The organism is Streptomyces sp. NPDC006368 (assembly GCF_040612535.1).
In the GTDB taxonomy this organism is placed as follows: domain Bacteria; phylum Actinomycetota; class Actinomycetes; order Streptomycetales; family Streptomycetaceae; genus Streptomyces.
Genome location: NZ_JBEXQK010000019.1, coordinates 1 through 111,982, shown reverse-complemented (window position 1 = coordinate 111,982; position 111,982 = coordinate 1). Strand labels below are relative to the sequence as shown.

At 71.8% G+C, this 111,982-nt stretch carries 101 protein-coding genes, 2 tRNA genes, 2 pseudogenes and 1 riboswitch; of the genes and pseudogenes, 58 read left to right on the top strand and 47 right to left on the bottom strand.

Annotated elements, in window-relative coordinates:
* Positions 1-219: 219 nt before the first annotated feature.
* Complete coding sequence (locus ABZZ38_RS16985) at positions 220-2,832, bottom strand: lysylphosphatidylglycerol synthase domain-containing protein (protein WP_356740273.1); 2,613 nt, start codon at positions 2,830-2,832, stop codon at positions 220-222.
* Positions 2,833-3,023: 191 nt separating this feature from the next.
* Here ABZZ38_RS16985 and ABZZ38_RS16980 point away from each other — a divergent pair, with 191 nt between their 5' ends.
* The 5 genes from ABZZ38_RS16980 to nudC all read left to right on the top strand — a co-directional run bounded on the left by ABZZ38_RS16980 (position 3,024) and on the right by nudC (position 13,408).
* Complete coding sequence (locus ABZZ38_RS16980) at positions 3,024-3,425, top strand: MGMT family protein (protein ID WP_356740271.1); 402 nt, start codon at positions 3,024-3,026, stop codon at positions 3,423-3,425.
* A gap of 65 nt (positions 3,426-3,490) precedes the next feature.
* A complete protein-coding gene (locus tag ABZZ38_RS16975) occupies positions 3,491-7,366 on the top strand; it encodes a UvrD-helicase domain-containing protein (protein WP_356740269.1) in 3,876 nt (1,291 codons plus the stop codon).
* Between the two features lie 34 nt (positions 7,367-7,400).
* The gene (locus ABZZ38_RS16970; protein WP_356740267.1) at positions 7,401-11,003 is read left to right on the top strand and encodes an ATP-dependent DNA helicase; all 3,603 of its coding nucleotides are present in this window, start codon (positions 7,401-7,403) and stop codon (positions 11,001-11,003) included.
* 10 nt (positions 11,004-11,013) lie between these two features.
* On the top strand, positions 11,014-12,420 hold the full coding sequence (locus ABZZ38_RS16965; protein ID WP_356740265.1) for a dipeptidase: 1,407 nt from the start codon (positions 11,014-11,016) through the stop codon (positions 12,418-12,420).
* 43 nt (positions 12,421-12,463) lie between these two features.
* On the top strand, positions 12,464-13,408 hold the full coding sequence (gene nudC, locus ABZZ38_RS16960; RefSeq protein WP_356740263.1) for an NAD(+) diphosphatase: 945 nt from the start codon (positions 12,464-12,466) through the stop codon (positions 13,406-13,408).
* An 18-nt stretch (positions 13,409-13,426) separates the two neighbouring features.
* Here nudC and ABZZ38_RS16955 read toward each other — a convergent pair whose 3' ends face one another.
* Positions 13,427-13,669 carry a mycoredoxin gene (locus tag ABZZ38_RS16955; RefSeq protein ID WP_355362642.1) on the bottom strand — a complete coding sequence of 81 codons (243 nt, stop codon included), beginning with the start codon at positions 13,667-13,669 and terminating at the stop codon, positions 13,427-13,429.
* 185 nt (positions 13,670-13,854) lie between these two features.
* Here ABZZ38_RS16955 and ABZZ38_RS16950 point away from each other — a divergent pair, with 185 nt between their 5' ends.
* The 5 genes from ABZZ38_RS16950 (at position 13,855) to ABZZ38_RS16930 (ending at position 17,693) form a co-directional block, all read left to right on the top strand.
* Positions 13,855-16,029: an ATP-dependent DNA helicase UvrD2 gene (locus tag ABZZ38_RS16950; protein ID WP_356740261.1), complete on the top strand. Its 2,175-nt coding sequence runs from the start codon at positions 13,855-13,857 to the stop codon at positions 16,027-16,029.
* 169 nt (positions 16,030-16,198) lie between these two features.
* Positions 16,199-16,528, top strand: coding sequence for a hypothetical protein (locus tag ABZZ38_RS16945; RefSeq protein WP_356740259.1), 330 nt, complete (start codon positions 16,199-16,201; stop codon positions 16,526-16,528).
* A 170-nt stretch (positions 16,529-16,698) separates the two neighbouring features.
* The gene (locus tag ABZZ38_RS16940) at positions 16,699-17,067 is read left to right on the top strand and encodes a WhiB family transcriptional regulator (RefSeq protein ID WP_356740257.1); all 369 of its coding nucleotides are present in this window, start codon (positions 16,699-16,701) and stop codon (positions 17,065-17,067) included.
* Positions 17,064-17,387 carry a hypothetical protein gene (locus tag ABZZ38_RS16935; RefSeq protein WP_356740255.1) on the top strand — a complete coding sequence of 108 codons (324 nt, stop codon included), beginning with the start codon at positions 17,064-17,066 and terminating at the stop codon, positions 17,385-17,387. The genes ABZZ38_RS16940 and ABZZ38_RS16935 overlap by 4 nt, the downstream gene beginning before the upstream one ends.
* Positions 17,388-17,495: 108 nt before the next feature.
* Positions 17,496-17,693, top strand: coding sequence for a hypothetical protein (locus ABZZ38_RS16930; RefSeq protein WP_356740253.1), 198 nt, complete (start codon positions 17,496-17,498; stop codon positions 17,691-17,693).
* 30 nt (positions 17,694-17,723) lie between these two features.
* On the opposite strand, the gene ABZZ38_RS16925 is transcribed toward ABZZ38_RS16930, so the two are convergent.
* Both ABZZ38_RS16925 and ABZZ38_RS16920 read right to left on the bottom strand, forming a co-directional pair.
* Positions 17,724-19,106, bottom strand: coding sequence for an AarF/ABC1/UbiB kinase family protein (locus ABZZ38_RS16925; protein WP_356740251.1), 1,383 nt, complete (start codon positions 19,104-19,106; stop codon positions 17,724-17,726).
* Between the two features lie 60 nt (positions 19,107-19,166).
* A complete protein-coding gene (locus ABZZ38_RS16920; RefSeq protein WP_356740249.1) occupies positions 19,167-20,339 on the bottom strand; it encodes a ThiF family adenylyltransferase in 1,173 nt (390 codons plus the stop codon).
* A gap of 199 nt (positions 20,340-20,538) precedes the next feature.
* On the opposite strand from ABZZ38_RS16920, the gene ABZZ38_RS16915 reads away from it, so the two are divergent.
* The 4 genes from ABZZ38_RS16915 (at position 20,539) to ABZZ38_RS16900 (ending at position 24,350) form a co-directional block, all read left to right on the top strand.
* Positions 20,539-21,114, top strand: coding sequence for a M48 family metallopeptidase (locus ABZZ38_RS16915; RefSeq protein ID WP_356740247.1), 576 nt, complete (start codon positions 20,539-20,541; stop codon positions 21,112-21,114).
* 108 nt (positions 21,115-21,222) lie between these two features.
* Positions 21,223-22,881: a TerD family protein gene (locus ABZZ38_RS16910; RefSeq protein ID WP_356740245.1), complete on the top strand. Its 1,659-nt coding sequence runs from the start codon at positions 21,223-21,225 to the stop codon at positions 22,879-22,881.
* Between the two features lie 13 nt (positions 22,882-22,894).
* On the top strand, positions 22,895-23,575 hold the full coding sequence (locus ABZZ38_RS16905; RefSeq protein ID WP_356740243.1) for an AIM24 family protein: 681 nt from the start codon (positions 22,895-22,897) through the stop codon (positions 23,573-23,575).
* Between the two features lie 19 nt (positions 23,576-23,594).
* Positions 23,595-24,350, top strand: coding sequence for an AIM24 family protein (locus ABZZ38_RS16900; protein ID WP_356740241.1), 756 nt, complete (start codon positions 23,595-23,597; stop codon positions 24,348-24,350).
* A 61-nt stretch (positions 24,351-24,411) separates the two neighbouring features.
* On the opposite strand, the gene ABZZ38_RS16895 is transcribed toward ABZZ38_RS16900, so the two are convergent.
* Together ABZZ38_RS16895 and ABZZ38_RS16890 are read right to left on the bottom strand one after the other, a co-directional pair.
* Complete coding sequence (locus tag ABZZ38_RS16895) at positions 24,412-24,948, bottom strand: NUDIX hydrolase (RefSeq protein ID WP_356740239.1); 537 nt, start codon at positions 24,946-24,948, stop codon at positions 24,412-24,414.
* On the bottom strand, positions 24,945-26,354 hold the full coding sequence (locus tag ABZZ38_RS16890) for a zinc-dependent metalloprotease (protein ID WP_356740237.1): 1,410 nt from the start codon (positions 26,352-26,354) through the stop codon (positions 24,945-24,947). The genes ABZZ38_RS16895 and ABZZ38_RS16890 overlap by 4 nt, the downstream gene beginning before the upstream one ends.
* Positions 26,355-26,544: 190 nt before the next feature.
* Here ABZZ38_RS16890 and ABZZ38_RS16885 point away from each other — a divergent pair, with 190 nt between their 5' ends.
* The 4 genes from ABZZ38_RS16885 (at position 26,545) to ABZZ38_RS16870 (ending at position 29,763) form a co-directional block, all read left to right on the top strand.
* Positions 26,545-27,654: an SDR family oxidoreductase gene (locus ABZZ38_RS16885; RefSeq protein WP_356740235.1), complete on the top strand. Its 1,110-nt coding sequence runs from the start codon at positions 26,545-26,547 to the stop codon at positions 27,652-27,654.
* A gap of 165 nt (positions 27,655-27,819) precedes the next feature.
* On the top strand, positions 27,820-28,281 hold the full coding sequence (locus tag ABZZ38_RS16880) for a molybdenum cofactor biosynthesis protein MoaE (protein ID WP_356740233.1): 462 nt from the start codon (positions 27,820-27,822) through the stop codon (positions 28,279-28,281).
* 127 nt (positions 28,282-28,408) lie between these two features.
* Positions 28,409-28,579, top strand: coding sequence for a hypothetical protein (locus ABZZ38_RS16875; protein WP_356740231.1), 171 nt, complete (start codon positions 28,409-28,411; stop codon positions 28,577-28,579).
* A 95-nt stretch (positions 28,580-28,674) separates the two neighbouring features.
* Positions 28,675-29,763 (top strand): PDZ domain-containing protein, encoded by a 1,089-nt coding sequence (locus ABZZ38_RS16870; protein WP_356740229.1) that lies wholly within the window; start codon positions 28,675-28,677, stop codon positions 29,761-29,763.
* A gap of 57 nt (positions 29,764-29,820) precedes the next feature.
* Here the strand turns inward: ABZZ38_RS16870 and ABZZ38_RS16865 are convergent, their stop codons facing one another.
* Positions 29,821-30,378 carry a PPA1309 family protein gene (locus tag ABZZ38_RS16865; RefSeq protein ID WP_356740227.1) on the bottom strand — a complete coding sequence of 186 codons (558 nt, stop codon included), beginning with the start codon at positions 30,376-30,378 and terminating at the stop codon, positions 29,821-29,823.
* A gap of 207 nt (positions 30,379-30,585) precedes the next feature.
* On the opposite strand from ABZZ38_RS16865, the gene ABZZ38_RS16860 reads away from it, so the two are divergent.
* From ABZZ38_RS16860 to ABZZ38_RS16845, 4 genes are all read left to right on the top strand, one after another.
* The gene (locus ABZZ38_RS16860) at positions 30,586-33,537 is read left to right on the top strand and encodes a UPF0182 family protein (RefSeq protein WP_356740283.1); all 2,952 of its coding nucleotides are present in this window, start codon (positions 30,586-30,588) and stop codon (positions 33,535-33,537) included.
* Between the two features lie 37 nt (positions 33,538-33,574).
* A tRNA-Met gene (locus ABZZ38_RS16855) sits at positions 33,575-33,648 on the top strand.
* A 208-nt stretch (positions 33,649-33,856) separates the two neighbouring features.
* Complete coding sequence (locus tag ABZZ38_RS16850) at positions 33,857-35,653, top strand: tetratricopeptide repeat protein (RefSeq protein ID WP_356740225.1); 1,797 nt, start codon at positions 33,857-33,859, stop codon at positions 35,651-35,653.
* Between the two features lie 56 nt (positions 35,654-35,709).
* A tRNA-Met gene (locus tag ABZZ38_RS16845) sits at positions 35,710-35,783 on the top strand.
* 179 nt (positions 35,784-35,962) lie between these two features.
* Here ABZZ38_RS16845 and ABZZ38_RS16840 read toward each other — a convergent pair.
* On the bottom strand, positions 35,963-36,379 hold the full coding sequence (locus ABZZ38_RS16840; RefSeq protein WP_356740223.1) for a Fur family transcriptional regulator: 417 nt from the start codon (positions 36,377-36,379) through the stop codon (positions 35,963-35,965).
* A gap of 143 nt (positions 36,380-36,522) precedes the next feature.
* On the opposite strand from ABZZ38_RS16840, the gene ABZZ38_RS16835 reads away from it, so the two are divergent.
* The gene (locus ABZZ38_RS16835; protein WP_356740221.1) at positions 36,523-37,974 is read left to right on the top strand and encodes a catalase; all 1,452 of its coding nucleotides are present in this window, start codon (positions 36,523-36,525) and stop codon (positions 37,972-37,974) included.
* A 76-nt stretch (positions 37,975-38,050) separates the two neighbouring features.
* On the opposite strand, the gene ABZZ38_RS16830 is transcribed toward ABZZ38_RS16835, so the two are convergent.
* The gene (locus ABZZ38_RS16830) at positions 38,051-38,449 is read right to left on the bottom strand and encodes a CBS domain-containing protein (protein ID WP_356740219.1); all 399 of its coding nucleotides are present in this window, start codon (positions 38,447-38,449) and stop codon (positions 38,051-38,053) included.
* 168 nt (positions 38,450-38,617) lie between these two features.
* Positions 38,618-39,418, bottom strand: a complete 801-nt coding sequence (hisN, locus tag ABZZ38_RS16825; protein ID WP_356740217.1) for a histidinol-phosphatase — start codon at positions 39,416-39,418, stop codon at positions 38,618-38,620.
* Positions 39,419-39,524: 106 nt separating this feature from the next.
* On the opposite strand from hisN, the gene ABZZ38_RS16820 reads away from it, so the two are divergent.
* Complete coding sequence (locus tag ABZZ38_RS16820) at positions 39,525-40,181, top strand: TetR/AcrR family transcriptional regulator (RefSeq protein WP_356740215.1); 657 nt, start codon at positions 39,525-39,527, stop codon at positions 40,179-40,181.
* Here ABZZ38_RS16820 and ABZZ38_RS16815 read toward each other — a convergent pair.
* The 4 genes from ABZZ38_RS16815 to ABZZ38_RS16800 form a co-directional block, all read right to left on the bottom strand.
* Entirely contained in the window at positions 40,073-40,396 is a 324-nt protein-coding gene (locus tag ABZZ38_RS16815) for a multidrug efflux SMR transporter (RefSeq protein WP_356740213.1), read from the bottom strand. The two genes, ABZZ38_RS16820 and ABZZ38_RS16815, sit on opposite strands and share 109 nt — an antisense overlap.
* Before the next feature lie 134 nt (positions 40,397-40,530).
* Positions 40,531-41,544 carry a ribosome small subunit-dependent GTPase A gene (gene rsgA / locus ABZZ38_RS16810; RefSeq protein WP_356740211.1) on the bottom strand — a complete coding sequence of 338 codons (1,014 nt, stop codon included), beginning with the start codon at positions 41,542-41,544 and terminating at the stop codon, positions 40,531-40,533.
* Between the two features lie 4 nt (positions 41,545-41,548).
* The gene (aroA, locus tag ABZZ38_RS16805) at positions 41,549-42,865 is read right to left on the bottom strand and encodes a 3-phosphoshikimate 1-carboxyvinyltransferase (protein ID WP_356740209.1); all 1,317 of its coding nucleotides are present in this window, start codon (positions 42,863-42,865) and stop codon (positions 41,549-41,551) included.
* 61 nt (positions 42,866-42,926) lie between these two features.
* A complete protein-coding gene (locus ABZZ38_RS16800) occupies positions 42,927-43,691 on the bottom strand; it encodes a M50 family metallopeptidase (RefSeq protein ID WP_356740207.1) in 765 nt (254 codons plus the stop codon).
* Between the two features lie 159 nt (positions 43,692-43,850).
* Between ABZZ38_RS16800 and ABZZ38_RS16795 the strand changes: the two genes are divergently transcribed.
* The 9 genes from ABZZ38_RS16795 to ABZZ38_RS16755 all read left to right on the top strand — a co-directional run bounded on the left by ABZZ38_RS16795 (position 43,851) and on the right by ABZZ38_RS16755 (position 52,205).
* Positions 43,851-44,666 carry an SOS response-associated peptidase gene (locus tag ABZZ38_RS16795; RefSeq protein ID WP_356740205.1) on the top strand — a complete coding sequence of 272 codons (816 nt, stop codon included), beginning with the start codon at positions 43,851-43,853 and terminating at the stop codon, positions 44,664-44,666.
* Positions 44,667-44,700: 34 nt separating this feature from the next.
* The gene (locus ABZZ38_RS16790) at positions 44,701-45,366 is read left to right on the top strand and encodes an alpha/beta family hydrolase (RefSeq protein WP_356740203.1); all 666 of its coding nucleotides are present in this window, start codon (positions 44,701-44,703) and stop codon (positions 45,364-45,366) included.
* Positions 45,367-45,621: 255 nt separating this feature from the next.
* On the top strand, positions 45,622-46,278 hold the full coding sequence (locus ABZZ38_RS16785) for a sigma-70 family RNA polymerase sigma factor (protein WP_356740201.1): 657 nt from the start codon (positions 45,622-45,624) through the stop codon (positions 46,276-46,278).
* The gene (gene rsrA, locus ABZZ38_RS16780; protein WP_356740199.1) at positions 46,275-46,595 is read left to right on the top strand and encodes a mycothiol system anti-sigma-R factor; all 321 of its coding nucleotides are present in this window, start codon (positions 46,275-46,277) and stop codon (positions 46,593-46,595) included. The genes ABZZ38_RS16785 and rsrA overlap by 4 nt, the downstream gene beginning before the upstream one ends.
* A 225-nt stretch (positions 46,596-46,820) precedes the next feature.
* Positions 46,821-48,275 (top strand): HD-GYP domain-containing protein, encoded by a 1,455-nt coding sequence (locus ABZZ38_RS16775; RefSeq protein WP_356740197.1) that lies wholly within the window; start codon positions 46,821-46,823, stop codon positions 48,273-48,275.
* A complete protein-coding gene (locus tag ABZZ38_RS16770) occupies positions 48,272-49,507 on the top strand; it encodes an HDOD domain-containing protein (protein WP_356740195.1) in 1,236 nt (411 codons plus the stop codon). The genes ABZZ38_RS16775 and ABZZ38_RS16770 overlap by 4 nt, the downstream gene beginning before the upstream one ends.
* Positions 49,508-49,612: 105 nt before the next feature.
* Positions 49,613-50,593, top strand: a complete 981-nt coding sequence (locus ABZZ38_RS16765) for a hypothetical protein (protein WP_356740193.1) — start codon at positions 49,613-49,615, stop codon at positions 50,591-50,593.
* 68 nt (positions 50,594-50,661) lie between these two features.
* Positions 50,662-51,312, top strand: a complete 651-nt coding sequence (gene def, locus ABZZ38_RS16760; protein ID WP_356740191.1) for a peptide deformylase — start codon at positions 50,662-50,664, stop codon at positions 51,310-51,312.
* Positions 51,313-51,467: 155 nt separating this feature from the next.
* Complete coding sequence (locus ABZZ38_RS16755; protein ID WP_356740189.1) at positions 51,468-52,205, top strand: D-Ala-D-Ala carboxypeptidase family metallohydrolase; 738 nt, start codon at positions 51,468-51,470, stop codon at positions 52,203-52,205.
* A 38-nt stretch (positions 52,206-52,243) separates the two neighbouring features.
* Here the strand turns inward: ABZZ38_RS16755 and ABZZ38_RS16750 are convergent, their stop codons facing one another.
* From ABZZ38_RS16750 to ABZZ38_RS16715, 8 genes are all read right to left on the bottom strand, one after another.
* The gene (locus ABZZ38_RS16750) at positions 52,244-53,230 is read right to left on the bottom strand and encodes a helix-turn-helix domain-containing protein (RefSeq protein WP_356740187.1); all 987 of its coding nucleotides are present in this window, start codon (positions 53,228-53,230) and stop codon (positions 52,244-52,246) included.
* Positions 53,231-53,410: 180 nt separating this feature from the next.
* Positions 53,411-53,791 (bottom strand): DUF2809 domain-containing protein, encoded by a 381-nt coding sequence (locus tag ABZZ38_RS16745; RefSeq protein ID WP_356740185.1) that lies wholly within the window; start codon positions 53,789-53,791, stop codon positions 53,411-53,413.
* A 2-nt stretch (positions 53,792-53,793) separates the two neighbouring features.
* The gene (locus ABZZ38_RS16740) at positions 53,794-54,807 is read right to left on the bottom strand and encodes a ribonucleotide-diphosphate reductase subunit beta (RefSeq protein WP_356740183.1); all 1,014 of its coding nucleotides are present in this window, start codon (positions 54,805-54,807) and stop codon (positions 53,794-53,796) included.
* A complete protein-coding gene (locus tag ABZZ38_RS16735) occupies positions 54,807-57,164 on the bottom strand; it encodes a ribonucleoside-diphosphate reductase subunit alpha (protein WP_356740181.1) in 2,358 nt (785 codons plus the stop codon). The genes ABZZ38_RS16740 and ABZZ38_RS16735 overlap by 1 nt, the downstream gene beginning before the upstream one ends.
* A 138-nt stretch (positions 57,165-57,302) precedes the next feature.
* A riboswitch (cobalamin riboswitch) is annotated at positions 57,303-57,468 on the bottom strand.
* Between the two features lie 13 nt (positions 57,469-57,481).
* Entirely contained in the window at positions 57,482-57,991 is a 510-nt protein-coding gene (locus ABZZ38_RS16730) for a GNAT family N-acetyltransferase (RefSeq protein WP_356740179.1), read from the bottom strand.
* 158 nt (positions 57,992-58,149) lie between these two features.
* Entirely contained in the window at positions 58,150-58,374 is a 225-nt protein-coding gene (locus ABZZ38_RS16725) for a YbdD/YjiX family protein (protein ID WP_356740177.1), read from the bottom strand.
* Complete coding sequence (locus ABZZ38_RS16720) at positions 58,371-60,614, bottom strand: carbon starvation CstA family protein (RefSeq protein WP_356740175.1); 2,244 nt, start codon at positions 60,612-60,614, stop codon at positions 58,371-58,373. The genes ABZZ38_RS16725 and ABZZ38_RS16720 overlap by 4 nt, the downstream gene beginning before the upstream one ends.
* A 135-nt stretch (positions 60,615-60,749) precedes the next feature.
* Positions 60,750-61,514, bottom strand: coding sequence for a GntR family transcriptional regulator (locus ABZZ38_RS16715; protein ID WP_356740281.1), 765 nt, complete (start codon positions 61,512-61,514; stop codon positions 60,750-60,752).
* 296 nt (positions 61,515-61,810) lie between these two features.
* Between ABZZ38_RS16715 and ABZZ38_RS16710 the strand changes: the two genes are divergently transcribed.
* The 4 genes from ABZZ38_RS16710 to ABZZ38_RS16695 all read left to right on the top strand — a co-directional run bounded on the left by ABZZ38_RS16710 (position 61,811) and on the right by ABZZ38_RS16695 (position 66,570).
* Positions 61,811-63,094 (top strand): extracellular solute-binding protein, encoded by a 1,284-nt coding sequence (locus ABZZ38_RS16710; RefSeq protein WP_356740173.1) that lies wholly within the window; start codon positions 61,811-61,813, stop codon positions 63,092-63,094.
* Positions 63,095-63,176: 82 nt separating this feature from the next.
* Complete coding sequence (locus tag ABZZ38_RS16705) at positions 63,177-64,175, top strand: sugar ABC transporter permease (protein ID WP_356740171.1); 999 nt, start codon at positions 63,177-63,179, stop codon at positions 64,173-64,175.
* The gene (locus ABZZ38_RS16700) at positions 64,172-65,017 is read left to right on the top strand and encodes a carbohydrate ABC transporter permease (RefSeq protein ID WP_356740169.1); all 846 of its coding nucleotides are present in this window, start codon (positions 64,172-64,174) and stop codon (positions 65,015-65,017) included. The genes ABZZ38_RS16705 and ABZZ38_RS16700 overlap by 4 nt, the downstream gene beginning before the upstream one ends.
* 8 nt (positions 65,018-65,025) lie before the next feature.
* Entirely contained in the window at positions 65,026-66,570 is a 1,545-nt protein-coding gene (locus ABZZ38_RS16695) for a glycoside hydrolase family 3 protein (protein WP_356740167.1), read from the top strand.
* A gap of 45 nt (positions 66,571-66,615) precedes the next feature.
* Here ABZZ38_RS16695 and nagB read toward each other — a convergent pair whose 3' ends face one another.
* Positions 66,616-67,401, bottom strand: a complete 786-nt coding sequence (gene nagB / locus ABZZ38_RS16690; protein ID WP_356740165.1) for a glucosamine-6-phosphate deaminase — start codon at positions 67,399-67,401, stop codon at positions 66,616-66,618.
* Positions 67,402-67,512: 111 nt separating this feature from the next.
* On the opposite strand from nagB, the gene ABZZ38_RS16685 reads away from it, so the two are divergent.
* From ABZZ38_RS16685 to ABZZ38_RS16675, 3 genes are all read left to right on the top strand, one after another.
* Positions 67,513-68,562: an SIS domain-containing protein gene (locus ABZZ38_RS16685; protein ID WP_356740163.1), complete on the top strand. Its 1,050-nt coding sequence runs from the start codon at positions 67,513-67,515 to the stop codon at positions 68,560-68,562.
* A 64-nt stretch (positions 68,563-68,626) separates the two neighbouring features.
* Complete coding sequence (locus tag ABZZ38_RS16680; protein ID WP_356740161.1) at positions 68,627-69,217, top strand: TetR/AcrR family transcriptional regulator; 591 nt, start codon at positions 68,627-68,629, stop codon at positions 69,215-69,217.
* 317 nt (positions 69,218-69,534) lie between these two features.
* Positions 69,535-71,004, top strand: coding sequence for a PAS domain-containing sensor histidine kinase (locus tag ABZZ38_RS16675; RefSeq protein WP_356740279.1), 1,470 nt, complete (start codon positions 69,535-69,537; stop codon positions 71,002-71,004).
* Positions 71,005-71,211: 207 nt separating this feature from the next.
* On the opposite strand, the gene ABZZ38_RS16670 is transcribed toward ABZZ38_RS16675, so the two are convergent.
* Together ABZZ38_RS16670 and ABZZ38_RS16665 are read right to left on the bottom strand one after the other, a co-directional pair.
* Positions 71,212-71,469, bottom strand: a complete 258-nt coding sequence (locus tag ABZZ38_RS16670; protein WP_003953983.1) for a WhiB family transcriptional regulator — start codon at positions 71,467-71,469, stop codon at positions 71,212-71,214.
* Positions 71,470-71,786: 317 nt separating this feature from the next.
* A complete protein-coding gene (locus tag ABZZ38_RS16665; RefSeq protein WP_356740159.1) occupies positions 71,787-72,755 on the bottom strand; it encodes a diacylglycerol kinase family protein in 969 nt (322 codons plus the stop codon).
* Between the two features lie 92 nt (positions 72,756-72,847).
* Here ABZZ38_RS16665 and ABZZ38_RS16660 point away from each other — a divergent pair, with 92 nt between their 5' ends.
* Positions 72,848-73,291 carry a hypothetical protein gene (locus tag ABZZ38_RS16660; RefSeq protein WP_356740157.1) on the top strand — a complete coding sequence of 148 codons (444 nt, stop codon included), beginning with the start codon at positions 72,848-72,850 and terminating at the stop codon, positions 73,289-73,291.
* Between the two features lie 33 nt (positions 73,292-73,324).
* On the opposite strand, the gene ABZZ38_RS16655 is transcribed toward ABZZ38_RS16660, so the two are convergent.
* The 3 genes from ABZZ38_RS16655 to ABZZ38_RS16645 all read right to left on the bottom strand — a co-directional run bounded on the left by ABZZ38_RS16655 (position 73,325) and on the right by ABZZ38_RS16645 (position 75,221).
* A complete protein-coding gene (locus ABZZ38_RS16655; protein ID WP_356740155.1) occupies positions 73,325-74,311 on the bottom strand; it encodes an RNA polymerase sigma factor SigF in 987 nt (328 codons plus the stop codon).
* Positions 74,308-74,721: an anti-sigma regulatory factor gene (locus ABZZ38_RS16650; protein ID WP_073754203.1), complete on the bottom strand. Its 414-nt coding sequence runs from the start codon at positions 74,719-74,721 to the stop codon at positions 74,308-74,310. The genes ABZZ38_RS16655 and ABZZ38_RS16650 overlap by 4 nt, the downstream gene beginning before the upstream one ends.
* A gap of 239 nt (positions 74,722-74,960) precedes the next feature.
* Positions 74,961-75,221, bottom strand: coding sequence for a UBP-type zinc finger domain-containing protein (locus ABZZ38_RS16645; protein ID WP_356740153.1), 261 nt, complete (start codon positions 75,219-75,221; stop codon positions 74,961-74,963).
* A gap of 122 nt (positions 75,222-75,343) precedes the next feature.
* On the opposite strand from ABZZ38_RS16645, the gene ABZZ38_RS16640 reads away from it, so the two are divergent.
* Entirely contained in the window at positions 75,344-76,945 is a 1,602-nt protein-coding gene (locus ABZZ38_RS16640) for a Na+/H+ antiporter (protein ID WP_356740151.1), read from the top strand.
* Here ABZZ38_RS16640 and ABZZ38_RS16635 read toward each other — a convergent pair.
* Together ABZZ38_RS16635 and ABZZ38_RS16630 are read right to left on the bottom strand one after the other, a co-directional pair.
* Positions 76,918-77,826 carry a pyridoxal-phosphate dependent enzyme gene (locus tag ABZZ38_RS16635; protein WP_356740149.1) on the bottom strand — a complete coding sequence of 303 codons (909 nt, stop codon included), beginning with the start codon at positions 77,824-77,826 and terminating at the stop codon, positions 76,918-76,920. The two genes, ABZZ38_RS16640 and ABZZ38_RS16635, sit on opposite strands and share 28 nt — an antisense overlap.
* Before the next feature lie 118 nt (positions 77,827-77,944).
* Positions 77,945-78,523 (bottom strand): N-acetylmuramoyl-L-alanine amidase, encoded by a 579-nt coding sequence (locus ABZZ38_RS16630; RefSeq protein ID WP_356740277.1) that lies wholly within the window; start codon positions 78,521-78,523, stop codon positions 77,945-77,947.
* A 266-nt stretch (positions 78,524-78,789) separates the two neighbouring features.
* Here ABZZ38_RS16630 and ABZZ38_RS16625 point away from each other — a divergent pair, with 266 nt between their 5' ends.
* Together ABZZ38_RS16625 and ABZZ38_RS16620 are read left to right on the top strand one after the other, a co-directional pair.
* Positions 78,790-80,202 carry a family 2B encapsulin nanocompartment shell protein gene (locus ABZZ38_RS16625; protein ID WP_356740147.1) on the top strand — a complete coding sequence of 471 codons (1,413 nt, stop codon included), beginning with the start codon at positions 78,790-78,792 and terminating at the stop codon, positions 80,200-80,202.
* Positions 80,202-81,251 carry a family 2 encapsulin nanocompartment cargo protein polyprenyl transferase gene (locus tag ABZZ38_RS16620; RefSeq protein ID WP_356740145.1) on the top strand — a complete coding sequence of 350 codons (1,050 nt, stop codon included), beginning with the start codon at positions 80,202-80,204 and terminating at the stop codon, positions 81,249-81,251. Before ABZZ38_RS16625 ends, ABZZ38_RS16620 begins: the two co-directional genes overlap by 1 nt.
* Before the next feature lie 237 nt (positions 81,252-81,488).
* On the opposite strand, the gene ABZZ38_RS16615 is transcribed toward ABZZ38_RS16620, so the two are convergent.
* The gene (locus ABZZ38_RS16615) at positions 81,489-82,064 is read right to left on the bottom strand and encodes a TetR family transcriptional regulator (protein ID WP_356740143.1); all 576 of its coding nucleotides are present in this window, start codon (positions 82,062-82,064) and stop codon (positions 81,489-81,491) included.
* 105 nt (positions 82,065-82,169) lie between these two features.
* On the opposite strand from ABZZ38_RS16615, the gene ABZZ38_RS16610 reads away from it, so the two are divergent.
* From ABZZ38_RS16610 to ABZZ38_RS16600, 3 genes are all read left to right on the top strand, one after another.
* Complete coding sequence (locus ABZZ38_RS16610) at positions 82,170-82,754, top strand: dihydrofolate reductase family protein (protein ID WP_356740141.1); 585 nt, start codon at positions 82,170-82,172, stop codon at positions 82,752-82,754.
* 45 nt (positions 82,755-82,799) lie between these two features.
* A complete protein-coding gene (locus ABZZ38_RS16605) occupies positions 82,800-83,027 on the top strand; it encodes a hypothetical protein (RefSeq protein WP_356740139.1) in 228 nt (75 codons plus the stop codon).
* Between the two features lie 62 nt (positions 83,028-83,089).
* A complete protein-coding gene (locus ABZZ38_RS16600) occupies positions 83,090-83,536 on the top strand; it encodes a DUF6304 family protein (protein WP_356740137.1) in 447 nt (148 codons plus the stop codon).
* A 77-nt stretch (positions 83,537-83,613) separates the two neighbouring features.
* Here the strand turns inward: ABZZ38_RS16600 and snpA are convergent, their stop codons facing one another.
* A complete protein-coding gene (gene snpA / locus ABZZ38_RS16595) occupies positions 83,614-84,267 on the bottom strand; it encodes a snapalysin (protein ID WP_356740135.1) in 654 nt (217 codons plus the stop codon).
* 187 nt (positions 84,268-84,454) lie between these two features.
* Between snpA and ABZZ38_RS16590 the strand changes: the two genes are divergently transcribed.
* Positions 84,455-85,438 carry a LysR family transcriptional regulator gene (locus ABZZ38_RS16590; RefSeq protein WP_356740133.1) on the top strand — a complete coding sequence of 328 codons (984 nt, stop codon included), beginning with the start codon at positions 84,455-84,457 and terminating at the stop codon, positions 85,436-85,438.
* 274 nt (positions 85,439-85,712) lie between these two features.
* On the opposite strand, the gene ABZZ38_RS16585 is transcribed toward ABZZ38_RS16590, so the two are convergent.
* Positions 85,713-87,113 (bottom strand): hypothetical protein, encoded by a 1,401-nt coding sequence (locus tag ABZZ38_RS16585; RefSeq protein WP_356740131.1) that lies wholly within the window; start codon positions 87,111-87,113, stop codon positions 85,713-85,715.
* A 588-nt stretch (positions 87,114-87,701) separates the two neighbouring features.
* Between ABZZ38_RS16585 and ABZZ38_RS16580 the strand changes: the two genes are divergently transcribed.
* Together ABZZ38_RS16580 and ABZZ38_RS16575 are read left to right on the top strand one after the other, a co-directional pair.
* Positions 87,702-88,175, top strand: coding sequence for an ATP-binding cassette domain-containing protein (locus ABZZ38_RS16580; RefSeq protein ID WP_356740129.1), 474 nt, complete (start codon positions 87,702-87,704; stop codon positions 88,173-88,175).
* Positions 88,091-88,368: pseudogene (locus ABZZ38_RS16575) on the top strand (tyrosine-type recombinase/integrase); the annotation flags it as partial. The gene ABZZ38_RS16580 and the pseudogene ABZZ38_RS16575, both read left to right, overlap by 85 nt.
* A gap of 54 nt (positions 88,369-88,422) precedes the next feature.
* On the opposite strand, the gene sodN reads toward ABZZ38_RS16575, so the two are convergent.
* Positions 88,423-88,818, bottom strand: a complete 396-nt coding sequence (gene sodN / locus ABZZ38_RS16570) for a superoxide dismutase, Ni (protein WP_356740127.1) — start codon at positions 88,816-88,818, stop codon at positions 88,423-88,425.
* Between the two features lie 141 nt (positions 88,819-88,959).
* Between sodN and sodX the strand changes: the two genes are divergently transcribed.
* Positions 88,960-89,385, top strand: coding sequence for a nickel-type superoxide dismutase maturation protease (sodX, locus tag ABZZ38_RS16565; protein ID WP_356740125.1), 426 nt, complete (start codon positions 88,960-88,962; stop codon positions 89,383-89,385).
* On the opposite strand, the gene ABZZ38_RS16560 is transcribed toward sodX, so the two are convergent.
* On the bottom strand, positions 89,289-89,918 hold the full coding sequence (locus ABZZ38_RS16560; RefSeq protein ID WP_356740123.1) for a CGNR zinc finger domain-containing protein: 630 nt from the start codon (positions 89,916-89,918) through the stop codon (positions 89,289-89,291). The two genes, sodX and ABZZ38_RS16560, sit on opposite strands and share 97 nt — an antisense overlap.
* An 87-nt stretch (positions 89,919-90,005) precedes the next feature.
* Between ABZZ38_RS16560 and ABZZ38_RS16555 the strand changes: the two genes are divergently transcribed.
* On the top strand, positions 90,006-90,776 hold the full coding sequence (locus tag ABZZ38_RS16555; RefSeq protein ID WP_356740121.1) for a class I SAM-dependent methyltransferase: 771 nt from the start codon (positions 90,006-90,008) through the stop codon (positions 90,774-90,776).
* A 121-nt stretch (positions 90,777-90,897) separates the two neighbouring features.
* Here ABZZ38_RS16555 and ABZZ38_RS16550 read toward each other — a convergent pair whose 3' ends face one another.
* The 3 genes from ABZZ38_RS16550 to ABZZ38_RS16540 form a co-directional block, all read right to left on the bottom strand.
* Positions 90,898-91,659 (bottom strand): amino acid ABC transporter ATP-binding protein, encoded by a 762-nt coding sequence (locus ABZZ38_RS16550; protein ID WP_356740119.1) that lies wholly within the window; start codon positions 91,657-91,659, stop codon positions 90,898-90,900.
* Between the two features lies 1 nt (position 91,660).
* Positions 91,661-92,608, bottom strand: coding sequence for an amino acid ABC transporter permease (locus ABZZ38_RS16545; protein ID WP_356740275.1), 948 nt, complete (start codon positions 92,606-92,608; stop codon positions 91,661-91,663).
* A gap of 431 nt (positions 92,609-93,039) precedes the next feature.
* Positions 93,040-94,026 carry an ABC transporter substrate-binding protein gene (locus ABZZ38_RS16540; RefSeq protein ID WP_356740117.1) on the bottom strand — a complete coding sequence of 329 codons (987 nt, stop codon included), beginning with the start codon at positions 94,024-94,026 and terminating at the stop codon, positions 93,040-93,042.
* Between the two features lie 596 nt (positions 94,027-94,622).
* On the opposite strand from ABZZ38_RS16540, the gene ABZZ38_RS16535 reads away from it, so the two are divergent.
* From ABZZ38_RS16535 to ABZZ38_RS16525, 3 genes and pseudogenes are all read left to right on the top strand, one after another.
* The gene (locus tag ABZZ38_RS16535) at positions 94,623-95,840 is read left to right on the top strand and encodes an NADP-dependent malic enzyme (protein WP_356740115.1); all 1,218 of its coding nucleotides are present in this window, start codon (positions 94,623-94,625) and stop codon (positions 95,838-95,840) included.
* A 319-nt stretch (positions 95,841-96,159) separates the two neighbouring features.
* The gene (locus tag ABZZ38_RS16530) at positions 96,160-97,125 is read left to right on the top strand and encodes a zinc-binding dehydrogenase (RefSeq protein WP_356740114.1); all 966 of its coding nucleotides are present in this window, start codon (positions 96,160-96,162) and stop codon (positions 97,123-97,125) included.
* Positions 97,126-97,175: 50 nt separating this feature from the next.
* A pseudogene (locus tag ABZZ38_RS16525) lies at positions 97,176-97,262 on the top strand (peptidase); the annotation flags it as partial.
* Positions 97,263-97,351: 89 nt separating this feature from the next.
* On the opposite strand, the gene ABZZ38_RS16520 reads toward ABZZ38_RS16525, so the two are convergent.
* Both ABZZ38_RS16520 and ABZZ38_RS16515 read right to left on the bottom strand, forming a co-directional pair.
* Positions 97,352-98,197: a helix-turn-helix transcriptional regulator gene (locus ABZZ38_RS16520; RefSeq protein WP_356740112.1), complete on the bottom strand. Its 846-nt coding sequence runs from the start codon at positions 98,195-98,197 to the stop codon at positions 97,352-97,354.
* 1 nt (position 98,198) lies between these two features.
* The gene (locus ABZZ38_RS16515; RefSeq protein WP_356740110.1) at positions 98,199-99,017 is read right to left on the bottom strand and encodes a DUF4097 family beta strand repeat-containing protein; all 819 of its coding nucleotides are present in this window, start codon (positions 99,015-99,017) and stop codon (positions 98,199-98,201) included.
* Between the two features lie 116 nt (positions 99,018-99,133).
* On the opposite strand from ABZZ38_RS16515, the gene ABZZ38_RS16510 reads away from it, so the two are divergent.
* The gene (locus ABZZ38_RS16510) at positions 99,134-100,096 is read left to right on the top strand and encodes a hypothetical protein (RefSeq protein WP_356740108.1); all 963 of its coding nucleotides are present in this window, start codon (positions 99,134-99,136) and stop codon (positions 100,094-100,096) included.
* Here the strand turns inward: ABZZ38_RS16510 and ABZZ38_RS16505 are convergent.
* The 5 genes from ABZZ38_RS16505 to ABZZ38_RS16485 form a co-directional block, all read right to left on the bottom strand.
* Positions 100,020-100,199 carry a DUF6104 family protein gene (locus ABZZ38_RS16505; protein WP_023586593.1) on the bottom strand — a complete coding sequence of 60 codons (180 nt, stop codon included), beginning with the start codon at positions 100,197-100,199 and terminating at the stop codon, positions 100,020-100,022. The genes ABZZ38_RS16510 and ABZZ38_RS16505 overlap by 77 nt on opposite strands.
* A gap of 212 nt (positions 100,200-100,411) precedes the next feature.
* The gene (locus tag ABZZ38_RS16500; protein WP_356740106.1) at positions 100,412-104,320 is read right to left on the bottom strand and encodes a multifunctional oxoglutarate decarboxylase/oxoglutarate dehydrogenase thiamine pyrophosphate-binding subunit/dihydrolipoyllysine-residue succinyltransferase subunit; all 3,909 of its coding nucleotides are present in this window, start codon (positions 104,318-104,320) and stop codon (positions 100,412-100,414) included.
* Between the two features lie 279 nt (positions 104,321-104,599).
* On the bottom strand, positions 104,600-105,706 hold the full coding sequence (locus ABZZ38_RS16495) for a HAMP domain-containing sensor histidine kinase (protein ID WP_356740105.1): 1,107 nt from the start codon (positions 105,704-105,706) through the stop codon (positions 104,600-104,602).
* Entirely contained in the window at positions 105,703-106,440 is a 738-nt protein-coding gene (locus ABZZ38_RS16490) for a response regulator transcription factor (RefSeq protein ID WP_356740103.1), read from the bottom strand. Before ABZZ38_RS16490 ends, ABZZ38_RS16495 begins: the two co-directional genes overlap by 4 nt.
* A gap of 86 nt (positions 106,441-106,526) precedes the next feature.
* Positions 106,527-107,213, bottom strand: coding sequence for a spermidine synthase (locus tag ABZZ38_RS16485; RefSeq protein WP_356740101.1), 687 nt, complete (start codon positions 107,211-107,213; stop codon positions 106,527-106,529).
* A gap of 42 nt (positions 107,214-107,255) precedes the next feature.
* On the opposite strand from ABZZ38_RS16485, the gene ABZZ38_RS16480 reads away from it, so the two are divergent.
* Complete coding sequence (locus ABZZ38_RS16480) at positions 107,256-107,852, top strand: rhomboid-like protein (protein WP_356740099.1); 597 nt, start codon at positions 107,256-107,258, stop codon at positions 107,850-107,852.
* Here the strand turns inward: ABZZ38_RS16480 and ABZZ38_RS16475 are convergent.
* Complete coding sequence (locus ABZZ38_RS16475) at positions 107,761-108,468, bottom strand: GNAT family N-acetyltransferase (protein WP_356740097.1); 708 nt, start codon at positions 108,466-108,468, stop codon at positions 107,761-107,763. The genes ABZZ38_RS16480 and ABZZ38_RS16475 overlap by 92 nt on opposite strands.
* A gap of 44 nt (positions 108,469-108,512) precedes the next feature.
* Complete coding sequence (locus ABZZ38_RS16470; protein ID WP_356740095.1) at positions 108,513-109,310, bottom strand: nucleotidyltransferase domain-containing protein; 798 nt, start codon at positions 109,308-109,310, stop codon at positions 108,513-108,515.
* A gap of 113 nt (positions 109,311-109,423) precedes the next feature.
* On the opposite strand from ABZZ38_RS16470, the gene lon reads away from it, so the two are divergent.
* Positions 109,424-111,856, top strand: coding sequence for an endopeptidase La (gene lon, locus ABZZ38_RS16465; protein ID WP_356740093.1), 2,433 nt, complete (start codon positions 109,424-109,426; stop codon positions 111,854-111,856).
* Positions 111,857-111,982 lie beyond the last annotated feature (126 nt).

The following is a 111,982-nucleotide window of genomic DNA, read 5'->3' as shown; positions in this document are numbered from 1 at the left end:
GAGGAGGCGGCCGGCGAGCGCGGCGGTACGCCGGGAGGGCCGGTGCGGGGGAGTACGCCGGGGGCTACGCCGGTGCGGGAGGGGACGCCGGTGGGCGCGGGTGAGCGTCGGCATGCCTTCATGGTGCGCCCGCTGCCGCCCGGCCGCCCGTGACAGCGGTCCATGCGGGTGGCCGGGGCCAGGGGCCCGGCCAGGGGCGCCGCCAGGGCGAGCGGTCCGCTACAGCGCGCCCTTCCGGGTCAGGAAGTTGAACGACAGCCACCCCGGAAGCACCGGCAGCCAGAGAGTCAGCAGCCGGTACAGCAGCACGGCGGGTGTGGCCACCTCCAGGGGCAGCCCGCCCACACCCACCAGACCGAACGTCAGCGCGCCCTCCACCGCCCCGACACCGCCCGGCGTCGGCGCCGCCGACCCCAGCGCGTTGCCCGCCAGGAAGACGACGGCGAGGCTGGCGTAACTCAGCTGCTGGTCGCCCTGGTCGAACGCCCGGATGCACGCGTCCAGGCACAGCACGAACGTACCCGTCAGCAGCAGCATGCCGCCGATGCCGGTGAGCAGCTTCATCGGCCGCTGCAGCACGTCCAGCATGCGCGGCACCACGCCCGCGAACAGCGAGCGCAGCCGCGTCGACACGAACTTCCGCATCGCCGGGATGGCCGTGACCACCAGGACCAGCACGGCGACCGTCAGCAGGCCCGCGATGACCGTCCTGGAGGGGGTGAAGTCCTGTGTCTTCTCCGTACCCGTCAGATAGCCGAACGCGAGCAGCAGCATGATGTGCGCGCCCAGACCGAAGAGCTGCGAGGCGCCCACACTCGCCACGGCCAGCCCCGGCCGTACGCCGGAGCGCTGCAGGAACCGGGTGTTCAGCGCCACACCACCCACCGCCGCCGGTGCCACGATCTTGACGAACGAGCCGGCGACCTGCGCCACCACCGTCCGCAGGAACGACACGCGCTCCGGCACGAACCCGAGCAGGCTCATCGCCGCCGCCACATAGCTCAGCGCCGAGAAGAGCACGGCCACCGCGACCCACGCCCAGTTCGCGTCGGCGACCGTCGACAGCGGTGTACTGGCGATCTGCGACAGCAGGAAGTACGCGGCGATGGCACCGGCGATGAGGCTGATGAGCGTACGCGGCCGGATGCGCTCCAGGCGGACCGGCTCGACCGGCGCCTGCGGCCTGATCAGCAGCACCTGGCGCCGGATCTGGGCGAGCAGGTCCTCCTCGCGGGCCTCCTCCAGCGCCTCGTCAAGCGCCCGCTTCTCGGCCTGCTTCTCGGCCCGTACCGCCTTGCGCTCGGCCTTCTCGTCCTTCTTCTCCGCGCGGTCCCCGTCCGGTTCCCCCTCCAGGCGGGCCTGCCGGGCCGCCTCGGACGCCGCCAGTACCGCCTCGCGCTCCCGCTGCGCCCGCTCCCGGGCGAGCCTGCGCAGCGTCGCGCGCGTGGAGCGGCTCAGGGCGATGGGCTGGAGCAGCGGCAGGCAGTCGGCGACCGTGTCCGGGCCCAGCACCTCGACGGCGGCGGCGACCGCGCGCTCCGCGCCGACCCGCAGGCCCAGCGTGGTCAGCAGCTGGGCGATGTCCATCCGCAGGACCAGGTCCCCGGCGGCGATCTCACCGCCCCGCAAATCTGTGATGATCACTCTGCTGGAACGATCCACCAGAATCGCGTCGCCGGTGAGCCTGCGGTGCGCGATACGCCGTGACTGGAGCGCCTTCACCTGCTCCCAGGCGCCCCGCACCACCTGGTCGGTGATCTCGTCGTCCGCGAGCGAGTCCAGGGAACGCCCGCCCAGGTGCTCGTACACCAGCATCACGGCGTCCGGGCCGAGCTCGGAGGTCGCGATCAGCTTCGGGGCGTTGGCACCGGCGGCGATCGCCGCGTACGCCAGCAGCGCCTCCTGCTCCAGCGCCTGGCGCAGCGACTGGATGGAGCGACGGGTGGTGATGCCGCGCAGCGTCATCCGGCGCCACACCCGGTAGAAGAACCCCTGCGCCTGCTGCTCACGGTCGACGACGGTGACGTCGAGCGGCGGGCCCTCCTCCAGGGTGACCAGATACCGGCGGCCCCGGTCGCCCTGCTCGGCGGAGTCCGGCACGTCCTCCGCGCGCATCGCGGTGACCGGGCGGAAACCGACGTGACGGAGCCCGGCCAGGAGTGTCTGGCCGGTGGGGCGGACGTTCGGGGAACCGACCGCGTACAGCGTGCCGTACGCGACGGTCCAGCCGATCAGGATGGTCAGGATGATCGACAGCGGGGTGGTGTAGCCCGCCACCAGCATCGTGAACGCGTCGAGCAGCAGCACCACCCACAGCGCCACGCGCCAGCGTGGCCTCCGGGCCATTCCGACGGCCGACATATAGGCGATGACCGGCGCCAGATAGCCGTGCACGGGGTCGGTCAGCCCACCCCCGGCCTGCGGCTGGGTCAGCGCGTCCTGGATGCCGCCCGGGGCGCCCCTGGCGACCCACAGGTCGGTCGCCAGGGTGACCCCGTGGGCCAGTACGGCGGCGAGGACACCGTCCGCGATGCGCAGACCGTCCCGCTTGATCAGCCGCTCGATGGCGAAGGCGACCGGGACCAGGAGGACGGCGATGCTGGAGGCGAGTCCGGCGAGCTGCACGAAGACGTCGGGCGCCTGGCCGGTGCCCTTGCTGATGTCCTTCTCCAGGCCGGACGTGGTGGCGTGGGCGAAGGCGGCGATGCCGACGACGACGGCGATCGCGAGGATGCCGATGAGCAGCCGCAGCAGATCGGACGGGCGGTGGACGCGGGCGGCGAGAAGCGGCTCGTCACCGGAGACGCGGTCGATGGGACTCTCCGCGGTCACGCATACCGTCTCCTTCTGCATCTCCCCGAGAGGCCGTACACACTGCCCCTCCATGGTCTCTCCGTCTGGTCGATCTGGTTGATCTCGTTGATCCCGTCTCACCGGTCACCGCCCGGAAGATGGTGGCACGACCGGACGGTACGGGGAGGCATCAGGGTGCGTTGCCCGCGTTGTCGGTGCCGTGGTGCAGGATGGTCCGGGTGAGTACGCAGGAGCCCCAGGAGCCTTCCGGGCACCCCGGATCCGCGCTCCCCGAGTACGCGGAACGGGTGCTGGACGTCGCCGAGGTGATCCCGCCCGGCCGGGTGATGACGTACGGGGACATCGCCGAGTGGCTGGGCGAGGGCGGCCCCCGGCAGGTGGGCCGCGTCATGGCGCTGTACGGCGCTGGAGTGCCGTGGTGGCGCGTGGTGCGCGCCGACGGGCGGCTGCTGCCCGGCCACGAAGTGCGGGCGCTCGGGCACTACCGCGAGGAGGGCACCCCGCTGCGCGCGGCCACGGCCGCCGCCGCGCGCGACGACGAGGGACACCTGCCGCGCCTCGACCTGAAGGCGGCGCGCTGGGACGGCGGTGATGCGGCGGACCGCGCGTGACGGCCCCACAGCCCGCGTAACGTTGCCCTTCACCACCAGCACACCCACCAGGACCGGCGATCCACGTGAGCTCCTCCTCCACCACCACCGGGCGTACGTCACACCGGGGGCGCACCCCCGGCGCGTACCGGCTGGTGCGCACCCCGCCGACTCCTGTGAGCCCCCCTCTCCTGGACGCATCGCAGCGCGCGGTGGTTGACCACCCCGGCGGTCCCCTCCTGGTGCTGGCCGGACCGGGCACCGGCAAGACGACGACGCTGGTCGAGACGGTCGCCGCCCGCATCGCCAAGGGCGCCGACCCCGAACGCATCCTGGTGCTCACCTTCAGCCGCAAGGCGGCGGTGGAACTGCGCGACCGGATGGCGGCGCGCATCCCCGGCGCACGGGCGCCGCAGGCCACCACCTTCCACTCCTTCTGCTACGCGCTGATCCGCGCCCATCAGGACGCCGCCCTGTTCTCCGAACCCCTGCGACTGCTGTCCGGTCCGGAACAGGACCTCGCCGTGCGTGAGCTCCTGGCCGGCCAGCTGGATCTGGAGCGGGAAGGCCTGGCCCGTGTCCACTGGCCCGACGAGCTGCGCGCCTGCCTGACGACGCGCGGTTTCGCCGACGAGGTACGGGCGGTACTGGCGCGCTCCCGCGAGCTGGGCCTGGGCCCGCGCGCCCTGGCGGCCTTCGCGGCGCGCACGGGGCGGCCGGACTGGTCGGCGGCGGCGGCGTTCCTCGCGGAGTACCTGGACGTGCTCGACATGCAGGGCGTACTCGACTACGCGGAGCTCGTGCACCGCGCGGTGCTGCTGGCGGGCTCGGTGACGCTGCCCGGCTACGACGCCGTGTTCGTCGACGAGTACCAGGACACCGACCCGGCGCAGGTCCGGCTGCTCGGAGCCCTGGCGGGAGGCGGTCGCACGCTGTACGCCTTCGGCGACCCCGACCAGTCGATCTACGCCTTCCGGGGCGCCGATGTGAACGGCATCCTCGACTTCCCGGGCACCTTCCGCCGCCCCGACGGCACCCCGGCGCCGGTCGCCGTCCTGACCACCTCGCGCCGCTCGGGCGCGGCCCTGCTGTCCGCCACCCGGCTGCTCACCGCGCGGATGCCCCTGCCGCGGCTCCCCGCCGACAAGGTCCGCGCCCACCGGGACCTGGCGGCGGTCCGGGACGGCGGCCGGGTCGAGACGTACACCTTCCCGACCGCCTCCACGGAGGTCGACAACATCGCGGACATCCTGCGGCGCGCCCACCTGGAGGAGGGCGTGCCCTGGCACGACATGGCGGTCCTGGTCCGCGCCGGCTCCCGAACGATCCCGACCCTCCGCCGCGCCCTGACCTCGGCGGGCGTCCCCGTCGAGGTCGACGCCCCCGACATCCCCCTGCGCCACGAGCCCGCGGTCACCCCCCTCCTCACGGCGCTCCGCGCGACGGCCACCGCCGCCCTCGGCCCGGCGGCGGCCACGCGGCGCACTGCGGTCGCCCCGGGGGCGGTGGGCGCGCCCCCCGAGGAGCCCGCACCGGGCGCCTCCCCGGCGTCCGCGCCGCCCTCGGCGTCTCCGGCGTCTCCGGCCGACCGGGCGGCACCCGAGCGCCGCGAGGCGGGCGCCGGGGCCGATGCGGAGACCCGCCCGGACGGGGGCGCGGACGGAGAGGCCACCCGGGAAGCCGGGCTCCCCGGCGCCCGCGCCGGGACCGGGACCGAGGCCGGGACCGGCACCGGGGCTGAAACCGGCACCGGGACCGAGGCCGGGACCGAGGCCGGCATCGGGGCTGAGACCGCGACCGAGACCAGCACCGGCACCGAGACCAGCACCGGCACCGAGACCAGCGCCGACACCGAGACCAGCACCGGCACCGGGGCCGAGGCCGAGGCCGAGAGCGGGACGGACACCGGGACCGCCGGGGGCGCCGGAACCGAGGCTGACTCCGCGACCGACACCGCCTGCGCCGCCGGGGCCGAGGCCGACGCCGAGACCGGCACCGGCACCGGCACCGGCACCGGCACCGGCACGGAGACCGAGACCGGCACCGAGACCGCCGAGACGGTGACCGAGACCGGGGGTGCCGGCCAGGCGTGGCTGGACGCCGAGACCGCGATCACCCTCCTCACCTCGCCCCTCGGCGGAATGGACGCCGCCGATCTGCGCAGGCTCGGGCGGGCGCTGCGCGACGAGGAGCGGGCCGGCGGGAACAGGGTCCCGCCGCCCTCCGACGCGCTCATCGCCCGCGCCCTCGCCGAGCCCGAGCGGCTCGTCGCCCACGACCCCGCGTATGCCCGCGGCGCCCAGCGGCTCGGCGAGCTCCTCCGCCGTACCCGCGAGCTCCTCGCGAACGGCGGCACAGCCGAAGAGGCCCTGTGGCTCCTCTGGGACGGCACCCCGTGGCCCGCCCGCCTGCAGCGCGCCGCGCTCCGCGGCGGCGCGGCCGGCCGCAACGCCGACCGCGACCTCGACGCCGTGTGCGCGCTGTTCGACACGGCCGCCCGCGCCGAGGAGCGCACCGGCGGGCGCGGCGCGCTGAACTTCCTCGAAGAGCTCGACGCCCAGGACATCGCCGCCGACACCCTCGCCAAGAGGCCCGTGCGCCCCGACGCCGTACGGCTGATGACCGCCCATCGCTCCAAGGGCCTGGAGTGGGGCCTGGTCGTCGTCGCCGGTGTCCAGGAGGGCCTCTGGCCCGACCTGCGCCGCCGCGGCTCCCTGCTCGAGGCGGACCGCATCGGCCGCGACGGGCTCGCGGAACCGCTCACCCCCGGCGCCCTCCTCGCCGAGGAGCGCCGGCTCTTCTACGTCGCGGCCACCCGCGCCCGCGACCGTCTCGTCGTCACCGCCGTCAAGGCGCCCGCCGACGACGGCGACCAGCCCTCCCGCTTCCTCACCGAACTCGGGGTCGAGCCCAAGGACGTCACGAGCCGCCCCCGCCGCCCCCTCGCCGTCCCCGCCCTCGTCGCCGAACTCCGGGCAACCACCGTCGACCCGCAGGCCTCGGAGGAGCTCCGCGACGAGGCCGCGCGGCGCCTGGCCAAGCTCGCCGCGCTGACCGACGACGAGGGCCAGCCGCTCGTACCCGCCGCGCACCCCTACCGCTGGTGGGGCCTGTACGAGCCGACCCACTCGACCGTTCCCCTGCGCGACCGCGATCGCCCCGTCGCGCTGTCCGGCAGCGCCCTGGAGCAGCTCGCCAACACCTGCGCCCTCCAGTGGTTCCTGGGCCGTGAGGTGAAGGCGGACGCCCCGGCCACGGCAGCCCAGGGTTTCGGCAACGTCGTCCACGTCCTCGCCGACGAGGTCGCCTCCGGACGTACCCCCGCCGACCTCGCCGTGCTCATGGAGCGCCTCGACTCCGTCTGGGACGCGCTCGCCTTCGACGCGCCGTGGAAGTCGGCCCAGGAGAAGGAGCACGCGCGCGTGGCGCTGGAAAGGTTCCTGCGCTGGCACGTCATGGACCGCGGCGGCCGTACCCCCGCCGCCACCGAGCACGACTTCGACGTCACCCTCGAAGCGGGGGAGTACGAGGTGCGGATCCGGGGCTCCATGGACCGGGTCGAGGCCGACGAGCACGGCCGCGCGTACGTCGTCGATTTCAAGACCGGCAAGCAGGCCCCCACCAGGGACGAGGTCGCCCACCACCCCCAGCTCGCCGTGTACCAGCTCGCCGTGCGCGAGGGTGCCGTCGACGACGTCTTCGACGGCCGTCGCCCCGAGCCCGGGGGCGCCGAACTCGTCCACCTGCGCCAGCCCGCCCCCAAGAAGGAGGGCGGCGACGAGCTCCCCAAGGTGCAGGCCCAGGAGCCCCTGACCGGCGAGTGGGTCGGCGACCTCCTGGCCACGGCCGCCGGACGGGTCCTGGACGAACGTTTCACCCCGGCCGCCGGACAGCACTGCGCGCACTGCGCGTTCCGCGCCTCGTGCAGCGCCCGCCCCGAGGGCCGGCACATCGTCGAGTGAGGACTGTCAGTGCGGCCGGTTAGCCTCGTTGACCGTGACCCCTCGCCTGACCGACCCCGAGCAGCTCAAGGAGCTTCTCGGCATCCCGTTCACCCCGGAGCAGACGGCCTGCATCACCGCGCCGCCCGCCCCGCAGGTCATCGTGGCCGGAGCCGGCTCCGGCAAGACGACGGTGATGGCGGCCCGGGTGGTCTGGCTGGTCGGCACGGGCCAGGTCGCGCCGGAGCAGGTCCTCGGCCTGACGTTCACCAACAAGGCGGCCGGCGAGCTCGCCGAACGCGTCCGCAAGGCGCTGGTCCGCGCCGGGGTCACCGACCCGGACGTCATCGACCCGGACAACCCCCCGGGCGAGCCGCGCATCTCCACGTACCACGCCTTCGCCGGGCAGCTGCTCACCGACCACGGCCTGCGCATCGGCCTGGAGCCCACCTCCCGGCTCCTCGCCGACGCCACCCGCTACCAGCTCGCCGCGCGCGTGCTGCGCGAGGCGCCCGGACCGTACCCCGCCCTCACCAAGTCGTTCCCCACCCTCGTCAGCGACCTGCTCGCCCTCGACGCGGAGCTCGCCGAGCACCTCGTACGCCCCCGCGACCTCCTCCTGTACGACTCCGAGCTGCTCACCGCCCTCGAAGGCGCCCGGCTGACCAACGCCGACCTGCGCAAGGTCCCGGAGGCCGCCGCGGCCCGCCGCGAGCTGACCGACCTCGTCGTCCGCTACCGCGCGGCCAAGAAAGAGCGCGACCTGCTCGACTTCGGCGACCAGATCGCTCTCTCCGCCGAGCTGGCCCTCACCCGGCCCGAGGTGGGCGCGATCCTGCGGGACGAGTTCCGGGTCGTCCTCCTGGACGAGTACCAGGACACGTCCGTCGCGCAGCGCCTGCTGCTGTCCGGGCTCTTCGGCGGGGGCACCGGCCATCCGGTCACGGCCGTGGGCGACCCCTGCCAGGCGATCTACGGCTGGCGCGGCGCGTCCGTCGCCAACCTGGACGACTTCCCCGAGCACTTCCCTTACGCGGATCGAACCCCCGCCACCCGCTTCTCGCTGAGCGAGAACCGCCGCAGCGGCGGTCGCCTCCTGGACCTCGCCAACGGGCTGGCCGAGCCTCTGCGCGCCATGCACGAGGGCGTCGAGGCGCTGCGCCCGGCGCCCGGCGCCGAGCGCGACGGCACCGTCCGGATCGCCCTCATGCCCACCCAGGCGGAGGAGATCGCGTGGCTCGCGGACTCCATCGCCCACCTGGTCCGCACCGGCAAGGAGCCGGGTGAGATCGCCGTCCTGTGCCGTACGGCGACGGACTTCCCCGAGATCCAGGCCGCCCTGGTGGCCCGTGACATCCCCGTCGAGGTGGTGGGCCTGTCCGGGCTCCTGCACCTTCCCGAGGTCGCCGACCTGGTCGCGGTCTGCGAGGTCCTCCAGGACCCGGGCGCCAACGCCTCGCTCGTCCGGCTGCTCACCGGGCCGCGCTGGCGGATCGGCGCCCGCGACCTGGCGCTGCTGGGCCGCCGCGCCCGGTTGCTGGTCCACCGCGCGCGTGACGAGGACACGGACCCCGACGAGCGGCTGGCGGCAGCGGTCGAAGGGGTGGACCCGGCCGAGGTGGTCTCGCTCGCCGACGCCCTGGACACCTTCCTCGAACCGGCCGGCGAGGACGACGGCCTGCCCTTCTCCGCCGACGCCCGGGTCCGCTTCGCCCGGCTCGCCGCCGAACTGCGCGACCTGCGCCGCTCCCTCGCCGATCCCCTGATGGACGTCCTCCACCGGGTCCTCGCCACCACCGGCCTGGAGGTGGAGCTGTCCGCCTCGCCGCACGCCCTGGCGGCCCGCCGCCGCGAAACCCTCTCGCACTTCCTCGACATAGCGGCCGGCTTCGCCTCCCTGGACGGCGAGGCCACCCTCCTGGCCTTCCTGGGGTTCCTGCGCACGGCCGCCCAGTACGAGAAGGGTCTGGACAACGCCCTCCCGGGTGGCGAGAACACCGTCAAGGTGCTCACCGCGCACAAGTCCAAGGGCCTGGAGTGGGACGTCGTCGCCGTCCCGGGCCTGGTCGCGTCCCAGTTCCCCAGCACCAGGTCCCGTGAGTCCTGGACCGCCCAGCCGCAGGTCCTGCCGCACGCGCTGCGCGGTGACGCGCCGACCCTCCCGGCGATCGACGCGTGGGACGCGAAGTCCCTGAAGTCCTTCAAGGAGGCCATGAAGGACCACCAGCACACCGAGGAGCTGCGCCTGGGGTACGTGACCTTCACCCGGCCCCGTTCCCTCCTGCTCGCCTCGGCCCACTGGTGGGGTCCCTCCCAGAAGCGCCCGCGCGGCCCGTCCCCGTTCCTGCACGAGCTGTACGACCACTGCGTGGCCGGCTTCGGCGACATCGAGGCGTGGGCGGATGAACCGCCCGAGGGCGCGGAGAACCCCGCCCTCGCGGAGTCCTCGGCGGACCGGCCCTGGCCCCTGCCTCTGGACCCGGCGTCCCTCGCCCGCCGCCGCGCGGCTGCCGACAGGGTTCTCCACCACCTGTCCACGCTGGACGCCACCCCCGTCCCCCCACGGGGCCCCTCGGACGACCTGTTCCCCGAGCACCCGGACCACCCGGACCATCAGGCGGCCGACCATCCGGGCCCAGATGACCTGTTCCAGGGCCCGGACGACCTGTTCCAGGAACACCCGGACCCGGACGAGCCGCCACTCGACGACCTCGACGGCCCCGACGACGATCTCGCCCCGCTGACCGACTGGGACGGCTGGGACGACTGGGAGGACCGGCCCGCCGGGCTGCCGGACGGGCCCTCGACCGGCGCTCGCGGCGAAACCACCGCCGGCCCCGGCGAAACCCCCGCCGCGGCCACCACGCGCGCCGACGTGCCCGCCCCCCGGCACGGGGAAACCGCCCCCACCCGGCGTCCCGGGCCCGGACGGATCACCCTCGAAGACGCCCGCACCATCGCCTCCTGGGACCGCGACCTCGACGCCCTCACCACCGAACTGCTCCGCTCCCGCGCCACCACCCGCGACGTCCCCCTGCCCGCGTCCCTGACCGCGTCCCAGCTGCTGCGCCTCGCCGCCGACCCCGACGGCTTCGCCCAGGAGCTCGCCCGGCCCATGCCGCGCCCGCCGCAGCCCGCGGCCCGGCGCGGCACCCGGTTCCACGCATGGGTGGAAAGCCGCTTCGAGCCGCTGCCGCTGCCGATGCTCGGGCCCGACGAACTGCCCGGCGGGGAGGCGTACGCCGACGAGCCGGAGATCGCCGACGAGCGGGACCTCGCCGCGCTCAAGGAGGCGTTCGAGGACACCCCGTACGCCCATCGCACCCCCCACCGCGTCGAGGCGCCGTTCCAGCTGACCCTGGCCGGTCGCGTCATCCGGGGCCGTATCGACGCCGTCTACCGCGACCCGGACACCGGCGCGTACGAAATCGTCGACTGGAAGACCAGCCGCTTCCGCACCGCCGACCCCCTCCAGCTCGCGGTCTACCGCCTCGCCTGGGCCGAGCAGCACGGCCTGCCGCTCGACCGGGTCACGGCGGCCTTCGTCTACGTACGAACGGGCGAGGTCATCCGCCCGGACGACCTCCCCGGGCGCCCCGGGATCGAGAGCATCCTGCTCCGTGGGACGGCAGACGGCCCGGCCCCGGACGCCGGATAGGCTCAAGGGCATGAGCGACACCCCGGACAGCGCCGTCCACACCGTACGTACGTACATGGCGCAGCACCGCGCGGCCTTCCTCGACGACCTCGCCGAGTGGCTGCGCATCCCGTCCGTGTCGGCGCAGCCGGCGCACGCCACGGACGTACGGCGCAGTGCGGAGTGGCTCGCGGCGAAGCTGACGGAGACCGGCTTCCCGGTCGCCGAGGTCTGGGAGACGGAGGGCGCCCCCGCGGTCTTCGCCGAGTGGCCCTCGGGCGAGGAGGACGCGCCCACCGTCCTGGTCTACGGCCACCACGACGTGCAGCCCGCCGCCCGCGAGGACGGCTGGGACACGGACCCCTTCGAGCCGGTGATCCGCGGAAACCGCCTCCACGCGCGCGGTGCCGCCGATGACAAGGGGCAGGTGTTCTTCCACACGCTGGGCGTGCGCGCCCATCTCGCGCTGACCGGCCGCACCGCCCCGGCCGTCAACCTGAAGATGCTGATCGAGGGCGAGGAGGAGTCCGGCTCCCCGCACTTCCGAGCACTCGTCGAGCGGCACCGCGCCCGTCTCGCCGCCGATGCCGTGATCGTCTCCGACACCGGCATGTGGTCGGAGACGACCCCCACCGTCTGCACCGGCATGCGCGGCGTCGCCGACTGCGAGATCACGCTGTACGGCCCGGACCAGGACATCCACTCCGGTTCCTTCGGCGGCGCCGTACCGAACCCGGCCACGATCGCCGCCCGTCTGGTCGCCGCGCTCCACGACGAGGACGAGCACGTCACGATCCCCGGCTTCTACGACAACATCCCCGCGCTCGGCGACGCCGAGCGCGAGCTGATCGCCGAGCTGCCCTTCGACGAGGCGGCCTGGCTGGCCACCGCCAAGTCCTACGGCACCCTCGGCGAGGCGGGCTACTCCACCCTGGAACGCCTCTGGGCGCGCCCGACAGCCGAGGTCAACGGCATCGGCAGCGGCTACCAGGGGCCAGGGGGCAAGACGATCATTCCGTCCACGGCCCATCTGAAGCTGTCGTTCCGCCTGGTCGCGGGCCAGGACCCGGACAAGATCGAACTGGCGGTACGGGACTGGGTCGCCGCGGGCCTCCCGGCCGGGATCCGCCACGAGATCACCTTCGGCGCCCCCACGCGCCCGTGCCTGACGCCGCTCGACCACCCGGCCCTCCGGTCCGTCGCCCGGTCGATGAGCCGGGCCTTCGACGGTGCCAAGGTCCGCTTCACCCGTGAGGGCGGCTCGGGGCCGGCCGCCGACCTCCAGGACGTCCTGGCGGCACCGGTGCTGTTCCTCGGCATCTCCGTACCCTCCGACGGCTGGCACGCGCCGAACGAGAAGGTCGAGCTGGACCTGCTGCTGAAGGGCGCGGAGACGACGGCCCACCTGTGGGGCGACCTGTCCGCCGCACTCCGCTGAAGATGAAGAGACCGCCATGCACCCGGGGGAGTTGGAACCACCAGTGAGCACCATCAGCAACGAAGCCCACCGGCCGATCAGTCTGACGGCCCCGAGCGGCATCGACCGCGCGGCACACCACCGTCTCGACGAGGCGTGGCTCGCCGCCGCGTGGAGCCACCCGACCACCCGGGTCTTCGTGGTCTCCGGCGGCCAGGTCCTGATCGACGACACCCCCGACGGGCGCACCGAACTGGTCATGACCCCGGCGTTCGAAGCGCCCGTCACCGAGACCCACCGGTACTTCCTGGGGACGGACGCGGACGGCGTCAGCTACTTCGCGCTCCAGAAGGACGCGCTCCCGGGCCGGATGGACCAGTCGGCCCGCCCGGCCGGGCTGCGGGAGGCCGGGCTGCTGCTGTCGCCGCGGGACGCCGGTCTGATGGTGCACGCGGTGGCGCTGGAGAACTGGCAGCGGCTGCACCGCTTCTGCTCACGCTGCGGCGAGCGCACGGTGATCGCTGCGGCGGGGCACATCCGCCGCTGCCCGGCCTGCGGCGCCGAGCACTACCCGCGCACCGACCCGGCGGTGATCATGCTGGTGACGGACGAGGAGGACCGGGCGCTGCTGGGCCGCCAGGTCCACTGGCCGGAGGGTCGTTTCTCGACGCTGGCTGGGTTCGTGGAGCCGGGCGAGTCGATCGAGCAGTCGGTCGCACGTGAGGTCTTCGAGGAGGCCGGGGTGACGGTCGGCGAGGTGCGGTACGTCGCCAGCCAGCCGTGGCCGTTCCCGTCGAGCCTGATGCTGGGCTTCATGGCGCGCGCCACGTCCTCCGAGATCAATGTGGACGGCGACGAGATCGAGGAGGCCCGCTGGTTCTCCCGGGAAGACCTGCGGGCCGCGTTCGAGTCCGGCGAGGTCCTTCCCCCGTACGGCATCTCGATCGCGGCCCGTCTGATCGAGCTCTGGTACGGCAAGCCGCTACCCAGGCCCGGAAACGTCGCCTAGCGCCGGCAGGCGCGCGCGTCAGGCGCCGATCTTCTGCTTGACCTGGGCCAGCGAAGGGTTGGTCAGCGTCGTGCCGTCCGCGAAGAGGACGGTCGGCACGGTCTGGTTTCCTCCGTTGGCCTTCTCCACGAAGGCGGCCGACTCAGGGTCCAGCTCGATGTTGATCTCGGTGTACGCGATGCCCTCGCGGTCCAGCTGGCTCTTCAGCCGGCGGCAGTAGCCGCACCACGTCGTGCTGTACATCGTCAGGGTGCCCTGCATCGTCTCTGCGCTCCTCGGGTCGGGTCGGTGGGGGCGGGTGCCGATTGCGGCACCGAGAGGCAAAACGTACGCGCCCACGGGACCATTCCCACACCGCGCCCGGAACCGGTACGACAGTACGACCGCAATCTCTGCCCTGTGGACAACGGTCACATCCGCCACCGGCGACCTGGCAGCATGGCAGGGTGACAGCAGCAACGGACTCCACTCCCTTCCCGCAGGTCCCCGAGACCGCCGACGCGGTGCTCGACGGGCTCGACCCCGAGCAGCGCGAGGTGGCGACGGCCCTGCACGGTCCGGTGTGCGTGCTGGCGGGCGCCGGCACGGGCAAGACGCGCGCGATCACCCACCGGATCGCCTACGGCGTCCGCGCGGGCATACTCGCGCCGGCCAGTGTGCTCGCCGTCACCTTCACCAACCGCGCCGCGGGCGAGATGCGCGGCCGGCTCCGCCAGCTCGGCGCGGGCGGCGTCCAGGCCCGCACCTTCCACTCGGCCGCCCTTCGTCAGCTGCAGTACTTCTGGCCGAAAGTCGTCGGTGGTGAACTGCCGCGTCTGCTGGAGCGGAAGATCCAGCTGGTGGCCGAGGCCGCCGCCCGCTGCCGCATCCGCCTCGACCGCAACGAGCTGCGCGACACCACGAGCGAGATCGAGTGGGCCAAGGTCACGCAGACCGTCCCCGCCGATTACCCGGCGGCGGTCGCCAAGGCCCAGCGTGACGCCCCACGGGACGTTGCCGAAATTGGCCAGATCTATGCGATGTACGAGCAGCTCAAGCGAGACCGCGGAGTCATCGACTTCGAGGACGTCCTGCTGCTGACCGTCGGCATCCTCCAGGACCGGCACGACATCGCCGACCAGATCCGCCGCCAGTACCAGCACTTCGTGGTGGACGAGTACCAGGACGTGTCCCCGCTCCAGCAGCGTCTCCTCGACCTGTGGCTGGGCGACCGCGACAACCTCTGCGTCGTCGGTGACGCCAGCCAGACGATCTACTCGTTCACCGGCGCCACCCCCGACCACCTGCTGAACTTCCGCACCCGTCACCCCAACGCCACCGTGGTGAAGCTGGTCCGCGACTACCGCTCCACCCCACAGGTCGTCCACCTGGCCAACGGGCTGCTCAGCCAGGCCGTCGGCCGGGCCGCCGAGCACCGCCTGGAGCTGATCTCCCAGCGCGACCCGGGCCCGGAGCCCGCCTACACGGAGTACGCCGACGAACCCGCCGAGGCCGAGGGCACCGCCCGCCGCATCCGCGACCTGATCGCCGCCGGTGTCCCGGCCGGGGAGATCGCCGTGCTGTACCGGATCAACGCCCAGTCCGAGATCTACGAGCAGGCCCTCGCCGACGCCGGAGTGCCCTACCAGCTGCGCGGCGCCGAGCGCTTCTTCGAGCGCGCCGAGGTGCGCGAGGCGGGCGTCGCCCTGCGCGGCGCGGCTCGCGCCGGGGGCAACGACCCGCTGCTGGACGACGCCGGCGACCTGCCCTCCCAGGTGCGGGCCGTGCTGTCCACCAAGGGCTGGACCACCGAGCCCCCGGCCGGCTCCGGCGCTGTCCGCGACCGCTGGGAGTCCCTGGCCGCGCTGGTCCGGCTCGCCGAGGACTTCGCCCGCGCCCGCGCCGGGGCCACCCTCGGCGACCTGGTCGCCGAGCTCGACGAGCGGGCCGCCGCCCAGCACGCCCCCACCGTGCAGGGCGTCACCCTCGCCTCGCTGCACGCGGCCAAGGGCCTCGAATGGGACGCGGTGTTCCTGGTCGGCCTGACCGAGGGCATGATGCCGATCACCTACGCCAAGACCGATGAGCAGATCGAGGAGGAGCGCCGCCTGCTGTACGTCGGCGTCACCCGCGCCCGGCTGCACCTCTCGCTCTCCTGGGCCCTCTCCCGCTCGCCCGGCGGGCGGGCCTCCCGCCGCCCCACCCGGTTCCTGGCAGGCCTGCGTCCCGGCTCCTCGCTCCCCGGCGCCCGCACGGCCGGCGGAGGCGGCGGCATCGAGCGCGGTGGCGGCAGCCGCCGGAAGCGCCGGGGAACGGTGCAGTGCCGCGTGTGCGGCACGACCCTCACCGACGCCGGCGAGATGAAGCTGATGCGCTGTGAGGGCTGCCCGTCCGACATGGACGAGGGGCTGTACGAACGGCTGCGCGAGTGGCGCTCGGATCAGGCGAAGCAGCTCGGCCAGCCCGCGTACTGCGTCTTCACCGACAAGACCCTGATGGCGATCGCCGAGGCCGTCCCGTCCACCGACGGCGAGCTCGCCTCCATCTCCGGGGTCGGCGCGCGCAAACTGGACCGCTTCGGCACCGATGTTCTGGCCATCTGCGCAGGCCAGGACGTTGGCGGAGGCGCCGAGGAGGACTGACGCAAACTCGTCGGAAAAATAGTTTGCGCCCGCCCCAGTGATCCCCATAGGTTCTTAACCACGAGAACAGCGGCTTCTCCGAAGCCCTGTCCTTGTGCTGTACTTATCCGAATACGCGCGGGACCGGCTCCGACCGATCCCCCCGAGACGCCGAGAGGAGGCGATTTCAGTGATCAGCATCAACGTCAGCTCTATCAGCCCGACCGCCAAAATGACCGATCGCTCCGTCGTCTCCACCTGCTCGCTCGGCCTCTCCGGCTCGGCGTTCATGGGCAGCGGTATGTCCGGCTTCGCGGCCGAGCGCCCCGCCATGCTCCTGACGGCTCTCCCCGTCCTGGAGCGCAATGAGCGACCGACCAAGGCACTGGAAGCAGGAGTAGCAGCAGGCAAGGCCCAGGCCTATGCCTTTGCGGCGACCGGTGCCGAAACCAAGCAGCAGACGCAGCACCACACGATGTGGGCCTTCCGTGGGCTCGAACCCTGGAGTGATCCAGCCTGATCGACGATCAGGCCGGCGCCTTCAGGGCCGCGGAACCCCACCCGGGATCCGCGGCCCTTCTGTTTTGCCCGAACGGGCGAAGCGGAGCGAAGGGGCCTCGGGACAAGGCAGAACCCGGTACCAGCCCACCGGCCAACAGGCCGGACCGACCAGACGAGGAAAACAGAACCGTGCAACTCGAAGCGCACGCCCCGTCCGTACCGCCTTCGCAAACGATTCCCCCGCCCGGCCTCACGGAGGACCCCGCTTTGACCCCCCTGACCGCGCTCACCGCGCTCGACGACGCCATCGAGAACCTCGGCGTACCCGTCCCCTGCCGCGCCTACGACCCGGAGGTCTTCTTCGCCGAGTCGCCGGCCGACGTCGAGTACGCCAAGTCCCTCTGCCGGACCTGCCCGCTCATGGCCGCCTGCCTCGCGGGGGCCAAGGAACGGCGCGAGCCGTGGGGCGTCTGGGGCGGTGAGCTCTTCGTCCAGGGCGTGGTCGTCGCCCGCAAGCGGCCCCGTGGCCGCCCGCGCAAGAACCCGGTCACGGCATGAACGTCACCGGAACCATCGACCGCCCCCTGACGCACGATCCCCAGAAGCAGGCCCCGATGACCTCTTCCGCGAGCGAGCCCCACGGCTCCGCCACCCCAGCCGTCACCACCATCGGCGCGAATGACTCGCGCCAGAACAGGAACCGTGAGATGCAACTCATCCAAGAAGCGCTGGCTCGTGCCCATATGCACGAGCGCATGCGGGAAGCCGACGCGGAACGCCAGGCCCTGCGCCTGGTCGCCGCCCGGCGCATGCAGCGCCGCGCCGAGCGCGTCTCGCTGCGCGCCCGCCGCGCGCTGGCCATGGCCGTCATGCACTGAGCGCCCAGCGCACTGAGCGCCGAACCCTCGCGGGGGCCGGTCCGAACCGACCGGCCCCCGCGGTGCGTTGCGCACCGCCCGGGCACCGAGTGGAGTTATCGTCCCGTGGTGAACGACCGGACTCCTCCCCCCGCGCAGCCGGACCCTCACACCCTGGTGTGCTCCCGCTGCGGCAGGTCCGCGGACAGCCCCCCGGTGACCTGGATGTGTTCCGTGGAGAACGGCACCCGTCACTACTTCTGCGACGACTGCGCCCGCACCCACCTCAGAGCCATCGAGAGCAGACTCGACTCCGCCTGGTGGTGATCGTGCACCGGGCGGAGCCGAACCACCCGGTCAGGCCCGCGCCTCCACCGGCACCACGTCCTCGTCGTCCTCCGGCAGGAAGCCCGGCAGCCACGACTCCAGCTCATCCCGCAGCCGCACCGTGGCGTTCAGCTGGCACAGCACCCCAATGGTGCTCAGCGTCACCCGGTGGATCAGCAGATAGGCGGGCGGCAGATTGAGCTGCTTGCCCAACTGGTGCGCCGGGGACCGGATATCGGCTATCCGGGCCGCCTGCGCCCGCAGCCAGCCACGGGTGAAGGTGAACGCCTCCACCTCAGCCGGCTCGATGATCGGCAGCAGATACTCCAGCACCGCGTCCGGGTCGAGCTCGATGGTCTCCTTGACGAACCCCTCCGCGCACAGGAGTTCGTACACCGTCTCCGCATCGCCCTCCAGGGTCAGCCGCAGACAGGCACCGATCGGGTCCGGCAGGCCGCCCGGCAGCCGGTCCACCGTGCCGAAGTCCAGCACGCCCAGCCGCCAGCCGCTCTCCTCGCCGTCCTCGTCCCCCTCGACCGCGGGCAGCAGACGGAAGTTGCCCGGGTGCGGATCGGCGTGCAGCAGACCCGTGCGCGCCGGCCCCGAGAACAGGAAGCGCGCCAGCAACTGGCCCGCGCGGTCGCGCTGTTCGGGCGTACCGTCCGTGATGACGTCGGCGAGCGGTATGCCGTCGATCCACTCCGTCACCAGCACCTGGTCGGACTGGTGCACCACGTCCGGCACCACCACGTCCGGATCGTCGGCGAACTCCGCGGCGTGCTGCCGCTGCGCCTCGGCCTCCAGGCCGTAGTCCAGCTCCTCGGCCACCCGGTCGCGCAACTCGGTGATCAGCGGCTTGATGTCCATGCCCGGGATCAGCGGCCCGAGCAGCCGGGCGAACCGGCTCAGCTGCGCCAGGTCCGACAACAGCGCGTCACCCGCCCCCGGATACTGCACCTTCACCGCGACCTTGCGGCCGTCGTGCCACACGGCCCGGTGCACCTGGCCGATCGACGCCGCCGCCGACGGCTTGTCCTCGAACTCCAGGAACAGCTCGCGCCATTCGGCGCCCAGCCGCTCCTCCAGCACCGAGTGGACCGTACGGGTCGGCATCGGCGGGGCCGCCTCCTGGAGCTTGGTCAGCGCCGCCCGGTAGGGCCCGGCGACCTCCTCCGGAAGAGCCGACTCGAAGACGGACAGCGCCTGCCCGAACTTCATCGCGCCGCCCTTGAGCTCACCGAGCACCTTGAACAGCTGTTCCGCCGTGCGCTGTTGCAGCTCACGGGCCACTATCTCCGCGGACTTGCCGCCGATCCGCTTGCCCAGGCCCCATGTGACCCGACCGGCGAATCCCAGCGGCAACGCGGCCAACTTGGCAGTACGGGTGACCGCCTTCCGGGGAAGATCAGACATACGCCCCTCCACATCCCAGATCGCCGTGCCGCGTTGCCTCCGGCATGACGTGTCGACGTCTTACCCCGCCATTGTGGCCTGCTCCGGGCCGTCGTCCGAGGTGCGCACCCCCTCTCTTCCGCCGGCCGCCCCGCAGGTACAGTCGGCGTGCGGGGCGATCCGCTCGGATCGCCAGTCCAGCAGGGGCAGCGATGTCTCCCAGCGAGCCCCCGTGCTCGCCGGCAGATCCCCGTCCAGGAACGCCAGCGCGTGTGCCGCCGTCAGCCCCGCGACCGCCGTCGCCAGCCCCAGATCGCAGGCCGGGACCCGGCTCTGCCGACCCGAACGCCACTGCGCCAGCATTCGCGGCCAGGCCGGATCGCGATCCGCCCGTTCGAAGTCGAGGCAGCGCGCGCACGCCGTGCCACCGGGGAGTACCAGCGGACCCACCACGCCCGTGGCCTCCACCACCCCCGCGTACAGATGGGGAGTGCCCGTGGCGACCCAGTCGTCGGCCGGCCGGGGGTCCGGCGCGTACGCGGCGAGCCCGTCCCGCGGAGCGACCACGACCAGCGACAGCCCCGGCTCCGACCCGGCCGCCCTGCCGACCGTCTGGCCGAGCCCCCTGCCCCCACGCGGCGCGCCCCGAGGCGCGCGGCCTCCGGGCGCCGCCCTGCTCACCAGGCGCCGGGCCGCCGCGTCCCGCCGCTCACCCACCGCCTCCGCCGCGAGCCCGCCCGGCGCCACGTCCCACGGCTCCACACATTCACCGTCCAGCACCTCCACCCGGCCGACACCCGACGCGGACAGCAGCGCCGCCACGCTCGCGCCCACCCGCCCGGCGCCGCGCACCTGAACCCGCATCGAGCGCCGCGCCGCCAGCCGCCGTATCGCACCGCCCGGTTCCCGGTGGACCACGGAGAGGGACGCCAGATCGGCGCGCAGCCGGTCGAGTGCGCCGTCCTCCTTGCGCAGCGCGTCCGCAGCGGGGTCGCCCACCGCCGCGTCGTCCAGCAGTCCGGCGTCGGCCAGCCGGTCCACCAAGGCCTCCATCCGGCCGTCGGGCAACCCCAGCGCCCGCGCCTCCTCGCGCAGCAGCGCGAGCCCCCGGGTCCCGTCGAACATCCCCAGCAGACTGCCCGTCGTCGTGTCCACCGGGCCGAGCACCACCGCGTGTGCCGGCGTCGCCCCGAACTGCACGTACTGGAGATTCCGCCATGCCCGCCGCAGCGCGGGCTTCACCATCGGATGCATATCCGCCCCCGTGATCTTTCGTGATCGCCGTCGATCCGCGCTGTCAGAATGCCCGGCCCCGCCGATCCCCACGGAAAGTTGTCCACAGCGGCGGTGTATTGGTCTTTCAATCGTTCAAATGGCGCAGCCTGTGGATGGATCGTGCGTGAACCCTCCCCGAGACGGGACACCCCCCGCTGACAGCGGGTAACGTCGGGGCGTGCCAGCCGACCCACACCGCAGCCCGACGAGCGACGCGCCCCGACGATCGGGGACGAGCGCGGTCGAGGTCCGAAGGAGCTCACGGCGCAGGAGAACGGTCTCCGCCTACCGCGAGGGCGACCGGACCATCGTGCTCATCCCCGCCCGCATGTCGGAGGCGGAGGAGCGCCGCTGGGTGAACGTGATGCTCGACAAACTCGCCGCCCAGGAGAGCAAGCGCGTCCTGGGCGACAGCCAGCTGCACGAGCGCGCCGAGCGACTGTCCGCCCAGTACTTCGACGGCCGCGCGCGCCCCAGGTCGGTGCGGTGGGTCACCAACCAGAACACCCGCTGGGGCTCCTGCACCCCCGGCGAGGGCAGCATCCGCCTCTCGCACCGGCTGCAGGGCATGCCGGAGTACGTCATCGACTACGTCCTCGTGCACGAACTGGCCCATCTGCTCGTCCCGGGGCACGGAGCCGACTTCTGGCGGCTGCTGGAGGCGTACCCCCGCACCGAACGCGCCCGCGGCTACCTGGAGGGAGTGGTCGCCGCGGACCGCCTGCCCCACCTCCCGGCCGGTCGCGGAGAGTGACATCCACCGATCCTGTACCGAACGTGTACCGACTTGGCTCGATGTCGTCGCGAGCCGTTAGCCTGGCGCGACGGATTCACATTTCGGGATGGGGGACGGTCGTTACGCATGGCCAGGGAATTCCAGCGCGGCCACAAGGCCAAGATCAGTGACCTGACACCGGGAACCGATCTGTACGTAGGAGTGCAGATCACGGCCCCCGGTCTCACCTTCGACATCAGCTGTTTCGGCCTGGACGCCAACGAGCAGCTCTCCGACGACCGGTATTTCGTCTTCTTCAACCAGCCGAAGTCGCCCGAGGAGTCCATTCAGATGCTGGGCCCGCAGGCCGGTGACACGGAGTCCTTCCGCGTCACGCTCGACCGCGTCCCCCCGCACATCCACAAACTCTCCTTCACCGCGACGGTCGACGGCGCGGGACAGATGTCCCAGATCGGTCCGGGGCATCTCCGTATCGTCGCGGGTGGCGAGGAGGTGGCCCGGTACGCCTTCGACGGCTCCGAGTTCAGCACCGAGCGCGCGGTGATGCTCGGCGACTTCTACCTGAAGGACGTATGGCGGTTCGCCGCGGTCGGCCAGGGCTTCGACGGCGGTCTGGAGGCGCTGCTCAGGAACTTCGGCGGTGAGGTCGCCGAGGAAGAGCCGGCCGCGCCGCAGCAACCGCAGGCCGCGGCGCCCGGTTTCGCCCCGCCCCCGTTCGCGGCTCCCGCCGCTCCCGTACCGCCCCAAGCGCCGCAGCCCGCACCGTCCTTCGGCGCCCCGATCGCCCCGGCGCCGCAGCCTCCGGCACCCGCCCCCGCACCGCACCCCCCGGCCCCCGCGCCGCAGCCCATGCACGCCGCGCCCACGATGGCCGCCCCCATGGCGCCGCCCGCCCAGCCCGCCCCGCCGTCACCGTACGGGCAGCCGCCCCAGCAGCCGCAGTTCGGCCAGGTACCGGGCCAGGTGCCCGGACAGACCCCGCCGCCGGGGACGCCGTCCCCCTACGGGCAGCCGGCCCCCGCCCCGTCGCTGTACGGACAGCAGCAGTACGGACAGCAGCCGTACGGCGGGATGCCGCCGGGCGCCCCGCAGGGCATGCCCCACGGCGCCGCGCCACAGGCCGGCGGCGGACTCCAGGCCGCGCTTCAGAAGTACCGCGAGACGGCCACCGGGCAGCGCTGGACGCCGCAGAACCAGCAGCTCATGCGGGTCGACCTGGCCATGGGCGGGACGCCCGTCCTCGCCCGCCAGGGCAGCATGGTCATGTACCAGGGCAAGGTCGACTTCGGTTACAAGGGCGCCGGTTTCACCGGACGTATCGTCGGCAACGCCACCGGTCAGGAGATGCAGCTCATGCGCTGCACCGGCCGCGGTCAGGTCTTCCTCGCCGAGAACGGCTCCCACCTGCACCCCATCGAGCTCCAGGGCGACGCCATCTGCGTCTCCGCCGAGAACGTCCTCGCCTTCGACGAGACGCTGCACCACGAGGTCCGCCGGATCGAGGGCCACGGCATCCCCGGCGGCGCGCTGTTCACCATGCTGTTCCAGGGCACCGGCACGGTCGTCGTCAAGACCCAGGGTGTCCCGGTCGTCCTGCCCGTCACCCCGACCACCTTCGCCGACTGCAACGCCGTCGTCGCCTGGTCGGCGGCCTCCCAGGTGATCATCTCCAGCCAGGTCCGGCTGCGCCGCAACGCGTACCCCGGCCACAGCGGGGAGACCGTCAACCTGCAGTTCCGGGGAGCCCCCGGCAACTTCATCGTCGTCCAGCCGTACGAGGTCTGAGGGAGCCCGGACAATGAACCAGCAGCTCGCGGGCTTCGCCCCGACCCCCGTCGTGGCCCGGATGGAGAACCACGGCCGCCACATGCTCAAGGTGGCGATGGCCACCGGCCAGGACCTGTACGCACGCACCGGCTCGGTGGTGTCGTACGAGGGCTTCGTCCAGTACGAGCCCAACCCGCCCGCCGTCCGCCAGATCGCCTCCCAGTGGGTCACCGGCGAGGGCGCGCCCGTCATGAAGTGCTCCGGTGACGGGCTGCTCTACCTCGCCGACTACGGCGCCGACGTCGTCGTCATCAACCTCGACAACGACGCGCTCTCCGTCAACGGCACCAACCTGCTGGCCTTCGACGCGCACCTCCAATGGGGTGTGGAAAAGGTCAAGGGCCTGGCCAAGTTGGCCGGGCAGGGCCTGTGGAACGTGCAGATCACGGGCACCGGATGGGTCGCTCTGACCTCGCGCGGGACGCCCCTCGTCGTCGACTGCGGCCGCGGCGAGGACGAGACGTACGTCGACCCCGACGCCCTCGTCGCCTGGTCGCCGTCGCTCAAGGTCAAGGGCAAGCGCAGCTTCAAGGCCTCCTCCCTGATCGGGCGGGGCAGCGGAGAGGCGTACCAGATGGCCTTCTCCGGGCAGGGCATCGTCGTCGTACAGCCGAGCGAGGACAGCACCGACCGCCTGCGGGTCCGGGGCTGAGGGGGAGCGAGAACACACCATGCAGAGCCCGCTTTTCAGCCACACGGAACAGCAGAGCCAGGACCGGTACGCCGTCCAGAACCCGCAGCTGCTGCGGGTGGCGCTCACCGGCCACGACGACGTCCTCGCCCGCAAGGGCGCCATGGTCGCCTACCAGGGCCTGATCGACTTCGACGGCGAGTACCAGAACCAGAGCCGGCAGCGCGCCCGCGCCCACACCGGCGAAGGGCTGGACCTGATGCGCTGCTCCGGGCAGGGAACCGTCTACTTCGCCAACCTCGCCCAGTACATCCATGTCGTGGACGTCGACCACGAGGGCATGACCGTGGACAGCTCCTATGTGCTGGCGCTCGACTCCACGCTCCACACCGAGGTCATCGCGGTGGACAGCCAGTACGGCATCTCCGGCTCCGGCAAGTACCAGCTGAACATCTCCGGCCGGGGCAAGGTCGCCCTGATGACCTCCGGCCAGCCGCTGATGATGGAGGTGACGCCGGACAAGTACGTCAGCGTCGACTCCGACGCGGTCGTCGCCTGGTCCTCCGCGCTGCGCGTCCAGATGCAGGCGCAGACCCACTCCTCGAACGTGCGCCGCCGTCGTGGCAGCACCGGGGAGGGCTGGGAACTCAGCTTCCTGGGGCAGGGTTTCGCGCTCGTCCAGCCCAGTGAGGTCATGCCGCCGCAGAACGCGGAGATCGGTCAGGGGATGCGCGCCCAGTTCGGCGTCGGCCAGCACGGCGCGCACGCCCAGAACCAGAACAACGCCTGGAACTGAGCCGCGCCACCGGGGGCGGTAAGGGGCGGTCGCCATGGGCGAGCGCCCCTTACCCCCGACGTCACCGCTCCAGAGCCGCGCGGGCCGCTTCCACCAGCCGGACCACCGAGGTGTCGGCCACGGCCGCCACCTCGTCGTAACCGAACCAGCGCAGGTCCAGCGACTCGTCGCTGATCGCCTCCACCGCGCCGGACGGCGCTACCGCCACGTACTGCACATCGAGGTGCCAGTGGCAGGGCGCCGGGATCGGATGCCGGTCCAGCCGCGCGGGCCCGCCCGGCAGCAGCGTCAGCCCCGGGACGCCGGACTCCTCCGTGGCCTCCCGCAGCGCCGCCCCGGCCACCGTGCCGTCCCCCGGCTCACAGTGGCCGCCCATCTGCAGCCACATGCCCAGCTTCTTGTGCAGGGTCAGCAGCACCCGGCCGCGCTCCGGATCGACCACCAGCGCGCTGGCCGTCAGGTGCCCGGCCCCACACGCCTTCCACATGCCGTCGGGGCGCGCCGCGAGGTGATCCAGATAGACCTGGCGCAGCTCGGCCTGGTCCCCGTGCGCCTCGTACGCCTTCAGTACGAGGACGGCGTCGTCGTGCAGGGTCACCGGTCGGTGTCGTCCTTGCCCTGGTCGCGCTCGTCCTGGTTGCCCGCCGCCTCGCCGAGCATCTTGTCGAGCTCCGAGAAGTCGAGGTGCTCGCGGTGGACGAAGCCGTCCGGGTCGTCCAGGTCGGAGGCGGTCGGCAGCATGTCCGGGTGCTCCCACAGGTCGTCGCGACCGTCGACGCCCCGCGCGTCCGTCAGCGACGCCCACAGCCGGGCCGCGTCCCGCAGCCGGCGCGGACGCAGCTCCAGGCCGATCAGCGTCGCGAAGGTCTGCTCGGCGGGACCGCCCGAGGCCCGGCGGCGGCGCAGCGTCTCCCGCAGCGCGGCGGCGGAGGTCAGCCGGGACTTGGCCGCCTCGTGCACCACCGCGTCCACCCAGCCCTCGACCAGTGCCAGGGCCGTCTCCAGGCGGGCCAGCGCCGCCTTCTGCTCCGGCGTGTCCTCCGGCTGGAACATGCCCTGCTGGAGCGCCTCCTGCAGCTGCTCCGGATTGGACGGGTCGAGTCCGCTGACCGCGTCCTCCAGCTTCGAGGTGTCGACCTTGATCCCGCGCGCGTACCCCTCGACCGCACCGAACAGGTGCGAGCGCAGCCACGGCACATGGGCGAAGAGCCGCTGGTGGGCGGCCTCCCGCAACGCCAGGTACAACCGCACCTCGTCCTTCGGCACGCCCAGGTCCTTGCCGAACGCCTCCACGTTCAGCGGGAGCAGCGCGGCCTTGCCGGCCGGGCCCAGCGGCAGCCCGATGTCGGTCGAGCCGACCACCTCGCCGGCCAGCACGCCCACCGCCTGGCCGATCTGCTGGCCGAACATGGCGCCGCCCATGGAGCGCATCATGCCGATCAGCGGGCCCGCCATGGCCTGCATCTCCTCCGGCAGCACATCACCCATGGCCGCGCCGACACGCTCGGCGACCGGGTCGACCAGCTGCTGCCAGGCCGGGAGCGTCGCCTCGACCCACTCCGCGCGGCTCCACGCCACGGAGGTGCTCGCGCCGGACGGCAGGGACGTCACACCGTCCAGCCACAGGTCCGCCAGGCGCACGGCCTCCTGGACCGCGGACCGCTCGGCCGGGCCCACGCTGGAGTCCTTGGTGCCGTCCGGCGTGCCCTGGGCGACGGTCTGGCGCGCGATCTGCTTGGCCATGTCCCAGTTCACCGGACCGCCCTCGAAGCTCAGCATCTGGCCGAGCTGCTGGAAGGCCGCTCCCAGGTCGTTCGGGTTCAGCGAACCGAACATCGCGGCGAACGGATTGTCCGCCCCGCCCGGGCCGCTGCCCGGCAGACCGGGGAACCCGAAGGGATTGCCAGCACCCTTGTCACCTTCGGAGGGCGGCTTCTTCTTGCCCTCGTCGCCGTTCTCCGGCTCCTCCGGCGGAAGGCCGAATCCGAATGGGGTGTCACTCACGGGTTTCCTCGGCTCGTAGGGCCACCGGCGTCCTGCCGGTGGCGGCTGCCCGACAACACCACCAGCGTAGACATCCGGGCCGGATAAGGGCTCGGTGCTTCACTGGCTCCCGGCCTGCGGCAGGATGGACGCCACCTGGTCCGTACGCGTGATGCACGTACGTACTGAAGACAACCGCTGGAGACGCCCGGTGAGTTCCCCAGATCCGCAGGTTCGCGCAGCGCGAAACCAATCAACCCCGTCCGCCGGCCGCCGCCCCGTCGTCGCGGTCACCGGCGCCGCGTCCGGCGTCGGCGACCTGCTGACCCGGCGCCTTGTCGCGTCCGAGGAGATCAAGCAGGTCATCGCCATCGACGAGCGCCGGGGCGAGGTGGCGGAGGCGCACTGGCACATCCTGGACGTCCGGGACCCGGCCATCGCCGAGAAGCTGCGCGGCGCGGACGTCGTGGTGCACCTGGCGCTCGACCTCGACCTGGAGACCGACGCGGCCGCCCGGACGGCGTACAACGTGCGCGGCACCCAGACCGTCCTGACGGCGGCCGCGGCCGCCGGCGTCCACCGCGTCGTGCTGTGCACGTCGGCCATGGTCTACGGCGCCCTCCCGGACAACGACGTCCCGCTCTCCGAGGACGCCGAGCTGCGGGCGACCGCCGAGGCCACCGGGGTCGGCGACCTGCTGGAGATCGAGCGCCTCGCCCGCCGGGCGCCCCGCGCCCACCCCGGCCTGAACGTCACGGTGGTACGCCCCGCCGTCCTGGTGGGCGGTACGGACACCGCGCTCACCCGGTACTTCGAGTCGCCCCGCCTGCTGGTCGTCGCCGGATCGCACCCGACCTGGCAGTTCTGCCATGTGGAAGACCTGGTCAGCGCGCTGGAGTACGCCGCGCTGGAGAAGGTCGAGGGGGAGTTCGCGGTCGCCTGCGACGGCTGGCTGGAGCAGGAGGAGGTCGAGGAGCTCAGCGGCATCCGCCGCATGGAGCTGCCGTCCGCGGTGGCGCTCGGCGCGGCCGCCCGGCTGCACCGGATCGGTCTCACCCCGTCACCGGCCGGTGACCTGGCGTACACCATGCACCCCTGGGTGGTCAGCGTCGGGCGGCTGCACGACGCGGGCTGGCGGCCGAAGTGGACCAACGAGGAGGTGCTCGCCGCGCTCCTGGAGGAGGTCCAGGGCCGCCACACGGTCGCGGGACGCCGCCTCGGCCGCAAGGACGCCACCGCGGCGGGCGCGGCCGGTGCGACGGTCGCCCTGCTGGGCACGGCCGCGCTGGTACGCCGGGTCCGCAAGCGCCGGGGCCTGTAGGACCGGAATCCGTAGGACCGGGGCCGGTCCGGAGCCTCCGGGTGCCGGACCGGCCCCGGACCCCCGCCGCGTGCCGGGGCCTGTAGGAGGCTCCAACGCGCGCGTGGAGGGGCCGGGCGAAAACGCTATTCCGTGATGTCAGTGCCGTACGGCACGATGGTCGGCATGGCACCCACGTACGACCACCCCGGCGAGCGCGCGGCGGCGGACCCGATCCGGTTGCTGGCGATCCGCGACACCCCGCTCTCCCTCGACGAGGTCTTCCGCGCCGTCGGCGACGACGCGGCCGGCGGCACCGCGCTCTTCGTGGGCACCGTGCGCAACCACGACGGCGGCGCCGACGTCGACGCCCTGGGGTACTCCGGCCACCCCACGGCCGAGGCCGAGCTGCGCCGGGTGGCCGAGAAGGTCGTCGCCGACTACCCGGTCCGCGCCCTGGCCGCCGTCCACCGGGTGGGTGACCTCACCGTCGGTGACCTGGCCGTGGTCGTGGCCGTGTCCTGCCCGCACCGCGGGGAGGCCTTCGAGGCGTGCCGGAAGCTGATCGACGACCTCAAGCACGAGGTGCCGATCTGGAAGCACCAGCGGTTCTCCGACGGTACGGAGGAGTGGGTCGGCGCCTGCTGACCGCCGTCGACGGCGGTGACCGATCGTCCGATTTGCGTAACCGCACCCCGGGCACGAGCGTTGAGATGGCGGATGGTTAATCTGCTGATCAGCCAGTGGGATCCGCTCAAGGGGACGGGAGGTGGCGATGGCAGCACTCGCGTGGTTGTTGATCCCTCTGTTCGCGGCCATCGGTGCCGCGATATGGGGAGGCTGGGCTTCACGCGACCGGACCACCGAGGACGTGGCCGAACTCGCGGGGTACGCGCGCTTCCGTGACGCGATGGAGAAGTCCCGTCCCGGCGGCGGCGTGGTCTGAGGGGGCCGGGCACCCCTCGAGAGCCTCTTCCGGGGCCACCCCGTACGGACCGGCCCCAGGGGTGCACTGACAGACGTGTCCCGTACTGTCGTTCCATGCCACGCCGCACCGCGACGATGCTCGCCTCCACCCTCATCCTCATCGCGCTGCTCTGCGCAGGAGTGTTCATCAAGGTGCCCTACGCGGAGATGAGCCCGGGCCCCACGGTCAACACGCTCGGTGACTCCGGTGGCGAGCCGGTGCTGCAGGTCTCCGGCCACGAGACGTACCCCGCCTCCGGGCATCTCAATATGACGACGGTCAGGGTCACCGGTGCGGACTACAGGATGAACCTCGTCGAGGCCGTCTACGGCTGGCTCGCTCATGACAGCGTCGTGGTGCCGCACGAGACGCTCTACCCGGACGGCAAGACCGAGGAGCAGTCCACCCAGGAGAACGCCGAGGAGTTCAGCCAGTCCCAGGAGAGCGCCAAGGTCGCGGCCCTCGGTGAGCTGGGCATCCCCGTGGCGTCGCGGGTCGTCGTCTCCTCCGTCCAGAAGGACAGCCCCGCCGAGAGCACCCTCCACGCGGGCGACGTCATCAAGGCCGTGGACGGTACGCCGGTGAAGGAGCCGCAGGACGTGGCGAAGCTGGTCACCCGGCACAAGCCCGGCGAGGACGTGGTGTTCACCATCGTCCCCGCCAAGGCCGCGGCCACGGCGGAGAAGGCCCGCCGGGAGCCCACCACGACCGAGCAGGTCACCGTCACCACGAAGAAGTCCCCGGAGGGCGACCGCGCGATCGTCGGCATCCAGGCCGGAACCGATCACACGTTCCCGTTCTCCATCGACATCAAGCTGGCCGACGTGGGCGGCCCCAGCGCCGGCCTCATGTTCTCGCTGGGCATCCTCGACAAGCTGACGCCCGGAGACCTGACCGGCGGCAGGTTCGTCGCGGGCACCGGCACCATCGACGACAAGGGCAGGGTCGGCCCCATCGGCGGCATCGACATGAAGCTGGTCGGCGCGCGGGACGCGGGCGCCCGGTACTTCCTGACCCCCGCCGACAACTGCGCGGCGGCGGCCTCGGACACACCGGAGGGCCTCACCCTGATCAAGGTCGACTCGATCGACGACGCGGTGAAGGCGCTGGAGAAGGTGGGCAAGGGGGACACGTCGGGCCTGCCGAGCTGCTCGGTGTCGTGACGACGCGCCCCGGCCGGGAGGCGCGTACGGCGACCCGACGCGCCCCCTCGCGGGTGATCAGGCCTCGAACGTCGCCGCCAGCGCCTCCGCCAGGCCCGGGACCAGGTCCGCGCCCGTGAGGACCTCGGTCGGCGAGTCCTTCTCGCGCAGCCGCAGCGCCGACTCCCGCGCGCCGTCGCGCAGCACGGCCACCGTCATCCGGACCTCCTGGCGGTCCGGGTGGCCGGCGACCCACTTCGCCAGCCCCGCCTCGTCGAGACCCTCCGGGACGGACGCCTCGGCGGACGGCGGCAGCATGAGCCGCTCCACCGTCATCGCGCACCCGGCCACCGCGTCGGGCCAGGCGATGGTGGCGAGGAACTCGTCGAGGGGCCGGTCGGCGGGGATCTCGTCCTGCTCGATCGGGGTGAGGGGCGCGGCGGCCTTTGCCGCGTCGAGCCCGAGCTGAGTGGCCAGCCGCGGCTCCTGTGAGCGCAGCTGCGCGGTGTCGACGAGGGCGAAGAGCCTGGCCGGCTGGTCCCAGCCGAGGCCGGACGCGTACTCGTCGATTTCGAGCACCGCGCGGGTCAGCGGGCTGGCGGCCATCGGGGGGCCGGAGGGAGAAACGTTGGACATGGGCAATATCCTGCCTCCTTTCGACCCGGAGACGGGAACTAGGTAAAGCCTGAGTAAGTTGCATCAGTGGGACCTACGATCGCTGGGGCCCACCGCAGCCTCTTCAGCTGCTCCGGCACGACTGTTCCGACACGTTCGGACACGACTGCTCAGATACGACTCTCAGACACGACCGCGAACTTCGAGGGGCGCACGTTGGCTTTCCAGATGCCGGACCGCGGCGGAGGCCCGACCGGGCCACGGATCAGAGTCGGCCGGCCGTCCCGGCGGGCCCGCACCCTGCTCATGACGCTGGGAGTGCTGGCCGTTCTGGCCATGCTCTTCGTCATGTTCGCCGGGTTCTGGACGGACTGGCTCTGGTACCGGTCCGTGAACTACTCGTCCGTCTTCACCACCACCCTGTGGGCCAAGATCGGCCTGTTCGCCGTCTTCGGCCTGCTCATGGCCGCGGCCGTCGGGCTCAACATCTGGCTCGCCCACCGGCTCCGGCCGCCGCTGAGCGCGATGTCGCTGGAGCAGCAGAGCCTGGACCGCTACCGCATGGGCGTCGCCCCGTACAAGAAGTGGGTGTTCCTGGCGATCACCGCCCTGGTCGGGCTGATCGCCGGTGCCTCCGCCTCCGGGCAGTGGCGGACCTGGCTCATGTGGGTGAACGGCGTGCCGTTCGGCCAGAAGGACCCGCAGTTCCGGATGGACGTGGCGTTCTACGCCTTCGACCTGCCCTGGTACCGGTTCCTGCTCGGCTTCGGCTTCGCCGCCGCCGTGCTCTCCCTGATCGCCGCCGCCCTGACGCACTACCTGTACGGCGGGCTGCGCATCACCAGCCCCGGCGCGCGGGCGACCGCGGCGGCCACCGGCCACCTGTCGGTGCTGCTCGGCGTCTTCGTGTCGCTGAAGGCCGTGGCGTACTGGCTGGACCGGTACGGCCTCGCCGTGAAGTCCAGCGACTTCAAGGCGACCGGTAACTGGACGGGCCTGCGGTACGTCGACGCCAACGCCTACCTGCCGGCCAAGACCATCCTGTTCTGCATCGCCGTCATCTGCGCCGTGCTGTTCTTCGCGACGCTCTGGCGCCGCACCTGGCAGCTGCCGGTGATCGGCTTCGGCCTGATGGTGCTGTCGGCGATCCTCATCGGCGGCCTGTACCCGGCCATCGTGCAGAAGTTCCAGGTGCAGCCGAACGAGCAGGCCAAGGAAGCGCCGTACATCGCCAAGAACATCGAGGCGACGCGCAAGGCGTACGACATCGACGAGACGCGGCCGGAGAACTACTCCGGCAAGTCCACCGTCAAGGCGAAGGAGCAGTTGCGCGGCGACGCCGACTCGGCGGCCAGCTACCGGCTCCTCGACCCGAACATCGTCTCGCCCACCTTCCAGCAGCTGGAACAGAAGCGGAAGTACTACCAGTTCCCCACCACGCTCGACGTCGACCGCTACGACGGCAAGGACACGGTCGTCGGCCTGCGTGAGCTGAACATCAAGGGCATCCCGAAGCGGAACTGGATCAACGACCACTTCACGTACACCCACGGCTACGGCGCGATCATGGCCACGGGCACGGGGACGGACGCCAACGGCTCGCCGATCTTCACCGAGGCCGGACTGCCGACCAGCGGCCAGGCCGAGAAGTACGAGCAGCGGGTCTACTACGGCGAGAAGACCGAGCAGTACTCGATCGTCGGCGGCCCGCAGAAGGAGCTCGACTACGAGGAGAACGGCGAGAAGACCACCAGCTACGAAGGAAAGAGCGGGGTCAACCTCTCCACCGCGTTCAACCGGGCCGCGTACGCCGTGGCCTTCAGCGAGCCGCAGATCCTCTACTCGGGAGCCATCGGCGAGGGTTCGCGGATCCTCTACAACCGCACGCCGAAGCAGCGCGTCGAGGCGGTCGCCCCGTGGCTGACCATCGACGGCGACGCCTACCCGGCGGTCGTCGACGGCCGCATCCAGTGGATCGTCGACGCGTACACCACGACGAACGGCTATCCGTACGCGTCCCGTACGACGCTCGGGACCACGACCACGGACTCGCTGACCGCCGGCAACGAGACGCGCGCGGTGCTCGCCCAGCAGAACCAGGTCAACTACATCCGCAACTCGGTCAAGGCCACCGTCGACGCGTACGACGGCACGGTGAAGCTGTACCAGTGGGACACCGAGGACCCGGTCCTGAAGACCTGGATGAAGGCGTTCCCCGACACCGTCCTGCCGAAGGACGCCATCAAGCCCAGCCTGAAGGAGCACCTGCGCTACCCGCAGGACATGTTCAAGGTCCAGCGCGAGCTGCTCACCCGCTACCACGTCAGGGACGCCGCGCAGTTCTACAGCGGCAGTGACGCGTGGCAGGTGCCGGACGACCCGACCAACAAGGACGGGAACGCCGTACCGCCGTACTACCTGAGCATGAAGATGCCCGGTGACACGGAACAGCGGTTCTCGCTGACGACGACGTTCACGCCGAACGGGCGGCCCAACCTGGGCGGCTTCATGGCGATCGACGCGGACGCCAACAGCAAGGACTACGGGCGGATAAGGCTGTTGCGCGTCACGTCCGAGGTGCCGGGCCCGGCGCAGGTGCAGAGCAAGCTCAACGGCCTACCCTCCGTTGCCCAGTTCGTCCGCGACATGAAGGGCGCCGACTCCGACATCCAGTACGGCAACCTGCTCACCGTGCCGCTCGACGGCGGGTTCCTGTACGTGGAGCCGGTGTACGCCCAGGGCCGCAACGCGCTCTATCCGCTGCTGAAGAAGGTGGCCGTGTCGTACGTCGACGCGGACCAGCCGGAGGGCGACACGACCAAGGACACCACGGTGTTCGAGGACAACCTCGCCAAGTCGCTGAACGCGGTCTTCGGGGTGGAGGGCCAGACGCCCACCACGCCGCCGCCGGCCGACCCGACCAAGCCGCCCGCCACGGGTGACGCGGCGCTGGAGCGGGCGATCGCGGACGCGCAGAGGGCGTTCACGGACGGCGAGGAGGCGCTGAAGAAGGGCGACTGGACGGCGTACGGCAAGGCGCAGGAGGCCCTGGCGGACGCGCTGCGGCGCGCGGCGGCGGCGGACGCCGCGGCCAAGGCCGACCAGAAGCCGGCGGACCAGAAGCCGGCGGATCAGAAGCCGGCGGACCAGAAGCCCGCCGAAGCGAAACCCGCAGGTTAGGAGCCCACCCCGCGTCGTGGTACGGTTGGTTTACCGACGCGGGGTGGAGCAGCTCGGTAGCTCGCTGGGCTCATAACCCAGAGGTCGCAGGTTCAAATCCTGTCCCCGCTACTGAAGTCAAGGGCCCGGATCTTTCGAGATCCGGGCCCTTGGTGCTGCCGGGGGAAGGCGCGGCGTGGGGTGGCAAGCGGCGCCCTGGTGGGGGCAGTTGGAGTGAGACGTGTTTGACTTGTCTCCCTGTGGGCATGTCGACAAAACGCTGAAGTGACCTCACTGGCTGCGATATACCAGGTGTACGCGGGTTGCGGGTGGTGCGACGATGGAATCCATGGGGGACAGGGCAACGCTTTTGGAAACAGGGCGGTTTGTGGACGGTGCGGAGACCGGCGACGCCGTCGAGACCGAGGCACGGCACCGCCGCGCCGCCGACCGGGGTGAGACCGCTTCGATGAGCATCCTCGGAGCGATGCTGCTGCGCCGCGGCGACCTCGACGGCGCCGAGCCGTACCTGCGCGCCGCCACCGCCGACGGCGACCGCGCCGCCGCCAACAACCTCGGTGTCCTGCTGCACCAGCGCGGCTACGCGGACGAGGCCGCCGGCTGGTGGCGCATCGCCGCCGTGGCCGGTTCCGCCGCCGCCGCGCACGCCCTGGGCCGCCACCACCGCGAGCGGGGCGACGAGCCCGCCGCAGAGTACTGGCTCCGCCAGTCCGCCGAGCAGGGCCACGCCCTCGGCGCGTACGCCCTCGCCGACCTGCTGGAGCACCGCAGCGACGTCGGCGCCGAGCGCTGGCTGCGCGCCGCCGCCGAACAGGGCCACCGCGAAGCCGCGTACCGCCTGGCCCGCCTGCTGGACCGCGAGGCCGAGGAGAACCCCCGGGGCGCCGGCGACGGCGACGCCGGTACGAGCACCGAGACCGCCGAGCAGTGGTACCGGCAGGCCGCCGCCCGCGGGCACCGCCGCGCCGCGCTGCACCTCGGCGCCATCCTCGAAAAGCGCGGCGAGCTCAAGGAGGCCGGCCGCTGGTACCTCACCTCCGCCAAGGACGGTGAGCCGCGCGCCGCCTGCGCGCTCGGCTTCCTGCTGCGCGACGCGGGGGACGAGGAGAGCGCGGCCGTCTGGTGGCTGCGCGCCGCGCAGGACGGCGACGGCAACGCCGCCAACGCCCTCGGCGCCCTGCACGCCGCCCGCGGTGAGCACCAGACGGCCGAGCGCTGGTACCGCGCGGCGACCGACGCGGGCGACGTGAACGGCGCGTACAACCTCGGACTGCTGTACGCCTCCCAGGACCGCACCGCCCAGGCCGAGCAGTGGTACCGCCGCGCCGCCTACGCGGGTCACCGGGAGGCCGCCAACGCGCTGGCCATCCTGCTCCTGCAGAGCGGCGACCCGAAGGGCGCCGAGCCCTGGTTCTCCAAGGCCGCCGAGGCGGGCAGCGTCGACGCCGCGTTCAACCTCGGCATCCTCTACGCGGGTCGCGACGAGGACCGTACGGCGCTGACCTGGTACGAGCGCGCCGCCGCGGCGGGCCACACCGAGGCGGCCCTCCAGGTGGGCATCGCACGCCTGCGGGACGGCGACGAGCAGGAGGCCGAGCGCCATCTGCGGTGCGCGGCGGGCGGCGGCAGCGCCGAGGCCGCGTTCCGGCTGGCCACCGTCCTGGACGCGCGCCAGCAGGTGACCTCGTCGCCGGCGCTGGGCGAGCCGCAGGCGGCGAAGACGGAGTGCGAGGAGTGGTACGAGCGGGCGGCCGAGCAGGGCCACCGCCGCGCCCAGGTGCGGATCGGCATGCTCGCCGCCGCGCGCGGGGACATCGCGGAGGCCGCCCGCTGGTACCGGGAGGCCGCCGAGGCGGGCAGCCGCAACGGCGCCTTCAACCTGGGCCTGCTGCTCGCCCGCGAGGGAAACGAGCGGGAGGCGTCACTTTGGTGGGCCCGCGCGGCCCGGGCCGGCCACGGGCGGGCCGCCCTGCGCCTGGCGCTGCTGGCCGCCCGCCGGGGCGAGCTGGCCGAGGGCCGCCGCTGGTGCTCGCGCGCCGTCGAGCTGGGCCCGGCGGAGGTGGCGGAGCGGGCCGCGCGGCTCAGCGAGGCGCTGCACCAGGAGCTCACGGCGTAAGGCTTCCTTATGGATTTGCGCTGGTCCACGCCGTCCCGTAAGGTTGTGTTCAACGGCGCGGGGTGGAGCAGCTCGGTAGCTCGCTGGGCTCATAACCCAGAGGTCGCAGGTTCAAATCCTGTCCCCGCTACTGAAGGCGAAGGCCCGGATCTTCCGAGATCCGGGCCTTCGTCATGTTCCCGCGCCGCTTCCCCCGCCTCTCCCGCTTCATGCCCCTGCTTCATGACTCCGGGACGCGGCGGAGCCCCCGACGCGTCGCGTCAGGGGCTCCGTTCCGTCCGAAGGCCCGGGGGCCTTCGCGGCCGTACGTCAGGCGGTCGCGCAGTTGGGGCACACGCCCCGGTACGTGACCTCCACGTCCGAGATCGTGAAACCGAAGCGCTCCGTGTCCGGCAGGTCCGCCAGCGGGTTGCCGGCCGGGTGCACGTCGCGGATCGCGCCGCACCGGGCGCACACCAGGTGCTGGTGCGGACGGTGGGCGTTCGGGTCGTAGCGCTTGGCGCGCCGGTCCGTGGACACCTCCAGGACCTCACCCAGGGACACCAGCTCGCCCAGCGTGTTGTACACGGTCGCGCGGGAGATCTCGGGGAGCCGCTCCACCGCGCGCGCGTGAACCTCGTCAGCGGTCAGGTGAACGTGGTCCCCATCGAGGACCTCGGCCACGACCCGCCGCTGTGCGGTCATCCGCCAGCCGCGTCCGCGCAGTCGTTCCAACAGGTCACTCATGGAGACCAGCCTAACAGGGAGGGGACTCAGTCCCGAATGGGTGTGGCTTTGGATGAGGGCTTGACTTAGACAATGTCCATTGTAGGATCAGGGACGGCATTAGCCAAGGGACAGGATTTGCAGGAATGACGCAGGAGGCGCACGTGACGCAGGGACCGCTCACCACGGAGGCCGGGGCGCCGGTCGCCGACAACCAGAACAGCGAGACCGCGGGCGTCGCCGGTCCGGTTCTGGTGCAGGACCAGCTGCTGCTGGAGAAGCTCGCGCACTTCAACCGTGAGCGCATCCCGGAGCGCGTCGTCCACGCGCGCGGTGCCGGCGCGTACGGCACCTTCACGGTGACGGCCGACGTCACCCCGTACACCCGCGCGAAGTTCCTCTCCCAGGTCGGCAAGCAGACCGAGACCTTCCTGCGCTTCTCGACGGTCGCGGGCAACCTCGGTGCGGCCGACGCCGTGCGCGACCCGCGCGGCTTCGCACTGAAGTTCTACACCGAAGAGGGCAACTACGACCTCGTCGGCAACAACACCCCGGTGTTCTTCATCAAGGACGCCATCAAGTTCCCCGACTTCATCCACACCCAGAAGCGCGACCCGTACACCGGCTCGCAGGAGGCGGACAACGTCTGGGACTTCTGGAGCCTGTCGCCCGAGTCGACGCACCAGGTGACCTGGCTGTTCGGTGACCGCGGCATCCCGGCGAGCTACCGCCACATGGACGGCTTCGGCTCGCACACGTACCAGTGGAACAACGAGGCCGGCGAGGTCTTCTGGGTCAAGTACCACTTCAAGACCGACCAGGGCATCAAGTGCCTCACCCAGGCCGAGGCCAACAGGCTCGCCGGTGAGGACCCGGACTCGCACCAGCGCGACCTGCGCGAGGCGATCGAGCGCGGCGACCACCCGTCCTGGACCGTCGGCGTGCAGATCATGCCCGCCGCCGAGGCCGCGACGTACCGTTTCAACCCGTTCGACCTGACCAAGGTGTGGCCGCACGCGGACTACCCGGTCATCGAGATCGGCAAGCTGGAGCTCAACCGCAACCCGGAGAACATCTTCGCCGAGGTCGAGCAGTCCATCTTCAGCCCCGCGCACTTCGTGCCCGGCATCGGCCCGTCGCCCGACAAGATGCTCCAGGGCCGCCTCTTCGCGTACGGCGACGCCCACCGGTACCGCGTCGGCATCAACGCCGACCACCTGCCGGTGAACCGTCCGCACGCCACCGAGGCGCGCACCAACAGCCGTGACGGCTTCCTGTACGACGGCCGCCACAAGGGCGCGAAGAACTACGAGCCGAACAGCTTCGGCGGCCCGCACCAGATCGACCGTCCGCTGTGGCAGCCGATCCCGGTCACCGGCGCGACCGGCGAGCAGCCGGCGCCCGTCCACGCCGAGGACAACGACTTCGTCCAGGCGGGCAACCTCTACCGCCTCATGTCCGAGGACGAGAAGAACCGCCTGATCGAGAACCTGTCCGGGTTCATCGCCAAGGTGACGCGCGACGACATCGTCGAGCGCGCGATCAACAACTTCCGTCAGGCCGACGGAGACTTCGGCAAGCGGCTGGAGGCCGCGGTCCAGGCCCTGCGCGGCTGAACAGCACTGGATCGCTTGTCGTAGGAAGAGGGCCGGCTCCCACGCGGGGGCCGGCCCTCCGGCATGCTCACGGTCCCTAGGCCATCGTGACCGCTTCGCGGCGCACCGGCGCCCAGCAGCGGATGATGTCGCGTACGGAGACGATGCCGACGGGCCCGTGCCCGTCCAGCACGATCAGATGCCGGAAACCGCCATGGGACATGGCGTCGGCGGCGTCCTCCAGGGTCCAGCCCGGTGCGGCGAAGACGACGTCCGTCGTCGTGTGCGCGCCGGCCGTCTCCAGGTCCGGGTTCTGCCCGGCGCCGATGGAGACGAGGATGTCGCGTTCGGTGAGGATGCCGAGGCCGCTGGTGTCGTGGTCCAGGACCACGGCCGCGCCGACGCGGCGCGCCGCCATCAGGGCGGCGGCCTGGCGCAGGGTGTGGGCGGGGCCGATGGTGAGGACCACCGTGCTCATGGCGTCACGGACGAGCATGGACGGAGCCACCTCCTTGGTGAAGCGCTCCACGAGAACGCATTCACAAGTTCACAAGAGTGGGGGACTCCAGAGTGGCAGCCGACCGCGGCCTCAACAAGGGGTTCGGGCCACCTGGCGCACGCACGCCAGCACGGGCCGTGAGCGGCGTGGGGCGGGAGTGCCGGATCAGTACCGCTGGTTCAGATAGCCCAGCAGCTCCTCGTGGAGCAGACCGTTCGACGCCGCCGCGTTCCCGCTGTGCGGACCGGGCTTCCCGTCCAGGCCGGTGAACACGCCCCCCGCCTCCTGCACGACGATCGCGGTCGCCGCCATGTCCCACAGCGACAGCTCCGGCTCGGCGCAGATGTCCACCGAGCCCTCCGCGACCATCATGTACGGCCAGAAGTCGCCGTACCCGCGCGTCCGCCAGCACGCGCGCGTGAGGTCCAGGAAACCGTCCAGCCGGCCCTGCTCCTCCCAGCCGGTCAGCGACGAGTACGCGAACGACGCGTCCGACAGCTCCGCGACCTTCGACACGTGCAGCCGCGTCGCCGACGACAGGCTCCGCCCCGTGTACGCGCCCAGCCCCTTCGCGGCCCACCAGCGGCGGCCCAGCGCCGGCGCCGACACGACGCCCACCACGGGCTGGAAGCCCCCTTCGCCCGCCTCCATGAGGGAGATCAGCGTCGCCCAGACGGGGACCCCGCGCACGTAGTTCTTGGTGCCGTCGATGGGGTCGATCACCCAGCGGCGCGGGCCGGTGCCCTCCACGCCGTACTCCTCGCCCAGGATCGCGTCGCGCGGCCTGGCGCGCTGCAACTGGCCACGGATCAGCTCCTCGGCGGCGCGGTCGGCCTCGCTCACCGGCGTCATGTCCGGCTTGGTCTCCACCTTGAGGTCCAGAGCCCGGAACCGGTCCATGGTGGCGGCGTCGGCGGCGTCCGCGAGGACATGGGCAAGACGCAGATCATCGTGGTAATCGGCCATGGGCGGCACTCTATCCCGGTGGACCGGCCGCCTCCGCAGGGCCTCTTGACAGTGTGTGGCGGCCCGTCAACTCTGAGCGCACAGCCGCGTGGACTGGGAGGCGACGATGCCCACCGCCCGAGAGGCACTGCTCGACGCCGCGCTCGCGGCGCTCGCCGAACTGCCGTGGCCGGCGGTCCGCATGGTCGATGTGGCCGCCGCGGCGGGGGTCTCCCGGCAGACCCTCTACAACGAGTTCGGCAGCAAGCAGGGCCTCGCCCGGGCCCTGATACGCAGGGAGGCGGAGGCGTACCTCGACGGTGTCGAGCGCCTGCTGGACGCACGGGACGCCGGTGACCGCCTCCCGCGCGTCGCGGAGTGGATCGTCGCCCGGGCCCGGGACAGGCCGATCCTGCGGGCGCTGCTCACCGACTGCTGGGGCGACCGCCTCCCCGCGCCCCACCCCGTGCGCCCCCACCGCACCGACCGCCCCGTCGGCCGTGGGGGCCTGGGCACCCCGGGGCCCGGCGAGCTCGTCGCGGCGGTGCGGGACCGGTTACTGACCGGACTCGACGGCGGCGGCGGTGGCGGTGGTGGTGGCGGGAGCCGGGCGGCCGACGGGGCGTGGGTCTGCGAACTGGTGGTACGGCTGGCGCTGTCGTACGTCGTCGCGCCTCAGTGCGAGGAGCCCGACAGCTGGAGTCCGATCACGCCGACGATGACCAGCGTGATCGAGACGATCTTCAGCGTGGACACGACGTCGCCCAGGAAGACCATTCCGTAGATGGCGGTGCCCGCCGCCCCGATCCCGGTCCACACCGCGTACGCCGGACCGACGTCCAGCTTGCGCAGCGACAGGGTCAGCAGACCGAAGCTGCCCAGCGCGAAACAGGCGAAGGCCACCGTCGGCCACAGCCGGGTGAAGCCGTGCGAGAGCTTGAGGCAGACCGCGAAACCCGTCTCCAGCAACCCGGCGACCATCACGAGCAGCCACGCCATCGTCAGTGCCTCCCACGTCCGTGACCGCGTCGACCGCCCGGGCTGCTTCGACCGCTTCGGCTGACCGCCCTGGAGAGTCCGACTCCGTGCGATTATGCCCTTACGGGGCGTGAGGATCCGCACACGGGCGCGCGTCAGTCGCCTTCGCGTCGCTCCCGCGTCGCGAGCAGTCGCCGCAGGGAGTACAGCCGTGCCGGATCGGCGTGTCCCTTCGCCGCCCACTCGTCCAGCGCGCAGTCCGGCTCGTCGTGGCTGCACGCGCGCGGGCAGTTCTCCGTCCCGGGCACCAGGTCCGGGAAGGCGTTGATCACCCGGGACGGGTCGACATGGTGCAGTCCGAAGGACCGCACGCCGGGGGTGTCGATCACCCACCCCTCCGCGCGGTCCAGCGGCAGCGCGAGCGCCGAGGTGGTGGTGTGCCGGCCACGGCCCGTCACCGCGTTGACATCACCGGTGAGCCGGCGTCGGTCCTCCGGTACAAGGGCGTTGACCAGGGTGGTCTTGCCGACGCCCGAGTGGCCGACGAAGGCGGTGGTGCGGCCGGCGAGGTGCTCGCGGACCCGGTCGGCGGCGGTGTGCCCGTCGTACAGCTCGTCCTGGCTCGTCACGACGTACGGGATGTCGAGCGCCCCGTACAGGTCCAGCAGCTTCTCGGGCGGGGCCAGGTCCGACTTGGTCAGCACCAGCAGCGGTTCCAGTCCGCCGTCGAACGCCGCGACCAGGCAGCGGTCGATCAGCCGGGGCCGGGGCTCGGGGTCCGCCAGGGCCGTCACGATGGCGAGCTGGTCGGCGTTGGCGACGACGACCCGCTCGAACGGATCGTCGTCGTCGGCCGTGCGGCGCAGCACGGACGCCCGCTTCTCGATCCGGACGATCCGCGCCAGGGTGTCCTTGGTGCCCGACAGGTCACCGACGAGGGACACCCGGTCGCCCACCACGGCGGCCTTGCGGCCCAGCTCCCGCGCCTTCATCGCCATGACGACACGGTCGTCGACGAGGATCGTCAGCCGCCCCCGGTCCACGGTCAGGACCATGCCCTCGGCCGCGTCCTCGTGCTTGGGGCGGATGGTGGTGCGGGGCCGGGTGCCCTTGCGGTTGGGGCGGGAGGGGATGTCGTCCTCGTCCGTGTGCTTGCCGTAGCGGCGCATGTCGTCAGACCTCGAGCATTCCGGTCCACATCTGCGGGAATTCCGGCAGGGTCTTCGCGGTCGTCCCAACGTTCTCGATCATCACACCCGGGACGGCGAGACCGATGACCGAACCGGCCGTCGCCATCCGGTGGTCGTCGTACGTGTGGAACACGCCCTTGTGCAGCGGGCGGGGGCGGATGTGCAGGCCGTCCGCCGTTTCGGTGACATCGCCGCCCAGCTCGTTGATCTCCTTGGTCAGCGCCGCCAGCCGGTCCGTCTCGTGCAGGCGCAGGTGCGCGACGCCGCGCAGCGTGGAGGGCGAGTCGGCGAGCGCCGCGACCGCCGCGATGCCCGGCGTGAGCTCGCCGACCTCGCCGAGGTCCACGTCGATGCCGTGGATCGCGCCCGAGCCGGTGAAGGTCAGGCCCTGCTCGGTCAGCTCGCAGGAACCGCCCATTTCGGTGAAGATCTCGCGCAGCGCGTCACCGGGCTGGGTGGTGCGCTCCGGCCAGTCGGGGATGGTGATCCGCCCGCCGGTGACCAGGGCGGCGGCCAGGAACGGCTGGGCGTTGGACAGGTCGGGCTCGACCGTCAGGTCGCGGCCGAGCAGCGCGGAGGGGGAGACCCGCCACACGTTGGGCTCGCCGCCGGTCTCCGGCTCGTCGACCTGCGCGCCGACCGCGCGGAGCATGTCGACGGTCATCCGGATGTGCGGCATCGAGGGCAGCTTGGCGCCGGTGTGGCGCACCTCCACGCCCTGGTTGAAGCGCGGCGCGGACAGCAGCAGGGCGCTGACGAACTGGGAGGACGACGAGGCGTCGATCTCGACCGGGCCGCCGTCCAGCGCGCCGCTGCCGTGCACGGTCATCGGCAGCGAGCCGCGCCCGTCGTCGTCGATGCGGGCGCCCAGGGCGCGCAGGGCGTCGATCACGCCGTGCAGGGGCCGCTCGTAGGAGCGCGGGTCGCCGTCGAAGTCGACCGGGCCGTCGGCCAGGGCGGCGACCGGCGGCAGGAAGCGCATCACCGTACCGGCGTTGCCGACGTCGATGGTGGCCGGGCCGTGCAGGCCCGCCGGGATGATCCGCCACCGCTCACCGGTGCCGTCGGGGCCCACGCCCTCCTCGATGCCGACGCCGAGGGTGCGCAACGCCTCGGCCATCAGCAGGGTGTCGCGGGAGCGCAGCGGGCGGCGCAGCCAGCCGGGCTCGGAGGCGAGTGCGGCGAGCACCAGGCCACGGTTGGTGACCGATTTTGACCCGGGCACGGTGACGGTCGCGTCGACGGCTCCGCCGGCGTACGGGGCGGGCCAGAGGTCGAGGAGGGCGGGGCTCTCGGTCATGCCCTCACTTTAGACGGGCCCTATGGCCAGAGCTCACCCGCACAGCGGCGACCGGCGGGGCTCACAGCCCGAGCAGCCACCGTCCGCCGCCGATCAGCGAGCACAGCGACACCGCGTGGAACAGGAACAGCCACAGGGCCGGCGGCACGTGGGTGAGCCGGGCGAGCAGGTCGGCGTCGGAGTCCGGGGCCCCGCCCGCCCCTCTCCCGCCACCACCCACGAACGACGCTCCACGGCCGCCGTATCCCTGTCGCCGCTTGGCCTGGAGCTCGAAGGCGGGACGTACACCGCCCAGAAGGAGGAACCAGACGGCGCTGTACGCGAACGCCGACTGGACGGCCGGTCCCGTCAGCCACGACACGAGCAGGAAGGCCGCGCCCGTCACGAGCACGGTGAGGGCCCCGTACGCGTTGCGGATCATGACCAGCATGGCGATAAGGAGCGCGGTCGCCAGCCACAGCAGCAGCGTGATGTGGTGCGCGGCCAGCAGCCAGGCGCCACCGAGGCCGAGCAGCGAGGGTGCGGTGTAACCGGCGGCGGCGGTGAGGATCATGCCGAGGCCGGTCGGCTTGCCGCGGCTGACGGTGAGGCCGCTGGTGTCCGAGTGCAGCCGGACACCCTGCAACCGGCGCCCGCTGACCAGGGCCAGCAGCGCGTGGCCGCCCTCGTGGGCGATCGTGATGGCGTTGCGGGACACCCGCCAGAGCGCGCCGGGGACGGTGACGGCGAGGGCGGCGACGGCCGTCGCGACGACGAGCCACCTGTCCGGGGCGGGCTGGGTGCCGAACACGCGGTCCCAGAGGTCGGCAAGGCTCGTGCTGTCCATGGTCAGGGCTGCTCCTTGGGGCTGCGGCCTGTCTCCTGGCATGTCTCCGGGCGCGTCCGGCGTCTGAGCCGGCAGGTGACCCGATCCCCCGCCGCCCCCGACAACTGCGCACACCTCCGCCTTAGGCTCGTACCGCACACATAGGAGGGGTGGTAGCTGATGTGCGGACGGTACGCGGCGAGTCGAAGGCCCGAGGATCTCACGGGCCTGTTCGGCGTGGAGAAGCGGGAGCCCAAGGAGGCCCTGGAGCCCGACTGGAACGTGGCCCCCACCAAGGAGGTCTACGCGATCCTCGAACGCCCCCTCAAGGGGACGGATTCCCCGCGCCCGGTCCGGCAGCTGCGGACGCTGACCTGGGGGCTCGTACCGTCCTGGTCGAAGACCCCGGAGGGCGCCGCCCGGATGATCAACGCGCGGGCGGAGACGGTCCATGAGAAGCCGTCGTTCCGGCAGGCCTTCGCGACCCGCCGGTGCCTCCTGCCCGCCGACGGTTATTACGAGTGGGTGACCGGCACCGCCGAGCGGCAGTTGGAGGAGCAGGGCAAGAAGAAGCGCCCCCGTAAGCAGCCCTATTTCGTCACGCCCGCCGACGGGTCGGTCTTCGCGATGGCGGGGCTGTACGAGTTCTGGCGCGACCCCACCCTCCCGGCCGACCACCCGCGGGCCTGGTGGACCACCTGCTCGGTGATCACCACGGAGGCGGAAACCGGCCCCCTGGGGGTGGCCCCCGCCGAGGGACCGCGCTCGCTGGCCGACATCCACCCGCGCATGCCGCTGATGCTGACGCCCGACCGGTGGGACGCCTGGCTGGACCCGGCCCGTACGGACGCGGAGGAGCTGCGCTCCCTGCTCGCCCCGCCGCCCGGCGGCCTGATGCGGGCGTACCCGGTGACGACGGCCGTCAGCAACGTCCGCAACAACGGCCCCGAACTGCTGGAGGAACTCCCCGCACCGGAGGAGGGCACCCTCTTCTGAGGCGCCCTCGCCCCGCCCTTGGCACGATGATCGGGTGACCAAGACCCCCGCGGAGACCCCCGCGAGCAAGACCGAGACCGTGCCGACCGGGGTCGGTGACGCCCGCGTCACCTGGTACCCCGCCCGGGGCGACGCCCACCTCGTCGTGGCCCTCGGGCACGGTGCCGGGGGCGGCATCGAGGCCCGCGACCTCCAGGCGCTCGCCGCGACCCTGCCGGCCGCCGGCGTGACCGTCGCCCTGGTCGAGCAGCCCTGGCGGGTGGCCGGCAGGAAGCTGGCCCCCGCCCCCAAGACCCTCGACGCCGCCTGGCGGGACCTCTGGCTCGCGCTGCGCGTCCCCGGCCTGCCGATCGTGGCCGGCGGGCGCAGCGCCGGTGCCCGGGTGGCCTGCCGTACCGCCCGGGAGCTCGGCGCCCGCGCCGTACTCGCGCTCGGCTTCCCGCTCCACCCGCCGGGCAGGCCCGAGAGCTCCCGGGCGGACGAACTGCTCTCCACCGGGCTGCCCACCCTCGTCGTCCAGGGCGGGAACGACCCCTTCGGGAGGCCCGCGGAGTTCCCGGACGGGGATCACCGGCTGGTGGAGGTTCCCCACGGGGACCATGGGTTCGCCGTGGGGAAACGGGCGCCGCTGACCCAGGACGAAGCGCTCGCGGTGATCACCGGGGCCGTCGGGAGGTGGGTGGATTCCCTGCGGGAATGACGACCGGGCGGCCGGTTGTTGTCACGTGCGTCGGTGAAGTAGGCGAAGCCAGGAGAGGGAGTCCGTCGCATGGGTTCGATCATTTGCCCCAGCCGGTCCGAGGCCACTGAACTGGACTGGACTGTGCTGCCTGCGGCCAGGACCGCCCCCGCCAGGGCAACGAACCCGGGAAATCGGAAGGGACTGGCGCAGGAAGGTCGACTATTCTCCGATTCGAGCGGGTCCGCACTCGGTCTCGCCACAGCGCTGGAGGAGGTGGGTCCGGTCACCGGGACCGACACAGGGACCAACGACGGCCCCGAGGAGACGGAGACCGAGCGCAACGCGCGCTTCGAACGGGACGCCCTCGGCTACCTCGACCAGATGTACTCGGCCGCGCTGCGCATGACGCGCAATCCCGCCGATGCCGAGGACCTGGTCCAGGAGACGTATGCCAAGGCGTACGGGTCCTTCCACCAGTTCCGTGAGGGGACCAACCTCAAGGCCTGGCTGTACCGGATCCTCACCAACACCTTCATCAACTCGTATCGCAAGAAGCAGCGCGAGCCCCAGCGCAGCGCGGCCGAGGAGATCGAGGACTGGCAGCTCGCCCGCGCCGAGTCGCACATGTCCACCGGTCTGCGCTCCGCCGAGTCACAGGCGATGGACCGCCTGCCCGACTCCGACGTGAAGGAAGCGCTCCAGGCTATCCCCGAGGAGTTCCGCATCGCCGTGTATCTGGCCGATGTGGAGGGCTTTGCGTACAAGGAGATCGCGGACATCATGGGTACGCCCATCGGTACGGTGATGTCCCGACTGCACCGTGGCCGCCGCCAGCTGCGCGGCATGCTCGAGGATTACGCCCGCGAACGCGGCCTGGTCCCCGCGGGCGCCGGAGAGTCGTCGAACAACGGGAAAGGCTCGGGCTCATGAGCTGCGGAGAGCCGCACGAGACGGATTGCGCAGAGGTCCTCGGTCATCTCTACGAGTTCCTCGACCGCGAGATGCCCGACAGTGACTGCACCAAGTTCGAGGTGCACTTCGAGGAGTGCTCCCCGTGCCTGGAGAAGTACGGGCTCGAACAGGCCGTGAAGAAGCTGGTCAAGCGGTGCTGCGGCCATGACGACGTACCGAGCGACCTGCGGGCCAAGGTCATGGGGCGGATCGAGCTGATCCGGGCGGGGGAGACCGTGCCGGACGACGACGTGTCCGCCTCCACGCCGCGGACCCAGCCGCAGACCCAGGAGTAGCACCTCCCGACACCTCCTGCTTCCGTACGGACGGGGCGCGCCGCCATCGCCGCGGCGCTTCCTTCGCGTTCGCCGCGCACGCCGCGCACGCCGCGGCCGGTGTCAGGACGGTCACGACGGTCACGACGGTCACCCGAAGGGGCTAATCGATTCCGTCCGCCACCATCGCGCGGCCACCGGCTCGTAACCTGGCGCTCGATTCGGGGCCGGCGGGAGGCGGAGACGGTGGCGGGCATTCCGGCAGGGGCGCGTGCCTACATCACGGGCGCCGTGGCGTGCGCCGCCGCGTGCGCGCTGCCGGCGCTCGATCCCGACGCCCGCACCCCCTGGGGCGCCGTCGTGCTGCTCGCCGCGCTGTACGCCTTCTGCGAGTTACCCCACGTCTGTCCCGTCGGCAGACGCCTGCTGGGCGGCTCCGTGCCGGTGAGCTCCGGGTCGTTCTTCCCCGTCCTGCTCGCCGCCGCGCTGCTGCTGCCACCGGCCGCCGCCGCTCTGGTGGCCGTTCCCGGAGCCCTCGCCGCCCCGGTCGAGCGGCGGCCCGCCGGCCCCCGGCGGGTCTGGCGGGCCGCCCGGCTCGCCCTCGCCGCGTGGGCCGCCGCCCAGACGGCGGTCGCCGTCGGCGGCGGGGACGTCCTGTCCCCGGCGTCCCCCTCCCCGGCGTCCATGGTGTCCCCCGCGTCCATGGCGCCCGACTTCCCGTACGCGCTGCTGCCCGCCGGCCTGTCGACCCTCGCCTTCTGCGCGGTGCTCACCGCACTCGACGGCGGCATCCTCGCCACCGCCGAACGGGTCCCGGTGCGCAGCGCCTGGCGCGGGCTGCTCGCGCGGTCGCTCGCGCCGCACGCCGTGCACGGGCTGGCCGGGCTGATGATGGCGGTCCTGTGGCGCAGCCCGTACGGCTGGCCCGCCGCGCTGTTCGTCCTGCTGCCGATGTACATCTCGTGCTGGATGTTCGCGCAGTACCACCGCGAGCGCGGGGCGCACCAGGCGACGATCCGCGCGCTCGTCCAGGCCGTCGACATCAAGGACGCGTACACCCGCGGCCACAGCGAGCGCGTCGGACACGCCTCGGTGCTGATCGCCCGGGAGCTCGGCATGGACGAGGCGCGGCTGGAGGTCATCCGGTTCGCCGGGATCCTGCACGACGTGGGCAAGCTGGGCGTGCCGACGCGGGTGCTGCGCAAGGACGGGCCGCTGACGCCGGAGGAGCGGCGGGTGATCGAGCTGCACCCGGAGTACGGGCACGAGATCGTGCGCGGCATCGGGTTCCTGGGCGAGGCGCGCGCGGCGATCCTGCACCACCACGAGCGGTTGGACGGCAGCGGCTACCCCTACGGACTGAGGGGCCATCAGATCCCGGAGTTCGCCCGGGTCGTCGCCGTGGCGGACGCCTTCGACGCGATGACGTCGACCCGCTCCTACCGGCGGGCGCGGCCGGTGGGGACGGCGCTGGCGGAGCTGGAGCGGTGTGCGGGCACGCAGTTCGACCCCCGGATGGTCCGGGCCCTGGTGCGTGCGCTGGACCGGCACGGCTGGCAGCCGGCGGTCACCGCCGACGACCCGCACGAGACGGCGCGCGGAAACGTCCCTCCACCCCGTGACCCGGCCCGGCACCGGGCCCACGGTGGCGCGCGGGGCGGCGCCCCCGGGCACGGTGGCGGGCGGGACGGGGCGCCGTGACGGCGCTCCGGGCGGCACAGGCCCTGGCGGGGGCCCTCACCCTCGCCGGGCTCGGGTGGACGCTGTGGCACGGGGTGGCCGAGCCCGGGACCGCGCTCGCCTTCGGGCTGCTCATCGCCGTCGGCGAGCTCGCCCGCTGGGGCGCCCGTCGCGGTGAGAGGGAGCCCGCGCCCCTCGGAGCCGCCGGGGCCCTGGCGTACGCCCTGCTCGGCGAGTCCGCCGGGCTGCCCACCACCCACGGCGTCCTCCAGATCGTCGCCGTCGTCGTCGCGGGCACCCTGGCCGGGGCCGTACCGCACGTCGCCCGGGGCTGCCGGTTCGCCCACGACCACCTGGTGCGCCGGGTGCTGACCACCGCGTTCGCCGCCGTGTGCTTCCAGCCCCTCTACAACTCGGGGAGGCTGGACGCGGTCGTCGGGTACGGACCGTTCTACGCCCTCTTCCTCGCGCTGCTGCTGCTCCTGACCGCCCTGTGCGACGCCGTGCTCGCCGCCCTGACGCTGCACGCCCGCACCCGCTACCCCTACGGGGCGCTCCTGCGCGACGAGCTGCGCGCGCTGCTCGGCATCGGGTCGGCCGTGTGCGCCACCGGCGTCGTCATCGCCCTGGCCGTCGCGGTCGCGGGCCTCTGGGCGCTGCCCCTCTTCTGCGTACCGCTGCTGCTGACGCAGCTGTCCTTCCGCCGGTACGTCGCCGTCCGGGCCACCTACCGCCAGACCATCGCCTCCCTCGCCCGCGCCACCGAGATCGCCGGGTACACCTCTCCCGGGCACGCCCACCGGGTCGCGGCCCTCAGCCGGGCCGTGGGGCGTGAGCTGGGGCTGCCCGAGCCCGAGCTGACGGTGCTGGAGTACGCCGCGCTGATGCACGACATCGGGCAGCTCTCCCTGGTCGACCCGGTGCCGGAGGGCGCCACCGCCCTCCTCCCGGCCGCCGAACAGCGCCGTATCGCGCTCCTCGGAGGCGCCGTGGTGCGCCGGACCGGCGTCCCGGCGGCCGTCGCGGTCGTCGTGGAGCGGCAGGCCGACCCGTACCGCGAGCAGCCGGTGCCCGCCCGGATCGTCCGCGTGGTCAACGCGTACGACGACCTGTCCAGGGAAGCCGCCCAGGATGCACTCACCGCTCTGGAGCAGCTCAGGCTCGGCACCGCCCGGGACTACCACCCCGCGGTGGTGGAGTCCCTGGCCAGAGTCCTGGCGCGGGGCGGCGTCACCGGTCCCGCGGCTGGGTAACCCATGGGTAATGAGCGGGCGTGCGACCAGGCATGGTTGGATGCGAACAAGAGGGTGTCCGGGGGCAGAGACCTTCAGCGACCGGCGGACCGGCAGGCGGGAATCGTGAGGATCTTCGGGAAGGTACGGCATCGGCCCTCCGCCTCGTGGCGGCAGGCCACCGACCGCGCGTTCACGCTGATCGGGGACGGGCGGTACGAGGACGCGGGGGCGCTGCTGACGCGCGCGGCGGACCTGGAGCCCTGGCTCTCGGAGTCCTGGTTCAATCTGGCGCTGCTGCACAAGTTCCGGCACGACTGGGAGCAGGCGCGCAGCGCGGGCCTGCGGGCCGTCGCCCTGCTCGACAAGGAGACCGGCGCCCCGGACTGGTGGAACGTCGGCATCGCGGCCACCGCCCTGCAGGACTGGCCGCTGGCCCGTCGCGCCTGGCAGGCGTACGGCCTGAAGGTGCCCGGGGCCGCCGCGGCGAGCGGTGAGCCCACCGGGATGGAGCTGGGCAGCGCGGCCGTGCGGCTGTCGCCGGAGGGCGAGGCCGAGGTGGTGTGGGGCCGCAGGCTCGACCCGGCCCGGATGGAGGTGCTCTCCGTTCCGCTGCCGTCGTCGGGCCGGCGCTGGGGCGAGGTCGTCCTGCACGACGGGGTGCCCAACGGCGAGCGGACCACGGCGGCCGGGCACAGTTTCCCGGTGTTCGACGAGATCGAACTGTGGGCGCCGTCGCCCGTACCGACGTGGGTGGTGCTGCTGGAGGCGGCCACCGAGGCCGACCGGGACGCCCTGGAGCAGCTGGCGGCCGACGCCGGGTTCGCCGCCGAGGACTGGTCCTCGTCGGTGCGGCTGCTGTGCCGCACCTGTTCCGAGTCGCGGATGCCGAGCGCCGAGGGCGAGGGCGAACACCTGGACCCGCACGACCACAGCGAACCGGGGCATCCGGGACCGCTGGGCCACCGCTCGCCGGGCGAGCTGTGGGTGCCGGAGCGCGAGTGCGGCATCGCGGCGCCCGCCGGGCTGGTGCGCGGGCTGCTGGACGGCTGGGTGGCGGACAGCCCGGACAGCCGTGAGTGGCGGGATCTCGAGGAAGTCTGCTGAGCGCTGCCCGCGTAGGCTGTACGGGCACATCACAACGGGTAGCACTCAGGGAAGGCGCGAAGGCGGACATGGCGCAGCAGGAGACGGACCAGCAGGGCATCGACGCCCTCCCCGTGGACGACGAGGGCTTCGTCGTCGACACGGAGAACTGCGAAGAGCGCGAGCGTGCCCACCGCGAGCGCGGCACCTCCCGCCCCATCACGGTCGTCGGCAACCCGGTGCTGCACAAGGAGTGCGAGGACGTCACCGAGTTCGACGACAAGCTCGCGCGGCTGATCGACGACATGTTCGCCAGCCAGCGGACGGCGGAGGGCGTGGGCCTGGCCGCCAACCAGATCGGCGTGGACCTGAAGGTCTTCGTGTACGACTGCCCGGACGACGAGGGCGTGCGGCACACGGGCGTGGTCTGCAACCCGGTCCTGGAGGAGCTGCCGGCCGAGCGGCGCGTGCTCGACGACTCCAACGAGGGCTGCCTGTCGGTGCCGACGGCGTACGCCTCGCTGCCCCGGCCCGACTACGCCGTGGTGCGGGGCCAGGACCCCAAGGGCAACCCGATCAAGGTGCGCGGCACCGGGTACTTCGCCCGCTGCCTCCAGCACGAGACGGACCACCTGTACGGCTACCTGTACATCGACCGGCTGTCGAAGCGGGACCGCAAGGACGCGCTGAAGCAGATGGCCGAGGGGACGCCGCGCTACGAGGTCGTGGCGAACGACTGACCTGTCCGGGCTGCGCCGGGCCCCGTTCCGGTGACCGGGACGGGGCCTCGGCGTTGCCGCCATTGGGCGGACGAATGACGGTTCGGACGGGCCGTTGACGCGCGTCGACCGGACCCGCCAGGCTCGGCCGCATCCCCTTCACCGATGGAGGACCGATGCCCGGACGGACCGTACGACTCCTGCTCTCGCTTGTCATGCTCATGTCCGCAACGCTGGCCGGGGTGGTCGCCACCGCCGGCCCCGCGCACGCCGACGGCTGCTACACCTGGTCGCGCACCCTCTCCCAGGGTGCCTCCGGCGCCGACGTGACCCAGCTCCAGATCCGCGTCGCCGGCTACCCCGGCTACGGTGGCGTCCTCGCGGTCGACGGCGCCTACGGGCCGGCGACCACGGCGGCCGTCAAGCGGTTCCAGGCCGCGTACGGCCTCACCGCCGACGGCATCGCCGGACCCGCCACCTTCAGCAAGCTGTACGCCCTCCAGGACGAGGACTGCACGCCCGTCCACTTCGGCTACGGCGAGCTCAACGACTGCAACACCACCTGGGCGGGCGGCGCGGTCGACGCCGCCACCGCCAAGTCCAACGCCCTGCGCACCATGTGGAAGCTGGAGGCCCTGCGCCACGCCCTCGGCGACCAGCCCATCACCGTCACCAGCGGCTTCCGCTCGCACGCCTGCAACGACGCGGTCGGCGGGGCCTCCGGAAGCCGCCACCTATACGGGGACGCGGCCGACCTCGGCGCGGGCCCGCACTCCCTGTGCAGGCTGGCCCAGCAGGCCCGCAGCCACGGGTTCAACGGGATCCTCGGGCCGGGCTACCCCGGACACGGCGACCACACGCACCTCGACCACCGCGCGAGCCGCTTCTGGTCCGCCTCCGGCTGCGGCATCTGACGGGTCGGCAGGCGGGGCTGGTCGGCAGGCGGGGCGGGTCAGGAGGCCGCCCGCAGCGGGCCGCCGCGCCCTCCCGAACCGCGGAAGGTGCGGCGGTAGGCGTTGGGCGTGGTCCCCAGGCTGCGGAGGAAATGGTGCCGCAGCCCCGCGGCGTTGCCGAAGCCGGCCAGGCCCGCGATCGTGTCCACGGTGTCGTCCGTCGCCTCCAGCAACTCCTGTGCCAGCAGCACCCGCCGGCGCAGGAGCCACCGGTAGGGCGTGGTGCCCGTCTCCTGCTGGAAGCGGCGGGCGAAGGTGCGCGGTGACATGTGCGCCCGTGCGGCCAGCTGCTCGACGGTCATCTCCTGGTCCAGGTGCCGCTCCATCCAGTCCAGTACCTCCCCGACGGTGTCGCCCGGATTGCGCGGCAGCGGCCGGTCGATGTACTGCGCCTGCCCGCCATCGCGGTGGGGCGGCACCACCATGCGGCGGGCGATGGTGTTGGCGACCTCCGGTCCGTGCTCCTGCCGCACCAGGTGGAGGCAGGCGTCGATCCCGGCGGCGGTGCCCGCCGACGTGATGACCGGGCCGTCGTCGACGTACAGCACGTCGGGGTCGACCAGCGCCCGGGGGTGACGGCGCGTCAGCAGCTCGGCGTGGCGCCAGTGGGTGGTGCAGCGGCGCCCGTCGAGCAGCCCCGCGGCGCCCAGCACGAAGGCACCCGTGCAGACGGACAGCACGCGCGCCCCGCGCTCGACACCCTCGCGCAGGGCGGTCAGCAACGCCTCCGGGTACGGGCGGTCCACGTAACCGCCGCCCGCCGGTACGGCGATGAGGTCCGCGTCGGCCAGCCGGTCGAGACCGTGCTCCACCTCCAGGACGAAGCCCGCGTGGGTACGGAGCCGGGGGCCCTCGGCGGACGCCACGGCGAAGTCGTGGACGGGCAGCCCGTCGTCACTGCGGTCAAGTCCGAAGACCTCGCAGAGGACGCCGAGTTCGAAAGGGTGCACACCGTCGAGCAGGACGGCGGCCACGTTCTTCAGCATGCGACGAGTGTGGCAGTAATTCGATGGTTGATGACAGTCCTGCCACTGACTTTCCTCGTGCGGGACGGCGACAGTGGAGGACATGAACGCAATCCTCGACTACCTCGTCGTCACCGGAATACTCGTCCTTCTTCTGCTTCCCTCGCTCATCGGGCACGCCCGGGAGCGGGCCATCGACCGTCAGCTGCGCCGCGCCGAGCGCCCGGCGGCACCCAGCACCAGCCCGCCCGCCCCCGCGCCCACCGCGTACCAGAAGAGGTCCGGCGCGTTGAACGACGTGCCCAGGACCAGGCGGGCCGCCACGCTGTGAGCCGCCAGTGCGGCCGGGACACCCGTCAGCTGGAACAGCTCCACCGCACACGAGAAACCGAGGGCGATCCCGGCGGCGGCCCACGGCCGCAGCCGGGGCGCCACCAGCACCACCAGCGCGACCACCAGCACGGTGTAGAGCGCGTCACCCGCGTACTTCGCGACGGCGCCCGCCGCCGCGGACCGGATGCCCAGGCCCGCGGCGGCGGTCACCGCGGCGGCGGCGCACGCCGCCCACCGCGTGGCGACCACGGTCAGAAGTCCTCGTCGAGGTCGACCGAGCCCTCCACCGCCACCTGGTAGGCGGACGGGCGGCGCTCGAAGAAGTTCGTCAGCTCCTGGACGCCCTGGAGCTCCATGAACGAGAACGGGTTCTCCGAGCCGTACACCGGGGCGAACCCCAGGCGCGTCAGGCGCTGGTCGGCGACGCACTCCAGGTACTGGCGCATCGACTCGGTGTTCATGCCCGGCAGGCCGTCCCCGCACAGGTCGCGGCCGAACTGCAGCTCCGCATCCACGGCCTCCCTCAGCATGTCGGTCACCTGCTGCTGGAGCTCGTCGTCGAAGAGCTCGGGCTCCTCCTTGCGGACGGTGTCCACGACCTCGAACGCGAAGTTCATGTGCATCGTCTCGTCGCGGAACACCCAGTTGGTGCCGGTCGCCAGGCCGTGCAGCAGACCGCGCGAACGGAACCAGTACACGTACGCGAAGGCCCCGTAGAAGAACAGGCCCTCGATGCAGGCGGCGAAGCAGATCAGGTTCAGCAGGAACCGGCGGCGGTCGGCCTTCGTCTCCAGCCGGTCGATCTTCTCCACCGAGTCCATCCAGCGGAAGCAGAACCGCGCCTTCTCGCGGATGGACGGGATGTTCTCCACGGCGTCGAACGCCGCCGCGCGGTCCTCCGGGTCGGGCAGGTAGGTGTCGAGCAGCGTCAGATAGAACTGGACGTGCACGGCCTCCTCGAACAGCTGCCGCGACAGGTACAGCCGCGCCTCGGGCGAGTTGATGTGCTTGTAGAGCGTAAGGACCAGGTTGTTCGCGACGATCGAGTCGCCCGTCGCGAAGAACGCGACCAGCCGGCCGATCAGGTGCTGCTCACCCGGGGTGAGCCTGGCGAGGTCGGCCACGTCGGAGTGGAGGTCGACCTCCTCCACGGTCCAGGTGTTCTTGATGGCGTCCCGGTAGCGCTCGTAGAAGTCCGGGTAGCGCATCGGACGCAGGGTCAGCTCGAAGCCCGGGTCGAGCAGGTTCTTCTCGGTGGAGCTCATTACTGGCAGGCCTCGCAGGACTCGGGGTTTTCCAGGGAGCAGGCGACGGCGTCGGGCTCGGACACCTGCTGGGCGGGTACGGGGGCGGACGCCTGGGCGGCGCGGGCGATCCGGGTCGCCGGGCGCGAACGCAGGTAGTACGTCGTCTTCAGCCCCTGCTTCCAGGCGTACGCGTACATCGACGACAGCTTGCCGATGGTCGGCGTCTCCAGGAACAGGTTCAGCGACTGCGACTGGTCCAGGAACGGCGTCCGCGCCGCCGCCATGTCGATCAGGCCGCGCTGCGGGATCTCCCACGCCGTCCGGTACAGCTCGCGCACCTCGGCCGGGATCCAGGTGAAGCCCTGCACCGAGCCGCTGGACTCGCGCAGCGCCTCGCGGGTCTGCGCGTCCCACACGCCGAGCCGCTTCAGCTCGGCCACCAGGTAGGAGTTGACCTGGAGGAACTCGCCCGACAGCGTCTCGCGCTTGAACAGGTTGGAGACCTGCGGCTCGATGCACTCGTACACGCCCGCGATCGAGGCGATCGTCGCGGTCGGCGCGATGGCGAGGAGCAGGGAGTTGCGCATGCCGACCTCGGCGATGCGGGAGCGCAGGGCCGCCCACCGCTCCGGCCAGTTCAGCTCCACGTCGTAGTGGTCGGGGTGGAGCACCCCGCGCGCCGTCCGGGTCTTCTCCCAGGCCGGCAGCGGGCCGTTGCGCTCGGCGAGGTCGGCCGACGCCTCGTACGCCGCCAGCATGATCCGCTCGGCGATACGCGTCGACAGGGCACGCGCCTCGGGGGAGTCGAACGGCAGCTTCAGCTGGAAGAAGACGTCCTGCAGGCCCATCGCGCCCAGGCCCACCGGGCGCCACTTGGCGTTCGACCGCCCGGCCTGCTCGGTCGGGTAGAAGTTGATGTCGACGACCCGGTCGAGGAACGTCACCGCCGTACGGACCGTCTCGTCGAGCCGCTCCCAGTCGATGTCCCCGCCGGCCACGAACGCGCCGAGGTTCACCGAACCCAGGTTGCACACGGCCGTCTCACCGTCGTCCGTGACCTCCAGGATCTCGGTGCACAGGTTCGAGGAGTGGACCGTGTGGCCCGGCTCGGCGGTCTGGTTGGCCGTACGGTTGGAGGCGTCCTTGAACGTCATCCAGCCGTTGCCGGTCTGGGCCAGCGTCCGCATCATCCGGCCGTACAGGTCACGCGCCGGCATGGTCTTGCGGGCCAGGCCCCTGGCCTCGGCGGCGCGGTACGCGGCGTCGAACTCCTCGCCCCACAGGTCGACCAGCTCCGGCACGTCGGCCGGCGAGAACAGCGACCACTCGGCGTCGGCGTTGACCCGGCGCATGAACTCGTCCGGGATCCAGTGCGCCAGGTTCAGGTTGTGCGTACGCCGCGCGTCCTCGCCCGTGTTGTCGCGCAGCTCCAGGAACTCCTCGATGTCCGCGTGCCACGTCTCCAGGTACACGGCCGCCGCGCCCTTGCGCCGCCCGCCCTGGTTCACGGCCGCCACCGAGGCGTCCAGCGTCTTCAGGAACGGCACGATGCCGTTGGAGTGGCCGTTGGTGCCACGGATCAGCGAACCCCGGGCGCGGACGCGCGAGTACGACAGGCCGATGCCGCCCGCGTGCTTGGACAGGCGCGCGACCTGGTGGTAGCGGTCGTAGATCGAGTCCAGCTCGTCCAGCGGCGAGTCCAGCAGGTAGCAGGACGACATCTGCGGGTGGCGGGTACCGGAGTTGAACAGCGTCGGCGAGGACGGCAGGTAGTCGAGCCGGCTCATCAGGCCGTAGAGCGCCGCCACTTCCTCCAGTGCCCGCACGCTGTCGTCCTCCGCCAGCCCGGCGGCCACGCGCAGCATGAAGTGCTGCGGCGTCTCGATGACCTTGCGGGTGATCGGGTGCCGCAGCAGGTAGCGGGAGTACAGCGTCCGCAGCCCGAAGTAGCCGAACCGGTCGTCACCGGCGGGGTCGATCAGCGCGTCCATCCGGGGAGCGTGGAGCCGTACGAACGCGGCCGTACGGTCCGCGATCAGGCCCTCCCGGTGACCGACGGCCACCGACGCCGAGAACGACACCGCTCCCTGGCCCGCCGCCTCCTCGGCGATGGTCCGGGTCAGCAGCCGGGCCGCGAGCCGTGAGTACGCCGGGTCCTCGGAGATCAGCCCGGCGGCGGCCTCGGTGGCGAGCTCCCGCAGCTCCGCCTCGTCCGACCCGGCGTGCCGGCCGCGCAGCGCGGCGGCGGCGACCCGGCCGGGGTCGGTGTCGGGCAGATCGGCGGTGAGGTCCGTCAGGACCCGCAGCAGCACGGTCCCGGGTCCATCGGTCTCCGCGTCCCTGGCTGTGGCCGGATCGGCTGGCGCGATGGTCACGTGGGGGCTCTCCCTCGCTCGGCTCGGGGCCACCGGCGGGCGGGGCGGGGGAGCGGGGACGCGCCCGGGCACAGGGGCGCACGCACCGCGTCCACCGGCCCATTCCGCGAGGCCCGGACGTCTCGGCGCCCGGGCCGGATGGCCGGACGCACCGTCGGCAGGTCTTCGGACTCATGGGTGCGCAAAGGCAGACCAATACACCGTTGCGGGACAGTTCCGGATTCGCACCGGATTCCCCTGCGGCGACAGCGAGATGAGCATACATGTGGGGGGCGGCCCGTGGACCACCCCCCACATCTTGTGTCGGCGGACACAAGTCAGAGCGCGAGCGCGTACGTGTGGAGCGTGACGCCGGGGATCGGCCGCCAGTCCCGCTCCGGCGTGCGGACGAACCCGAGCCGCTCGTACACGCGGTGTGCGGCGTGCATCGCCTGCTGCGAGGAGAGCACCAGCCGCCGGCATCCCTCCGTCGCCCGGGCCCGGTCCGCGCACGCCCGTACGAGCGCCTCCCCGGCGCCGCGCCGCCGCGCCTCCCTCGCCACCGCGAGCATCCGGATCTCCGCCTCGCCGTCCCGCGCGAGCTCGGCCCACGGCCGGCCGGCCCGGGCGAACGTGACACCGCCCAGCACCCGTTCCGTCCCCTCCGCCTGGCCGACGGCCACCAGCACCTCCGCCTCGGCGGCCCGCCGGGCCACGTCCCGCAGCTCGATCAGGTACTCATCGCTGTCGCCGAAGGCCAGCAGCCCGTCTCCGAGGTACGCCTGGGCGGTGACCTCGCCCAGCGTGCCGTGCTCCTCCGGCCGTACCGCTCTGATCGTGATGTCCATGGTCCGAGTGTGGACGCGCACGGCGACGGGCCGCCGTATTTCCGTCTCCGGAATTACGGCGGCCCGTCGTTCGGTCACTCGCCCAGGGGCGTCCCTAAGCCGTGTCGGCAAAGCTCCGTCTGCCTGGCGGTCGGACGACGCACCTTTGCAGACACTCCCTAGCAGCAGCGGAACCCGTCGCGCGGGTCCGCCTCCCGCGCGTCGGTGCGCCTGCGTTCGAACTCGCGCCGGGTCAGGACCTCGGCCTCGGGGTCGCGGGAGCGGGCGTGGGCGACGTACTTGTCGTACACCGTCTCGCCGGACACCTCGCGCACGTACCAGCGGACCCAGGCCACCGCGCGTCGCAGCCGGTTCCCCGGCCGCGCGGCCACGGACGGCCTCACGCCGAGCCGGTCCCGGCCGGCACCTCGTCACCGGTGCCGCCGTCCGTGCGGATGCCGTCCTTGCGGATGCCGCCCTCGGGGCCGACCCCGGCCGCCACCAGCTCGGCCTTCTCCTCCGCCGTGGGGAACAGCCCGGCCGGGGCGACCAGCTTCGACTCGGTGTACGGAACCTCGGAGAGCTTCACGCCGGCCGGGTCGGTGACCGCCTTGAAGCAGACCCGCCCCGCGTCCGCGATCACCACGATGATGAGGAGGGCGAAGAGGGCGGAAAGGACGCCGTCGACCGTGGAGTTGGTGACGACGGTGTGCATGTCGTCCATCGACTTCGCGGGGGGCAGCACCTGCCCGGAGTCGATGCCCGCCTGGTACTTGTCCCGCTGGGCGAAGAAGCCCACCCGCGGGTCCGCCGAGAAGATCTTCTGCCAGCTGGCGGTGAGCGTCACCGCCACGTCCCAGGCGAGCGGGACCGCGGTGACCCACGCCCACTTCAGGCGGCCCGACTTGACCAGCAGCGTGGTGCAGACGGCCAGGGCCACGGCGGCCAGCAGCTGGTTGGCGATGCCGAACAGCGGGAACAGCTGGTTGATGCCGCCCAGCGGGTCGTGCACGCCGACCCAGAGGAAGTAGCCCCAGCCGCCGACGACGACCGCGCTCGCGAACCAGACGCCCGGCTTCCAGCTGACCTGCCTGAAGGGCTTGTGGACGTTGCCCAGCATGTCCTGGAGCATGAAGCGGCCCACGCGGGTGCCGGCGTCCACCGTCGTGAGGATGAACAGCGCCTCGAACATGATGGCGAAGTGGTACCAGAACGCCTTCATGGCGGTACCGCCGACGACCGCGGAGAAGATCTCCGACATTCCGAGGGCGAAGGTCGGCGCGCCGCCGGTCCGGGACAGCAGCGAGGCCTCCTCGACGTCCGCCGCGGCCTTCGTCAGCAGCTCGGGCGAGACGGTGAAGCCGAAGTTCGTCACCGCTTCGGACGCGGACTGCACGGTCGTCCCGACGACGCCCGCGGGGGAGTTGATCGCGAAGTAGAGGCCCGGGTCGATGATGCAGGCCGTGATCATCGCCATGACGGCGACGAAGGACTCGGTGAGCATCGCCCCGTACCCGATCATCCGGATCTGCGTCTCCTTCTGGACCATCTTCGGGGTGGTGCCCGAGGAGACCAGGGAGTGGAAGCCGGAGAGCGCGCCGCACGCGATGGTGATGAAGACGAACGGGAACATCGAGCCGGCGAAGACCGGGCCGTCGCCGCGGCTCGCGAAATCGGTGACGGCCGGCATCTTCAGGGTCGGCAGGGCGACGAAGACACCGATGGCGAGCAGCACGATCGTGCCGACCTTCATGAAGGTCGAGAGGTAGTCGCGCGGCGCGAGCAGCATCCACACCGGCAGGACGGAGGCGAGGAAGCCGTACACGATCATCCAGATGACCAGCGTGCCCGGCTCCAGCGTGAAGGTGTCGGCGAGGGAGGACTCCGCGACCCAGCCGCCCGCGACGATGGCGAGCAACAGCAGCGCGACACCGATGACCGACACCTCGGTGACCTTGCCGGGCCGCAGCACCCGCAGGTAGACGCCCATGAAGAGGGCGATCGGGATGGTCATGCCGATGGAGAAGACTCCCCACGGCGAGTGCGCCAGGGCGTTGACGATGACCAGGGCCAGCACGGCCAGCAGGATGATCATGATGGCGAAGACCGCGATCAGCGCGGCGGCTCCACCGAACGGGCCGATCTCGTCCCGGGCCATCTGGCCGAGCGAACGGCCGTTGCGGCGGGTGGAGAAGAACAGCGTCACCATGTCCTGGACGGCACCGGCGAAGATCACGCCGACGATGATCCAGATCGTGCCCGGCAGGTAGCCCATCTGCGCGGCGAGCACGGGCCCCACGAGCGGGCCCGCGCCCGCGACCGCCGCGAAGTGGTGCCCGAACAGCACCCGGCGGTCGGTGGGGTGGAAGTCGACACCGTTGTCGAGCCGCTCGGCGGGCGTGGCGCGGGTCTTGTCGACCTTGAGCACCCGGTTCGCGATGAAGCGGGAGTAGAAGCGGTAGGCGATCGCGTACGAGCCGAGGGCGGCCGCGAGCATCCAGGCGGCCGAGATCTCCTCGCCGCGCGAGAGCGCGAGTACGCCCCAGCCGGCCGCCCCCGCCAGGGCGACGAGCGACCAGATGACGATCGACCGCGGAGTGAGGCCCGCTCGTGAGGTGTTGGGTGGTGCCGACGGCTCTTGCATGGTGCACGTCCCCTCGCTGATCACCTGTAATGCGCAGGAAATCTAGGCGAGCGCCTCGTGCAGCGTCACCCCCCGTCCGCATATCGGTACGGCAACGCTTTCGGGGGCCGGCCCGGTGAGGGACCGGTCGACGCCTCAGTCGTTCGGCCGCTTGAGCCGTGCCACGAACTTGTAGCGGTCGCCCCGGTACACCGACCGGACCCACTCCACCGGCCGGCCGTTCTCGTCCAGGGAGTGGCGCGACAGCATCAGCATCGGCAGGCCCACGTCCGTACCGAGCAGCCCCGCCTCGCGCGGTGTGGCCAGCGAGGTCTCGATGGTCTCCTCGGCCTCCGCGAGCCGGACGTCGTACACCTCCGCCAGCGCCGTGTACAGCGAGGTGTACTTGACGAGCGACCGGCGCAGCGCGGGGAAGCGCTTCGCGCTCAGGTGCGTCGTCTCGATGGCCATCGGCTCGCCGCTCGCCAGCCGCAGCCGCTCGATGCGCAGCACGCGCCCGCCGGCCGAGATGTCGAGCAGCCCGGCGAGCGTGTCGTCGGCCGTGACGTACCCGATGTCGAGCAGCTGCGAGGTGGGCTCCAGGCCCTGGGCGCGCATGTCCTCGGTGTAGGAGGTGAGCTGGAGGGCCTGCGAGACCTTCGGCTTGGCGACGAACGTGCCCTTGCCCTGGATGCGCTCCAGGCGCCCCTCGACGACCAGTTCCTGGAGCGCCTGCCGTACTGTCGTGCGCGAGGTGTCGAACTCGGCGGCGAGCGTGCGCTCCGGGGGGACCGGGGTGCCGGGGGGCATGGTCTCGGTCATGTCCAGCAAGTGGCGCTTGAGCCGGTAGTACTTGGGCACGCGCGCGGTGCGGGTCGCCGGCCCGCTCTCGGTCTCCGTGCCGCCCGCGTCCGTGGTCATGGCCCGCCTTCCCGACTCCTGTGCTGCTGCCGTCACCGGCTCCTCCGTCACTTGCGGCTCACATGGTGGCACGGACCGGTCACGGGTCGTCGCCCCTCCTCAGGTGTCGGTCCGGTAACGGACGCGACAGCCCTTCTTATACACCCTTGACACCCCTAAAGGTCTAGGCCAAGCTCCGGGTTACTGGTCTAAACCATTAAAGACCGGGTCCCGGTCCCACGGTCAGCACGGGCATCAGCACGTCGTACGGCTTCGCGGTGGGCAGGGGGGTTGCAGGCATCCCTGAGGAGGGTGGCGTGAAGCGCAAGCTCATCGCGGCGATCGGCGTCGCGGGCATGATGGTCGGCATCGCGGCATGTGGTTCCGGCGACGGCGAGGGTGGGGACTCCGCGGGCGGCGGCGCCAAGGAACTGACCGTGTGGCTGACGGTCGACGCCCAGAACAACTGGCCGCACCTGGTCAAGGCGGCCGACGACGCGCTCGCCGAGAAGCACCCCGGCGTCAGGATCAAGCACGAGTACTACGGCTGGCCCGACAAGAACGCCAAGCTGGACGCCGTCCTCGCCACCGACAAGGCGCCGGACGTGGTCGAGATGGGCAACACCGAGATGCTCGGCTACATGGTCAAGGGCGCCTTCGCCGAGGTGGACCCGAAGAAGTTCGAGCAGTCGGACCAGTGGCTGGACGGCCTCAAGGAGTCCGTCACGTACGAGGGCAGGACCTACGGCGTCCCCTACTACGCCGGTGGCCGCGTGGCCACCTGGCGCAAGGACGTCGCCGCCGAGGCCGGCGTCAAGACGCCCCCGAAGACGTACGCGGAGCTGACCGCCGCCCTGGAGAGGATCCAGGCGAAGAAGGGCGACAAGTTCAGCGCCTGGTACCAGCCGTCGCCGGACTGGTACGCCGCGATGTCCTTCGTGTACGACGCGGGCGGCTCCATCGCCAAGAAGGACGGCGACACGTGGAAGGCCAACCTGTCCTCGCCCGAGTCCCTCAAGGGCCTGGGCGAGTACAAGAAGGTCCTCGACTCGTACATGAAGGCCGACAAGACCAAGGACGAGTCGGACCGTTACATCGTCTTCGGCCAGGGCAACGCCGGCATGATCTTCGCCGCCGCCTGGGAGGGCGCCACGGCCGAGGACCCGAAGAACGACAAGACCGGCAAGCTCAAGGGCAACCTCGAGAACTTCGTGATGCCCGGCCCCTCCGGCAAGAACATCCCCGTCTTCCTCGGCGGTTCGGACCTGGCCATCCCGGTCAAGTCCAAGGCGCAGGACCTCGCGGCCGAGTGGATCGACGCCTTCACCGGCGCGAAGGGCCAGAAGGGTCTGCTCGCCAAGGGCAACCTGCCCAACAACAAGACGGACCTGGCCACGCTGAAGGCCGACCCGAAGACGGCCGTTCCGGCCACCGCGGCCGAGTCCAACTGGTTCGTCCCCATGGCGCCGGGCTGGGGCCAGGTCGAGAAGGCCCAGACGCTCAAGACCATGCTCCAGGAGATCGGCACCGGCAAGAAGTCGGTCGAGGCCGCCGCGAAGGACGCGGACGCCGCGATCGACAAGGTCATCAACAACAAGTGACCGACGGGCCCCCGTCGTGCTCCGGCGGGCAGGCGGGGGCTCCCCGGAGGCGAACCGAGCCCTGAAACAGAGAGAGCGCGCGATGAGTGCCGCAGAGACAACCACTGCCAAGGTGCCGTCCATACGGCCATCGTCTCCACCGGACCGCACCGCGCCCGGTGGCCCCGGGAAGCCGGCGGGGAAGAAGACCACCGGCGGGGCCGGAGCACCGTGGGCGCTGCTGGCGCCCTGCCTGCTCGTCCTCCTCCTGGTCCTGGGCTACCCGCTGGTGAGGCTGGTCACCCTCTCCTTCCAGAAGTTCGAGCAGGCCCAGCTGTGGGGCTTCAAGGAGCCGGAGTCCGTCGGCTTCGCGAACTTCGCCAAGATCCTCGGGGACGGCGAGTTCTGGGCCGTGGTGGCCCGTACCGTGTTCTTCGCCGCCGGTGCGGTGAGCTTCACCATGGTCTTCGGCATGCTGATCGCCCTGCTGCTCCAGCGGGTCTCCGGCTGGGTGAAGGCGCTGATCAACATCGCGCTGATCGCGAGCTGGGGCATGCCCATCATCGTCGCCACCGCGATCTTCAAGTGGCTCTTCGACGCCGATTACGGCGTCCTCAACTGGCTGCTGAGCAGGCTGCCCGGCGTCGACATGATCGGGCACAACTGGTTCGCGAGCGGTCCCCAGGGCCTCGCCGTGATCATGCTGCTGGTGGTCTGGGGCGCGGTGCCGTTCGTGGTCATCACGCTCAGCGCCGGACTCACCCAGGTGCCCAAGGAGCTGGAGGAGGCCGCCCGCCTCGACGGAGCCGGCGCCTGGGGCGTCTTCCGCTATGTCACCCTGCCGATCCTCAAGCCGATCATCGTGATGCTCACGACGCTGTCGGTCATCTGGGACATGGGCGTCTTCCCGCAGGTCTTCGTGATGCGCAACGGCCATCCCGAGGCGGAGTTCCAGCTGCTCACCACGTACTCGTACGACAAGGCGTTCGTCGTGAACGACTACGGCGGCGGCTCGGCCATCGCGCTGGTCACCGTGATCCTGCTGCTCGGCGTCGTGGCCGTGTACATGCGCCAGATGCTCAAGATCGGAGAAGTCGAGTGAGCGCCGTAACCACCTCCAGGACCAAGCCCGGCGGCAAGCTGGGCTGGAACCTGCTCGGCCTGCTGGTCTTCGTCACCGCCGGATTCCCGGTCTACTGGATGCTCAACACGGCGTTCAAGCCGGCCCGGGACGCCATCGACCCGGATCCGCACTTCTTCCCGCGGACCTTCACCCTGGAGAACTTCGAACGCGCCTTCCAGGTGGCCGACTTCTGGGGTCCGGTCGGCCGCTCCCTGATCGTCTCGCTCGTCGTCGTCCTCATCGGCATCGTCGTGGGCATGCTGGCCGCGCTCGCCATCTCACGGTTCGCCTTCCGGGGGCGGAAGATCGTCATCGTCGGCATCCTCGCGGTCCAGATGGTCCCGCTCGTCGCCATGATCATCCCGGTCTTCCTGCTGCTGAACGACCTCGGTCAGTACGACAAGCTCACCGGCCTGATCATCACGTACCTGACCTTCATCCTCCCCTTCACGGTCTGGACCCTCCGCGGCTTCATCGTCAACATCCCCAAGGAGCTGGAGGAGGCGGCGATGGTCGACGGCTGCACCCGCACCGGCGCCTTCGTCCGCGTGGTCTTCCCGCTCCTCGCGCCCGGCATGGTGGCCACCTCCGTGTACGGCTTCATCCAGGCCTGGAACGAGTACCTGTACGCCCTGATGCTGATGAGCCAGCAGAACCAGACGGCCACCGTCTGGCTCGGCAACTTCACCACCAAGCACGGAACCGAGTACGCCCCGATGATGGCCGGCGCCACCATGATGGCCGTCCCCATCGTCATCCTCTTCCTCCTCGTCCAGCGCAAGATGGCCGCGGGTCTGACGGCCGGCGCGGTGAAGGGATAACGCCCCTCATGACGACTCTCGTACGGGACGCCTCGTCCGGCGCGCTCACCCGGGACGCCCTGACCGTCCTCCAGCCCGGCTTCACCGGAACCACCGCGCCCGAATGGCTGCTGCGGCGCATCGGTGAAGGGCTGTCGTCCGTGGGCCTGTTCGGGCGCAACATCGTCTCCCCCGAGCAGCTGACCGCGCTCACCGCCCAGCTGCGCGCCGAACGCGACGACGTGCTGGTCGCCATCGACGAGGAGGGCGGCGACGTCACCCGCCTGGAGGTGCGCAGCGGCTCGTCCTTCCCCGGCAGCCTCGCGCTCGGCATCGTCGACGACCCCGGGCTGACCCGGGCCGTCGCCCACGAGCTGGGCCGCCGGCTCGCCGCGTGCGGGGTCGACCTGAACTGGGCGCCGTCCGCCGACGTCAACTCCAACCCGGACAACCCGGTCATCGGCGTCCGGTCCTTCGGCGCCGACCCGGAACTGGTCGCCCGCCACACCGTGGCGTACATCGAGGGCATGCAGTCCGCCGGTGTCGCCGTCTGCACCAAGCACTTCCCCGGACACGGCGACACCAATGTGGACTCCCACCACGCGATGCCCCGCATCGATGTGGACCTGGACACGCTGCGCGCCCGTGAGCTGGCGCCTTTCCGCGCGGCCATCGCCGCGGGTTCCCGATCGGTGATGAGCGCGCACATCCTTCTGCCCGCGCTCGACCCCGAACGCCCCGCCACCCTGAGCCCGCGGATCCTCACCGGACTGCTGCGCGGAGAGCTGGGCTACGAGGGCCTGATCGTCACCGATGGCATGGAGATGCAGGCCATCGCCGCGACGTACGGCATCGAGCGCGGCTCCGTCCTCGCGATCGCGGCGGGCGCCGACGCCATCTGCGTCGGCGGCGGCCTGTCGGACGAGGAGACCGTCCTGCGGCTGCGCGACGCGCTGGTCGAAGCGGTACGGACCGGCGAACTGCCCGAGGAGCGGCTGGCCGACGCGGCGGCGCGGGTGCGCGCGCTGGCGTCCTGGACCCGGGCGCACCGGGCGAGGGGGGCTCGGACGGAGCCGGGCGCGGTTTCGGAGGCGGGGGTCCCCCCGGAGCGGCCAGGGGGAGGGACCGCGCCGGGCACCGACATCGGCCTGGTGGCCGCCCGCCGCGCGCTGACCGTGACCGGCTCCCCGGTGGCGCTCACCGGCCCGGCGTACGTCGCCGCGTTCACGCCGGTGGCGAACGTCGCGGTCGGTGACGAGACGCCGTGGGGCGTCGGGCCCGAGCTGGCGCGGCTGCTGCCGGGCACGGCGACGGGGACGTACGCCTCCGACGCGCCGGTGGAGGCCGTGCTGCGGGACGCGGGGGAGCGGCGGATCGTCGCGGTCGTCCGGGACGCGCACCGCCACGCCTGGATGGCCCGGGCGCTGGACGCCCTGCTGACCGCCCGCCCGGACACGGTGGTCGTCGAGATGGGCCTGAACCGGGCGCCGGCGCGCGGGGCGCCGCACATCGCCACGTACGGCGCGGCGCGGGTGTGCGGGATCGCGGCGGCGGAGGTCATCGCGGGGGTGTGAGCGCACGGGAGAGGGGGCCGACTCCGTCGGCCCCCTCTTCGTCGTCTACAGCCCCTGCCAGGCGGGCTTGTTGGCGTACGTGTGCCGGAAGTAGTCCGCCAGCTTCAGCTTGGACGCGGCGGCCTCGTCGACGACGACCGTGGCGTGCGGGTGCAGCTGGAGCGCGGAGGCGGGTACGAGCGCGGCGACCGGACCCTCGACGGTCTGCGCGACGGCCTCGGCCTTGCCCTCGCCCGTGGCGAGCAGCACCAGGTGGCGGGCCTCCAGGATGGTGCCGATGCCCTGGGTGATGACGTGGTGGGGCACCTGGTCGATGTCGCCGTCGAAGAAGCGCGCGTTGTCGACGCGGGTCTGCTCGGTCAGCGTCTTGATGCGGGTGCGCGAGGCGAGGGAGGAGCACGGCTCGTTGAAGCCGATGTGTCCGTCCGTGCCGATGCCGAGGATCTGGAGGTCCACACCGCCCGCCTCGGCGAGCGCCCTGTCGTACGCCTCGCACGCCGCCTGGACGTCCTCGGCCGAGCCGTCGGGGCCCATGAAGGCCTCGGGGCTCAGTCCGAGCGGCTCGACGACCTGGCGCAGGACGGTCGAGCGGTACGACTCGGGGTGCCCGGCGGGCAGCCCGACGTACTCGTCCAGCTGGGCTATCCGGGCACGCGAGACGTCCACGGCGCCCGCCCGGACCCTGGCCGTCAGAGCGTCGTAGATGGGCAGCGGGGTCGATCCGGTGGCCACGCCGAGCAGAGCGTCGGGCTTGCGGCGCAGGAGCGCGGCGATGCCCTCGGCGATCAGCTCGCCGCCTGCCTTGGCGTCCTGGACGATGACAACTTCCACGCTGGGCCTGCCGATCTGGGAATGGATGGAATGGCTATGTGGTATAGACCAATCTAGCAGAATGGCCCTCCCCGCTGGCGGGCTCGGGGCGGCCCGTGTTCGATGGTGCGCATGAGCGAGCAGCCGGGGCGGATCATGTCGGGCGAGATCGCGGAGCAGCCTGCCGTGCTGCGGCGGCTCCTGGACGAGGGCGCGCCGCGAATCCGGGCGGTGGCGGAGGCGATCCGCGAGCGCCGGCCGCGCTTCGTCCTGCTGACCGCGCGCGGCACGTCGGACAACGCCGCGCTCTACGCGAAATACCTGCTGGAGATCCGGCTCGGGCTGCCGTGCGGGCTGACGTCCATGTCGACGACGACGGCGTACGGGGCCAAGCCCGACTACACCGACGTCCTGGTCATCACCGTCAGCCAGTCCGGCGGCTCACCGGACCTGGTCGCCTCGGCGAAGGCGGCGCGGGAGGCGGGCGCGGTCACCCTGGCCGTCACGAACAACCCCGACTCGTCGCTGGCGGCCGTCTCCGAGCACCACATCGACATCATGGCGGGACCGGAGAAGGCGCTGCCCGCCACCAAGACGTACACCGCCTCGCTCCTGGCCCTCCACCTCCTCGTCGAGGGCCTGGGCGGCGACGGGGGCGGCGCCGCCGCACAGGTTCTGCCCGACCGGGCGGCGCGGATCCTCGACCGGCGCGACGAGATCCGCGCCCTGGCCGGCCGGTACCGCTTCGCCGAGCGCATGGTCATCACCTCCCGCGGCTACGGCTACCCCACGGCCAAGGAGGCCGCGCTGAAACTGATGGAGACCAGCTACATCCCGGCCCTCGCGTACTCCGGCGCCGACCTGCTGCACGGCCCGCTCGCCATGGTCGACAACATCTCGCCGGTCATCGCGGTCGTCCCGGACGGCAAGGGCGGCGCCGCCCTCCAGCCGGTCCTCGACCGCCTCCGCGGGCGCGGCGCGGACCTGGTGGTCGTCGGCCCGCGCCCCCAGGTGGAGGCGGCGTCGGCGGGCTTCGTCCTGCCGACGGACGGCATCCCCGAGGAGCTCCAGCCGGTCCTGGAGATCCTCCCGCTCCAGCTCCTCGCCTACGAGGTCACCATCGCCCGTGGCCAGGACCCGGACGCGCCCCGCGCCCTCGCGAAGGTCACGGAGACCCGCTGACACGGCACCGGGCGGTGGCGGCCTGCGACAGGGGTTTTTTAGCGCCCGCTATAAAATGAGCGGCATGGCGACGAGACAGCGCGGCCGGCCCCGCTCCTTCGACCGCGAGGCCGCCCTGGAGAAGGCGACGCTGGCCTTCTGGGAGCACGGGTACGAAACGACGTCCGTGGCGGACCTGACGCGGGTCATGGGGATCGGCGCGCCGAGCCTGTACGCCGCCTTCGGCGACAAGAAGGCGCTGTTCGAGGAGGTCGTCGGCGCGTACGCCGAGAGCTACGGCTCCTTCGGCACCCGCGCGCTGGAGGCCGAGCCCACCGCCCGCGCGGGCATCGCCCGGATGCTGCGCGAGGCGGCGGCCGCGTACACGGACCCGGCCCGCCCGCGCGGCTGCCTGGTGATCGCGGCGGCGATCAACTGCTCCACCCCCGAGGTGGCGCGCGCCCTGCGTGACCGCCGCAACGCGAACCTGGCCGGCATGGAGAGCCGTATCCGCGCCGACATCGCGACGGGCCGGCTCCCGCCCGGCACGGACGCCCGTGCCCTCGCCCGCTTCAGCGGGGCCGTACTGCAGGGCATGTCCCAGCAGGCGCGGGACGGCGCGACGAAGGAGGAGCTGGAGGCGGTGGCGGAGGCGGCCATGCGCGCGTGGCCGTGACCGGCCCGGAAAGACCCGCGGGCCGCGGCGCCAGGACGGGACCCTCAACCCGTCCGGCACCGCAGCCCGGAGTTGCCCGGCCGTCGGGTGTGCGGTCCCGCGGCCGTAGGGAGGTCCCGTGCGCAGTCAGGGCAGAGAGCGCCGGGTACCTCGTTCCACCCTCCTGTGCGGGGAGGATGGAGGCTTGCACAAGCATTGTGGACTAGACCAATCCGTCTGTCCATCGGTAAACAGTCGGTAATCCGTCGCCCATCCTCCCTCACCGACCGGCAGAACACCAGGTCGTCCACACGGGTACGCTCGCACACGTGCCCTCCATGAACGACCTCGTACGCCAGCACACCGCTCTGAGCGAGTCCGACCTCGAGTGGCTCCACCTGCTGGTCTCGGAGTGGCAGCTGCTCTCCGACCTCTCCTTCGCCGACCTCGTCCTGTGGGTTCCCACCCTCGACGGGACCCGTTACGTCTCCGTCGCCCAGATGCGGCCCAACACCGGCCCCACCTCCTACCAGGACGACATGGTCGGCCACCTCGTCCCCCGCGGCCGGCGCCCGCTGCTCGACGCCGCCCTCGACGAGGGACGGATCGTGCGCGAGGGCGACCCGGAGTGGCGCGAGGAGGTCCCGGTGCGGGTCGAGTCCATCCCCGTACGCAGGGAGGGCCGCGTCCTCGGCGTGATCGCCCGCAACACCAACCTGCTCACCGTGCGCACCCCGAGCCGGCTGGAGCTCACCTACCTCCAGTCAGCCTCCGACCTCGCCCAGATGATCGCGGCCGGCACCTTCCCCTTCCCCGGCCAGCAGGTCGACATGGACGCGTCGCCCCGCGCCGGCGACGGGCTCATCCGGCTCGACGCGGACGGCGTCGTGCAGTACGCCTCGCCCAACGCCCTCTCCGCGTACCACCGCCTCGGGCTCGCCACCGACCTCGTCGGCCAGCACCTCGGGCAGATCACCGCCGAACTCGCCCCCTCCCGCGGCCCGGTCGACGAAGCGCTGGTCAAGCTGGCCAGCGGATACGCGCCGCGCGAGACCGAGGTCGAGGGCAGCGGCGGCGTCATCCAGTTGCGCGCCATCCCGCTCAAGCCCAAGGGCACCCGCATCGGTTCGCTCGTCCTGCTCCGCGACGTCACGGAACTGCGGCGCCGCGAGCGCGAATTGATCACCAAGGACGCGACCATCCGGGAAATCCACCACCGGGTGAAGAACAACCTCCAGACGGTCGCCGCCCTGTTGCGCCTCCAGGCCCGCCGGATGGACTCCGACCGGGGCCGCGAGGCGCTCAACGAGGCGGTGCGGCGCGTCGGTTCCATCGCGATCGTGCACGAGACGCTGTCGCAGAACCTCGACGAGCGCGTCGAATTCGACGAGATCGCCGACCGGGTCATCTCCATGGTCGCCGAGATCTCGCCCGGCAAGGTCACCTGCCGGCGCAACGGCCGCTTCGGCATCCTCGACGCCGAGGTCGCCACGCCCCTGTCGATGGTCCTCACCGAGATCCTGCAGAACGCCCTGGAACACGCCTTCGCCCCCGGGGAGCACGGCACCGTCGAGGTGTCGGCCGTGCGCGGCGACCCGCGCGCCGCCGAGCCCCGGCTGCTGATCACCGTCCAGGACGACGGGCGCGGACTGCCCGAGGGCTTCGACCCGCAGCGCGCCGGCAACCTGGGCCTGCAGATCGTACGGACGCTGGTGGAGGGCGAGCTCGGCGGGACGTTCGACATGCAGCCCGCCCCCGGGCGGGGCACGCGGGTGGTGCTGGACATCCCCGTCCGACCGCAGAAGTGACGCACGGCGACGTTCGCCCCCGGGCGCCCGGAGCCGGCACACCGTGGCCCGGACACCCGGGCCCGGACAGCAGCGAGCCCGGACCGTGGGAAACGGTCCGGGCTCGAACGCTTTGGGGTTACTGCTGCGCGCTGCGGCTCGGGAGGCGGGTGGGTGCGTACACGCTGTACGCGCCGCCTGGCCTCAGGCTCGTAGCGGTGGCGTCACTCAGGCGCTGGCGTTGCGCGCCCGGTTGCGAGCGGCGCGGCGCTTCATCGCACGACGCTCGTCCTCGCTGAGGCCACCCCAGACGCCGGAGTCCTGGCCGGACTCGAGCGCCCACTGCAGGCACTGCTCCATGACGGGGCAGCGACGGCAGACAGCCTTGGCTTCCTCGATCTGCAGCAGCGCAGGACCGGTGTTGCCGATGGGGAAGAACAGCTCGGGGTCTTCCTCACGACAAACGGCGTTGTGACGCCAGTCCATGGCTGCTACCTCTCCTTGGTGTTGCATTCAGGTGCTTGTGAATGTGAACGCTTTCACGAATCCCTCAACAAGTGAAGGGCCGAACGCCAGATGAACTGGTGTGGTCCTGGATTTGAGGAGGGGTTCTGGCTTTCGCTGGAGGCCGGTTGTGCGGGCCGTCCCGATCGCCATGTAGAGATTCGCAAACCTCGGCGGCGGATACAACCCCTTCCGGAAAGTTTTTTTTGATTCCTCGGTGTCGGCTAGGTCACAGCCGTACTTCTATGGGGTGGATGCTGGCCCATACGTTCGAGATAAAGGGCCAAGGGCCCTTCCGGTCACACAATCACACGCAGTGCACGGCGAACGCCTGTGAACGTCACGCTCGTCCGAAGCCCCAGGTGGTCACCGTCCATCTGGAAGGGCAGTGGCACCTTCGAATGCAAGGTGAAGTCGGTCAGATCATGGAGGGACACCGCGTGTCTGCCGCGGGGTCCGCGCTCCGGCGTCGAGGTCAGCAGCTGGGTCGCGTACCGCGCCATCGCGGCGGTCGACAGCCTGCTCAGCGACAGGACGTCCAGCGCCGTGTCGAAGGACGCCTCGGGGGCCGCGTACACCGGACGATTCCCCAGGTAGGTCCAGGGAGCGGTGTTGCAGACTATCGACAGCACGAGGTCCCGCACCGGGTCCGCGCCCGGGCGCTCCAGCGTGATCATGCCGCTCCGGCGGTTCGGCTCGCCCAGGAAGGCGCGCGCCGCCTGGCGCAGATACAGGGCGTGCGTCGATCTCCGGCCGCGCTCCCGCTGCTGCTCCACCCGGCCGATCACCCCGGCGTCGAAACCGAATCCGGCACAGAACGTGAACCAGCGGGCCGGCACCCCTTCGTCCTCGGTGCCCGGCGTGCCGGACGCCAGCCCCAGCCCCACCGTCCGCTCGCGCCGCGCCGCCAGCGCATCCAGGATCGCGCCGGTCGCCTCGACGGCGTCGTTCGGCAGCCCCAGCGCACGCGCGAAGACATTGGTGGAGCCGCCCGGCACCACCGCCAGGAGCGGCAGTCCGTCCGGATCGGGGCCGTGGTGCAGCAGACCGTTGACCACCTCGTTGACCGTGCCGTCGCCGCCGAGCGCGACGACGAGGTCGATGTCGGCGGACTCCGCGGCCCGGCGGCCGAGGTCACGGGCGTGCCCCCGGTACTCCGTGGACACGGCGTCCAGCTTCATCTCACTGGCCAGCGCGTGGATCAGTACGTCACGGGTGCGAGCACTGGTGGTGGTGGCTGCCGGATTGACCACGAGGAGTGCGCGCATGCCCGCCAGGTTACCTACCGCGCGGTACCTAAACCCAGGCCGCCTCAGGACCTGTCCGGTTCGTGGACAGGTCCGGCCGCTACCCTGCTGGGGTGAGCAGTACGGAGCACAACACCCCCGAGACCCCCGTCACCGCACCGCGTCCCGGCCGGGTCACCGCCGCCGCGGCCGTGACCGGGCTGGAGGCGCTGGCCCTCTTCGCCGGCGGCGCGTACCTGCTGCTGACGGGCCTCACGGGGGCGCCCGACGACCTCACCCAGGCGGTGACGGGCGGTGTGACGCTCCTCGCACTCGGGCTCATCCCGGCGCTCGCCGCCCGGGGCCTGCTCGGGTGCCGCGGCTGGAGCCGCGGCCCGGCGATCATCACCCAGCTCATGGCCCTGCCCGTCGCCTGGACCCTGCTCCAGGCGACGAGCGCGGCCATTCCGGCCGGCATCGCCCTCGCGGTCGCCGCGGTGGCCGGCCTGGTCCTGCTCCTCCACCCGCGGACCACCCGGGCCCTCGGCATCCGGGGCCGGGCACAGGACCCCTCGTAACGAAGCCGCGTCACCGTCCGCCCGCCGGGGCGGTTACTCCTCCACCAGGAGCTTCTCGCGCAGCTGCGCCAGCGTGCGCGCCAGCAGCCGCGAGACGTGCATCTGTGAGATGCCCACCTCCTGCGCGATCTGCGACTGGGTCATGTTGCCGAAGAACCGCAGCAGCAGGATCCGCTTCTCACGCGGCGGCAGGTCCTCCAGCAGCGGCTTGAGCGACTCCCGGTACTCGACGCCCTCCAGCGCCTCGTCCTCCGCGCCGAGCGTGTCCGCCACCGCCGGGGACTCGTCGTCCGTGTCGGGGACGTCCAGCGAGAGGGTCGAGTACGCGTTGGCGGACTCCAGGCCCTCCAGGACCTCCTCCTCCGAGATGCCGAGCCGCTCGGCCAGCTCGTGCACGGTGGGGGAGCGGCCGTGAAGCTGCGACAGCTCCGCGGTCGCCGTGGTGAGGGAGAGCCGCAGCTCCTGCAGCCGGCGCGGCACCCGCACCGCCCAGCCCTTGTCGCGGAAGTGGCGCTTGATCTCGCCGACCACGGTGGGCGTGGCGTACGTCGAGAACTCGACGCCGCGCTCGGGGTCGAACCGGTCCACCGACTTGATCAGACCGATCGTGGCGACCTGCGTCAGGTCGTCCAGCGGCTCACCGCGGTTGCGGAAGCGGCGGGCGAGGTGCTCGACGAGCGGCAGATGCATCCGCACCAGCTGGTTGCGCAGCTCGGCCCGCTCCGGGGAGCCGTCGGGCAGCTCGCGCAGCTTCAGGAACATCGCCCGCGCCCCGCTGCGGTCCTGCCGGTCGTGCGCCTGGCGGTGCTGCGGCGCCTGCCGCTGCTCCGGCCGCTGTTCCGGCCGCTGTTCGTGGGGCTGTTCTGGCTGCTGCTCGTGCTCGCTCATCCGGTCCGCCCTACCGTCCACAAGACCGTCCACCGGGTGCGGCCGCGCCTGCTGCTCCGGGATGCCCTCCGGCGAGCTCACCACCCGTGGGCCGCGCTCCTCGTTTCGCACCGGACCGTCCCCGTTCCTCACGCCGGCCCGGGTCCCGCGCCGCGCTGTTTGTACAGGCTGATGGAGACCGTCCGGTCGTCGGCGACGGACGAGTCGACCTTGCCGGCCAGCGCCGAGAGCACCGTCCAGGCGAACGTGTCCCGCTCGGGCGCGCGGCCGTCGGTCGTCGGCGCCGAGACCGTCACGTCGAGAGAGTCGTCGATGAGGCGGAACACGCAGCTCAGGACCGAGCCGGGCACGGCTTGCTGGAGCAGGATCGCGCAGGCCTCGTCGACCGCGATGCGCAGGTCCTCGATCTCGTCGAGGGTGAAGTCCAAACGCGCCGCCAGTCCGGCCGTGGCCGTACGCAGCACGGACAGGTAGGCACCCGCAGCGGGCAGCCGGACTTCCACGAAGTCCTGGGTCCCGGGCTCGCCTGCGATCTGGGACACCCTCACCTCCAAGGTGGCACAAGCTCATTCGGGGCTCGGGGAGGAGAACCTCCCCGAAACCGTGCGGTACGCAGGTGTGCGTAGTCCGCCGTGACGCTATCGCGATCCATGCCGCCGTGTCGCCGGGGACCCCCGCTCCCACGGCTGTCACTCATGGTAAGCATATGAGTACGCACAGTGGCTAGGGGTTTGTGGGTCCCAATCGAGAGAAACCAGCGGAGGGTTGACGTACCCAGACGTCAGACGATCGAACCGTCGACATGGCACCAGCGCCACTTCTCGCCCGGCTCGAAGGTCCGCATCACCGGGTGACCGGTGTCCTTGAAGTGTTTCGTGGCGTGCTGCCCGGCCGAGGAGTCACAACAGCCGACGTACCCGCAGGACAGGCACAGCCGCAGCTGCACGTAGTGCGTGCCGTGGGCCAGGCACTCCGGACAGGTCGCGCTCAGCGGGGGCGGCTCGGGGCGCGGCAGTTCTGCCACGTGCGGACACTCACTCATGATGGCCAGGTTACGAGGTGCCCCCCTCGTGGTGCACCGAGGCGGGGCCCCGGTGGTTGCCGATCATGGGTGGCACCAGGGCGGAACGTCCCGTACCCGTTCCACCCGGGAGTGGGGAGACGATGGACGCACTGCCACTGGTGGCGCTGATCGCGGCGAGCGCCGTGATCGCCGGGGCCGCCCGCTGGACGCCGGTGCCGGCGCCGCTGCTCCTCGTGGCGGCCGGGCTGGCCGCCTCGTACGTACCGGGCGTGCCGGACTACACCCTGGACCCGCACATCGTGCTGCCGCTGGTGCTGCCGCCCCTGCTGCACACGGCCGCGCTGGACTCCTCGTACCTCGATCTGCGGGCGAACGTCCGGCCGGTCGCCCTGCTCTCGGTCGGCTACGTCCTGTTCGCCACCCTCGCCGTCGGCTACCTCGCCCACCTGCTGGTGCCCGACCTCCCGCTCACCGCCGCCCTGGTCCTCGGCGCGGTCGTCGCGCCGCCGGACGCGGTGGCCGCCACCGCCATCGCCCGGCGCCTCGGGCTGCCGGGCCGGATCACCACGATCCTGCAGGGCGAGTCCCTGGTGAACGACGCCACCGCGATCACCGCCTACAAGGTGGCCCTCGCCGCCGCGGTCGGCGAGGGCATCGGCTGGGCGGGCGGCATCGCCGAGTTCGCCCTGGCGGCGGTCGGCGGCGTCGGGGTCGGACTCGTCCTGATGGTGCCGATCCACTGGCTGCGCCGCTGTCTGCGCGAGCCGCTGCTGCAGAACACCCTCTCCCTGCTGATCCCCTTCGTCGCGTACGCGGCGGCCGAACGCGTCCACGCCTCCGGGGTCCTCGCGGTCGTCGTGGTCGCCCTGTACCTCGGTCACCGCTCGTGGCAGGTGGACTTCGCCACCCGCCTCCAGGAGGAGGCGGTGTGGAAGGTGGTCGCCTTCGTCCTGGAGTCGTCGGTCTTCGCGCTCATCGGGCTCCAGCTGCCCCACGTGGTGCGCGGCCTCGGCCCGTACGGGACGGGGGAGGCGGTCGTGTACGCGGTGGGCGTCTTCGCCGCCGTGGTCGTGGTCCGGTTCCTGTGGGTCTTCCCGGCCACCTATCTGCCCCGTGCCCTGTCCGCGCGTGTGCGGGCGCGGGAGAAGGGCGTCACCTGGACGTCGCCGGTGATCGTCGGCTGGGCCGGCATGCGTGGGGTGGTGTCGCTCGCCATCGCCTTCTCCATCCCGGTGACGAGCGGCGGCGAGCCGTTCCCGGCGCGCAACCTGGTCCTGTTCCTCACGTTCACCACCGTGATCTCCACCCTGGTGGTGCAGGGGCTCACCCTGCCGCCGCTGATCCGGGCGCTGAAGCTGCCAGGGCGCGACGCCCGCGCCGAGACCCTGGCCGAGGCCCAGGCGCAGAGCGAGGCGTCGCGCGCCGCCGAGCAGCGGCTGGAAGAGCTCCTGGCCGACGAGCGCAACACGCTGGCGCCACCCCTGGCGGACCGGCTGCGGACGGTCCTGGAGCGGCGGCGCAACGCCGTGTGGGAGCGGCTGGGCGCGGTCAACGAACTCACCGGGGAGTCGGCGGACGACACCTACCGGCGTCTCGCGCGGGCGGTGATCGAGGCGGAGCGCGAGGTCTTCGTACGGCTGAGGGACGAGCGGCGCATCGACGACGAGATGCTGCGGACGCTGCTGCGCAGGCTGGACCTGGAGGAGGCCGCCGCCTACCGGGAGGGGAGCCCGCGGGGCTGACCGGTGACGACGGCGGCGACGGTGGTGCCGGGCGGGAAGGCGCCCTCCTCGGTCAGGGCGACGAGTCCATAGAGCATTTTGGCGACATATACACGCTCGATGGCGAGTCCATGCCGTTGTTCGAAGTCGTCGGCGAACGCCTCCAGGGCCGGGGCCGTACGGGCGTAACCGCCGAAGTGGAACCGCTCGTCGAGGCTCCAGTCGCCCGCCGGGCCGCCGAACGCCCGCTCCTGCAGCGCGCGTATACCCGGGCCGAGGAAGCCTCCCTTGAGGACCGGTATCCCGAGCGCCCGCTGCCCCGGCCCGAGCCCCGCCGCGAGCCCGGCGAGCGTGCCGCCGGTGCCGCACGCGACCGCGACCACGTCCGCGCGCCCGTTGAGCTCCCGGCCGAGGCCGGCGCAGCCGCGCACCGCGAGGGCGTTGCTGCCGCCCTCCGGGACGACGAAGCTGCCCTCGGGGGCGCGGCGCAGCAGGTCCTCCAGGACCGCGGGATCGTCCTTCGCGCGGTACGTCGCCCGGTCCACGAACAGCAGCCGCATCCCGTCCGCGGCGCACCGCGCGAGCGACGGGTTCAGGGGCCGCCCGGCGAGCTCGTCGCCGCGTACGACTCCGATGGTGGGGAAGCCCAGCAGACGGCCGGCGGCGGCCGTGGCGCGCAGGTGGTTGGAGTAGGCCCCGCCGAAGGTCAGGACGGGGCGACCGGCCGCGGCGGCCAGATTGGGGGCCAGCTTGCGCCACTTGTTCCCGATCAGATCCGGGTGGATGAGGTCGTCACGCTTGAGCAGCAGCCGCACGCCGCGCCGGTCGAGGCGCTCGTCCTCGACGGCCCGCAGCGGGGAGGGGAGCAGCGGTCCGAGGGAGGAGAGGTCGAGCGCGGTCACCCGACCATTGTCACGCCCATCCCCCGTGCCCCTCACCCACCGGCCGGGCCCGGCGGCGTCCGGCGACCGTCGCGCCGGACGCCGCGCGGGCGGTCCGCCCGGCCGGAACCCGAAAGGGTCACTTCAGGCGTTCCGCGATACGGGCCCGCATCGTGTTCATGGAGAAGCCGCGGGGGTCGATCTTTCCCGGTTGCCACTCCTTGTGGCCGATGACCGAGCGGGCCGTCCAGCCGTGACGGCGGCAGATCGCGGCGGCGGCCTTCTCGATCGCGACCAGCTGCGCCTCGGGCCAGGGGTCCTTGCCGTCGCCGAGGTTCTCGCACTCGAAGCCGTAGAAGTACCGGTTGCCGTCCCTGTTGGACTCGTTGTCCTGGGGCAGGGACTTCTCCGCGATCACCGCGCGCAGCACGTCGTCGTCGCCCTTGCCCGCGTGGTTGGCCCGGCCGTAGCCGACCAGATGGACCCGGCCGTCCTTGGTGATCACGCCGTGGCAGAGCGGGCCGGGCAGCCCCGGGTGGCCTTCGCGGCAGAGGCGGACGGTTGCCGCGCTGCCCTTGGTGACGGTGTGGTGCAGCATCACACCGTGCACAGGGCCCCAGGGGCCTTTGTGGTTGCGGTTGTGCGTGCGCCAGTCGCCGACCTCGACGACGCTGAGACCCTCGTCGCGCAGCGCGTCGAGAAAGCTGTTCGCGGACATGGGTGGGGCCACGCCGCCTCCTTCGTGTGGGTGCCGTACGGCGTTCAACCGGGGAGATGCCCAGGCGGTTCTCGCGTTCGCACGCCGTGCGAGCCGATCCGGACAGCTCCGGGCGTGTGACACGTGTTGCTCCAGGGGAGTGGAAAAACCCGTGTCCTGCCCAGTGGCGGATGATCCAGTCTCGCTCTTTTGTGTAATGGCGCGCTCACGCTCGGCGCTGAAAGGCTTCTCCTCGAAGGTCATAGTCGTGATCGAGAGGGAAATACATGTCGGTTGGTTCGGTTGGCGAGGAAATCCGCTCCCGGCAGGCAGAGCCGCAGCAGAGTCTCGGCACAGCCGCCGCGCGGAACCTGGCGACCACCACCAAGTCGGTTCCGCAGATGCAGGAAATCACCTCCCGGTGGTTGCTGCGGATGCTGCCGTGGGTGCAGGTGCAGGGTGGTACGTACCGGGTGAACCGTCGACTCAGTTACGCGGTCGGCGACGGGCGTGTGACGTTCGTCCAGACCGGTGGACAGGTCGCCGTCATCCCCGCCGAACTGCGCGAACTGCCACCCCTGCGCGGGTACGACGACCAGGCCGCGCTCGCCGAGCTGGCACAGCGCTGCCGGCAGCGGGAGTTCGCGCCCGGTGACGTCATCGCCGAGGCGGGTGGGCCCGCCGACCGCGTGTTCCTGCTGGCGCACGGCCGGGTCGAGCAGATCGGCACCGGCCCGTACGGCGACGAGGCGATCCTCGGTGTCCTCGCCGACGGGGCGTACTTAGGTGACGGCTGCCTCCTCGACCCGGACGCGACCTGGGAGTGGACGGCGCGCGCGGCGACCGCCTGCACCGTCCTGGAGCTCACCCGCGACGACGTCACCAACCTCGCCGAGCGCGCCGACTCGCTGGCCGGGCACCTGGCCGGCCTGGCGTCGCTGCCGCACCAGCGCACCAACAGGTACGGCGAGAAGGCCATCGAGCTGTCGGCCGGCCATGTCGGCGAGGCGGTCGTCCCGCACACGTACGTCGACTACGAGGCCGCCCCGCGCGAGTACGAGCTGAGCGTCGCCCAGACCGTGCTGAAGGTCCACAGCCGCGTCGCCGACCTGTACAACCAGCCGATGAACCAGACGGAGCAGCAGTTGCGGCTGACCGTCGAGGCGTTGCGCGAACGCCAGGAGCACGAGCTCGTCAACAACCGCGAGTTCGGCCTGCTCGCCAACTGCGACTACGGCCAGCGGCTCCAGCCCCACGACGGCGTGCCCAGCCCGGACGACATGGACGAGCTGCTCTCCCGCCGCCGCGGCAACAAGCTCTTCCTCGCCCACCCGCGCGCGATCGCCGCCTTCGGGCGCGAGTGCAACAGGCTCGGCCTGGTCCCGCAGAGCGTGGAGGTGGCAGGCCACCAGATCCCGGCCTGGCGCGGCGTTCCCATCTTCCCCTGCAACAAGATCCCCATCTCCGACGCCCGCACCACCTCGATCCTCTGCATGCGTACGGGCGAGGCCGACCAGGGGGTCATCGGACTGCACCAGACCGGCATCCCGGACGAGATCGAGCCGAGCCTGTCGGTGCGGTTCATGGGCATCGACGAGCAGGCGATCATCTCGTACCTGGTCACCGCCTACTACTCGGCGGCGATCCTGGTCCCCGACGCCCTCGGCGTGCTGGAGAACGTCGAAGTCAGCCGCTGGTGATGACCATGACCACCCGGGAAGCCCCCGCCGGGGTCCAGGGGGCCGCGGTGCTCCTCGACCGGACCCGCAGCGTCGTCCATCCCCAGCTGCGTTCCACCGTCGAGTCGCTGCCCGGCTCGTTACGGCGGGTCGCGATGTACCACTTCGGCTGGGAGGAGGCCGACGGCACCCCGGCAGCCGGGCAGGCCGGCAAGGCGATCCGGCCCGCGCTGGTGCTCGCCGCCGCCCGGGCCCTGGGCGGCGACCCGCAGGCCGCCGTGCGGGCGGCGGCGGCCGTGGAGCTCACGCACAACTTCACCCTGCTCCACGACGACATCGTCGACGAGGACCCCACCCGCCGCGGCAGGCCCACGGCGTGGACCGTCTTCGGCATACCCGACGCCCTCATCGCCGGGGACGCCATGCTCGCCCTCGCGCTGCGGCTGCTCGCCGAGGACCGGCACCCGGCGGCCGGCGCCGCCGCGGCCCGGCTGGCCGCCTGCGTCATCGAGCTGTGCGCGGGACAGCAGGCGGACTGCGCCTTCGAGGGGCGCCGCCCGCACGAGGTGTCCCTCGACGAATGCCTGGCCATGGCGACCGCCAAGACGGGCGCGCTGCTCGGCTGCGCCTGCGCCCTGGGCGCGCTGTACGCGGGGGCGGGCGAGGCGCAGGTCGCGGCGATGGACGCGTTCGGCCGGGAGGCGGGCCTGGCCTTCCAGCTGATCGACGACCTGATCGGCATCTGGGGCGACCCGGAGCGTACGGGCAAACCCGCGGGTGCCGACCTCGCCGCCCACAAGAAGTCGCTGCCCGTGGTCGCCGCGCTCGGTTCGGGGACGGCGGCGGGGGCCGAGCTGGCGGCGCTCTACGAGCGGCCCGCGCTGGACGAGGCCGCGGTGCGGCGCGCCGCGGACGCCGTGGACCGGGCGGGGGGCCGTGACTGGGCGCAGGCCCAGGCGGCCGACCGCATGGCGCGGGCGGTGCACCAGCTCTCACGGGCGGTGCCGGACCTGGTGGCGGCGGGGGATCTGCTCGCGCTGGCGGAGTTCGTGACCCGGCGCACGCGCTGATCCGCAGGCGCGTATCCGCACGCGCCGGTCGCCGGACGCGCCGATCGCCGGACGCGCCGATCGCGAACGGCGCGACCGTCGAGGCGAACGTCGGCCCCGTCAGCCGTCTCGCGGGCCGCTGCCGGGTCCTGTGGGCGCGCGACGCGCGCAAACCGGCCCCCGACTGCATCGCGCTCGACAGCAACCGGTCCGGCTGGGGCATCGGCCCCCACGTGCCCGTCCGGTGACCCTTCGGGATCACCGGGCGGGCACGATGCCGTCCACGAGCGTCTCCACGATCCGGTCCAGCTCGGCCTCCGGGAGCATCCCGGGCAGGGTGAAGTGCTCCAGCAGCACGCCGGTCATGGCCAGATGCAGCACCAGCATCGTGTCGGCGTCACCCGGCAGCCCGGAGCCGAGGTAGAAGCGGGTGTTCTCGTCGAAGTCGGCCCGGACGGCCCGGGTGAGCTCCGCCCGCAGGGCGGGGCGCCGCGTGGCTTCGAGCCGTAGCTCCAGCATGGCCAGGTAGCCGGTGCGCTCGGCCGTCATCCGCCGCACCAGCCACTTCATGAGGTCGGCGACCAGTTCCCGGCTGGGCTCCGGCCGCATGGCCGCGTCGACCTTCTCGGGCGGGGGGACCATCCGGGCGTGGATGCGGGCGCCGGCCTGGGTGAGCAGGTCGTCCCGGCCGGTGAAGTAGTTCGACGAGGTCCCCGCCGGGACCCCGGCCTGGGCGTCGACGGCCCGGAAGGTCAGGCCACGCGCCCCGTCCCGCGCCAGTACGTCGATGGCGGCGTCGAGCAGCGCCGTCCTGCGCTGCGGGTTCCTCACCATGGCTCCTCCTTCTCCGCTGCCGGAAAAACTCTTGCGCCAACCACTACAGATGGAGCACTCTACCTGTAGTGGTTGACCCCGACGCCTGGGAAGAGGACCTGACGCGTGCGCAAGCTCACGTACTACATCGCCTGCTCGATCGACGGCTTCATCGGCGACCCGGGCGGCGACGCCAACTCGTTCATGGCGTTCCTTGACGAGGAGTACCTGGCCTATATGAACGCCGAGTACCCGGAGACCATCCCGACCGAGGCCCGAAAGGCCCTGGGCTGCGACGGTGTGCCGAACAAGCGGTTCGACACTGTCATCCAGGGCCGCGGCAGCTACCAGATCGCCCTGGACGCCGGTCTGCCCAGCCCGTACGGGCACCTTCGCGAGATCGTCGCCTCGCGCACCCTCACGGAGTCCCCGCACCCCAATGTGGAGATCGTGCACCACGACATCGTCGGCCGCGTCCGTGCGCTCAAGGCCGAGGACGGCGACCTGGGCATCTGGCTCTGCGGCGGCTCACAGATCGCCGGAGAGCTCATCGACGAGATCGACGAGCTCGTGATCAAGGCGTATCCGCAGGTGTACGGCTCGGGCATGCCGATGTTCGGCTCCGGCTTCGCCATCAGCGACTTCACCCTCGACGCGGTGCGCTCCTTCGGCAACGGCGTGGTCGTACGGACCTACCACCGGAAGCGATGACCCCGCCGCCTGTCCGGTCGCGGAAAACCGGCATACCCTGGAGGTATGGGCAGCGAAGGACACCGGACCGTCCGCCGCCCGCAGGCCGTGCCCGAGCACGTGTGCCGCGCCTGCGGAAAGCCTGTCGGCACGGCCCTCAAGAAACGCAAGATCCTCGGCGTGTGGGCCCCCGTCTGGGAGCCGCAGTCATGCCGTAATCCCGCCTGTGCGCTGTTCACCGCGCAGGGCGCGGACGAGTCGGGTGAGTCGGGCAAGACGGCGGAGACCGCCTGAAGTCCGGCTCCGGGGGTGTCCGGCCGCACGTCGGAGGCAGTCGTACCGCTACAGTCCGCGCCATGTCATCGGAGTCGACGGAAGTCTGGACCGGCTGGTACCGGGACCGCCGGGGTGCGGAAGCCATCACCATCACGACGGCAGGGCGGCGCATCGCCACCCGCGTCAGGGGCGTGGAGTACGCGGGCGCGAGCTGCGCCGCGCTGCGGGCAGCGGAGGAGAACGGCGGCCTCCCCCTGGCCGGCTGCGTACTGGAGTGGGACCTGCCGCTGCCGGTCGTCATCGACGGCGCTCCGCAACACGCCACGCTGAGCTGCCTGTTGGCGCTCGGTGAAGCCCTGTCCGACGGCTCACCCGAGCGGGTGGATCTTCAGCTCACCCTGCACCTCGGTGGAGCGGCGTACGAGTCGGGCCTGGCCGGCGGCGACTTCGACCAGGCCCTGGACCGCATCCTGCGCCAGCTGCCGCCCGGGACGCGCTTCAGCCGGGGGCTGCTGGAGGCCGCCTGACGCCGGGCCGCCCGACGCGGGTCCGCCTGACGCCGGGGCGCCCCGCCCGGCTCGGAGCGGGGCGCCCGGCACGGCGTCTAGGAGACCTTCGCCGCCGCGAGGCCGTTGCGCCACAGGTAGTCGACGCGGCTGCGCTCCTGGGTGTTCGGCTGGGCGTTCTGGCAGGACGGGCCCGGCCCGCCGCCCGACATCAGCTCGCTGCACGGACCCGAGTAGTGGTCCGGCAGGCCCAGGACGTGGCCCGTCTCGTGGGCGGTGACGCGGGTGGAGTTGTAGACCTGGTTCTGGCGGTAGTCGAGGAAGATGTAACCGCGGCCGTGCCCGTCGGTCGAGGCGTACGAGCCGCGCGAGTCGTTGCCCTCGTAGTACCGGAAGTCCGGGTTGCTGCCTTCCTGGAGCTTCACGTTGGTGACGGAGCTGTTCCAGATCTGGGTGGAGCGGGCTATCTGGGTCCGGAAGCTGGGCGCGTTGGCCGTCGAGTAGACGACGGTGACGGCCAGTGCCCCGAAGTCGGCGGCGCGCTTCCGGGCGACCGACTTCATGACGGCGTCGAAGAACGCCTTGTTGGCCTTGGCGTTCTCCGCCGACCCGGCGTAGCCGGCGTACGCGGCCTGAGTCGGCGCGGGTGCGGGCGCCGCCACGGGCGCGGTGGTGGCGGTGGTGGCGGGCAAGGCCGCCAGAGCCGCGGCCAGGCTCAACGCAGCGGCCAGCACGCCCTTGGGGTGTCTCATGGGGGGCTCCTACTCGGTCCTGAACGGTTGGGTGGACACGTTCGGTGGGACAGAGTGTCGAGGAGCGCGCGCCCCGTACGGATGATGTCAACGGGTGATAGGACCGGCGCATCACCCGCCCCAACGGCCCCCGTGTGATGGGTAATTGAATCTGGTGCGACTCACGGCGTGGCCCTACGCTCGGGACATGGAGCTGGAGGTGAGGCACCTGCGGGCGCTGTGCGCCATCGCCGAGACGGGCAGTCTGCACAAGGCCGCCCGGCAACTGGGCACCACGCAGCCGTCGTTGACGACCCAGCTGCGCCGCATCGAGAACGCCCTGGGCGCCGAGCTCTTCACCCGCGACCGCACCGGCTGCCGCCCCACCCCGCTGGGCCACTCCGTGCTCAGCCGCGCCCGGCCCCTGGTGGCGCAGCTGGACCGGCTCGTCGCCGAGGCCCGGGCCGCCGCGGCGCGCGCCGACGGCGTGGCCCGGCTGCGCATCGGCTCCACCGCCAGCCGGGCGCTCGCGGGCTGGCTGCGCAGGCTGCGGCACCGGCTGCCGGGCACCGACATCTCGCTGCACATGGACGTGTCGGCCGGCGCGCTGCTGCGCGGGGTCGCCGCCGGGCGGCTCGACGTCGCCTTCGTCCATGAGGTGGAGGGCTGCCCGCTGCGCGTGCCGGAGGGCCTGGAGCGGCGCGTCCTGGTCGAGCGGGAGCCGCAGTTCATCTCCCTGCCACGGGACCACCCGGCCGCCGCCGCGCCCGTCGTGGACCTCGCCGACCTGGCCGGTGACCGCTGGATGGTCGACCCGACGGTGGACGGCGAGTGGGACGGGCTGCGCCGCGTACTGGGGGCGGCCGGCATCGACCCGCCCGTGCTGCACGGCGACTACCACACGGCCGCGTCGCTCATCGTGGCCGGCGAGGCGGTGGCCCCGTGCCAGCCGACGTCGGGGCCCCGCGACGACATGGCGATCCGGCCGCTGCGCGACGATCCCCTCGCCGTACGGCTGCTGCTCTACCACCGGCCGGACACGGAGGCCGACGTGGTGTACGCCGAGCTGACGGCCGCGTACCGCGAGGCGGCCCTGCGCACCGCGGCCTACCGCGGGTGGCTCCTGCGCCACGGCAGCCCGCTGCTCCACGCGGTCCGGGGCTGCGCACCCGGCGCCACGGTGTGCGCCTGACACCGTGCGCCCGCCACCGGGGACGCCCGCGGCGACCCGTCGTACGCGGGACCCGCGACCACGGCCACGACCGCCTCGGCGCCCGCCCCGGGGAAGAGAGCGGGCCGCACGCTGCCGCTGGCGCCCTCGGGCCGGACATGACCGCGCCCGGTCCGCCATGACCCCTCGGGGCTCGCGGACCGGGCGCGGTCAGGGCGTGCGGTGGAAGAAGACCACCGACCGGACGGCCTCGACCGGAGCAGGCCACTGCCGGTACAGCCCGGTCCTGGGCTGGTCATCGCGCCGGCGCGAGCCGCTCGTACACCGTCACCCTCCGCCCGCGGACCTGCTCGTCCGTCACGGGAGTGAAGTACCGCTCGAGCACGGATGCCTTGGTCCTGTCCCGCTCCGCCGCCACCGGCCTCGTCACCCGCGCCGCGTCCGTTATCAGCAGTATCCGCTGCTGGGCCAGCATCGCAGCCCGGATCCGAGCAGGGCTTGCCTCCACGCCCTTCAGGGTCCCGGACTCCCGCGGGCTCTCGGCCAGAGCGATGTCCCGCAGACCGGCGAAGGCGTCGGGGGACACCAACGTGGTGTCCCGCCGCGCGGCCGGTATGTAGAGCACCGCGTCCCCGCTCCCTTTCAGCTGCTGTACGCGTCCCGCTATCGCCAGGACGTCGTCCACCCGGCTCGCCGGAGACCTCTTGGCCAGCGACTGCGGCAGCAGGGCCACCATCGCCACGGCGACCACCGCCGGGAGAATCCACACCGACGCCCTCGGAAACCGCGGCCTGGCCGCCTGTACCGCCGCGCCGAGGAGGGCACCGATCAGCAGCGCCAGACCCAGCAGGCTGAACAGAACGTACCGGTCCAAGAACAGCGGCTGAATCAGGGAGAGTCCGATCAGTCCGATCTGTGGCACCGCCAGCAGCGGTAGCCCGACGGCGGCCACCGACAGTCGGCCCACCCGGGGTCGGTCCACTAGGGCCCCGAGCGCCCCGATCGCCAGCAGGACCGCGGGGCCGATCATCATGTGCCAGGTCAGCGGCGGTATCCAGGACACCTGGTCGGACTGGCTTCGGCTGAAGAGGACCAACGGCAGGACACCCGCCGTGGCGGTCGCTGAGGCCGCCGCCCAGCGTATCCACACCCCGCGCCCGGTTCGCGCCCACACCAGGGTCGCCACGTGCGCCGGCAGAACCATCAGCGAGAGCCAGTTCAGCAGTCCGCACGCGAGGACCGTGCCGCTGTAGGTCACCCAGTGCGTCGCCCGGCCACGCCCCTGGAGCACGGTCACGAGCAGCAGTGTCGAGATCCCGGCCCCGGCCGCGACCAGTGCGTAGGAGCGCCCCTCCTGGAGGTAGAACTGCACGGCCGGAAGCAGCCCGAACGCCAGCCCTCCCCCCACACCCGCCCAGACCCCGGCCAGCCGCCGGCCGATAACCGTCACACAGGCCGCCGCCACCGCCGTGGCCAGCACGGATGGCAGCCGCAAGGTCGTGGTGCCGGGACCGAAGCACTCGAAGAGCCCATGCATCAGCAGGTAATAGAGCCCGTGCACGACGTCGACGTTCCCCAGCATGCGGCAGATGTCGGCGGTGGACCGCTGGGCCACTTGCCAGGTCGCCGCCTCGTCCCGCCACACACTGTCCTCCCGGGACAGCCCCCACAAGCCGAGGGCGAGAGTCCACAGCATCGGGACCAGCCATATGGGAAAACGGCGACGGAGAGCGGTTATCCAGGATGTCATGAAGGTTGTTCCGGCCCTCGGACAGGTAGTGGGACAGGGGTGCGGGGACCGAACTTAGCGGTTTATGGAAATGGAAGTAGAGCTTCCGGATGGGCGGTCGTCCCGCGCCAAGTGTCCGACGAGGGGCATTCAGACCGCACGTCGATGGAGACGGAATGCGCCATGGCGCGAATTTTCTCCGAACAGGCCGTACGGGCAGAAACAGGTCGCACGGTGACGCGGTCGCAGCCGCCCCCTGCTCCACCCCGCTCCTTGGCGTTTCCGGTTCCTACGGGAACTGGAGAGGTTCGCTGTCGCCGGTGCGCCTGCCCCGTTCCAACCCCATTCACCTCACCGCACTGGATATCGGCGCCATCACTGGTCTTGTTGCTTTCCTGTTCGGGTCTGCGCTTCTCGCTCTTGCGTACGTCCAGGGCCGGATCGTGAAGGAAGGGGCGACTGGGATGTGAGCCCTTCATATCCCAGACCCCTCCACTCGGCCGGAGTCACGCTGTCATCGATATCGAGAATCTGTCGAAGCCCTTCGGCGCCCGGATGCTGTGGCGCGATGTCAACTTCACTGTCGACCGCGGTGAGATGCTCGCCCTTGTCGGCCCCAGCGGATCGGGAAAGTCGACCCTCCTCAACTGTCTGGGCCTGCTCGACGGGCCGAGTGCCGGAGCGATCCGTTATGAGGAAAAGGACATCACCCGATTCGACCGACGTGAGATCCGTCGGTTCCGCCGTGACGTTCTCGGCTACCTCTTCCGGCACTATGCCCTGATCGAGAACGCCACCATCGCGGAGAACCTGGAAGCGGGTCACCAAGCCGCGGCGGTCGTTGCGGGCAGGACCGCCCCTGGTCATCGCGACGACGCCATGACGAAGGATCAAGGCTGCCCCCTCTGGATGCTGTGCGGAAGCTGCTCCTCAAGGGGGCCGAGGCCCGCAGGACGCTCCAAGGGGCGGAAAATGAGGCAGCCGAGCGCGAGAAGGCCCGCAAGCTCGTCGAGCTGCCGCACAGGGTGATCCAGGAGCTGCGGCACTTCTTTGCCTCCGCCCTCATTGCCGGCGGAGCGAGCGTCAAGCAGGTGCCGTTGGTCCTCGGCCACGCGTCCGCCGTCATCACGCTGCGGATCTACGCGCACCTGTGGCCGGGGGAAGAAAACCGCACCCGGCCCGCAGGGACGCCGTGCTCGGCGGCCTGCGGGCCGGGTGCGGACAAGGGAGACCTGGCGACCGGAGAGATCGCCAGGTCAGGCGGCGTGATCGAAGATCAGGCCTTCTTGGTCTCCCAGAAGATCCGGTCGATCTCGGCGATGAGCTCCAGCGCCTTCTCGCCGGTCTTCGGGTCCGTCGAGGCCTTCGCCGCCGACAGGGCCTTCAGCGCGTCGTTGACCAGCTGGTGCAGCTCCGGGTACTTCTCGAAGTGCGGGGGCTTGAAGTAGTCGCTCCACAGCACCGAGACGTGGTGCTTGGCCAGCTCCGCGCGCTGCTCCTTGATGACCGTGGCGCGGGCCTGGAAGTGGGCGTCGTCGTTGGCCTGCATCTTCTCCTGGGTGGCCTTGACCGACTCGGCCTCGATGCGGGCCTGGGCGGGGTCGTAGACACCGCAGGGGAGGTCGCAGTGCGCGCTGACCTTCACCTTCGGGGCAAACAGGCGGGAGAGCATTGAGCCGTCCTTCCTCGTGATCGTCTTCTCAGGTGGGACATTACTCCGTAGGAGACGGGTTTTCGCGGGCGCCCCCGGGTGCTTAGGTCAAAAGTCCAGGGTGACCATGGGACTCGTGGAGGAAGGACCGGAGGTGCCGGAATGACGGAGCTGGGGCGGGAGACGAGGGTGTCATTCGGGATCGCCGAGGTGACCGGGCTCTCCATGGTGCCGACGCTCCGGCACGGGGACCAGCTGCTGGTGCATTACGGGGCGGCGCCGAGGCCCGGTGACGTGGCCGTGCTGCGGCACCCGCTCCAGCAGGACCTGCTCATCGTGAAGCGGCTGGTCGAGCGGCGCGACGGGGGCTGGTGGGTGCTCGGCGACAACCCGGACGCGGACGTGGTGGACAGCCGGGCGTTCGGGCCGGTGCCGGCCGAGCTGGTCCTGGGCCGGGTTCGCGCCCGGTACCGGGGGATCCGGCCGGGGCGTCAGCGGTCGGTCGGGGTGGTGCTCGCCTGGCTGGTGTCGGCGGTGAGGCCGGTGTTCGCCGACCGCTCCGTCTCCAGGCGCTTGCGGGCCCGGTAGGCGGCGACGTTCGCGCGGGTGGCGCAGCGGTCGGAGCAGTAGCGGCGGGACCGGTTGGTGGAGGTGTCGAGGTACGCGTTGCGGCACGGGGGCGCCTGGCAGAGGCCGAGCCGGTCGGCGCCGAACTCGGTGAGGTGGAAGGCCAGTCCCATCGCGGCGATCGCGGCGTACCCGGCGGTCGCGTTGGAAGGGTGGTCGGCCAGGTGCATGTGCCAGCGCGGCCGTCCCTCGTCGTCGAGGTAGTCGTGGCCGGAGATCTGCGGGCTGACGGGGAACTCCAGGAGCAGTGAGTTCAGCAGGTCCACGGCCTGCGTCTGGTCGCCCGCGTCGGCGGCGGTGAACACCGCGCGCAGCCGCGCCCGTACGGACCGGAAGCGGGTGACGTCCGCGTCGGTGGCGCGCCGGGCCATCTGGGACGCCGTGCCGAACAGGTCGCGGACGGCCTCCACCGAGGTGAGGGAGTCCTTGTTGCGCGCCGGCTCCTCGGTGTTCACCAGACGTACGGCGTAATCCGAGTAATAGGCCAGTTCCACTTGTAGTCCTTACGGCGGCGGTCTAGGGTCGGAGCACGGTCTTGTAAGAGACCAATCTCTTACGAGGGTATTACGGAGGCGGAGGTCATGGTGGCGGAGACGTCGACGGGGAGCAGCACCGACTGGCGTGGCTGGCAGGACAGCTGGGACCGTCAGCAGGAGTGGTACATGCCCGACCGCGAGGAGCGGTTCCGGGTCATGCTCGACATGGTCGAGGCGTTCGTCGGGCCCGCGCCGAGGGTGCTCGACCTGGCGTGCGGTACGGGGAGTATCACGGACCGGCTCCTCAAAAGGTTCCCGGACGCGACCAGTACCGGTGTCGACCTCGACCCCGCGCTGCTGGCCATCGCCGAGGGGTACTTCGCGGGCGATGACAGGGTCACCCTCGTGCGGGCCGACCTCAAGGATCCGGGGTGGACGCGCGCGCTGCCGCACGACTCGTACGACGCCGTCCTCACCGCCACCGCGCTGCACTGGCTGCACCTGGAACCCCTCGCCGCGCTGTACGGGCAGCTCGGCGGGCTCGTCCGCGACGGCGGCGTCTTCATGAACGCCGACCACATGAGGGACGAGTCCACCCCCCGTATCAACGCCGCCGAACGCGCCCACCGGCACGCCGCCATGGACCGCGCCAAGGCCGCCGGCGCGCTGGACTGGGCCGAGTGGTGGCAGCTCGCCGCCGAGGACCCGGTGCTGGCCGGGCCGACCGCCGAGCGGTTCGCGATCTACGGGGAGCACGCCGAGGGGGACACCCCGTCCGCCGAGTGGCACGCGCGCACGCTGCGCGAGGCCGGGTTCGCCGAGGCCAGGCCCGTGTGGAGCTCGCCGTCCGACGCGCTCGTCCTCGCGCTGAAGTAACCGGGCCGGGGAGCCGGATACCGAGCCGGTAACCGAGTCGGGTGCGGGCTCGGGCACCGACTCGGGCACGGACGAAGGGGCGGTACGGGAGACTCCCGTACCGCCCCTTCCGTGTGGCCGGTTACAGCACCTTGGACAGGAACGCCTTCGTCCGGTCGTGCTGCGGGTTGGTCAGGACGTCGCGCGGGTTGCCCGACTCGACCACCACACCGCCGTCCATGAACACCAGTGAGTCGCCCACCTCACGGGCGAAGCCCATCTCGTGGGTGACCACGACCATCGTCATGCCGGACTCGGCGAGGTCCCGCATGACGTCCAGCACGTCGCCCACGAGCTCCGGGTCGAGCGCCGACGTCGGCTCGTCGAAGAGCATCAGCTTCGGCTCCATCGCCAGCGCGCGGGCGATGGCGACGCGCTGCTGCTGGCCACCGGAGAGCTGCGAGGGGTAGTTGTCGGCCTTGTCGGCCAGGCCGACCCGGTCGAGCAGCTTCCTCGCCCGCTCCCGCGCCACGGCCTTGGACTCGCCCTTGACCTGGATGGGGGCCTCCATGACGTTGCCCAGGGCCGTCATGTGCGGGAAGAGGTTGAAACGCTGGAAGACCATGCCGATGTCCCGGCGCTTCAGGGCCACCTCGCTGTCCTTGAGCTCGTACAGCTTGTCGCCCTTCTGGCGGTAGCCGACGAGCTCCCCGTCGACCCACAGCCGTCCGGCGTTGATCTGCTCCAGGTGGTTGATGCACCGGAGGAAGGTGGACTTGCCGGAACCGGACGGGCCGATCAGGCAGAACACCTCTCCGTTGTTCACCTCCAGGTCGATGCCCTTGAGGATGTGGGCCGCGCCGTAGGACTTGTGGACGCCCTCGGCCTTCACCATGGCGGTCATGTCACACCCCCCTGGGGCTCGTGAGGGACAGCACGTTCGCCTTGACCTTCTGCCACGGCGTGGGTGGCAGCTGGCGCAGCGAACCGCGTGCGTAGTGCCGCTCGACGTAGAACTGGCCGACGCTGAAGACGCTGGTCAGGGCCAGGTACCAGACGGACGCCACCAACAGCATCTCCATGATGGCGAAGGACGTCGAGCCGATGTTCTGCGCGGCGCGCAGGAGCTCCACGTACTGCACAGCCGAGACCAGCGAGGAGGTCTTGAGGAGGTTGATGAACTCGTTGCCGGTCGGGGGCACGATCACGCGCATGGCCTGCGGCAGAACGATTCTCCGCATGGTCTTCGCGTTGCTCATGCCCAGCGCGTGCGACGCCTCGGCCTGGCCCTCGTCGACGGACTGGATGCCGGCGCGCACGATCTCCGCCATGTAGGCGCCCTCGTTCAGGCCCAGGCCCAGCAGGGCGACCATGAACGGGGTCATGACGTCGACCATCTCGTCCTTGTAGAAGCCAAGGTTGAGGATCGGGAAGATCAGCGCGAGGTTGAACCACACCAGCAGCTGCACGAAGACCGGTGTGCCGCGGAAGAACCAGATGTAGAGCCATGCCACGGCTCCGGTCACCGGGTTCTTCGACAGCCGCATCACGGCGAAGAGCACGCCCAGCACCAGGCCGATGAGCATCGACAACACGCTGATCAGGAGCGTATTGCCGAGGCCCCTGAGAATCCGGTCGTCGAACAGGAACTCCCCGACCGTGTCCCAGCGGATGTCGCCCTGCGCGAACGCCATCGCGAGCGTGGCCAGAAGGGCCACCACGATGACACCGCTGACCCAGCGGCCCCAGTGGCGGACCGGGATGGCCTTGATCTGCTCGGGGAGCGGGTCGGACTTGGCGAGGGTGCCCGGTCCCGCCTCCTTGCTGACCCCGGCGGGCTTGCCACCCGGCACCTTGTCGGTGACGGGAGCCGTGCCGGCGGCCGGAACCTTGTCCGTGGCGGCCACCTCGCCGGAATCGGCCGGCTTCGCGGTGCCGACCGGCTTCTCGGTGCCAGCCGACTTCCCGGTACCGGAGGCCTCGCCGGCGTCCGGCGCCTCATCCGTACCGGATGCCTCACCGATCTCCGACGCCTCATCCGTACCGGAGGCCTCGCCCGTCTCCGGTGCCTCATCCGTGCCCGGCTCGGCTTCGGAGGCCCCGGCTTTGCCGGAGCCGGTCGGCCCGTCGGTGCCGGCAGCCTTGCCGGCAGCCTTGCCGGCGGCCGACGCCTCGTCGGTGTCCGCTGCCTCGGCCGGTGGCTCGTCGGCGGGCACCTTGTCGAACTTGTCAGTCACAGTGACTGCCCTTCAGTGGAACACGAGATTCTTACGTACGCGGAAGATCACTTACCGGCGTTGATGGTCGCCTTGGTGACCGCGCTGTTCTTGACGTCCCACTTCTCCAGAACCTTGGCGTACTCGCCGTTCTTGATGATCGCGTCGAGCGCTTCCTTGAGCGCGTCCCGGAGCTGCGTGTTCTGCTTGTCGACGGCGATGCCGAACGGCCCCGCCGCGGTCTGGCCGCCGGCCACCTCGAAGTCCTTCCCGCCGCCCGCGGTCTTCGCGATGTACGCGGCGACCGGGTAGTCGTTCAGGTCGGCGACGGCGCCACCGGACTTGATGCGGGTCTGGGCCTCCGCGTCCGTGTCGAACGCCTCGATGGTGAGCGCGCTCTTCTTCTCCTTGGTGCACTTCGCGGACTGCTGCTTGAAGGTGTCCTCGTAGATCGTGCCGCGCTGCACGGCCACCTTCTTGCCGCACAGGTCATCGAGCGACGTGACCTTGTGCGGGTTGCCCTTCTTGACCAGGAGCGACACGCCGGAGTTGAAGTAGTCGACGAAGTCGACGCCCTCGCCGACCTTCTTGCCCTTGTCGTCCAGACCCTGCTGGCGGGCCTTGGTGTCGCTCATGGCGGACATGACGAGGTCCTGGCGGCCCGTGTTCAGCGAGGAGATCAGCCCGTCGAACGTGCCGCTCGTGAACTGGAACCGCACGCCGAGCTGCGTGCCGAGCGCGGCGGCGATGTCGGGGTCGATGCCGACGATCTTGCCGCCCTCCTCGAACTCCATCGGGGCGTAGGCGGCGTCGGTGCCGACCTTGATGACACCGGCGTCCTGGTACTTCTTGGGCAGCTTGCTGAAGAGCGGCGCGGAGCTGCCGGTCTTACCCGGCTCGGTGGTGCCCGCCGTGCCGCCGCCGTTCGTCTGGTCGCCGCAGGCGGTCAGCAGCATGGAGCCGGCGACCGCGATCGCGGCGACCGCGGCCATCCGGGACGTGCGCGGCGTCCGGGTCCTCGCGGCGGTCGTACAGCGGGTGGTGCTTGCGGTCATGGTCGGTTTCCTCCGGCGTGTCAGCGGCGTATGAGGGGAAGGCCAATCGGTCGGCACGGCGGTCGGGCACGCACCTTCGGGTGTCGCGACCTCGTGTGATGACGGCATCTTGCCATTCGGACTAGCCCGAACAGGGGTCCACGCATGTCAAAATCGGATAACGGGAGACCCCCGAACCCCACGAGGCCGGTACATCAAGGCCGGACCTTCTACGGGGTTGCCTTCATCCGGCCGGAAAATCTTCGGTTGATCTCGCGATGCGGACGGGATTGCGGTCGCAATCCGGGTGGCGTGCTGACTTGTCCAGATATTGGGGCATGAGGCGCGTCATTGCCACCCGGCGGGAGTCCGGGCCGAACCATGATCCAGATGGTCGTCCACCGGATATCGACTCGTCGGCGGACGTGTCCGTCCGGTAAGAAGGATCCTTACACCCCTCATCCGGGGCTCAGGGCGCGTGTGCGGCGCGCCCGCGCGTTCGTACCTCCCCCTGCCGGGCAGGCAACCGCCTGGCCAGGGCACGGACGCGGTGCCCGCCCACCCCTCCTCAACCAGGAGTGGCCACCCTCAACCTTGAAGACTTAAGGGGTCAACAAATGGCAGCGGAGATCGTCAATCCTCGCAGCGACAGCGGTACCGGCACGGACGGCTCGGTGGACGAGCCGTTCGATCCGGCTTTCGCCCTCCACCGGGGCGGAAAGATGGCCGTGCAGGCCACCGTGCCGGTGCGGGACAAGGACGACCTTTCCCTCGCGTACACGCCTGGCGTCGCCAAGGTGTGCAGCGCTATCGCCGAGCAGCCCGAGCTCGTGCATGAGTACACCTGGAAGTCCCAGGTCGTCGCCGTCGTGACGGACGGTACGGCGGTGCTGGGACTCGGTGACATCGGCCCGGAGGCGTCGCTTCCGGTCATGGAGGGGAAAGCGATCCTCTTCAAGCAGTTCGGTGGCGTGGACGCGGTGCCGATCGCGCTCGCCACGACCGACGTGGACGAGATCGTCGACACCGTGGTCCGCCTCGCGCCGTCCTTCGGCGGAGTGAACCTCGAGGACATCTCGGCGCCCCGCTGCTTCGAGATCGAGCGCAAGCTCCAGGAGCGGGTCGACATCCCCGTCTTCCACGACGACCAGCACGGCACGGCCGTGGTCACGCTGGCCGCGCTCCGTAACGCCGCCAAGCTCACCGGACGGGGGCTCGGCGACCTGCGCGCCGTCATCTCCGGCGCCGGTGCGGCCGGGGTCGCCATCGCCAAGATGCTGCTCGGGGCCGGGCTCGGCGACGTCGCCGTCGCGGACCGCAAGGGCATCGTCAGCACCGACCGCGAGGACCTCACGCCGGTGAAGCGCGAGCTCGCCGAGCTCACCAACCGTGCGGGGCTGAGCGGCTCGCTGGAGACCGCGCTGGCCGGCGCCGATGTCTTCATCGGCGTGTCGGGCGGTACGGTGCCGGAGGCGGCCATCGCCTCGATGGCGCCGAACGCGTTCGTGTTCGCCATGGCCAACCCGAACCCCGAGGTGCACCCCGACGTGGCGCACAAGTACGCGGCGGTCGTCGCGACGGGCCGGTCGGACTACCCGAACCAGATCAACAACGTGCTCGCCTTCCCCGGGATCTTCGCCGGTGCGCTCCAGGTGCGGGCCTCCCGCATCACGGAGGGCATGAAGATCGCCGCGGCGAACGCGCTGGCGGACGTGGTCGGCGACCAGCTCGCCGCGGACTACGTGATCCCGTCGCCGTTCGACGAGCGCGTCGCCCCGGCGGTCACCGCCGCGGTCGCCGCCGCCGCCCGTGCGGAGGGCGTCGCCCGCCGCTGACGCCGGCCACGCGCACGCGGTACTCCAAGGCCGCGCCGCGCCCCCACGGGGGCGGGGCGCGGCCTTTGCGCGTGGCCCGCGGTTTCGTGCCCGGCCTCCGCCGGGGTCCGGTGCCGGCCGGGGGCGCGCGCGGTCGGGGTCCGCTCGGGCGGGGGCGGGCGCTGCCGGAAGCCCGTGCCGGTCGGGGCCGTGTCGGTCGGCGGGCGCGGCCGGGGGCCGTGTCGGCGGCTGCCGTGCCGGGGCGGGCGACCCCCGGGGGACTGACATCACACCGGTGCGCGGTTCCGCCGCGCACCGGTGCCGCCCTAATCTCAAGGCCATGTTCGCTGCCTACGCCGCCCGAATCGACCGCGATCAGCCCCTGAACGGCCTGGAGCTGGGCGAACGCCCGGCCCCCGAGGTCCGTCCCGGCTGGACCACCGTCACCGTCAAGGCCGCCTCCCTCAACCACCACGACCTGTGGTCGCTGCGCGGGGTCGGACTCGGTGAGGACAAGCTCCCGATGATCCTCGGCTGTGACGCCGCCGGCATCGACGAGGACGGCCGGGAGGTCGTCGTCCACTCGGTCATCGGCCAGACCGGCCACGGAGTCGGGCCGGACGAGCCCCGCTCCATCCTGACCGAGCGCTACCAGGGCACCTTCGCCGAAAAGGTCGCCGTCCCCGCCTGGAACGTCCTGCCGAAGCCGAAGGAGCTGTCCTTCGAGGAGGCCGCCTGTCTGCCGACCGCGTGGCTCACCGCGTACCGGATGCTGTTCACGAACGCCGGGGTACGGCCGGGTGACTCGGTCCTCGTGCAGGGTGCGGGTGGTGGCGTCGCCACGGCCGCGATCGTGCTGGGCAGGGCGGCGGGGTTGCGGGTCTTCGCCACGAGCCGCGACGAGGCCAAGCGCAAGCGGGCCGTCGAGCTGGGTGCGGCCGAGGCGTACGAGCCGGGCGCGCGGCTGCCCCAGCGGGTGGACGCGGTCATCGAGACCGTCGGCGCGGCGACCTGGTCGCACTCGGTGAAGTCCCTGCGGCCCGGCGGCACGCTGGTGATCTCGGGCGCGACGAGCGGCGACCGGCCCTCGCACGCCGAGCTCACGCGCATCTTCTTCCTGGAGCTGAAGGTCGTCGGTTCGACGATGGGCTCGAAGGACGAGCTGGAGGACCTGCTGTCCTTCTGCGCCGCGACGGGCGTACGGCCGGTCATCGACGAGGTGCTGCCCCTGGACCGGGCGCGTGAGGGCTTCGAGAAGATGGCGGCGGGGGACCTGTTCGGCAAGATCATCCTGACGGCTTCCTGAGGGTTCCTGACGGCTCTGAGGGTTCCTGACGACCTCCTGAGGGCCTCACGACGGCCAGCCCCGGTGTCGTCGCCGACGTCCTCGCGCATCACGGCGCGACGTACGGCGCGGTGCGGCGGGCCCTGTTCGGCAGGGAGCCGGGGGAGCGGCGGCCTGACGACGCTCCCCCGGCGCGACCGGCCGCTGAGCACGGCAGCGGGTCCGGGCCTCCGGGAGGGGGGAGCCGTCAGGTGCGGGGGCTCCGGAGCAGGGCGACGATGTGGGCCGCGGCCGTGGAGAGGTGGCGCCGGGCCTCGGACAGCTGGGGTTCCGTCACGCCGTGGTCGCGCGCCGCGTCGCGGATGTCGTCGCGGAAGCGGTCCAGCAGGCGCTCCAGGTCACGGGCCGGGTCGCCCGTCGACGTGGGTGTCTCCTCCTTGGGCCGGTCCGGGGCCTTCCCGCCGAGCAGGCCGGTCAGGCCGGTCAGGCGGCCGGTCAGGTCCGAGAGGGCCGAGGGCCACTCGCCCGTCGCGATGTGGTCCTGGACCTGCTTGGCGATGCGCTGCATCTCCTGGCGCGCCGTCTCCTGCGCCTCCCTGGCCTGCCGCCGCGCCGACTTCGCCTCCTCGCGGGCCCTGCGCGACTCCTCCGTGGCCCGCCGGGCCTGCTCCTTCCAGGTGTCGTGGTGCCCGTGCCCCGGCCGCGTACGCGTCTCGCTCGCCGCCGCGCGCATCTCGCTGCGCAGCTTGCCCGCAGCACCGCGTACGTCGTCGCGGATCTCGGCGGCGAGTTCGGAGACCGAGTCGCGGATCTCCCGCTCCAGGTCGTCCAGTTCGCCGCTGCGGCTCGCCAGCTCGGCGCGGCCGGCGTCGGTGATCGAGTACACCTTGCGGCCACCCTCGGTGGCGTGCCGGACCAGGCCCTCGGCCTCCAGCTTGGCCAGCCGCGGGTAGACCGTGCCCGCCGACGGCGCGTACCGCCCGTGGAAGCGCTCCTCCAGCAGACGGATCACCTCATAGCCGTGGCGCGGTGCCTCGTCGAGGAGCTTCAGCAGGTACAGGCGCAGACGGCCGTGGGCGAAGACGGGGGACATGTCAGAGCACCTTTCCCTCGGGGCGGCGAAGCAGTGCGATCGACCCGGAGACGGTGGTGGCCCGGAGCGTGCCCGTGCCCGCGCCGAGCGTGCCGGTGACGCTCTTGGCGCCCCACTGACCGTCGACGCGGAGGTCCTCGAAGGCGTTGGAGACCGCGCCGCTCGTCGTGCTCGCCTCGACCGACGCGTCCGCCGGGTGCGGCAGCCGTATCGCGATCTCACCCGAGACGCTGGTCAGCCGGATGTCGGTGGGCCCGCCGCCCGCTTCGAGGTCGAGGACCATGTCGCCGCTGACGGAGTCGGCCCGTACGGTGGTCCCGGCGCCCTCGATGACCGTCAGGTCGCCCGAGACGGAGCCGAACCGCAGGTCGCCCGTGACCGCTTGGGCCTCCACGTCGCCGGAGACGGTTTCGGCGCGGACCGGGCCGGAGAGCCCGACGAGCGTGGTGTCGCCCGTGACGCCGCGTACCTCCGTACGGCCCCGGATCCCGGAGATGACGGTGCCGGCGCCCACCGCGCCGACCTCCACGGCGGCGTCCGCGGGCACGGCGAGGGAGACGACGGCGCTGCGGCGCCAGCCCTTGCGGTCGAGCCAGGTGAGCAGCTTCTTCCAGGACAGGTCCTCGTACGCGACGGTCAGGGTGGAGCCCCGCCGGGTGACGATGAGCGGGGGGCCCTCGACCTCGGAGATCTCCAGCCGCGCCGGGCCCTCGTCGACGCCGACGACGTTGACCGTGCCGTTGACGACGCGCACCTTGAGCGTCGTCACGGGGTCGTCGAGGGTGAGCGTCAGTGACTCGGTGACGGACCACTCCGGCATGGGGCCTCCCAAGGGCGTGACGCAACATATCGCGTCTGCTTCCGGATACACGATATATCGCGGTCGAGGGAAGTCAAGCGGCACGTAAACGGACAAATTGGCCTAGCGTAAGGGCCATGAACGCGACATCCACGGGCGCGCTGCTGCTGTGCCGGTCCGAGCCGTCGGGCGTACGGCCGGCGGCGGGACTGCTGCGCGAGCGGCTGCTGCTCACCCCCGCCGGGCGCGACTGGAGCGTCCTCGTCCCGGAGGGCCGGCCCTGGCGGGAGGGCGCGGAACCGGTCGACCGCGTCGTCGCGAGCTGGGCCACCGCCCTCGCGGTCGCCGCGCCGTGTCCGGTCCTGGCGCTGTGGTGGGACGCGGACCGGGCCGGCTACACCCTGGCGTCCGGCTTCCGCCGCCCCGTCGGCTACACCTGGCTGGCCGACGGTACGCCCGCCGGCGAGGACGAGGCGATGCACACCTTCGCAGCCCGTCTGCGCCTCGACCCGGTCCTGGACGTCCAGGCCCTCGGACCCCTCACCCGCCCCGACAAGGCCGCCGACGCCCGCGCCCGGCTGCTGGGCCTGACCGCCGTCCTGGCCCGCACCGGCCTCGCCCTCCCGCCCGGGCTCACCCCCGGCGACCCGGCCGCCCGCCTCCGCACGTCCGCCGAGGCGCACGGCGCCGAACCGGTCGAGTGGTCCGGGCGGCGCGACGCGGTCCGGCACGGGACGCGGAGGGTGGAGGGCGCGGCGCCGGTGTCGGAGGCGGAGGCGCGGATGGCGCGGGACACGGTGCGGGCGGTGGAGGACGCGGTGGGCGACGTGGTCGGCAGTGCCCTCCACGAGACCCGGCTCGCCCCCTGGCTCCTCCGCCCCCGGATCCGGCTGCTCGCCACGGTCCAGCTCGTGGCCGGCCTGCCCGTCCTGGCGTGGGCCGTGGCCCGGCGCAGCGCCGGGTGGGCGACGGCCGGCGCCGTGCTCGTCGCCAACGGCGCGATCGGCCTCGCCCTCGGGGCCCCTACTCCTCGTCCTCGTCGTCCAGCCGCGCCAGCCACGTGGCCAGCCGCTCCACGGGAACCTCGAAGTCGGGGTTGAGATCGACGAACGTCCGCAGCTGCTCGGCGAGCCACTCGAAGGTGACCTCCTCCTCGCCGCGCCGCTTCTCCAGTTCCTCGATGCCACGGTCGGTGAAGTACATGGGAACAGCGTAACGACCGGTGAAGGCGGGGAAGTGCGGCGGACCGGTGCACCGGGGGAGGGGGCCCGTCCCGGGACTCCGCACCGTGTCCACGCCGCCCCGGACATGCCGGAGGGCCCGGCCCCGCGAGGTGATCGCGGGGCCGGGCCCTCCGTGCGTGACCGCCGGTCGTTCGGTCGTCCGGTCGTCCGGGGTGAGCGGGCGTCCGGGCGTCAGGCCTCGAAGACCTCGTTGACCAGCTGGGCCTGCTCGGCCTGGTGGCGCTTGGCCGAACCGACCGCCGGGGACGAGCTGTGCGGACGCGAGATGCGGCGCAGGCGCTCGCCGTGCGGGATGTCCGCGCCGACCGCCAGGTCGAGGTGGTCGATCAGGTTGAGCGCGATGAACGGCCAGGCACCCTGGTTCGCCGGCTCCTCCTGGGCCCACAGGTACTTCTCGGCGTTCGGGTACTTGGAGATCTCCGCCTGCAGCTCCGCACCCGGAAGCGGGTACAGGCGCTCGACGCGGATGATCGCCGTGTCCGTGACACCGCGCTTCTTCCGCTCGGCGTCCAGGTCGTAGTAGACCTTGCCGGAGCAGAAGACGACCTTGCGGACGGCGTTCGCCTCGACCGACTCGTCACCGATCACCGGGCGGAAGCCGCCGGTGGTGAACTCCTCCACCTTCGACGCCGCGGCCTTGAGGCGCAGCATCGACTTCGGGGTGAAGACGACCAGCGGCTTGTGGTGCGGGTTGTGCACCTGCCACCGCAGGAGGTGGAAGTAGTTCGACGGCAGCGTCGGCATGGCGACCGTCATGTTGTTCTGCGCGCACAGCTGGAGGAAGCGCTCCGGGCGGGCCGAGGAGTGGTCCGGGCCCTGGCCCTCGTAGCCGTGCGGCAGCAGCAGCGTGACGCCGGAGGTCTGGCCCCACTTCTGCTCGGCCGAGGAGATGAACTCGTCCACGACCGTCTGCGCGCCGTTGACGAAGTCACCGAACTGGGCCTCCCACATGACCAGCGCGTCCGGGCGGGCCAGCGAGTAGCCGTACTCGAAGCCCATCGCCGCGTACTCGCTGAGCAGCGAGTCGTAGACGTTGTAGCGGGCCTGCTCGTCGGCGAGGTACAGCAGCGGCGTGTAGTCCTCGCCCGTCACCTGGTCCACCAGCACCGCGTGGCGCTGGCCGAAGGTGCCGCGGCGGGTGTCCTGGCCGGAGAGGCGGACCGGGGTGCCCTCCATCAGCAGCGAGCCGATGGCGAGGGTCTCGCCCATGCCCCAGTCGATCGTGCCGTCCTCGACCGAGGCCGCGCGGCGCTGGAGCTGCGGCATCAGACGCGGGTGGACGGTGATCCGCTCGGGGATGTTGACCTGCGACTCGGCGATCCGCTTCACGATCTCCTGGGAGACCGCGGTGGTCACGGTGACCGGGAACTCGGCCTGGACGTCCGGGACGTGCGCCGGGGTCGGGTGCGAGGTGGCCTCGCGGACCTCGGTGAACACCTTCTCCAGCTGGCCCTGGAAGTCCTGGAGCGCCTGCTCCGCCTCTTCCAGCGTGATGTCGCCGCGGCCGATCAGCGATTCGGTGTACAGCTTGCGCACCGAGCGCTTCTTGTCGATCAGGGACACCATCTGCGGGTTGGTGAACTGCGGGTTGTCGCCCTCGTTGTGACCGCGGCGGCGGTAGCAGATGAGGTCGATCACGACGTCCTTGTTGAACGCCTGGCGGAACTCGAAGGCGAGGCGCGCCACGCGGACGCACGCCTCCGGGTCGTCGCCGTTCACGTGGAAGATCGGCGCCTCGATCATGCGGGCCACGTCGGTCGCGTACATCGAGGAACGCGACGACTCCGGGGCGGCGGTGAAGCCGACCTGGTTGTTGATGACGATGTGGACCGTGCCGCCGGTGCGGTAGCCGCGCAGCTGCGACATGTTGAGCGTCTCGGCGACGACGCCCTGGCCGGCGAAGGCCGCGTCACCGTGGAGGGCGACGGGCAGGACGGTGAAGTCGGTGCCGCCCTTGTTGATGACGTCCTGCTTGGCGCGGACGACACCCTCCAGCACCGGGTCGACCGCCTCCAGGTGCGAGGGGTTCGCGACCAGGGAGACCTTGATCTGCTCGCCGTCGAGACCGGTGAAGGTGCCCTCGGCGCCCAGGTGGTACTTCACGTCGCCGGAGCCGTGCATCGACTTCGGGTCGAGGTTGCCCTCGAACTCGCGGAAGATCTGCGCGTACGACTTGCCGACGATGTTCGCCAGGACGTTCAGCCGGCCGCGGTGGGCCATGCCGATGACGACCTCGTCCAGGCGCGACTCGGCCGCGGAGTCGATGACCGCGTCGAGCAGCGGGATGACCGACTCGCCGCCCTCCAGCGAGAACCGCTTCTGGCCGACGTACTTCGTCTGCAGGAACGTCTCGAACGCCTCGGCGGCGTTCAGCCGGCGCAGGATGCGCAGCTGCTCCTCGCGCTCCGGCTTGGAGTGCGGGCGCTCGACGCGGTCCTGGATCCACTTGCGCTGCTTGGGGTCCTGGATGTGCATGAACTCGATGCCGGTGGTGCGGCAGTACGAGTCGCGCAGGACGCCGAGGATGTCGCGCAGCTTCATCATCGACTTGCCGCCGAAGCCGCCGACCGCGAACTCCCGCTCCAGGTCCCAGAGCGTCAGGCCGTGCTCGGTGATGTCCAGGTCGGGGTGCTTGCGCTGGCGGTACTCCAGCGGGTCGGTGTCGGCCATGACGTGGCCGCGGACCCGGTAGGAGTGGATCAGCTCGAAGACGCGGGCGGCCTTGGTGACGTCGTCGTCGTGCGAGGCGTCGATGTCCTTGAGCCAGCGGACCGGCTCGTAGGGGATGCGCAGCGACTCGAAGACGTCGTCGTAGAAACCGTCCTCGCCGAGGAGGAGGTTGGCGACGATCCGGAGGAACTCACCCGACGCGGCACCCTGGATGACCCGGTGGTCGTACGTCGAGGTGAGGGTCATCACCTTGGAGATGCCCAGCTTGTTCAGGGTGTCCTGCGAGGTGCCCTGGAACTCGGCCGGGTAGTCCATCGAGCCGACGCCCATGATGACCGACTGACCGGGCATCAGACGCGGCACGGAGTGGACCGTGCCGAGGCCGCCCGGGTTGGTCAGCGAGACGGTGACGCCCGTGAAGTCGTCCATCGTCAGCTTGTTGGCGCGGGCGCGGCGGACGATGTCCTCGTACGCCTGCCAGAACTCGAAGAAGCCGAGCGTCTCGGCCTTCTTGATGGCCGCGACGACCAGCTGGCGGTCGCCGTTCGGCTTCACCAGGTCGATGGCGAGGCCGAGGTTGACGTGCGGCGGCTTCACCAGGACCGGCTTGCCGTCCTTCTCCGCGAAGGAGTGGTTCATGGACGGCATGGCCTTGATGGCCTGGACCATGGCGTACCCGATGAGGTGCGTGAAGGAGATCTTCCCGCCACGGGCGCGCTTGAGGTGGTTGTTGATGACGATGCGGTTGTCGAACAGCAGCTTCACCGGGACGGCGCGGACGGACGTGGCCGTCGGCAGCTCCAGCGAGGCGTTCATGTTCTTGGCGACGGCGGCCGAGGGGCCGCGCAGCGCCACGTACTCGGGGCCCGAGGGGGCCTCGGCGGCCGGTGTCCGCGCGGCGTCAGCCGCTCCCGCGGAGCCGGTGCTCGCACCGGGCTTGGCGGCGGGCTTTTCGGCGGCTGCCGGCTTTTCGGCGGCCGGCTTGGCGGGCGCGGCGGGGGCCTGGGCCGGAGCGGCGGGCTTCGTGGCCGGGGCGGCCGGGGCCTGGGCAGCGGGAGCGGCAGCGGCCTGTGCGGGTGCCGCTGCTGCGGGCTGCGCCGGGGCCTGCGGCGCCGGTGCGGGCTGTGCGGGCTGTGCGGGCTGAGCCTGGGCCGGGGTCGTGGTGTCCGCAGCCCCCGTGGCTACGGCACCCTCCCCCGCGGGCTTGTCCGCCGAGCCGGACGCGCCTGGCTTGTAGTCGGCGAAGAAGTCCCACCAGGCACGGTCGACCGAATTCGGGTCCTGGAGGTACTGCTGGTAGATCTCGTCGACGAGCCACTCATTGGCACCGAACGCGGCAGCAGGGTTCTGAGGTCCCTGCCCGTCTTGGTCGGTCGAGACGCTGGAGTTACTGGGGGACTGAGACGACACGGCGGCAACCGCCCTCTTCCGCTTCACAAGGTGATGGACAGCGGAAATAAAGGCTACGCCTCCCTGGCCTGCAGGTGCAGGTCGGGCATGCCATCGTCGCGTACATCACATTGAACGGTGTGTTTCGGGGCGCGAAATGGCGGGAAACAAGCGTGGTTCCCCTGCGAGCGGGTAGGCGCGAGCGCGGCTGCGCGCTCCGATGGCGCACATCCCGGGGCGGGTACGGGCACGTCCTGCCCATGTCCACGCAGAAGCCGAGCTTCCGGTTCGAACCCTACGTCAATTACGCGGCTGCGGGATCCCCGGAAGGGTGACCTGAATCCGGCATCCACGTGCGGATTCGGCCACCCCGATACGGCCACCGTGCAGATCGACCGCCCAGCGGGCGATCGCCAGGCCCAGCCCCGTGCCGCCGTCGCTGCCCGGCCCGTGCGGCGAGGCGACGCTGCCCCGGTTGAACCGCTCGAAGACCTTGTGCCGCTCCGACTCCGGAATGCCCGGCCCCTCGTCGACCACTTCCAGGTCCAGTGACTCCGGCTGCGGACCGCGCCGGGCCCGTACCGTCACGCGCCCGTGCGGCGGGGAGTGCTTCACCGCGTTGTCGATCAGGTTCGCCACGACCTGGTGCAGCCGCTCCGCGTCCGCGTGCGCGGTCAGCTCCGGCGGCGACACATCGAGGTGGAGGTGCACGTCCTTGCGGGTGTGGTGGCCCGAGCCGGAGCTCAGGCCGCGCTGCGTGGCGGCCAGATTGGCCTCCTTCAGCACGCCCGACAGGTACGGCCACACCTCGAAGCGCCGCGACCGGAGCGGTACGACACCGTTGTCCAGCCGTGACAGATCCAGCAGCGTCTCCACCAGCCGGCCCAGCCGCTCGGTCTGCTTCAGCGCCGTACGCATGGTCTCCGGGTCGGCGGCCGAGACGCCGTCCACGACGTTCTCCAGCACCGCCCGCAGCGCCGCGATGGGCGTGCGCAGCTCGTGCGAGACGTTGGCGACCAGCTCCTTGCGGTGCCGGTCCACCGCCTCCAGGTCGTCCGCCATGCGGTTGATCGTGGAGGCCAGGTCGCCGAGCTCGTCGCGGCGGTCGGCGCCGCGCACGCGGCGCGTGTAGTCGCCGTGCGAGATCGACTTCGCGACCGTGTTCATCTCGTCCAGCGGCGCGGTCAGGCCGTGCGCCACGAACTGGGTGATCAGCAGCGTGGCGATCACCGAGAAGACGGTGATGAAACGCAGCTCGGTCTCGGTGCGCAGGGCGACCATCAGCAGCCCGGTGGTGATGAAGACCGAGACGACGACGAGGGTGCCCAGCTTGGTCTTGATCGAGATCGTGACCGGCCGCACCCGGGGCCACCGGGACCGGGGCCCGGCCGACGGCCGCCGGCTCATGGCGCCGGGGTCTCCAGCGCGTACCCGACGCCGTGCACCGTACGGATCCGCTCCGCGCCGATCTTCCGGCGCAGCGCCTTGATGTGGCTGTCCACGGTCCGCGTACCGGAGGCGTCCGCCCAGTCCCACACCTCGGCGAGCAGCTGCTCGCGCGAGAGCACCGCTCTCGGGGTGTTCGCCAGGCAGACCAGCAGGTCGAACTCGGTCGGCGTCAGATGGACGTCGTCGCCCCGGACCCGCACCCGGCGCTGCGCGTGGTCGATCTCCAGCTCACCGAGGCGCAGGATGCCGCTGCGGGGTGTCACCGCGGCCTGCGCCGCCCGCTCCACGCGGCGCAGCAGGACGTGCACCCGGGCCGCCAGCTCCCGCATGGAGAACGGCTTGGTCATGTAGTCGTCCGCCCCGACCCCGAGCCCGACCAGCATGTCGGTCTCGTCGTCACGGGCGGTCAGCATGAGCACCGGCACCGGCCGCTGGGCCTGCACCCTGCGGCACACCTCCAGGCCGTCGAAGCCCGGCAGCATGACGTCGAGGACCATCAGGTCCGGCTGCCACGCCTCCGCCGCGTCGACGGCCGCGGGGCCGTCCGTCGCCGTCTGCACCAGGAAGCCCTCGGCCCGCAGTCGCGCGGAGATGGCCTCGACGATGGTGGTGTCGTCCTCGACGACCAGCACGCGACGCTGGGCACCCGGCGTGACCGCCGTACCGGTGTTGCTGGTGTGTGTCTGCTCCATCGCCCCGCCCCTGTTCGCGTACGTCGCGAACCGCGTGTAGATCCGTGTGTCGAGCCAGCAGCCTAAAGGCACCGACCGCGTCCCGGCTACGCAGGGCGAACGGCGAGGTGGACCACGTCCGGTACGCCCCGGGCAACCGGGACCTCTTCCGTTCTAACCCCGCTGAATCCGGCATTCCGCAACGACTCTTCGAAATCGGCGGACGGCTGCGCCGACCAGACCGCGAGCACACCGCCGGGGTTCAGCCGGGCCGCGCAGGCGGCCAGGCCGGCCGGTGTGTAGAGGCTGTCATTGCCGGAGGTGACGGTCCAGCCGGGGCCGTTGTCGATGTCCAGGCAGAGCGCGTCGTACGTGTCCGGCGAGGTGTGGACGTACCCGAGCAGATCGGTGTGGACCAGGACGGTGCGCGGGTCGGCGAGCGCGGCGCCCGAGAGGGCGGCGAGGGGGCCTTCACGGTGCCAGTCGATGATGGCCTGTTCGCGCTCGACGACCGCGATACGGCCCCACGCGGGGTTCGCGGCGGCGTGCGCGAGGGAGAACCCGACGCCGAGGCCGCCGATGAGGAGGGACAGCCCCGGGCCCTCGCCGAGCGCCCGCAGGGCGGCGTCGACGAGCAGGCGCTCCGAGCGGCCGTCGGAGGTGTCCATCAGGAAGGTGCCGTTGGCGATGATCTCGAAGTGGCCGCCGCGCTGTCGCAGCACCACCTCGCCGTACGGGCCTTCACGTCGGTCGAGTGTCGTCACGGGCGTCGTTCCGGGCGTCGTGTCTGCCATGGCACTCAGCGTAATGAGGCCCGCCCGGGCCCGTCCGGGCCTGTGGACAACGGAGTTGGCCCGCGACCGGCCGGTGTGATCCACCTGATCGCCACCTCCCTGTACGCCCGGTACGGCGACCCCGCCACCGTCTCCGCCCTGCTGCACGTCTCCAGTACGGACGTCGCGCACCTGTCGCGGACCCCGCTGCTCGTGCCGGCCGCCAGCGCGTTGTGGGTGGCGGGTGGCTTGTTCTCGCCGTACGTCCTCGCGTTCGTCGTCGTCCTCACCGCGCTGGAGCGCCGTATCGGGTCGTGGCGGGCCGCCGCGGTCTTCCTCACCGGGCATGTGGTGGCGACGCTGGCGACGGAGATCCCGGTCGCCCTGTCGGTACTGACCGGGCGTCTGCCCGGCACGTCCCTGCACCGCCTCGACTACGGCATCAGCTTCGGCCTGATGGCGTGCGTCGGCGCGCTCGACGGGCTGCTCGGGCCGGTGCCGCGCGCCGTCGTGCCGGCCTGGGTGTCGGTGCTGCTCGCGCACGACCTGCCGGCGTTCGAGGACCCGCTCACCAACTGGGGCCATCCGCTCGCCCTGTTGGCAGGAGTCGGCGGCCGGCCGCTGGTGCGGCGGGTGGTGCCACGGGTGCCCCGTCCCTGACCACTCCGGTCAGCGGGCCCTGGTACGTCCACCCCAACGCGCTGTACAGCGCGCGCCCTTCGGTCGTCGCGGCCAGGACCCCGGTGCGGGCGCCCGCCTCGGCACCGGCCGTCTCCAGGGTCCGCATCACGACGCGGCCCCGGCGCCGGTGACCGGGGTACGTCTCGATCCGGTCGACCACCGCCGTCGTGCCGGTCGGTGCCATCCGGCCGCGTGCGGCGAGCGTGCCGTCGGCGGCGAGGACCCGGACGAGGAGGACGCCGTCGCGGGTGGTGGTCTCCCGCACGTACCCCTCGGGGAGCGCGGGGGCGGTCGTGGCGCGCAGCTCGGTGAACATCATGAACCCGGGGTCGTCCGGCACGCTCCAGCCGGGGGTGATCCAGCCGGCGACCTCCTCGGGCCGGCCGAGCACCTTGAGCCAGGCGCCCGGCTCGGAGATGTCCTCGCAGAGGGCGCGTACGGCGACCTCGTCGGACTCGGGCAGGACGTGCCGGAAGAGCTGGTGGGGGAGGCCGACGTCGATGCGGTAGCCCCACGGCTCGGGGACGGGCGCGGGGGTGGAGCGGCAGATCGCCCAGCCGTGAACCCAGGCGTACGTAATAGCTGCACCATGCATGTGGTCATTACATACCGCAGGCCGGGTGCCGGGAAGCGGGCGTGCTACGGCCGTGGCGCCTTCTCGCCGTGCACCGACCGGTACTCGGCCGCGAGCCATGGCCCCAGGTCGTCGATGAGCAGGGAGAGCACGGCCGGGGTCGCGTCCACCGCGCGCCGCCCGACCGCCGCGGCCATGCGCATCTGTCCGGCCCGCTCGGGGTGGTAGCGGCCGAAGATCCCCGCCATGTCCTCCAGGTCGCTCGTCCAGTCACCCCAGCGCGGCATGACCAGGGTGAAACCGGTGCGCACGAGGTGGCGGCCCACCCAGCGCCCGAGCCGCCCGCGCTCGGCGTCCGTCGTCGCCTCGGCCGCCCGGCGCCGCCAGCGCGGCAGGATCAGCGCCAGGTCGCCGTTGATCTCCCGGGCGAGCAGGGACGTGGGCCGGTAGCGGGGGAGCCGCGGGGCGAGGTCCTCACCCAGGAGCGGGGTGCACAGGCAGGCGACGAAGAAGCCGAGGTCGTGGCGTTCGAGCTCGCTCAGCAGGGTGGAGGCGGCGAAGAGCAGGGTGCCGACGCCGTCGATCTGGGGGAAGGCGCGGTCGAGGTCCGCCTCCATGGCCGCGACGGCGGCCCGGTCGGCGTCCGTCGGCTCGTCCCGCAGGGCGATCAGCAGATCGAGATCGGAGACACCGACGCGTGCGGTGCCGCGCGGAACGCTCCCGTACAGATACGCGCTGTCGAGCCGTGCGGGGCCGAAGGTGTTCCCGATCCGTACGCGAGCCGCGTCGACCACCGGGGCGAACGCCTCCGGTACGCGGTCGAGGGCGCCCTCCCGGGCCAGGGTCCCGTCCTCGTTCAGCATCCGCCCATGCTGCCAGACCGGTGATCGCTGAGAGCGAACGGAGATCGGGGAACACCTGACGGCTCACGAGCATTGAGCCTGTACAGCTCAACTTGACTGCCGAAGGGGAGATCATGGCTTCGACGTCCACACCGCTCACCCTGCCCGTGCTGCCGCTCGACGACGAGGTCGTCCTGCCGGGCATGGTGGTCCCGCTCGACCTGTCCGACGCCGAGGTGCGCGCCGCCGTCGAGGCGGCCCAGGCCGCCGCCCGGACGGGCGAGGACGGGAAGGGCAAGCCCAAGGTGCTGCTCGTGCCGCGCATCGACGGGACGTACGCCGGCACCGGCGTCCTCGGCACGGTGGAGCAGGTCGGGCGGCTCTCCGACGGCGACCCCGGAGCCCTCATCCGCGGCCGGCACCGGGTCAGGATCGGCGCCGGGACGACGGGACCCGGCGCCGCGCTGTGGGTCGAGGGCACCACGGTCGAGGAGACCGTGCCCGACCCGCTGCCCGGGCAGATCACCGACCTCGTCAAGGAGTACAAGGCGCTCGCCACCAGCTGGCTGAAGAAGCGCGGCGCCTGGCAGGTGGTGGACCGCGTCCAGCAGATCGACGGCGTCTCCGCCCTCGCGGACAACTCCGGCTACTCGCCCTTCCTGACCACCGCCCAGAAGGTGGAGCTGCTGGAGACCGAGGACCCGGTCGCCCGGCTGAGGCTCGCCACCGAGCAGCTGCGCGACCACCTGGCCGAGCAGGACGTCGCCGAATCGATCGCCAAGGACGTCCAGGAGGGCGTCGACAAGCAGCAGCGCGAATTCCTGCTGCGCCGCCAGCTCGAAGCCGTACGCAAGGAGCTGCGCGAGCTGAACGGCGAGAAGGAGGGCGACGAGACCGACGACTACCGCGCCCGCGTCGAGGCCGCCGACCTTCCCGAGAAGGTGCGCGAGGCCGCCCTGAAGGAGGTCGACAAGCTGGAGCGGTCCTCGGACCAGTCGCCCGAGGGGTCGTGGATCCGCACCTGGCTCGACACGGTGCTGGAACTGCCGTGGAACGAACGCACCGAGGACCAGTACGACATCAAGGGCGCCCAGGAGATCCTGGACGCCGAGCACGCGGGCCTGGCGGACGTCAAGGAGCGGATCACCGAGTACCTGGCGGTGCGCAAGCGGCGCGCGGACCGCGGCATGGGCGTCGTGGGCGGGCGGCGCGGAGGCGCGGTCCTCGCCCTCGTCGGCCCTCCGGGCGTCGGAAAGACCAGCCTCGGCGAGTCGGTGGCCCACGCGATGGGCCGGAAGTTCGTGCGCGTCGCCCTCGGCGGCGTACGCGACGAGGCGGAGATCCGCGGACACCGGCGTACGTACGTGGGCGCCCTGCCCGGCCGGATCGTCCGCGCCATCAAGGAGGCCGGGTCCATGAACCCGGTGGTGCTGCTCGACGAGATCGACAAGGTGGGCTCCGACTACCGCGGCGACCCGGCGGCGGCCCTCCTGGAGGTGCTGGACCCCGCGCAGAACCACACCTTCCGCGACCACTACCTGGAGGTCGAGCTCGACCTGAGCGACGTCGTCTTCCTCGCCACCGCCAACGTCCTGGAGGCCATCCCGGAGCCGCTGCTCGACCGGATGGAGGTGGTCCGCCTCGACGGCTACACCGAGGACGAGAAGGTCGTCATCGCCCGCGACCACCTGGTGCCGCGCCAGCTGGAGCGGGCGGGCCTGGAGCGCGGCGAGGTGACGCTGGAGGAGGGCGCCCTGCGCAAGCTGGCCGGCGAGTACACGCGGGAGGCGGGCGTGCGCAACCTGGAGCGGTCGATCGCCCGGCTGCTGCGGAAGGTCGCCGCCCGGCACGAACTGGGCGAGCGGGAACTGCCCTTCACCATCGGCGAGGGCGACCTGCGCGGTCTCATCGGCCGGCCGCACCACGTGCCCGAGTCCGCCCAGGACCCGGCCGAGCGCCGCACCTCCGTGCCCGGCGTGGCCACCGGCCTGGCGGTCACCGGCGCGGGCGGCGACGTCCTGTTCGTCGAGGCGTCGCTCGCCGACCCGGAGACGGGCGCGGCCGGACTGACGCTGACCGGCCAGCTCGGCGACGTGATGAAGGAGTCCGCGCGGATCGCGCTGAGCTTCCTGCGCTCGCACGGCGCCGAACTGGAACTGCCCGTCACGGGCCTGAAGGACCGGGGCGTGCACATCCACTTCCCGGCCGGCGCGGTCCCCAAGGACGGCCCGAGCGCGGGCATCACGATGACGACGGCGCTGGCGTCGCTGCTCTCCGGCCGCCTGGTCCGCACGGATGTGGCCATGACCGGCGAGGTGTCGCTCACCGGCCGGGTGCTGCCCATCGGCGGCGTCAAGCAGAAGCTCCTCGCGGCCCACCGGGCCGGGATCACGACGGTGATCATCCCGAAGCGGAACGAGGCGGACCTGGACGACGTCCCGGCCGAGATCCTCGACAAGCTGGAGGTCCACCCGGTGACGGACGTCCGGCAGGTGCTGGAGCTCGCCCTGGCCCCGGCGACGGCGGCGCCGTCGGTGTCCGAGGACCCGGTCCGGGCCGCGGCGTAGCGTTCGCCCGCTCGCGACGACCCGGCGACGGCCCCGCCACGGTGTAGGGGGGCCGGCGGGTGGTCGGGTGCGGGGGGCGCCCGTGTGGTTAGGTCTGGACTAAATATTAAAGTCAGCGCAGCTCCC

Bases quoted from the DNA above. Each gene is read 5' to 3' on its own strand.
- ABZZ38_RS16980 (WP_356740271.1), top strand. From the start codon at position 3,024: ATGGTCCGGGTGAGTACGCAGGAGCCCCAGGAGCCTTCCGGGCACCCC.
- ABZZ38_RS16965 (WP_356740265.1), top strand. From the start codon at position 11,014: ATGAGCGACACCCCGGACAGCGCCGTCCACACCGTACGTACGTACATG.
- ABZZ38_RS16955 (WP_355362642.1), bottom strand. From the start codon at position 13,669: ATGCAGGGCACCCTGACGATGTACAGCACGACGTGGTGCGGCTACTGC.
- ABZZ38_RS16935 (WP_356740255.1), top strand. From the start codon at position 17,064: ATGAACGTCACCGGAACCATCGACCGCCCCCTGACGCACGATCCCCAG.
- ABZZ38_RS16925 (WP_356740251.1), bottom strand. From the start codon at position 19,106: ATGTCTGATCTTCCCCGGAAGGCGGTCACCCGTACTGCCAAGTTGGCC.
- ABZZ38_RS16920 (WP_356740249.1), bottom strand. From the start codon at position 20,339: ATGCATCCGATGGTGAAGCCCGCGCTGCGGCGGGCATGGCGGAATCTC.
- ABZZ38_RS16910 (WP_356740245.1), top strand. From the start codon at position 21,223: ATGGCCAGGGAATTCCAGCGCGGCCACAAGGCCAAGATCAGTGACCTG.
- ABZZ38_RS16905 (WP_356740243.1), top strand. From the start codon at position 22,895: ATGAACCAGCAGCTCGCGGGCTTCGCCCCGACCCCCGTCGTGGCCCGG.
- ABZZ38_RS16900 (WP_356740241.1), top strand. From the start codon at position 23,595: ATGCAGAGCCCGCTTTTCAGCCACACGGAACAGCAGAGCCAGGACCGG.
- ABZZ38_RS16880 (WP_356740233.1), top strand. From the start codon at position 27,820: ATGGCACCCACGTACGACCACCCCGGCGAGCGCGCGGCGGCGGACCCG.
- ABZZ38_RS16875 (WP_356740231.1), top strand. From the start codon at position 28,409: ATGGCAGCACTCGCGTGGTTGTTGATCCCTCTGTTCGCGGCCATCGGT.
- ABZZ38_RS16870 (WP_356740229.1), top strand. From the start codon at position 28,675: ATGCCACGCCGCACCGCGACGATGCTCGCCTCCACCCTCATCCTCATC.
- ABZZ38_RS16865 (WP_356740227.1), bottom strand. From the start codon at position 30,378: ATGTCCAACGTTTCTCCCTCCGGCCCCCCGATGGCCGCCAGCCCGCTG.
- ABZZ38_RS16860 (WP_356740283.1), top strand. From the start codon at position 30,586: ATGCCGGACCGCGGCGGAGGCCCGACCGGGCCACGGATCAGAGTCGGC.
- ABZZ38_RS16850 (WP_356740225.1), top strand. From the start codon at position 33,857: ATGGAATCCATGGGGGACAGGGCAACGCTTTTGGAAACAGGGCGGTTT.
- ABZZ38_RS16840 (WP_356740223.1), bottom strand. From the start codon at position 36,379: ATGAGTGACCTGTTGGAACGACTGCGCGGACGCGGCTGGCGGATGACC.
- ABZZ38_RS16830 (WP_356740219.1), bottom strand. From the start codon at position 38,449: ATGCTCGTCCGTGACGCCATGAGCACGGTGGTCCTCACCATCGGCCCC.
- hisN (WP_356740217.1), bottom strand. From the start codon at position 39,418: ATGGCCGATTACCACGATGATCTGCGTCTTGCCCATGTCCTCGCGGAC.
- ABZZ38_RS16820 (WP_356740215.1), top strand. From the start codon at position 39,525: ATGCCCACCGCCCGAGAGGCACTGCTCGACGCCGCGCTCGCGGCGCTC.
- ABZZ38_RS16815 (WP_356740213.1), bottom strand. From the start codon at position 40,396: ATGGCGTGGCTGCTCGTGATGGTCGCCGGGTTGCTGGAGACGGGTTTC.
- rsgA (WP_356740211.1), bottom strand. From the start codon at position 41,544: ATGCGCCGCTACGGCAAGCACACGGACGAGGACGACATCCCCTCCCGC.
- aroA (WP_356740209.1), bottom strand. From the start codon at position 42,865: ATGACCGAGAGCCCCGCCCTCCTCGACCTCTGGCCCGCCCCGTACGCC.
- ABZZ38_RS16800 (WP_356740207.1), bottom strand. From the start codon at position 43,691: ATGGACAGCACGAGCCTTGCCGACCTCTGGGACCGCGTGTTCGGCACC.
- ABZZ38_RS16795 (WP_356740205.1), top strand. From the start codon at position 43,851: ATGTGCGGACGGTACGCGGCGAGTCGAAGGCCCGAGGATCTCACGGGC.
- rsrA (WP_356740199.1), top strand. From the start codon at position 46,275: ATGAGCTGCGGAGAGCCGCACGAGACGGATTGCGCAGAGGTCCTCGGT.
- def (WP_356740191.1), top strand. From the start codon at position 50,662: ATGGCGCAGCAGGAGACGGACCAGCAGGGCATCGACGCCCTCCCCGTG.
- ABZZ38_RS16755 (WP_356740189.1), top strand. From the start codon at position 51,468: ATGCCCGGACGGACCGTACGACTCCTGCTCTCGCTTGTCATGCTCATG.
- ABZZ38_RS16750 (WP_356740187.1), bottom strand. From the start codon at position 53,230: ATGCTGAAGAACGTGGCCGCCGTCCTGCTCGACGGTGTGCACCCTTTC.
- ABZZ38_RS16740 (WP_356740183.1), bottom strand. From the start codon at position 54,807: ATGAGCTCCACCGAGAAGAACCTGCTCGACCCGGGCTTCGAGCTGACC.
- ABZZ38_RS16730 (WP_356740179.1), bottom strand. From the start codon at position 57,991: ATGGACATCACGATCAGAGCGGTACGGCCGGAGGAGCACGGCACGCTG.
- ABZZ38_RS16720 (WP_356740175.1), bottom strand. From the start codon at position 60,614: ATGCAAGAGCCGTCGGCACCACCCAACACCTCACGAGCGGGCCTCACT.
- ABZZ38_RS16715 (WP_356740281.1), bottom strand. From the start codon at position 61,514: ATGACCACGGACGCGGGCGGCACGGAGACCGAGAGCGGGCCGGCGACC.
- ABZZ38_RS16705 (WP_356740171.1), top strand. From the start codon at position 63,177: ATGAGTGCCGCAGAGACAACCACTGCCAAGGTGCCGTCCATACGGCCA.
- ABZZ38_RS16695 (WP_356740167.1), top strand. From the start codon at position 65,026: ATGACGACTCTCGTACGGGACGCCTCGTCCGGCGCGCTCACCCGGGAC.
- ABZZ38_RS16685 (WP_356740163.1), top strand. From the start codon at position 67,513: ATGAGCGAGCAGCCGGGGCGGATCATGTCGGGCGAGATCGCGGAGCAG.
- ABZZ38_RS16680 (WP_356740161.1), top strand. From the start codon at position 68,627: ATGGCGACGAGACAGCGCGGCCGGCCCCGCTCCTTCGACCGCGAGGCC.
- ABZZ38_RS16675 (WP_356740279.1), top strand. From the start codon at position 69,535: ATGAACGACCTCGTACGCCAGCACACCGCTCTGAGCGAGTCCGACCTC.
- ABZZ38_RS16670 (WP_003953983.1), bottom strand. From the start codon at position 71,469: ATGGACTGGCGTCACAACGCCGTTTGTCGTGAGGAAGACCCCGAGCTG.
- ABZZ38_RS16665 (WP_356740159.1), bottom strand. From the start codon at position 72,755: ATGCGCGCACTCCTCGTGGTCAATCCGGCAGCCACCACCACCAGTGCT.
- ABZZ38_RS16645 (WP_356740153.1), bottom strand. From the start codon at position 75,221: ATGAGTGAGTGTCCGCACGTGGCAGAACTGCCGCGCCCCGAGCCGCCC.
- ABZZ38_RS16640 (WP_356740151.1), top strand. From the start codon at position 75,344: ATGGACGCACTGCCACTGGTGGCGCTGATCGCGGCGAGCGCCGTGATC.
- ABZZ38_RS16630 (WP_356740277.1), bottom strand. From the start codon at position 78,523: ATGTCCGCGAACAGCTTTCTCGACGCGCTGCGCGACGAGGGTCTCAGC.
- ABZZ38_RS16625 (WP_356740147.1), top strand. From the start codon at position 78,790: ATGTCGGTTGGTTCGGTTGGCGAGGAAATCCGCTCCCGGCAGGCAGAG.
- ABZZ38_RS16620 (WP_356740145.1), top strand. From the start codon at position 80,202: ATGACCATGACCACCCGGGAAGCCCCCGCCGGGGTCCAGGGGGCCGCG.
- ABZZ38_RS16615 (WP_356740143.1), bottom strand. From the start codon at position 82,064: ATGGTGAGGAACCCGCAGCGCAGGACGGCGCTGCTCGACGCCGCCATC.
- ABZZ38_RS16605 (WP_356740139.1), top strand. From the start codon at position 82,800: ATGGGCAGCGAAGGACACCGGACCGTCCGCCGCCCGCAGGCCGTGCCC.
- ABZZ38_RS16600 (WP_356740137.1), top strand. From the start codon at position 83,090: ATGTCATCGGAGTCGACGGAAGTCTGGACCGGCTGGTACCGGGACCGC.
- snpA (WP_356740135.1), bottom strand. From the start codon at position 84,267: ATGAGACACCCCAAGGGCGTGCTGGCCGCTGCGTTGAGCCTGGCCGCG.
- ABZZ38_RS16590 (WP_356740133.1), top strand. From the start codon at position 84,455: ATGGAGCTGGAGGTGAGGCACCTGCGGGCGCTGTGCGCCATCGCCGAG.
- ABZZ38_RS16585 (WP_356740131.1), bottom strand. From the start codon at position 87,113: ATGCTGTGGACTCTCGCCCTCGGCTTGTGGGGGCTGTCCCGGGAGGAC.
- ABZZ38_RS16580 (WP_356740129.1), top strand. From the start codon at position 87,702: ATGCTGTGGCGCGATGTCAACTTCACTGTCGACCGCGGTGAGATGCTC.
- sodN (WP_356740127.1), bottom strand. From the start codon at position 88,818: ATGCTCTCCCGCCTGTTTGCCCCGAAGGTGAAGGTCAGCGCGCACTGC.
- sodX (WP_356740125.1), top strand. From the start codon at position 88,960: ATGACGGAGCTGGGGCGGGAGACGAGGGTGTCATTCGGGATCGCCGAG.
- ABZZ38_RS16555 (WP_356740121.1), top strand. From the start codon at position 90,006: ATGGTGGCGGAGACGTCGACGGGGAGCAGCACCGACTGGCGTGGCTGG.
- ABZZ38_RS16550 (WP_356740119.1), bottom strand. From the start codon at position 91,659: ATGACCGCCATGGTGAAGGCCGAGGGCGTCCACAAGTCCTACGGCGCG.
- ABZZ38_RS16540 (WP_356740117.1), bottom strand. From the start codon at position 94,026: ATGACCGCAAGCACCACCCGCTGTACGACCGCCGCGAGGACCCGGACG.
- ABZZ38_RS16535 (WP_356740115.1), top strand. From the start codon at position 94,623: ATGGCAGCGGAGATCGTCAATCCTCGCAGCGACAGCGGTACCGGCACG.
- ABZZ38_RS16530 (WP_356740114.1), top strand. From the start codon at position 96,160: ATGTTCGCTGCCTACGCCGCCCGAATCGACCGCGATCAGCCCCTGAAC.
- ABZZ38_RS16520 (WP_356740112.1), bottom strand. From the start codon at position 98,197: ATGTCCCCCGTCTTCGCCCACGGCCGTCTGCGCCTGTACCTGCTGAAG.
- ABZZ38_RS16515 (WP_356740110.1), bottom strand. From the start codon at position 99,017: ATGCCGGAGTGGTCCGTCACCGAGTCACTGACGCTCACCCTCGACGAC.
- ABZZ38_RS16510 (WP_356740108.1), top strand. From the start codon at position 99,134: ATGAACGCGACATCCACGGGCGCGCTGCTGCTGTGCCGGTCCGAGCCG.
- ABZZ38_RS16505 (WP_023586593.1), bottom strand. From the start codon at position 100,199: ATGTACTTCACCGACCGTGGCATCGAGGAACTGGAGAAGCGGCGCGGC.
- ABZZ38_RS16495 (WP_356740105.1), bottom strand. From the start codon at position 105,706: ATGAGCCGGCGGCCGTCGGCCGGGCCCCGGTCCCGGTGGCCCCGGGTG.
- ABZZ38_RS16490 (WP_356740103.1), bottom strand. From the start codon at position 106,440: ATGGAGCAGACACACACCAGCAACACCGGTACGGCGGTCACGCCGGGT.
- ABZZ38_RS16485 (WP_356740101.1), bottom strand. From the start codon at position 107,213: ATGGCAGACACGACGCCCGGAACGACGCCCGTGACGACACTCGACCGA.
- ABZZ38_RS16475 (WP_356740097.1), bottom strand. From the start codon at position 108,468: ATGCATGGTGCAGCTATTACGTACGCCTGGGTTCACGGCTGGGCGATC.
- ABZZ38_RS16470 (WP_356740095.1), bottom strand. From the start codon at position 109,310: ATGCTGAACGAGGACGGGACCCTGGCCCGGGAGGGCGCCCTCGACCGC.
- lon (WP_356740093.1), top strand. From the start codon at position 109,424: ATGGCTTCGACGTCCACACCGCTCACCCTGCCCGTGCTGCCGCTCGAC.